The sequence below is a fragment of the Candidatus Tectomicrobia bacterium genome (genome assembly GCA_016192135.1).
Classification (GTDB): Bacteria; UBA8248; UBA8248; order UBA8248; family UBA8248; genus 2-12-FULL-69-37.
In genome coordinates, this window is record JACPUR010000017.1 from 53278 (window position 1) to 168620 (window position 115343).

At 68.9% G+C, this 115343-nt stretch carries 100 protein-coding genes, 1 tRNA gene, 1 pseudogene and 2 riboswitches (2 of these 104 only partly in view); of the genes and pseudogenes, 69 read left to right on the forward strand and 33 right to left on the reverse strand.

What is annotated here, in order from left to right; translation table 11 throughout:
• On the reverse strand, positions 1–2184 hold the 5' portion of the coding sequence (locus HYZ11_06730; GenBank protein ID MBI3127282.1) for a PBP1A family penicillin-binding protein. Its footprint begins 45 nt before the window's first position; the window shows 2184 of its 2229 coding nt (coding positions 1–2184); it begins with the start codon at positions 2182–2184; its stop codon lies beyond the left edge, outside the window.
• A gap of 183 nt (positions 2185–2367) precedes the next feature.
• Between HYZ11_06730 and HYZ11_06735 the strand changes: the two genes are divergently transcribed.
• The 20 genes and pseudogenes from HYZ11_06735 to lpxK all read left to right on the forward strand — a co-directional run bounded on the left by HYZ11_06735 (position 2368) and on the right by lpxK (position 27548).
• Positions 2368–2898 (forward strand): HNH endonuclease, encoded by a 531-nt coding sequence (locus HYZ11_06735; GenBank protein MBI3127283.1) that lies wholly within the window; start codon positions 2368–2370, stop codon positions 2896–2898.
• Positions 2899–3258: 360 nt separating this feature from the next.
• On the forward strand, positions 3259–5259 hold the full coding sequence (gene uvrB / locus HYZ11_06740; protein ID MBI3127284.1) for an excinuclease ABC subunit UvrB: 2001 nt from the start codon (positions 3259–3261) through the stop codon (positions 5257–5259).
• Between the two features lie 341 nt (positions 5260–5600).
• Complete coding sequence (gene uvrC, locus HYZ11_06745; protein ID MBI3127285.1) at positions 5601–7478, forward strand: excinuclease ABC subunit UvrC; 1878 nt, start codon at positions 5601–5603, stop codon at positions 7476–7478.
• Complete coding sequence (gene lnt / locus HYZ11_06750; protein MBI3127286.1) at positions 7475–9028, forward strand: apolipoprotein N-acyltransferase; 1554 nt, start codon at positions 7475–7477, stop codon at positions 9026–9028. The genes uvrC and lnt overlap by 4 nt, the downstream gene beginning before the upstream one ends.
• 42 nt (positions 9029–9070) lie before the next feature.
• Positions 9071–10219: pseudogene (gene prfB, locus HYZ11_06755) on the forward strand (peptide chain release factor 2).
• Positions 10220–10233: 14 nt separating this feature from the next.
• Positions 10234–11778 (forward strand): lysine--tRNA ligase, encoded by a 1545-nt coding sequence (gene lysS, locus HYZ11_06760; protein ID MBI3127287.1) that lies wholly within the window; start codon positions 10234–10236, stop codon positions 11776–11778.
• Between the two features lie 3 nt (positions 11779–11781).
• Positions 11782–13065, forward strand: a complete 1284-nt coding sequence (locus tag HYZ11_06765) for a lipoprotein-releasing ABC transporter permease subunit (protein MBI3127288.1) — start codon at positions 11782–11784, stop codon at positions 13063–13065.
• Entirely contained in the window at positions 13058–13774 is a 717-nt protein-coding gene (locus HYZ11_06770; protein MBI3127289.1) for an ABC transporter ATP-binding protein, read from the forward strand. Before HYZ11_06765 ends, HYZ11_06770 begins: the two co-directional genes overlap by 8 nt.
• 22 nt (positions 13775–13796) lie before the next feature.
• Entirely contained in the window at positions 13797–16244 is a 2448-nt protein-coding gene (locus HYZ11_06775) for an ATP-dependent Clp protease ATP-binding subunit (GenBank protein MBI3127290.1), read from the forward strand.
• A 49-nt stretch (positions 16245–16293) separates the two neighbouring features.
• On the forward strand, positions 16294–18609 hold the full coding sequence (gene bamA, locus HYZ11_06780; protein MBI3127291.1) for an outer membrane protein assembly factor BamA: 2316 nt from the start codon (positions 16294–16296) through the stop codon (positions 18607–18609).
• 36 nt (positions 18610–18645) lie between these two features.
• A complete protein-coding gene (locus HYZ11_06785) occupies positions 18646–19221 on the forward strand; it encodes an OmpH family outer membrane protein (GenBank protein ID MBI3127292.1) in 576 nt (191 codons plus the stop codon).
• A gap of 2 nt (positions 19222–19223) precedes the next feature.
• Positions 19224–20234: a UDP-3-O-(3-hydroxymyristoyl)glucosamine N-acyltransferase gene (gene lpxD / locus HYZ11_06790; GenBank protein MBI3127293.1), complete on the forward strand. Its 1011-nt coding sequence runs from the start codon at positions 19224–19226 to the stop codon at positions 20232–20234.
• The gene (gene fabZ, locus HYZ11_06795; GenBank protein MBI3127294.1) at positions 20231–20677 is read left to right on the forward strand and encodes a 3-hydroxyacyl-ACP dehydratase FabZ; all 447 of its coding nucleotides are present in this window, start codon (positions 20231–20233) and stop codon (positions 20675–20677) included. Before lpxD ends, fabZ begins: the two co-directional genes overlap by 4 nt.
• The gene (gene lpxA / locus HYZ11_06800) at positions 20674–21456 is read left to right on the forward strand and encodes an acyl-ACP--UDP-N-acetylglucosamine O-acyltransferase (protein ID MBI3127295.1); all 783 of its coding nucleotides are present in this window, start codon (positions 20674–20676) and stop codon (positions 21454–21456) included. The genes fabZ and lpxA overlap by 4 nt, the downstream gene beginning before the upstream one ends.
• Before the next feature lie 26 nt (positions 21457–21482).
• Positions 21483–22451 carry a Gfo/Idh/MocA family oxidoreductase gene (locus HYZ11_06805; protein ID MBI3127296.1) on the forward strand — a complete coding sequence of 323 codons (969 nt, stop codon included), beginning with the start codon at positions 21483–21485 and terminating at the stop codon, positions 22449–22451.
• 10 nt (positions 22452–22461) lie between these two features.
• Entirely contained in the window at positions 22462–23292 is an 831-nt protein-coding gene (lpxI, locus tag HYZ11_06810; protein MBI3127297.1) for a UDP-2,3-diacylglucosamine diphosphatase LpxI, read from the forward strand.
• Positions 23289–24449, forward strand: a complete 1161-nt coding sequence (lpxB, locus tag HYZ11_06815) for a lipid-A-disaccharide synthase (GenBank protein ID MBI3127298.1) — start codon at positions 23289–23291, stop codon at positions 24447–24449. Before lpxI ends, lpxB begins: the two co-directional genes overlap by 4 nt.
• Positions 24446–25183: a lysophospholipid acyltransferase family protein gene (locus HYZ11_06820; protein MBI3127299.1), complete on the forward strand. Its 738-nt coding sequence runs from the start codon at positions 24446–24448 to the stop codon at positions 25181–25183. Before lpxB ends, HYZ11_06820 begins: the two co-directional genes overlap by 4 nt.
• Positions 25180–26463, forward strand: coding sequence for a 3-deoxy-D-manno-octulosonic acid transferase (locus HYZ11_06825; protein ID MBI3127300.1), 1284 nt, complete (start codon positions 25180–25182; stop codon positions 26461–26463). The genes HYZ11_06820 and HYZ11_06825 overlap by 4 nt, the downstream gene beginning before the upstream one ends.
• Positions 26460–27548, forward strand: a complete 1089-nt coding sequence (lpxK, locus tag HYZ11_06830; protein MBI3127301.1) for a tetraacyldisaccharide 4'-kinase — start codon at positions 26460–26462, stop codon at positions 27546–27548. Before HYZ11_06825 ends, lpxK begins: the two co-directional genes overlap by 4 nt.
• Here lpxK and lptG read toward each other — a convergent pair.
• Positions 27538–28626: an LPS export ABC transporter permease LptG gene (gene lptG, locus HYZ11_06835; protein MBI3127302.1), complete on the reverse strand. Its 1089-nt coding sequence runs from the start codon at positions 28624–28626 to the stop codon at positions 27538–27540. The genes lpxK and lptG overlap by 11 nt on opposite strands.
• Positions 28623–29909 carry an LptF/LptG family permease gene (locus HYZ11_06840; protein ID MBI3127303.1) on the reverse strand — a complete coding sequence of 429 codons (1287 nt, stop codon included), beginning with the start codon at positions 29907–29909 and terminating at the stop codon, positions 28623–28625. The genes lptG and HYZ11_06840 overlap by 4 nt, the downstream gene beginning before the upstream one ends.
• A gap of 135 nt (positions 29910–30044) precedes the next feature.
• Between HYZ11_06840 and HYZ11_06845 the strand changes: the two genes are divergently transcribed.
• The 14 genes from HYZ11_06845 to HYZ11_06910 all read left to right on the forward strand — a co-directional run bounded on the left by HYZ11_06845 (position 30045) and on the right by HYZ11_06910 (position 46075).
• Positions 30045–31778 (forward strand): HAD family hydrolase, encoded by a 1734-nt coding sequence (locus HYZ11_06845; protein MBI3127304.1) that lies wholly within the window; start codon positions 30045–30047, stop codon positions 31776–31778.
• A complete protein-coding gene (locus tag HYZ11_06850; GenBank protein MBI3127305.1) occupies positions 31775–32764 on the forward strand; it encodes a bifunctional hydroxymethylpyrimidine kinase/phosphomethylpyrimidine kinase in 990 nt (329 codons plus the stop codon). The genes HYZ11_06845 and HYZ11_06850 overlap by 4 nt, the downstream gene beginning before the upstream one ends.
• Positions 32761–33264, forward strand: coding sequence for an adenylyltransferase/cytidyltransferase family protein (locus HYZ11_06855; GenBank protein ID MBI3127306.1), 504 nt, complete (start codon positions 32761–32763; stop codon positions 33262–33264). The genes HYZ11_06850 and HYZ11_06855 overlap by 4 nt, the downstream gene beginning before the upstream one ends.
• A complete protein-coding gene (locus HYZ11_06860) occupies positions 33261–34322 on the forward strand; it encodes a glycosyltransferase family 9 protein (GenBank protein ID MBI3127307.1) in 1062 nt (353 codons plus the stop codon). The genes HYZ11_06855 and HYZ11_06860 overlap by 4 nt, the downstream gene beginning before the upstream one ends.
• Positions 34323–34447: 125 nt before the next feature.
• Positions 34448–34645 carry a Trm112 family protein gene (locus tag HYZ11_06865; GenBank protein ID MBI3127308.1) on the forward strand — a complete coding sequence of 66 codons (198 nt, stop codon included), beginning with the start codon at positions 34448–34450 and terminating at the stop codon, positions 34643–34645.
• Positions 34645–35466 (forward strand): glycosyltransferase family 2 protein, encoded by an 822-nt coding sequence (locus HYZ11_06870; GenBank protein ID MBI3127309.1) that lies wholly within the window; start codon positions 34645–34647, stop codon positions 35464–35466. The genes HYZ11_06865 and HYZ11_06870 overlap by 1 nt, the downstream gene beginning before the upstream one ends.
• Positions 35459–36571, forward strand: a complete 1113-nt coding sequence (locus HYZ11_06875) for a glycosyltransferase (protein ID MBI3127310.1) — start codon at positions 35459–35461, stop codon at positions 36569–36571. Before HYZ11_06870 ends, HYZ11_06875 begins: the two co-directional genes overlap by 8 nt.
• A complete protein-coding gene (locus HYZ11_06880) occupies positions 36559–37722 on the forward strand; it encodes a glycosyltransferase family 4 protein (protein MBI3127311.1) in 1164 nt (387 codons plus the stop codon). The genes HYZ11_06875 and HYZ11_06880 overlap by 13 nt, the downstream gene beginning before the upstream one ends.
• A complete protein-coding gene (locus tag HYZ11_06885; GenBank protein ID MBI3127312.1) occupies positions 37719–39533 on the forward strand; it encodes an ATP-binding cassette domain-containing protein in 1815 nt (604 codons plus the stop codon). Before HYZ11_06880 ends, HYZ11_06885 begins: the two co-directional genes overlap by 4 nt.
• Positions 39530–40726 carry a glycosyltransferase family 4 protein gene (locus HYZ11_06890; protein MBI3127313.1) on the forward strand — a complete coding sequence of 399 codons (1197 nt, stop codon included), beginning with the start codon at positions 39530–39532 and terminating at the stop codon, positions 40724–40726. Before HYZ11_06885 ends, HYZ11_06890 begins: the two co-directional genes overlap by 4 nt.
• Positions 40723–42492, forward strand: coding sequence for a hypothetical protein (locus HYZ11_06895; protein MBI3127314.1), 1770 nt, complete (start codon positions 40723–40725; stop codon positions 42490–42492). The genes HYZ11_06890 and HYZ11_06895 overlap by 4 nt, the downstream gene beginning before the upstream one ends.
• 22 nt (positions 42493–42514) lie before the next feature.
• A complete protein-coding gene (locus tag HYZ11_06900) occupies positions 42515–43666 on the forward strand; it encodes a glycosyltransferase family 4 protein (protein ID MBI3127315.1) in 1152 nt (383 codons plus the stop codon).
• On the forward strand, positions 43663–44811 hold the full coding sequence (locus HYZ11_06905) for a glycosyltransferase family 4 protein (protein MBI3127316.1): 1149 nt from the start codon (positions 43663–43665) through the stop codon (positions 44809–44811). The genes HYZ11_06900 and HYZ11_06905 overlap by 4 nt, the downstream gene beginning before the upstream one ends.
• A 52-nt stretch (positions 44812–44863) precedes the next feature.
• Complete coding sequence (locus HYZ11_06910) at positions 44864–46075, forward strand: O-antigen ligase family protein (GenBank protein MBI3127317.1); 1212 nt, start codon at positions 44864–44866, stop codon at positions 46073–46075.
• Between the two features lie 147 nt (positions 46076–46222).
• Here HYZ11_06910 and HYZ11_06915 read toward each other — a convergent pair whose 3' ends face one another.
• Positions 46223–47269: a D-alanyl-D-alanine carboxypeptidase gene (locus tag HYZ11_06915; protein ID MBI3127318.1), complete on the reverse strand. Its 1047-nt coding sequence runs from the start codon at positions 47267–47269 to the stop codon at positions 46223–46225.
• 409 nt (positions 47270–47678) lie between these two features.
• Between HYZ11_06915 and HYZ11_06920 the strand changes: the two genes are divergently transcribed.
• From HYZ11_06920 to HYZ11_06940, 5 genes are all read left to right on the forward strand, one after another.
• The gene (locus HYZ11_06920; protein ID MBI3127319.1) at positions 47679–48572 is read left to right on the forward strand and encodes a 4-hydroxy-tetrahydrodipicolinate synthase; all 894 of its coding nucleotides are present in this window, start codon (positions 47679–47681) and stop codon (positions 48570–48572) included.
• Positions 48573–48882: 310 nt separating this feature from the next.
• On the forward strand, positions 48883–49899 hold the full coding sequence (locus HYZ11_06925; GenBank protein ID MBI3127320.1) for an extracellular solute-binding protein: 1017 nt from the start codon (positions 48883–48885) through the stop codon (positions 49897–49899).
• A 327-nt stretch (positions 49900–50226) separates the two neighbouring features.
• Complete coding sequence (locus tag HYZ11_06930) at positions 50227–51951, forward strand: iron ABC transporter permease (GenBank protein ID MBI3127321.1); 1725 nt, start codon at positions 50227–50229, stop codon at positions 51949–51951.
• A gap of 9 nt (positions 51952–51960) precedes the next feature.
• A complete protein-coding gene (locus HYZ11_06935; GenBank protein MBI3127322.1) occupies positions 51961–53037 on the forward strand; it encodes an ABC transporter ATP-binding protein in 1077 nt (358 codons plus the stop codon).
• Positions 53038–53044: 7 nt separating this feature from the next.
• Positions 53045–54007, forward strand: coding sequence for a D-2-hydroxyacid dehydrogenase family protein (locus tag HYZ11_06940; protein MBI3127323.1), 963 nt, complete (start codon positions 53045–53047; stop codon positions 54005–54007).
• 493 nt (positions 54008–54500) lie between these two features.
• Here the strand turns inward: HYZ11_06940 and HYZ11_06945 are convergent, their stop codons facing one another.
• From HYZ11_06945 to HYZ11_06965, 5 genes are all read right to left on the reverse strand, one after another.
• Complete coding sequence (locus HYZ11_06945) at positions 54501–55679, reverse strand: inositol-3-phosphate synthase (protein MBI3127324.1); 1179 nt, start codon at positions 55677–55679, stop codon at positions 54501–54503.
• 234 nt (positions 55680–55913) lie between these two features.
• Positions 55914–56975: an ACR3 family arsenite efflux transporter gene (arsB, locus tag HYZ11_06950; GenBank protein MBI3127325.1), complete on the reverse strand. Its 1062-nt coding sequence runs from the start codon at positions 56973–56975 to the stop codon at positions 55914–55916.
• Positions 56975–57397, reverse strand: coding sequence for a helix-turn-helix transcriptional regulator (locus HYZ11_06955; protein MBI3127326.1), 423 nt, complete (start codon positions 57395–57397; stop codon positions 56975–56977). The genes arsB and HYZ11_06955 overlap by 1 nt, the downstream gene beginning before the upstream one ends.
• Positions 57398–57553: 156 nt before the next feature.
• Positions 57554–58234, reverse strand: a complete 681-nt coding sequence (locus HYZ11_06960; GenBank protein ID MBI3127327.1) for an aquaporin — start codon at positions 58232–58234, stop codon at positions 57554–57556.
• A gap of 417 nt (positions 58235–58651) precedes the next feature.
• Complete coding sequence (locus tag HYZ11_06965) at positions 58652–59605, reverse strand: phosphoglycerate dehydrogenase (GenBank protein ID MBI3127328.1); 954 nt, start codon at positions 59603–59605, stop codon at positions 58652–58654.
• Positions 59606–59922: 317 nt separating this feature from the next.
• Here HYZ11_06965 and HYZ11_06970 point away from each other — a divergent pair, with 317 nt between their 5' ends.
• Genes HYZ11_06970 through HYZ11_06980 form a run of 3 tightly spaced genes read left to right on the forward strand, consistent with a single transcriptional unit; the run spans position 59923 to position 61210 of the window.
• Positions 59923–60177, forward strand: a complete 255-nt coding sequence (locus tag HYZ11_06970) for a hypothetical protein (GenBank protein MBI3127329.1) — start codon at positions 59923–59925, stop codon at positions 60175–60177.
• A gap of 39 nt (positions 60178–60216) precedes the next feature.
• A complete protein-coding gene (locus HYZ11_06975; protein MBI3127330.1) occupies positions 60217–60480 on the forward strand; it encodes an OsmC family protein in 264 nt (87 codons plus the stop codon).
• 22 nt (positions 60481–60502) lie between these two features.
• On the forward strand, positions 60503–61210 hold the full coding sequence (locus HYZ11_06980; protein ID MBI3127331.1) for a methyltransferase domain-containing protein: 708 nt from the start codon (positions 60503–60505) through the stop codon (positions 61208–61210).
• A 196-nt stretch (positions 61211–61406) separates the two neighbouring features.
• Here the strand turns inward: HYZ11_06980 and HYZ11_06985 are convergent, their stop codons facing one another.
• From HYZ11_06985 to HYZ11_06995, 3 genes are read right to left on the reverse strand one after another with little or no spacing between them, the layout of a single operon-like run.
• On the reverse strand, positions 61407–62384 hold the full coding sequence (locus HYZ11_06985) for a Gfo/Idh/MocA family oxidoreductase (GenBank protein MBI3127332.1): 978 nt from the start codon (positions 62382–62384) through the stop codon (positions 61407–61409).
• A gap of 4 nt (positions 62385–62388) precedes the next feature.
• On the reverse strand, positions 62389–63585 hold the full coding sequence (locus HYZ11_06990; GenBank protein MBI3127333.1) for a glycosyltransferase family 4 protein: 1197 nt from the start codon (positions 63583–63585) through the stop codon (positions 62389–62391).
• A gap of 2 nt (positions 63586–63587) precedes the next feature.
• The gene (locus tag HYZ11_06995) at positions 63588–64397 is read right to left on the reverse strand and encodes a class I SAM-dependent methyltransferase (GenBank protein ID MBI3127334.1); all 810 of its coding nucleotides are present in this window, start codon (positions 64395–64397) and stop codon (positions 63588–63590) included.
• A gap of 179 nt (positions 64398–64576) precedes the next feature.
• Between HYZ11_06995 and HYZ11_07000 the strand changes: the two genes are divergently transcribed.
• The gene (locus tag HYZ11_07000; protein MBI3127335.1) at positions 64577–65359 is read left to right on the forward strand and encodes a class I SAM-dependent methyltransferase; all 783 of its coding nucleotides are present in this window, start codon (positions 64577–64579) and stop codon (positions 65357–65359) included.
• 24 nt (positions 65360–65383) lie between these two features.
• On the opposite strand, the gene HYZ11_07005 is transcribed toward HYZ11_07000, so the two are convergent.
• Complete coding sequence (locus HYZ11_07005) at positions 65384–66865, reverse strand: flippase (protein ID MBI3127336.1); 1482 nt, start codon at positions 66863–66865, stop codon at positions 65384–65386.
• A gap of 163 nt (positions 66866–67028) precedes the next feature.
• The gene (locus HYZ11_07010) at positions 67029–68174 is read right to left on the reverse strand and encodes a glycosyltransferase family 9 protein (GenBank protein MBI3127337.1); all 1146 of its coding nucleotides are present in this window, start codon (positions 68172–68174) and stop codon (positions 67029–67031) included.
• A 140-nt stretch (positions 68175–68314) separates the two neighbouring features.
• Between HYZ11_07010 and HYZ11_07015 the strand changes: the two genes are divergently transcribed.
• The 3 genes from HYZ11_07015 to HYZ11_07025 all read left to right on the forward strand — a co-directional run bounded on the left by HYZ11_07015 (position 68315) and on the right by HYZ11_07025 (position 71227).
• Complete coding sequence (locus HYZ11_07015; GenBank protein MBI3127338.1) at positions 68315–69655, forward strand: (Fe-S)-binding protein; 1341 nt, start codon at positions 68315–68317, stop codon at positions 69653–69655.
• Positions 69656–69661: 6 nt separating this feature from the next.
• Entirely contained in the window at positions 69662–70810 is a 1149-nt protein-coding gene (locus HYZ11_07020) for a glycosyltransferase family 4 protein (GenBank protein MBI3127339.1), read from the forward strand.
• A gap of 156 nt (positions 70811–70966) precedes the next feature.
• Positions 70967–71227 (forward strand): hypothetical protein, encoded by a 261-nt coding sequence (locus tag HYZ11_07025; GenBank protein MBI3127340.1) that lies wholly within the window; start codon positions 70967–70969, stop codon positions 71225–71227.
• A 24-nt stretch (positions 71228–71251) separates the two neighbouring features.
• On the opposite strand, the gene HYZ11_07030 is transcribed toward HYZ11_07025, so the two are convergent.
• From HYZ11_07030 to HYZ11_07075, 10 genes are all read right to left on the reverse strand, one after another.
• Positions 71252–73015, reverse strand: a complete 1764-nt coding sequence (locus HYZ11_07030; GenBank protein ID MBI3127341.1) for a cation:proton antiporter — start codon at positions 73013–73015, stop codon at positions 71252–71254.
• Between the two features lie 127 nt (positions 73016–73142).
• A complete protein-coding gene (locus HYZ11_07035) occupies positions 73143–73724 on the reverse strand; it encodes a hypothetical protein (GenBank protein MBI3127342.1) in 582 nt (193 codons plus the stop codon).
• Between the two features lie 149 nt (positions 73725–73873).
• Positions 73874–74743: an energy transducer TonB gene (locus HYZ11_07040; protein ID MBI3127343.1), complete on the reverse strand. Its 870-nt coding sequence runs from the start codon at positions 74741–74743 to the stop codon at positions 73874–73876.
• A gap of 13 nt (positions 74744–74756) precedes the next feature.
• The gene (locus HYZ11_07045; GenBank protein MBI3127344.1) at positions 74757–76394 is read right to left on the reverse strand and encodes a PQQ-binding-like beta-propeller repeat protein; all 1638 of its coding nucleotides are present in this window, start codon (positions 76392–76394) and stop codon (positions 74757–74759) included.
• On the reverse strand, positions 76394–77257 hold the full coding sequence (locus HYZ11_07050; protein ID MBI3127345.1) for a hypothetical protein: 864 nt from the start codon (positions 77255–77257) through the stop codon (positions 76394–76396). The genes HYZ11_07045 and HYZ11_07050 overlap by 1 nt, the downstream gene beginning before the upstream one ends.
• A complete protein-coding gene (locus HYZ11_07055; GenBank protein ID MBI3127346.1) occupies positions 77254–78798 on the reverse strand; it encodes an ATP-binding cassette domain-containing protein in 1545 nt (514 codons plus the stop codon). Before HYZ11_07055 ends, HYZ11_07050 begins: the two co-directional genes overlap by 4 nt.
• On the reverse strand, positions 78795–80735 hold the full coding sequence (locus HYZ11_07060) for a hypothetical protein (protein ID MBI3127347.1): 1941 nt from the start codon (positions 80733–80735) through the stop codon (positions 78795–78797). Before HYZ11_07060 ends, HYZ11_07055 begins: the two co-directional genes overlap by 4 nt.
• The gene (locus tag HYZ11_07065) at positions 80720–81640 is read right to left on the reverse strand and encodes a cobalamin-binding protein (GenBank protein ID MBI3127348.1); all 921 of its coding nucleotides are present in this window, start codon (positions 81638–81640) and stop codon (positions 80720–80722) included. The genes HYZ11_07060 and HYZ11_07065 overlap by 16 nt, the downstream gene beginning before the upstream one ends.
• Positions 81641–81654: 14 nt before the next feature.
• The gene (locus tag HYZ11_07070) at positions 81655–83748 is read right to left on the reverse strand and encodes a TonB-dependent receptor (protein MBI3127349.1); all 2094 of its coding nucleotides are present in this window, start codon (positions 83746–83748) and stop codon (positions 81655–81657) included.
• A 62-nt stretch (positions 83749–83810) separates the two neighbouring features.
• Positions 83811–83979, reverse strand: a riboswitch (cobalamin riboswitch).
• A 161-nt stretch (positions 83980–84140) separates the two neighbouring features.
• Positions 84141–84330: riboswitch (cobalamin riboswitch) on the reverse strand.
• 31 nt (positions 84331–84361) lie between these two features.
• Complete coding sequence (locus HYZ11_07075) at positions 84362–84703, reverse strand: hypothetical protein (GenBank protein ID MBI3127350.1); 342 nt, start codon at positions 84701–84703, stop codon at positions 84362–84364.
• A gap of 149 nt (positions 84704–84852) precedes the next feature.
• On the opposite strand from HYZ11_07075, the gene HYZ11_07080 reads away from it, so the two are divergent.
• The 3 genes from HYZ11_07080 to HYZ11_07090 all read left to right on the forward strand — a co-directional run bounded on the left by HYZ11_07080 (position 84853) and on the right by HYZ11_07090 (position 86593).
• Entirely contained in the window at positions 84853–85974 is a 1122-nt protein-coding gene (locus tag HYZ11_07080; protein MBI3127351.1) for an aminopeptidase, read from the forward strand.
• A gap of 23 nt (positions 85975–85997) precedes the next feature.
• Positions 85998–86462, forward strand: coding sequence for a hypothetical protein (locus HYZ11_07085; protein ID MBI3127352.1), 465 nt, complete (start codon positions 85998–86000; stop codon positions 86460–86462).
• 55 nt (positions 86463–86517) lie between these two features.
• Positions 86518–86593: transfer RNA gene (locus tag HYZ11_07090), tRNA-Val, on the forward strand.
• 85 nt (positions 86594–86678) lie between these two features.
• On the opposite strand, the gene HYZ11_07095 is transcribed toward HYZ11_07090, so the two are convergent.
• Positions 86679–87071: a tyrosine-type recombinase/integrase gene (locus tag HYZ11_07095; protein MBI3127353.1), complete on the reverse strand. Its 393-nt coding sequence runs from the start codon at positions 87069–87071 to the stop codon at positions 86679–86681.
• A gap of 427 nt (positions 87072–87498) precedes the next feature.
• On the opposite strand from HYZ11_07095, the gene HYZ11_07100 reads away from it, so the two are divergent.
• The 9 genes from HYZ11_07100 (at position 87499) to HYZ11_07140 (ending at position 98574) form a co-directional block, all read left to right on the forward strand.
• The gene (locus tag HYZ11_07100) at positions 87499–87870 is read left to right on the forward strand and encodes a response regulator (protein MBI3127354.1); all 372 of its coding nucleotides are present in this window, start codon (positions 87499–87501) and stop codon (positions 87868–87870) included.
• A 282-nt stretch (positions 87871–88152) separates the two neighbouring features.
• On the forward strand, positions 88153–88602 hold the full coding sequence (locus tag HYZ11_07105; protein MBI3127355.1) for a response regulator: 450 nt from the start codon (positions 88153–88155) through the stop codon (positions 88600–88602).
• A gap of 114 nt (positions 88603–88716) precedes the next feature.
• Positions 88717–91563, forward strand: coding sequence for a hypothetical protein (locus HYZ11_07110; GenBank protein MBI3127356.1), 2847 nt, complete (start codon positions 88717–88719; stop codon positions 91561–91563).
• Positions 91538–93100, forward strand: coding sequence for a hypothetical protein (locus tag HYZ11_07115; protein MBI3127357.1), 1563 nt, complete (start codon positions 91538–91540; stop codon positions 93098–93100). Before HYZ11_07110 ends, HYZ11_07115 begins: the two co-directional genes overlap by 26 nt.
• A complete protein-coding gene (locus tag HYZ11_07120; GenBank protein MBI3127358.1) occupies positions 93097–96003 on the forward strand; it encodes a GAF domain-containing protein in 2907 nt (968 codons plus the stop codon). Before HYZ11_07115 ends, HYZ11_07120 begins: the two co-directional genes overlap by 4 nt.
• A complete protein-coding gene (locus HYZ11_07125; protein MBI3127359.1) occupies positions 96000–96869 on the forward strand; it encodes a DMT family transporter in 870 nt (289 codons plus the stop codon). Before HYZ11_07120 ends, HYZ11_07125 begins: the two co-directional genes overlap by 4 nt.
• Positions 96870–96902: 33 nt before the next feature.
• Positions 96903–97274 (forward strand): response regulator, encoded by a 372-nt coding sequence (locus HYZ11_07130; GenBank protein MBI3127360.1) that lies wholly within the window; start codon positions 96903–96905, stop codon positions 97272–97274.
• Between the two features lie 261 nt (positions 97275–97535).
• Complete coding sequence (locus HYZ11_07135) at positions 97536–97895, forward strand: response regulator (GenBank protein ID MBI3127361.1); 360 nt, start codon at positions 97536–97538, stop codon at positions 97893–97895.
• Between the two features lie 496 nt (positions 97896–98391).
• Positions 98392–98574 (forward strand): DUF1328 domain-containing protein, encoded by a 183-nt coding sequence (locus HYZ11_07140; GenBank protein MBI3127362.1) that lies wholly within the window; start codon positions 98392–98394, stop codon positions 98572–98574.
• Positions 98575–98641: 67 nt separating this feature from the next.
• On the opposite strand, the gene HYZ11_07145 is transcribed toward HYZ11_07140, so the two are convergent.
• Complete coding sequence (locus tag HYZ11_07145; GenBank protein MBI3127363.1) at positions 98642–99376, reverse strand: M48 family metalloprotease; 735 nt, start codon at positions 99374–99376, stop codon at positions 98642–98644.
• A 380-nt stretch (positions 99377–99756) separates the two neighbouring features.
• Between HYZ11_07145 and HYZ11_07150 the strand changes: the two genes are divergently transcribed.
• Both HYZ11_07150 and HYZ11_07155 read left to right on the forward strand, forming a co-directional pair.
• Complete coding sequence (locus tag HYZ11_07150; GenBank protein MBI3127364.1) at positions 99757–99987, forward strand: hypothetical protein; 231 nt, start codon at positions 99757–99759, stop codon at positions 99985–99987.
• 215 nt (positions 99988–100202) lie between these two features.
• Complete coding sequence (locus HYZ11_07155) at positions 100203–100988, forward strand: SDR family oxidoreductase (GenBank protein ID MBI3127365.1); 786 nt, start codon at positions 100203–100205, stop codon at positions 100986–100988.
• 325 nt (positions 100989–101313) lie between these two features.
• Here the strand turns inward: HYZ11_07155 and HYZ11_07160 are convergent, their stop codons facing one another.
• The 3 genes from HYZ11_07160 to HYZ11_07170 all read right to left on the reverse strand — a co-directional run bounded on the left by HYZ11_07160 (position 101314) and on the right by HYZ11_07170 (position 103894).
• Positions 101314–102180 (reverse strand): DMT family transporter, encoded by an 867-nt coding sequence (locus HYZ11_07160; protein MBI3127366.1) that lies wholly within the window; start codon positions 102178–102180, stop codon positions 101314–101316.
• Positions 102181–102405: 225 nt separating this feature from the next.
• The gene (locus HYZ11_07165) at positions 102406–102750 is read right to left on the reverse strand and encodes a PilZ domain-containing protein (protein MBI3127367.1); all 345 of its coding nucleotides are present in this window, start codon (positions 102748–102750) and stop codon (positions 102406–102408) included.
• Between the two features lie 91 nt (positions 102751–102841).
• Positions 102842–103894 carry a CapA family protein gene (locus HYZ11_07170; GenBank protein ID MBI3127368.1) on the reverse strand — a complete coding sequence of 351 codons (1053 nt, stop codon included), beginning with the start codon at positions 103892–103894 and terminating at the stop codon, positions 102842–102844.
• Between the two features lie 185 nt (positions 103895–104079).
• Here HYZ11_07170 and HYZ11_07175 point away from each other — a divergent pair, with 185 nt between their 5' ends.
• The 5 genes from HYZ11_07175 to HYZ11_07195 all read left to right on the forward strand — a co-directional run bounded on the left by HYZ11_07175 (position 104080) and on the right by HYZ11_07195 (position 108392).
• Entirely contained in the window at positions 104080–104520 is a 441-nt protein-coding gene (locus tag HYZ11_07175) for a TIGR03668 family PPOX class F420-dependent oxidoreductase (GenBank protein MBI3127369.1), read from the forward strand.
• Between the two features lie 21 nt (positions 104521–104541).
• Positions 104542–105591 (forward strand): hypothetical protein, encoded by a 1050-nt coding sequence (locus HYZ11_07180; protein MBI3127370.1) that lies wholly within the window; start codon positions 104542–104544, stop codon positions 105589–105591.
• Between the two features lie 211 nt (positions 105592–105802).
• On the forward strand, positions 105803–106228 hold the full coding sequence (locus tag HYZ11_07185) for an OsmC family protein (protein ID MBI3127371.1): 426 nt from the start codon (positions 105803–105805) through the stop codon (positions 106226–106228).
• Between the two features lie 80 nt (positions 106229–106308).
• Positions 106309–107400 carry an LLM class flavin-dependent oxidoreductase gene (locus HYZ11_07190; GenBank protein ID MBI3127372.1) on the forward strand — a complete coding sequence of 364 codons (1092 nt, stop codon included), beginning with the start codon at positions 106309–106311 and terminating at the stop codon, positions 107398–107400.
• 152 nt (positions 107401–107552) lie between these two features.
• Complete coding sequence (locus HYZ11_07195; protein MBI3127373.1) at positions 107553–108392, forward strand: sulfurtransferase; 840 nt, start codon at positions 107553–107555, stop codon at positions 108390–108392.
• 963 nt (positions 108393–109355) lie between these two features.
• On the opposite strand, the gene HYZ11_07200 is transcribed toward HYZ11_07195, so the two are convergent.
• Positions 109356–110327, reverse strand: a complete 972-nt coding sequence (locus HYZ11_07200) for a C-terminal binding protein (GenBank protein ID MBI3127374.1) — start codon at positions 110325–110327, stop codon at positions 109356–109358.
• A 158-nt stretch (positions 110328–110485) separates the two neighbouring features.
• A complete protein-coding gene (locus HYZ11_07205) occupies positions 110486–110797 on the reverse strand; it encodes a ferredoxin family protein (GenBank protein ID MBI3127375.1) in 312 nt (103 codons plus the stop codon).
• Positions 110798–111151: 354 nt separating this feature from the next.
• Here HYZ11_07205 and HYZ11_07210 point away from each other — a divergent pair, with 354 nt between their 5' ends.
• A complete protein-coding gene (locus HYZ11_07210; GenBank protein ID MBI3127376.1) occupies positions 111152–111484 on the forward strand; it encodes a hypothetical protein in 333 nt (110 codons plus the stop codon).
• 15 nt (positions 111485–111499) lie between these two features.
• On the opposite strand, the gene HYZ11_07215 is transcribed toward HYZ11_07210, so the two are convergent.
• Together HYZ11_07215 and HYZ11_07220 are read right to left on the reverse strand one after the other, a co-directional pair.
• Complete coding sequence (locus HYZ11_07215; protein MBI3127377.1) at positions 111500–112321, reverse strand: DUF429 domain-containing protein; 822 nt, start codon at positions 112319–112321, stop codon at positions 111500–111502.
• Between the two features lie 3 nt (positions 112322–112324).
• On the reverse strand, positions 112325–113230 hold the full coding sequence (locus HYZ11_07220) for a hypothetical protein (GenBank protein ID MBI3127378.1): 906 nt from the start codon (positions 113228–113230) through the stop codon (positions 112325–112327).
• Positions 113231–113470: 240 nt separating this feature from the next.
• Here HYZ11_07220 and HYZ11_07225 point away from each other — a divergent pair, with 240 nt between their 5' ends.
• The 3 genes from HYZ11_07225 to HYZ11_07235 all read left to right on the forward strand — a co-directional run.
• The gene (locus tag HYZ11_07225) at positions 113471–113836 is read left to right on the forward strand and encodes a sulfur reduction protein DsrE (GenBank protein ID MBI3127379.1); all 366 of its coding nucleotides are present in this window, start codon (positions 113471–113473) and stop codon (positions 113834–113836) included.
• A 280-nt stretch (positions 113837–114116) separates the two neighbouring features.
• Positions 114117–115247 (forward strand): DSD1 family PLP-dependent enzyme, encoded by a 1131-nt coding sequence (locus tag HYZ11_07230; protein MBI3127380.1) that lies wholly within the window; start codon positions 114117–114119, stop codon positions 115245–115247.
• 10 nt (positions 115248–115257) lie between these two features.
• Positions 115258–115343 carry the start of a hypothetical protein gene (locus HYZ11_07235; protein ID MBI3127381.1) on the forward strand. The gene runs 850 nt beyond the window's last position, so 86 of the gene's 936 nt are visible here — the first part of the coding sequence; its start codon is at positions 115258–115260; the stop codon falls past the right edge of the window.

Here is a 115343-nt window from a genome sequence, read left to right on the forward strand (position 1 = left end):
GGCCTCGGTGGGCTCGGTGCCCTGGACGAAGGCCTCGGGGCGGGCCTTCCCCGGGCACCAGCGGGAGGGGAGGAGGCCCGTGCCGGCGTTGATCCGGATGAAATTGATGCCCGGCGGGGGCGGGGGGAGGGACTTGTCCAGCTCCCGCCCCTGGAGCCAGCCCTTCATCACGTCGATCCAGACGGGCAGGGCGGCCGTGGCCCCCGAGGCGCGGAAGCCCATATCCTTGTTGTCGTCCCGGCCCACCCATACGCCGACCACGATGTCGTTGACGAACCCGACGAACCAGGCGTCGCGGAACTCGTTGGTCGTCCCGGTTTTCCCGGCGGCGAAGGCGGGCAGGCCCCGCGCGGCGCGGCCCGTCCCCTCCAGCACCACCCCGCGCAGGAGGAGCTTCATCTGGTAGGCCGTCTCGGGACTGATGGCCTGGTGGACGACGGGCACGTTCTCCTCCAGCACCCGGTTGCTGCCGTCGGTCACCCGCTCGAGGTCGTAGGGGCGGGCGTAGAGGCCGCGCCGGGCGAACGGCACGAAGGCCGCCGTGAACTCGATGGGGGTCACCTCGAAGGTGCCCAGCCCGAGGGAGAGAAAGGGGTCCATCGGGGAGCGGATGCCGAGCCGCCGGGCGTAGTCGATCACGCGCTGGGGGCCAATCTGGTCCACGAGCTTGATGGTGGCCAGGTTCAGGGACTGCTCCAGCGCCGTGCGCAGGGTGACGGGGCCGTAGAAGCGGTCGGTGTAGTTGCGGGGCTTCCAGTCCTTGGGGGTGCCCGGCATCCGGCGGACGAAGGGGGCGTCCACGAGGATGTGCGCCGGGGTGTAGCCGTTCGCGAGGGCGGCCGCCATGATGATGGGCTTGAAGGAGGAGCCCGGCTGGCGGTGGGCCTGGACCGCCCGGTTGAACGGGTGCCGGCGGAAATTGGTGCCCCCCACCATGGCGCGGATGGCGCCGGTGGCGGGGTCGAGGGCGACGACGGCGCCCTGGATGCTCTCCTGCCACTCCAGATGGACGCGCTTCTGCTCCGCCTCCACGTTCACCACCCGGCCCAGCACCAGGTCCCCCTCGCGCAGGAAGGCCGGGTCCACCTCCTTCGGCAGGGGCATCACCGCCTCGTAGCCCCCGATGACGCCCCGGACGGCGCGGTCCTTCACCTCGGCGACGCGGAACTGGAAGCCGCTCCCCAGGCGCGGGGGCTTCTCCAGGGGCTTCGGGGGAAGGGGCGCGAAGCCGCGCTGCGCGTTCATCCGCTCCACGCCCTTCAGGAGGCTCTCGTGGGCGATGCGCTGCAGCTTGAGGTCCAGCGTGGTGTGGACCTGCAGCCCGCTCCGGTAGAGGGCGGGGCCGAAGCGGCGGTCGAGCCGCTGGCGGATGTTCTCGACGAAATAGGCGGACTCGGGGTGGACGTTCGAGACGGGCGGGGCGAGCCGCAGGGGCTCCTCGGCCGCGCTCCTCTCCTGCTCCCCGGTGATGTGCCCGAGCTCCTGCATCCGCCGCAGCACCAGGCGGCGCCGCTGGAGGGCGTTCTCCGGGTTAAGGCGCGGATTGAACCGCGCGGGCGCCTTGGGGAGGCCGGCGAGGGTGGCCGCCTCGGCCAGCGACAGCTCGCCGGCCTGCTTCCCGAAGTAGATGTGGGAGGCCGCCTCCACCCCGAAGGCGCCGCTGCCGAGGTAGATCTGGTTCAGGTAGAACTCGAGGATCTCGTCCTTGGTGAAGCGCCGCTCGATCTCCAGGGCCAGGAGGGCCTCGCGGACCTTGCGCGAGAGGGTGCGGTCGGGGGTGAGGAAGAGCACCTTCGCGAGCTGCTGGGTGATGGTGCTGGCCCCCTGGACGTAGCGGCGCTCCATCGCGTTCCGGACGATGGCGCGGAGGATGTCGCGGTAGCTGACGCCGGGGTGCTCGTAGAAGCGGTTGTCCTCGATGTCCAGGAAGGCCTGGCGGACCACGGGCGGAATGCGGGAGAGGGGGGTGGGGATCCGCTTCTCCTGGTACAGCTCGGCGATGAGCTGCCGGTCGCGCCCGTACACCTGGGTGATGGTGCTCGGGCGGTAGTCCCGGAGGTAGTCCAGCTCCGGAAAATCATAGAGATAGGAGAAACCCGCGCCGAGCGCCAGGCCGCCGGCCGCTGCCATGATGATCAACAGGAAAAGGAACCGGTTCCGGGCGAAGCGGGCTCTCAGCGGCACGGGAGGACCTCGGCGGGCCGGGGGAGGCATCGGCGGCTCGGCCTCCCCCCACGGCGCCATTATAGGACCCCCCCCGGGGGGCCGCAATGGGGGTTTTCCGGGGGCGGGGCGTTGACAAAATCCCCGCCCTTTGGGCCAATAAGGGCCAACTGAGGCCGGAAGTCCGCCGCTTGGAGGCCGGGTGTGCTAGATGGCGCGCGGGTCCTTGTGCTGAATCAGACGTATGAACCCATCCACATCTGCAACGCGCGCCGGGCCATCCGCATGGTGCTCCTGGGCAAGGCCGTCAGCATCGAGGACGACGGCCTCCTCGTCCGCAGCGAGTCGTTCCAGTTCCGGCTCCCCGCCGTCATCCGCCTGCTGCGCTTCGTCCACATCCCCCGCACGGGCGATATCCCCTTCAGCAAGAAGAACATCTGGCGGCGGGACAACTACACCTGCCAGTACTGCGGCTCCATGGACGCGGTGCTCACCGTGGACCACGTCATCCCCCGCTCGCGCGGCGGGCTGAGCTCCTGGGAGAACGTCCTGTGCTGCTGCCGCGCCTGCAACGCGCGCAAGGGCGACCGGCTCCCCCACGAGGCCGGGATGACCCCCCTGCGGCCCCCGCGCAAGCCGCGCTTCTTCCATCCCGAGGCTATGGGCCCCCGGCTGAACGACGCCGTCCGGCAGCACTGGAGCAAGTACCTCCGGCCGTTCGAGCCCTCGCGGTAAATAAAAAAAAGAAGCCGGAATATCCCGGATACGCCAAAGCGGAAACGCCCCGTTTTGCCCCCGTAGGGGCGAACTTTGTGTTCGCCCATCCTTGTTCGAATGGGGCGAATACGAGATTCGCCCCTACAAAAATCAGGCACCTGCCCCGGGACGGGGCCGGGCCAGGCATCGACTTTGAGCCCCCGCGTGGCACGCCGCGCGGGGCGAGGGGGCCTTCTCCCACGGATGGATGGCAGGGGATGACGCCCTCTCTCCAACAATGCCTTTCGCCCTTTCTCCTCTCTCCCCGATCCGCTAAACTGTCCTGTTGCCGCCTCGGCCTCCGCGGGGAGGCCCTTGCCACCGCAGGGATAATTCCGCATGGGCGCCTTTCAACTCGTTTCCGAATACGCCCCCACGGGAGACCAGCCCCAGGCCATCGAGGCCCTGGTGCGGGGCTACCGGGAGGGCCAGCGCCAGCAGGTGCTGCTGGGCGTCACCGGCTCGGGCAAGACCTTCACCATGGCGAACCTGATCGCCCACCTGGAGAAGCCCACCCTCGTCCTGGCCCACAACAAGACCTTGGCCGCCCAGCTCTATAACGAGTTCAAGGGGTTTTTCCCCCACAACGCGGTCGAGTACTTCGTGAGCTACTACGATTACTACCAGCCGGAGGCCTACGTCCCCACGACGGACACCTACATCGAGAAGGACGCCTCCATCAACGAGGAGCTCGACCGCCTGCGCCACTCCGCCACCCGCTCGGCTCTCACCCGGCGGGACGTGGTGGTGGTGGCCAGCGTGAGCGCCATCTACGGCCTGGGCTCCCCCTCGGACTACTTCGACCTCCACATCCAGCTCGAGCGGGGCATGGAGATGAACCGGGAGGAGCTCCTCACCCAGCTCGTGCGCATCCAGTACCGGCGGAGCGACACGGAGCTCAGGCGGGCCTCCTTCCGCGCCCGGGGGGACGTGGTGGAGATCCTCCCCGCGCACGAGGATGAGCAGGCCCTGCGCGTCGAGTTCTTCGGGAACGAGATCGACGCCATCGCCGAGATCGACCCGGTGCGGGGCGCCGTGCTGCGCAAGCTCGACGTGGCGGACATCTACCCGAACAGCCACTACATCACCCCCGAGGAGCGCCTGGGCCGGGCGGCGCAAAGCATCGAGAAGGAACTGTGGGCGCGGACGGCCGAGCTCCTCGCCGAGGGGAAGGAGGCCGAGTCGCGGCGCCTCCAGCAGCGCACCCTCCAGGACATGGAGATGCTGCGCGAGGTGGGCTACTGCCACGGGGTCGAGAACTACAGCCGGCACCTGGACGGCCGCCTCCCCGGCGAGCCCCCGGCCACGCTCTTCGCCTACTTCCCGCAGGACCACCTGGTCATCGTGGACGAGAGCCACCAGAGCGTGCCCCAGCTCCGGGGCATGTACCGGGGGGACCGCTCCCGCAAGGAGACCTTGGTGAACTACGGCTTCCGGCTCCCCTCGGCCCTGGACAACCGGCCCCTCAAGTTCGAGGAGTTCGAGGGCCAGCTCCGCGACGTGCTCTACGTCTCGGCCACCCCGGGCCCCTACGAGCTGGAGAAGAGCGAGGGGGTGGTGGCCGAGCAGATCCTCCGGCCCACCGGGCTGGTGGACCCTCCGGTCGAGGTGCGGCCCGTGAGCGGCCAGGTGGACGATCTCCTGGGCGAGGTGCGCCTGTGCGCGGCCAAGGGGGAGCGGGTGCTGGTGACCACCCTCACCAAGCGCTTCTCGGAGGACCTGACCGAGTACTACGAGGACCTGGGGGTGCGGGTGCGCTACCTCCACAGCGACATCGACGCGCTGGAGCGGGTGCGCATCATCCGCGACCTGCGCTCGGGGGCCTTCGACGTCCTCATCGGCATCAACCTCCTCCGGGAGGGGCTCGATCTCCCCGAGGTGGCGCTCGTGGCCATCTTCGACGCGGACAAGGAGGGCTTCCTGCGGTCGGAGACCTCTCTCATCCAGACGGCGGGGCGGGCGGCCCGGCACGTGAACGGGCGGGTGATCATGTACGCGGACCACATGACCGAGAGCATGCGCCGGGCCATCGGGGAGATGGAGCGGCGCCGCTCCATCCAGCTCGCCTACAACGAGGCGAACGGCATCGTGCCGCGCTCCATCCAGCGCCGGATGGACGGCCTCCTCGAAACCGTCTGGCTGCCGGACTACGTGGAGACGGCTGCCGTGGCCGAGGAGGAGTCGCCCTACGGCGAGGTTTCGGCCGAGGACGCTCCGGCCCTCGGCGCGCTGCGCGCGCAGATGAAGGAGGCCGCCCAGCGCCTCGAGTTCGAGCGCGCGGCGGAACTTCGGGACCGCATCCTCGCCATCGAGCGCCGCCAGCTGGGATTGAAGGTGTAGGGCAAGCCCGACCGTCCCGCCCGCCGGGGCGAACCTTGTGTTCGCCCCGCGCGGGCTCCGCCACCGGCGCGGATTGCATGTGTAGTGGCGTATGGCGATACGCTCCTACGGCCTCGCCGCCGGGTTCCGTAGGGGCGGCCCCCCGTGGCCGCCCCTACATGGGGCAGGCACGGGGGCCTGCCCCTACAGGCCCTGCAAGGGCGCCGGGGCATGGCGGAACCCGGGCCATGTCCACAAATAGCATGGGCGGATTCTCCTTCCTTCGGGGCCGTAGCCCCCTTCGGAGGGCGAAGGAACAAGGAAGCCCGGTTGTGATTGGTCACTGAGGTTAGGAGCGGATTGTGCAGGACCAGGCCGAAACCGTCCGGGGGGATCTCCAGGAGGCCGTGCGGCGCCTCCCCGATGGCCCCGGCATCTACATCTTCAAGGGGGCGGGGGGGGAGTTCCTCTACGTCGGCAAGGCCACCCGGCTCAGGAGCCGGGTGCGGAGCTACTTCGCCCGGCGGCTGGACCGCAGCCCCTGGATCGCGCGGATGGTGGAGGACATCGCCTCCATCGAGCACGTCACCACCTCGAACGAGGTGGAGGCGCTCATCCTCGAGAGCAACTACATCAAGCGGCACCGCCCCAAGCACAACGTGCTGCTGCGCGACGACAAGCACTTCCCCTACCTCAAGATGAGCACCCAGGAGGACTACCCCAGGCTCAGCGTCGTCCGCCGCCCGGCCGGGGACGGAGCGGACTACCTCGGGCCCTTCCCCTCGCCGGGGAACCTGCGCCGGACCATCCGCTTCCTCCAGAAGTCCTTCCACATCCGGGCCTGCACCGGGGGGATCGAGGACAAGACCTCCAAGCGCTGCATCTATTTCCAGATGGGCCAGTGCCTGGGGCCCTGCGACGGCCTCCAGGGCCAGGAGGAGTACCGGGCCGGGGTGGAGGACGCCCTGGACTTCCTCCGGGGGCGGAGCACGGAGGTGGTCGCGCGCCTCCGGGCCGGGATGGAGCGGGAGGCCGAGGCGCTGCGCTTCGAGGCGGCGGCCAAGATCCGGGACCGCATCCGCGACATCGAGGAGCTGACGGCCCAGCAGCGCCAGCGGGTGGCCTCCGCGCGCGAGGCCGACCAGGACATCCTGGGCCTCCACCGGGAGGGCGGCCGGGCCGTCTTCCGGATGTTCTTCGTGCGCGGGGGGCGCCTCCTGGGGGACCAGGTGTTCTCCCTCGCTGCCCCGGCCGAGCTGCCCGGCGGGGAGGTGGTCTCGAGCTTCATGAAGCAGTACTACGCTTCCCAGTCCTTCCTCCCGGCGGAGGTGCTGCTCCCGGCCGCCCCGCCGGACGCGGAGGTCATCGCCCGCTGGCTCGCCGGGCGCAAGGATCGTAAGGTGGAGGTGCTCACGCCCCGGAGGGGGGACAAGCGCCGCCTCGTCGAGATGGCCTGCGAGAACGCGGCCCAGTCGGCCGAGGGCGAGGCGGCCGCCGTCCTCAAGGAGCAGGCCGCCCTCGGCGCCGTCCAAAGGGCGCTGGGGCTCGAGGGCCCGCCCGCCCTCATCGAGGCGTTCGACATCTCGAACCTGCGCGGGAGCCACATCGTCGGGGCGAGCGTGGCCTTCCGCGACGGCAAGCCCCTTAAGGACAGCTACCGGCGCTACCGGGTGCGCTCGGTGGCCGGGTCGGCGGACGACTTCGCCTCCATGCGGGAGATCGTGCTCCGCCGCGTGGAGCGCCTGGTGAACGAAGGAGGCGAGATGCCCGGCCTCATTCTCATCGACGGCGGGAAGGGCCAGCTCTCGGCCGCCGCCGCCGCCCTGGAGGAGGCGGGTGCCGCCGACGTGGGGCTGGCCGCGATCTCGAAGGGCCGCACGGCCGACAACCCGACGGATCAGGACGTGTTCTACCTCCCGGGCCGCTCCGAACCCGTGCGGATGGAGGAGGGGAGCCCGGGCAAGCTTCTGCTCCAGCGCATCCGGGACGAGGTGCACCGCTTCGTCCTCACCTACCACCGCGCCCGCCGCTCCAGCGGCGAGCTGCGCAGCGGCCTCGACGACGTGCCGGGCCTCGGGCCCAAGCGCCGCCGCAACCTGCTGCGCGCCTTCGGGAGCCTGCGCGGGGTGCTCGACGCCGGCGACGCCCAGCTCCTCGCCGTCCCGGGCATCACGCCCGCCGTGGTGGCGGCCCTCCGGGAGAAGCTGGGGGGGGGCCCGGCCGCTGAGGAGGCCCCGTGACGGCTCGCGACGTCGCCTCCGCGGTCCTCTCGGGTTTGATGCTGGCGTCGCTCTTCCCGCCCTTCCGCTTCGACGCCCTGGCCTGGGTGGCCCTCGTGCCCCTACTCTGGTCCCTCCACGGGAAGCGCCCCCACGAGGCGGTGGCGCTGGGCTTCCTGACGGGGCTGGTGGCCTACGGGATCATCGTCTGGTGGGTGAAGCTCACGATGGTCCGCTACGGGGGCCTCCACCCGGCCCTCGCCTGGCTCATCACCCTGCTGCTGGTCGTTTACCTGGCGGCCTACGCCGCCGTCTTCGCCGGCGTCCTGGTCCGCGTCTGCCCCGGGGGGGAGCTGGGCATGTTCCTCCTCGCGCCGCCGCTGTGGGTGGGGCTGGAGCTCGCGAGGGCCCATCTTTTCTCGGGCTTCCCCTGGGCGCTCCTGGGCTACAGCCAGTACCAGGTGCTGCCCGTCATCCAGATCGCCGACCTGGGCGGAGTGTACGCCGTCTCGTTCTTCATCGTGCTCATCAACGCCGCCGTCTGGCACTTCTTCCGCAACCCCCACCGCGTCCCCTTCGCGGTGATCGGAGGAGCCGTGCTGGCCACGGTGCTGGTGCTGGGCTACGGCTACCTGCGCCTCTACGAGGTGCCGCGGGACTCCGGCGCCCCCTCCAAGCCGGTCGGGATCGTCCAGGGCAACACCGACCAGGCCGTCAAATGGTCCCCCGCCTGGCAGGAGGCCATCATGGCGGAGCTCAACCAGCTCACCTCCGCCGTGGCGCGGGACCTCCGGGCCAAGCCCAAGGGGGAGGCGCCCCCCCTCATCGTCTGGCCCGAGGCGGCCGCCCCCTTCATCTACGCCGACCAGCCCCGCTGGCGGGAGCGGATTCGGCGGACGGCCCGGGAGGCGGGGGCTTACCTCCTCTTCGGCTCCCTGGCGGTGGACCGGAGCGGCGAGCGGCCCCGCCTCCTGAACTCGGCCTATCTCATCGCCCCCGACGGCCGGGAGCTGGGCCGCTACGACAAGATGCAGCTCGTCCCCTTCGGGGAGTACGTGCCCCTCGCGCGCCTCCTCTTCTTCGTGCAGAAGCTCGTGCCGGTCATCGGCACCTTCGCGGCGGGGGAGGAGCCGGTGATCTTCAAGGCCAATTCGCCGGGGGAGCGCTTCGGCGCCCTCATCTGCTTCGAGGTGATCTTCCCGCACGTGGCGCGCCGGCTGCGGGAGGCGGAGTACCTCGTCAACATCACGAACGACGCCTGGTTCGGCCGCTCGGCGGCCTCCGAGCAGCATCTGTCGATGGTGGCCCTGCGGGCGGTGGAGCTTCGCGTGCCCATCGTGCGCGCGGCCAACACCGGCGTCAGCGCCTTCATCGACGCGCGGGGGCACATCCGGGAGAGGAGCCCCCTGTTCGCCCCCTGGCGCAAGTCCAGCCTCATCGCGCCGCGCAAGGGGCCCCCGCCCCTCTACGCGCGGACGGGCGACGTCTTCGCCTTCGCCTGCGCAGCCGTGGCGCTCGCCGCCGTCCTGGCGGTCACGGCCCGCGGCCGGCGGCGGGTGTGGTATCATTGAGCGGGTCCGCCCCGCCGGCCCCCCGGCCCCCCGGCCTGGAAAAAGACCGGGAAAAAAGAGAGGAAGGAATGGAAGAACTCATCCGAAAGAGCCAGAAGCTGTGCGACCGCCTCCAGGCCCTCCGGGGGCGTCTTTGACCTCGACCGCCTCGAGGCCGAGCGCGCCAGACTGGACAATCTCGCCGGGTCGGCCGGCTTCTGGAACGACGCCGAGGCCGCCCAGAACGCCCTGAGGCGCCGCTCCTCCCTGACGCGCACCATCGACGCCTGGAACGCCCTCCACAAGAAGGCGAAGGATCAGGCCGAGCTCCTCCAGCTCCTCCAGATGGAGGAGCAGCCCGACGGCGGCCTCGAGGCCGAGGTCGCCAAGGCGCTCGACGAGGCGGCCGCGGAGACCGAACGGCTCGAGTTCCGCCTCGTGATGGACTCCGAGGAGGACGCCAAGAACGCCATCGTCTCGGTGAACGCCGGGGCGGGGGGCGTCGAGAGCCAGGACTGGGCGGAGATGCTCCAGCGCATGTACATGCGCTGGGCCGAGAAGCGGGAGTTCGGGGCGCGGCTCATCTCCATCCTGGCGGGGGAGGAGGCGGGCATCAAGAACGCCACCTTCATCGTCGAGGGCGAGTACGCCTACGGCTACCTCCGCGCGGAGGTGGGGGTGCACCGCCTGGTCCGCATCTCGCCCTTCGACGCGAGCGCCCGGCGGCACACCTCGTTCGCCTCGGTGGACGTCACCCCCGAGGTGGACGACGACGTGGAGATCGAGATCAACGAGAGCGATCTCAGGGTGGACGTCTACCGCAGCTCCGGCGCGGGCGGCCAGCACGTGAACACCACGGACTCCGCCGTGCGCATCACCCACCTGCCGACGAACATCGTGGTCACGTGCCAGAACGAGCGGAGCCAGCACAAGAACCGCGCCACCGCCATGAAGCTCCTCCGCGCCCAGCTCCACGAGGCGGAGCGGCGCAAGCGCGAGGAAGAGAAGGAGGCGCAGCACGCGCTCAAGAAGACCATCGCCTTCGGCAGCCAGATACGCTCCTACGTCCTCCACCCCTACCAGATGGTGAAGGACCACCGGACGGACGTGGAAACCTCCAACGTGACCGCCGTCCTGGACGGCGGGATCGATCCGTTCATCGACGCCTACCTGCTCTCCCTCCTCGAGGCCAGGGCCGAGGCGCGGAAATAGCCGGAAAGGAACCGATGGCAGGCCCCTCACCCGACCAGGAGCCCAAGGACTCCTCCGCGGACCCCGCCGAGGAGAACGCCCTCGTCGCCCAGCGCCGGCGCAAGCTGGAAGCCCTCCGGGCGGCGGGGGAGAACCCCTTCCCCAACCGCTTCCGCACCACCCACCGCATCGGGGACATCGTCGAGGCCTACGGCCCGCTCGGCGAAGCGGCGCTCGCCCCGGCGAAGGAGGGGCGCTTCGCCGTCGCGGGCCGCCTCATGGGCAAGCGCCTGCAGGGGAAGGTCGTCTTCATGGACCTGCGCGACGGTTCGGGCCGCATCCAGCTCTTCCTCCGCCAGAACGACCTGGGCGAGGAGTCCTTCGCCCGCGCCAAGGAGCTGGACGTGGGAGACATCGTGGGAGCCGAGGGAGGCGTTTTCCGCACCAAGACGGGGGAGCTCTCCATCTGGGTGCGCGCCTTCTCGCTCCTCACGAAGAGCCTCAGGCCCCTGCCCGAGAAGTGGCACGGCCTCCAGAACGTCGAGACGCGCTACCGCCAGCGCTATGTGGACCTGATCGCCAACCCCGAGGTGGCGGATATCTTCCGCGCCCGCACCCGGCTCGTGCAGCTCATCCGCCGCTTCCTGGACGAGCGGGGCTTCCTCGAGGTGGAGACCCCGATGATGCAGCCCCTGGCCGGGGGGGCGGCGGCCCGGCCCTTCGAGACCTACCACAACACCCTGGACATGCCGCTCTACCTGCGGGTGGCGCCCGAGCTCTACCTCAAGCGCCTGGTGGTGGGGGGGCTGGACCGGGTGTACGAGATCAACCGCAACTTCCGGAACGAGGGCATCTCCACCCAGCACAACCCCGAGTTCACCATGCTCGAGTTCTACATGGCCTACGCCGACTACAACGACCTGATGGACCTGACGGAGGAGATGTTCGGCTTCCTGGCGGGGGAGCTCCTCCAGGGCGCGGCGGCCCGGTGGGGGGAGGAGGAGATTCCCCTGGCCCCGCCCTGGCCCCGGCTCAAGTGGCGCGACGCCATCGTGGAGGTGGGCGGAGCGCCGCGCGAGGCGCTCGCCGGGCGGGAGGCGGCCCTCGCCTTCGCCAAGCGCGCGGCCGGGCCCGGCCAGGCCGTGGACGAGGGCCTGAGCCACGTCAAGCTGCTGGAGCTCCTCTTCGAGGAGACGGTGGAGCCCAAGCTCCGGCGGCCCACCTTCATCTACGACTTCCCGCGGGAGCTCTCGCCGCTCGCCAAGAGCCGGGAGGACGACCCGGAGACGGTGGAGCGCTTCGAGCTGATCATCGCGGGGCGCGAGATCGCCAACGCCTACACCGAGCTGAACGACCCGGACGACCAGCGCGAGCGCTTCGAGCGGCAGGCCGCGGCCAAGGCGGCCGGGGACCTCGAGGCCCACCTGGTGGATCACGACTACCTGCGGGCGCTCGAGTACGGGCTCCCGCCAGCGGCGGGCGAGGGGATCGGCATCGACCGGCTCGCCATGCTGTTCACGAACTCGGCCTCCATCCGCGACGTCATCCTCTTCCCGCTCCTCCGCCGCCTCCAGGAGTAGCGCATGCCGTTCCGCACCGAGCTCTACATCGGCCTGCGCCACCTGATGTCGCGCCGCAGGCGGGGCTTCGTCTCCCTGACCACCTGGATCTCCATCCTGGGGATCGCCCTGGGGGTCGCCACGCTCATCGTGGTGATCGGGGTGATGTCCGGCTTCGAGCGCGAGCTGCGGGACCGCATCCTGGGGACGCAGAGCCACATCGTGGTGGTGGAGCCGGGCGGGCAGTCGATGGAGGCCTGGCGCGCCGTGCTGACCCAGGTGCGGGAGGCGCCCGGCGTGGAGGCGGCCAGCCCCTTCGTGCTCGGGCAGGCGCTCCTCTCCTCGCACGGGCGGGTGGTGGGGAGCCTGGTGCGCGGCATCGACCCCGCGCGCGAGTTCGAGGTGACGGACATCCGCGGCTACGTGAAGCCCGAGGCCATGCAGAGGCTCGCCAAGGAGAGCGGGGCCGGGGCGGGGGGCCGCGCGGGGAGCCCTCCCCAGGTGCTGCTGGGGGCCGAGCTGGCCGCGAACCTCCAGGTGGCGGCGGGGGACGAGGTGACCCTCGTCTCTCCCACGGGGGTGGTGACGCCGATGGGGGTGCTGCCGCGCTCCCGCACCTTCCGGGTGGCCGGGGTCTTCCGCAGCGGCTTCTACCAGTTCGACGCGGGGCTGGCCTTCGTCTCCTTGCGCGAGGCCCAGAACTTCTTCAGCCAGGGCACGGGCGTGACGGGAATCCACGCCCGCGTGCGCGACATCTTCGCGGCCGAGCGCATCGCCCGGCAGCTCCAGTCGAAGCTGTCTCCCCGCTACTGGGTGCGCTCCTGGCAGCAGATGAACCGCAACCTCTTCTCCGCCCTCAAGACCGAGAAGACCACGATGACCATCCTGCTCCTCCTGGTGATCGTGGTGGCGGCCTTCAACATCGTGGGCTCGCTCGTGATGGTGGTGATGGAGAAGGGGAGGGAGATCGCCATCCTGAAGTCGATGGGGGCGACGCGCGGGGGCATCCTCCGCATTTTTTTCTTGCAGGGAGCCTTTATCGGCATCGGAGGCGCGGCCCTAGGGACATCCGGGGGATTGGTCCTCGGGTGGAACCTGCATTACGTGGAGGATTTTCTGGAAAAAATTTTCGGCCTGGACATCCTCCCCCCCAGCATTTACCATATCGACAAGCTGCCCATTCACATGACCGCCCAGGACGTTTCCCTGACCGCCATCGCCGCCGTGCTCATCTGCCTGGCGGCCACGCTCTACCCGGCGTGGCGGGCCTCGCGCGTCGATCCGGTGGAAGTGCTCCGGTATGGCTGAGCGGGCGGGGGGAGAGCGGCCCGGCGCGGGTGAGGTCCTGGTTTCGGCCCGCGGGCTGGAGAAAATCTACCGTCTGGGCGGCGGCGAGGTGCACGCCCTGCGCGGGGTGGATCTGGATATCCGGACCGGCGAGATGGTGGCCCTGATGGGAGCTTCCGGGGTGGGGAAGAGTACCCTCCTGCATGTGCTGGGGGCGTTGGACCGCCCCACCTCCGGGGATGTGTTTTTGAATGGGGAGCGGTTATTTCAGAGGTCCGACACCGAATTGGCCCGGTTCCGGAATCGCTTCCTGGGATTCGTGTTTCAGTTTCATCACCTTCTGCCCGAGTTTTCTGCCCTGGAAAATGTTATGATACCAGGGCTGCTGGGGGGAGAGCCCCGGCCGGTGGTGGAGGGCAGAGCCCGGAAGCTGATCGAGCAGGTGGGGCTGGGCAAGCGGTGGAAGCACCGCCCGGCCGAGCTCTCCGGGGGCGAGCAGCAGAGAGTGGCCCTGGCCCGGGCCTTGTTGAACCGGCCGGCGCTGGTCCTGGCGGACGAGCCGACCGGCAACTTGGACTCCTCGACGGCGGAAGCGGTTTTCGGGCTTCTCCGGGAGTTTAATCAGATGAGCCGGCAGACGTTCCTGGTAGCCACGCACAACAACTCCCTCGCGGAGCGAATGGACCGCGTTGTGATCATGGCGGATGGAAAGATCGCTGCCGTGCGGTAATTGCCGCGTAAGGAGGTTCTGAATGTTCAAGCGATTTACCGAGCGCGCGCGAAAGGTCATCATCCTGGCGAGGGAAGAAGCGGAGCATTACCGCCACGAGTACCTGGGGACGGAGCACATCCTCCTCGGCGTGCTGAAGGACGGCGGCGGCATTGCGATCGCGGTCCTGCAGAAGCTCGGGGTCGACCCGAAGCAGCTGCGCCTGGAGCTGGAGCGCAACCTTCCGAAGAGCCTGAGCGGGCCCGTCGAGGGGGACATCCCCTTCACGCCCAAGGCGAAGAAGGTGCTCGAGTACGCGGTCGAAGAGGCCCGCCTCATGGGCCACAACTATATCGGCACCGAGCACCTGCTGCTGGGCATCGTCCGCGAGAAGGACGGCCTGGCCGCGAAGATCCTCGCGAGCTTCGGCATCAAGCTGCAGCAGACGCGCGAGCAGACCATCAACCTGCTGCGCGAGCCCGTGGCCACCCGCGCGAGAGAGAAGAGCAAGACTCCCGCCCTCGACGAGTTCGGGCGCGACCTCACCGAGCTGGCCGAGGAGAGCAAGCTCGATCCCGTCATCGGGCGCGAGAAGGAGATCGAGCGGGTGGTGCAGATCCTCGCCCGGCGGACGAAGAACAACCCCGTCCTCATCGGGGAGCCCGGCGTGGGCAAGACGGCCATCGTCGAAGGCCTGGCCCAGATGATCATCTCCAAGGAGGTCCCGCAGATCCTCTACAACAAGCGGGTCGTCCAGCTCGACCTCGGCGCCCTCGTCGCGGGCACCAAGTACCGCGGCCAGTTCGAGGCGCGCCTCAAGGCCATCATGAAGGAGATCACCCAGAGCCAGGACGTGATCATCTTCATCGACGAGCTCCACACCCTGGTCGGCGCGGGCGCGGCGGAGGGCTCCATCGACGCCTCCAACATGCTCAAGCCGGCCCTCAGCCGGGGCGAGATCCAGTGCATCGGCGCCACCACCCTGGACGAGTACCGGCGATACATCGAGAAGAACGGCGCCCTCGAGCGCCGCTTCCAGACGGTGATGGTCGACCCGCCCTCGATCGACGACGCCATCAGCATCCTCAAGGGGCTCAAGGACAAGTACGAGCGCCACCACAGGGCCCGCATCGTGGACGAGGCCATCGTGGCCGCGGTGCGCCTGTCCACGCAGTACGTGTCCGACCGCTTCCTGCCCGACAAGGCCATCGACGTCATCGACGAGGCGTGCAGCAAGGTGCGGCTGGAGAAGGAAACTTTCCCGCGGAACATCCGGGACCTCCAGCGCCAGATCGAGGAAACCGTGCGCCTCAAGAAGGACATGATCGAGAAGCAGGACTTCGAGCGCGCGGTCGAACTGCGTGACCAGGAGGAGCAGGACCGCGGCAAGCTCGACGAGATGAAGGCCGAGTGGGAGGCCGGGCAGACCGACGACGAGCCGAACGTGACGGAAGATGACGTGGCCTACGTCGTCAGCCGCATGACGGGCATCCCCCTCCAGCGCATCGAGGAGATCGAGAACGCCCGGCTCCTGCGGATGGAGGAGGAGCTCAACGCCCGCGTCGTGGGGCAGGAGGAGGCCACGCGGCTCCTCACCAAGGCCGTCCGGCGCGCGCGGGCCGGCCTCAAGAGCCCCCGCCGGCCCATCGGCAGCTTCCTCTTCCTCGGCCCAACGGGCGTGGGCAAGACGGAGATGGCGCGGGTGCTCGCCGAGTTCATGTTCGGCGACTCGAGCTCCCTCATCCGGATCGACATGAGCGAATACATGGAGCGCTTCAACGTCTCGCGGCTCACCGGCGCCCCTCCGGGCTACGTGGGCTACGAGGAGGGCGGCCAGCTCACGGAGCGCGTGCGCCGGAAGCCCTACTCCGTCGTGCTCCTGGACGAGATCGAGAAGGCGCACCCGGACGTCTACCACATCCTGCTCCAGGTGATGGACGACGGCCTGCTGACCGACAGCTACGGGCGCCACGTGGACTTCAAGAACACCATCGTCATCATGACCTCGAACCTGGCCGCCCGCTCGATCGAGAAGGGCTCCCCGCTGGGCTTCCAGATGGCGGACGAGAGCGGCAAGTTCGAGACCAAGATGAAGGACAGCATTCGCGACGAGTTGAAGCGGACGTTCAACCCGGAGTTCCTCAACCGGATCGACGAGGTGGTGATTTTCCGTCCGCTGTCGAGCGAGGACATCCAGAAGATCGTGGACATCGAGATCGGCAAGCTCAACAAGACCCTCGCGCAGAAGGGCCTCACCCTCGAGCTCGCGCCCGAGGCGCGGATTTGGCTGGCGAAGCAGGGCTACGACCCCACCTACGGGGCGCGGCCGCTGCGGCGCACCATCCAGCGCCACATCGAGGATGTCCTGAGCGAGGAGGTCCTCCACGGCAAGTTCCACGATGGCGGAGTCATCATCGTCAAGCTGGCCGGTGACGAGCTGGTGTTCGAGGCGAAGGAAGATTCCCAGGTTCTCAGCGTCCAGGACGCCTGAGCCATAGCGGAATAGCTGACCGCTCGCAGTCCCTCAGGGGGAGTTTTTGATGCGCCGTGCGGCGAGGGTGGTGGCTTGCGCCGTCACCGCCTTGGCTTTCACCCTCATCGCATCCGCCGCCTTCGCCCAGGCGCCTCCCCCCGCCATCACGTTGAAGTCCATCGAGGTGCAGGGCAACCGCCGGGTGGACCGCTCGACGGTGCTCTTCTACCTCAAGCTCGCCGAGGGGAAGGCCTACACGAACGTCGAGCTCGTGGAGCGCATCCGCGAGGACGTGCGGACGGTCTACGGGCTCGGCTTCTTCCGCGACGTGCGGGTGGACGTCGAGTCCTTCGAGGGCGGCCTGCGGGTCGTCTTCCATGTGGTGGAGAAGCCCACCGTCTCATCCATCGAGATCCAGGGCAACTTCAACGTCGAGAGCGACAAAATCCGCGAGCGGATCACGGTCAAGCCGCAGACCATCGTCAACGAGGCGACGGTCAAGGAGTCGGTCCGCAACCTCCACAAGCTCTACCAGGAGCAGGGCTACTACTTCGCCCGGGTCGAGGCGGTCCTGAAGGAGACGCCGCAGAACGCCGTGGCCCTCACCTTCCTCATCGACGAAGGCGAGAGCGTCCGCATCGAGACCATCGGCTTCCGGGGCAACGAGAGCGTCTCCCGAAGGGATGTCCTCTCCGTCATCGAGACGAGCGAGTGGGGCATCTTCTCCTTCCTCACCGGCTCCGGCATCTTCAGGGAGGACGAGCTCCAGAAGGATCTGGTGCGCATACGGGTCCTCTACGAGAGCCGCGGGTTCCTGAACGTTCAGGTCGGCCAGCCGCTCATCCGCGAGGACCGCGAGCGCGGCTGGATCAACATCACCATCCCCATCAGCGAAGGCTTCATCTACCGGGTGGGGCAGATCGAGCTGAGGGGAGGGGAGGATGTCGTCCCCCCCGAGGACCTCCGCGGCAAGATGGCCCTCTTCCCGGGAGAGGTATTCAACCGGACGCTCCTCCAGCGCGACATCCAGCGCATCACCGCCACCTTCGCGGAGCGCGGCTACGCCTTCGCCGACGTTCGCCCGGCGACCAAGATCAACGAGGAGAAGAAGACCGCCGACGTGGTCCTGGACATCAGCAAGGGCCAGCGGGTCTTCATCGGCCGGATCGATCTCAAGGGGAACACCCGGACCCGGGAGAACGTCATTCGCCGGGAGGTCCGCATCACCGAGGGCTCGCTCTACGACGCCACCGGCCTCGCCAAGACCCGGACCCGCCTGCAGCGCACGGGATACTTCGAGGAGATCAAGATCCAGGAGAAGCGCCGGCCGGGCAGCGACGAGATCCTCGATATCGAGATCGAGGTCAAGGAGAAGCCCACCGGCGTCGTGGCCCTCGGCATGGGCTACAACAGCCAGGAGGCCGGCCTCCTGACCGCCCAGATCCGCGAGGACAACCTCTTCGGGAAGGGCTGGGTGGCGAGCCTCTCCGGCCGGCTCTCCTCCGTCCGGAGGGACGTGGTCGCATCGTTCGTGGAGCCGGACTTCCGGGACCTGGGCTTCTCCCTCGGCGGAGACCTTTTCCTCGGCACCGAGGAGTTCGACACCTTCGACAGCCGCCGGGAGGGCGGCCGGGTGCGGGTGGGCAAGGAGCTCCAGGACTTCCTGCGCGTCTTCTTGACCTACGAGCTGGCCTCGTCGCGCCTCTCCAACGTGTCGGAGACCACGTCGCTCTTCATCCGCGAGCAGGCGGACGACGACATCATCGAGAGCATCCTGACGCCCTCGGTGGTGTACGACAGCCGCAACCAGCGCTTCTTCCCCAGCGATGGCACCTTTTTCTCGTTCGGGCCGTCGCTGTTCGGCACCTTCCTGGGCGGGAACGTGGACATGTACTTCCTGGAGATGGACTTCCGCCAGTACCACAGCATCGGCGACCGCGTCCGCATCCGCCTGCTCAAGGACTTGATCGCTTCCTACCGGCTGAACCTGCGCTACGAGGACGCGCTCAGCGGCGACGAGGTCCCCGCTTTCCGCCGTCTCTTCGTGACCGGGTCCCACCAGCTGCGGGGTTTCCGGGCCAGGGACATCGGCCCCCGCGACGAAAACGGCGAGGTCATCGGAGGCCTGGCCGCCGGGCTGCTGTCGCTGGAGCTGGCGCACCCCTTCATCGGCCCCACCCAGCTCGCCGCTTTCATCGACGTCGGCAACGTCTGGGAGACCAGCGATGCCTTCGACCTGAGCGACCTTCGCTACGGCGCCGGGTTCGGCCTGCGTTTCATCACGCCTATCGGTCCCATCCGAATCGATGTCGGCTTCAAGCTGGACAAGAAGTCGGGCGAGCGGCCGAGAGAGCTGCATTTTGGCGTCGGAGCCGCATTCTAGGCTGCGGTCCGCCGCCCTCCCTTGGAGGATGTCGCTGTGCAACAGGTATGTGTGGCAATCGCCGGGTGGCTGGTCTTCGGGGCGCTCCTGCTGGCGGGCGGCGCCACGGAAGCGGCGGCCGCCCGCATTGGAGTCGTGAACGTCCAGGGCGTGCTGTCGGGTTCCGTCGCCGGCAAGGAGGCCACCCAGGCCCTGGAGAAGGAGAAGGCCCGCCTGCAGGACGTCATCCGTGCCAAGAAGAACGAAGTCGACAAGCTCGCCAAGGAGGCGCAGACCCTGCAGATCGAGATCGAGCAGAAGGGCGCCATCTGGCGCGAGGAGGAGCGCAACCGGAAGACGGCGGACCTCCGCCGCCAGCAGCGGGATATTCTCCGCGAGCAGGACGAGCTGAAGCGCCTGGTGGAGGACAGCCAGCGCGATCTGGCGGAGCGCCAGCGCCAAGCCATCACCGGCATCATCAAGGAGTTGCGCGACGTCGTCCATCAGATCGGCCGCGACGACAAGTACGACCTGATCCTGGACAGCACGGCGAGCGGCGTTCTCTTCGCCACCCCGCCGAGCAACATCACCGACAAGGTCATCCAGGTGTACGACAGCAAAAAGAAGAAGTAGCCATGCGGCTTTCGGAGATCGCGAGGGCCCTCGGGGGCGAGGTGGTGGGAGACGGCGCCTTCGAGGTGCGCGACGTGGCCGAATACGCCGCCGCCGGCCCCGGCTCCCTCAGTTGCGCCGACTCCCTCGACAGGCTCAAATCCCCTACCTCCGCGGGCGCCCTGATCGTCCCGCCGGGCGCCGACCCGGGCCGGCCCGGCATCCGCTGCGCCCATCCCCGGCTCGCCTTCGCGCGCGCGGTGGAGTTCTTGCGCCCGGCGCCGCCGCGGCTAGACGGGGTGCATCCGGCCGCCGTCGTGGACCCCGGGGCCCGCCTCGGGCGGGGCGTGGGCGTCGGGGCCCAGGCCTCCATCGCGGCGGGCGCCGCGATCGGGGACCGCTCCCAGGTGGGGGCGGGCGCCCGGATCGGGGAAGGGGTGACGCTCGGGGCCGACTGCGACGTGCAGCCGAACTGCGTCCTTTACCCGGGCGTGCGGGTGGGGGACCGCGTCGTCATCCAGGCGGGAGCCGTCATCGGTGCGGACGGCTTCGGCCACGTGCCCGACGAGGCCGGCCGCCTCCACAAGTTCCCCCAGCGGGGGACCGTCGTGATCGAGGACGACGTCGAGATCGGCGCCAACGCCACCATCGCCCGGGCCGCGCTCGGCGAGACCCGCATCGGGCGGGGGACGAAGATCGACAACCTCGTCCAGATCGGCCACAACAGCATCGTAGGCGCGGACTGCGCCCTAGCCGGCCAGGTGGGCATCTCCGGCAGCGTCCGGATTGGCAACAGGGTCTTGATGGGCGGGCAGGTCGGCGTCGCCGACCACGTCACCATCGGGGACGGCGCCCGCCTCGCCGCCCAGACGGGGGTGAACAAGAGCCTCGAGGGCGGGAAGACCTATCTCGACGCGCCGGCCGCCGAGGCCGGCGAGGCCCGCCGCCGGCTCGCGGCCTACCGGCGCCTGCCCGAACTGCTCCGGCGCGTCCATGAGCTGGAGGAGAAACTGCGGGAGACCGGGAAGCCATGATGGGGCCCGAGGACATCCAGCGCCTGATCCCCCACCGCTTCCCCATGCTCATGGTGGACCGCGTCCTGGAGCTGGACCGGGAAAACGTCGCCATCGTGACCCAGAAGAACGTGTCCCACAACGAACCATTCTTCAATGGGCACTTCCCCGGCCGGCCCATCATGCCCGGCGTCCTCATCATCGAGGCCATGGCCCAAACCGGCATCCTCTGCCTCTTCGCGCTGGAGAAGGTGAGGATAGGCTGCGACTTCTTCTTCGGCGGCATCGAGCGTGCCCGCTTCCGCCGCGCCGTGGTGCCGGGGGACGTCCTCCGCATCGAGGTCCAGCTGCTCCAGAGCCGCGGCAACTACTGGAAGATGGAGGGCACGGCGCTGGTCGAGGGCGAGACGGCCGCCGACGCCGTCCTGACCGCCGTCACCATGCCCCCCAAAGCCGAGCCGTGAGCCGAATCCATCCCTCCGCGCACGTCGATCCCGGAGCTATCCTCGCCCCTGGCGTCCGCATCGGCCCGGGCGCGGTCGTGGGCGCCGGCGTCCAGCTCGGCGAGGGCTGCGAGGTGGGCCCCCACGCCGTGCTGGAGGGCCCCGCCGTCATCGGGGCCGGGTGCCGCTTCTTCGCGGGCTCGGCGGTCGGCGCCGAAGGCCAGGTCGTGCATCTCGAGGGCAAGGGCGGGGGCGTCGAGATCGGCGCCGGCACCGTGCTCCGGGAGACGGTCACCATCCACCGCTCCATGCACGAGGGCAAGGCGACCCGGGTGGGCGAGGGGTGCTACCTCATGGTCGGGGCCCACGTAGCCCACGATTGCCGGGTGGGGGACCGCGTCATCTTCGCCAATGGTGTTGCCATCGGCGGCCACGTGAAGGTCGGTGACGACGGCGTCTTCTCGGGCTTGGTCGCTGTGCATCAGTTTGTGCAGATTGGGCCGGGGGTCATGATTGGAGGGCCCTGCGGCGTGCGGAAGGACGTGCCCCCTTACACCACGGTCGAGGGGGATCCCCCCCGGGTGCGCGGCCTCAACGTCGTGGGCCTGCGCCGGCGCGGCGTGCCGGCCGAGGTCCGCGCCCACCTGAAGCGGGCGTACCGCATCCTCTTCGAGGAGGCCACGACCGTGGCGGAGGCCGCCGATCGAATCGAGAGGGAGCTTCCCCCGGGACGGGAGATTCAAACCATGGTACAATTCATCCGCTCATCGGAGCGCGGGATTTATCGCGGGGCGGTCTAGGTTTTTTCGCCCGGAGAGGTTTTCGGATGGACGCATTGCGCGTAGGCATCATCGGGGCCGGACACATGGGGAGCTATCATGTGGCGGCCCTCGCGGAACTCATGGACGCCCGCCTCACTGCCGTGGCCGACCTCGATCGCCACCGCGCGGAGGAGGTGGCCGGGAGGTACGGCGCCGCCGCCTTCTCCGACGCCGCCCAGCTCGTGGGGCGGATCGACGCGGCCATCGTGGCTGTGCCCACGGTGCAGCATTACGCGGTTTCCCGCCTCCTCTTGCAGAACGGCGTTCACGTGCTGGTCGAGAAGCCCATCTGCCCCGGGCTGGAGGAGGCGCGCGATCTCTTCCGCCTCGCGACAAAGAACGGGCTCGTGCTCCACATCGGCCACGTCGAGCGGTTCAACGGCGCTGTCCAGGAGCTGAGCCAGATCGTCCGCTATCCGATCCTGATCGAATGCAGGCGCCTGGGACCCTTCTCCCACCGCGTGCGCGAGGACGGCGTCGTCCTCGACCTAATGATCCACGACCTGGACATCGCCATGCGCCTGGTGAATGAGGAGATCGCCGGCATCTCGGCGGCGGGCGCCTCCGTCTTGAGCGACCGGGACGACGTGGCGAACGTCCAGATCCACTTCACCGGCGGGTGCATCGCCAACCTCACCGCCAGCCGCGTCACGCAGAACAAGATCCGCACTCTCGCCATCACCCAGCCCGACGCCTATATCACCCTCGACTACGCCGACCAGGAACTCCGTATCCACCGCCAGGCGTCGAGCGAGCACTCCCTCTCCCGCGAGGAGCTCAAGTACCGCGAGCAGTCCCAGGTGGAGCGGCTTTTCGTCCACAAGGAAAATCCCCTGAAGATCGAGCTGCGGCACTTCCTCGCCGCGGTGCGGGCCGGCGCCGTGGTGGCCGACCCCGAGCGCGAGCTGATGTCGCTGGACGTGGCGCTGCGCATCGTCCGGATGCTGAATCTGCCCGCGCCCGCCCGTATCTGATCCCGCCAGAATGGCCGAGTCTCCGGAGCGGATCGGGCTGATCGCCGGCTCGGGAGCCCTGGCCGGGGAGTTCCTCTCCTCCGCCCGGGGGCGCGGCTGCGAGGTGGCCGTGGCGGCGCTCTCCGAGTCTGTGCGCCGGGAGCTCGAGCCGGGGGCGAGCGCCATCGCGCACCTTCCCCCCAGCCAGCCCAAGAAGATCATCCGCTTCTTCCACTCCGCGGGCGTCGAGCGCGTCGCCTTCGCCGGCAAGGTCGAGAAGCGCCTCCTCTTCCAGACCCTTCGCTTCGACCTCGACGCCCTGCGCTTCATCCAGCGCGCCCGGAACCTGGCCGACGTCACCATCATGGACGAGGTCGTCCGCTACGCCGAGGAGAACGGCCTGCGGGTGCTTCCCCAGACCGAGTACCTGGGCCACCTCCTCGCTCCCGAGGGCCCGATCGGGCGCCGCAGGCTGAAGGAGGCCCAGCGGAAGGACGCGGCTTACGCCATCCGCATGGCCCGCGAGATCGCCCGCCTCGACATCGGGCAGACGGTGGTGGTGCGCAAGGGGGCGGTGGTGGCGGTCGAGGCCGTCGAGGGGACGGATGAGGCCATCCGCCGGGGCTGCCGCCTCGCCGGGAAGGGCGCCCTGGTGTGCAAGGCGGCCCGCCCGAAGCAGGACCTCCGCTACGACATCCCCGTGGTGGGGCCGGGGACGCTTGACGCCGTCCGCGAGGGCGGGGCCTCCGCCCTCCTGGTGGAGGCGGGGCGCACCTTCCTGCTCGAGCGGGAGCGCCTCGCGCGGGAGGCCGACGCCGCGGGGGTGGCCCTCGCCGGCTGGTCCGGCGAAGGCGAGCCATGAGCGGCGGGGCCTCCCCGATCTGGCTCGTGGCGGGGGAGCCCTCGGGGGACGCGCATGCGGGCCGGCTCCTGGCCGCCATGAGGGCGAAGCGGCCGGATCTCCGCGCCGCCGGGGTGGGCGGGGACGCGATGCGGGGGGCCGGCTGCGAGATCCTCCACGGCATCGGCTCCCTCGCCGTCACGGGCTTCCTGGACGTCCCGCGCATCATCCCGAGGCTGCGGCGCCTGAAGCGGGACCTGATCGAGCGCGCCCGGAGCGAGCGCCCCCGGGCCGTCGTCCTCGTCGACTATCCTGGCTTCAACCTGAACCTCGCCAAGGCCCTGCGGAGGCTTCCCGGGCGGCCCCGCCTCGTCTACTTCATCCCGCCCCAGGTGTGGGCGTGGTGGGCCGGGCGCGCGGGCGTCATCGCCCGGACCTTCGACCTCATCCTGACCATCTACCCCTTCGAGCCCGCCTGCTTCCGCCGCGAGGGCGGGAGGGCGGAGTTCATCGGCAACCCGGTCGCGCACGCCCTGCGGGGGGCGCCCGATCGCGGGGCGGCGCGGCGGGCGCTCGAAATCCCGCCGGATGCCCGCGTGGCGGCCTTCCTGCCGGGCAGCCGGGGCAAGGAGGTGGACCGCCACCTCGCCCCCATGGCGGGGGCGGCGCGGCTCCTCCGGGAGAGATGGCCCGACGCCGTCTTCCTCGTCTCCGAGGCGGAGGCCCTCCGGCCGGGGGCGGTTTCGGAGCGGGTGCGGGACGAGGGAGTGTCGCTCCGGGTGGTCCGGGGGCGGATGGCCGAGGTGGTGCGGGCGGCGGACGCCGCCGTGGTGGCGAGCGGCACGGCCTCTCTCGAGACGGGGCTCCTCGGGACGCCCATGGCGGTGGTCTATGCGTCCGATCCCTTCACCTATCTCATGGGCAAGTATTTCCTGATCCGGGTGGACTACCTGAGCCTGGTGAACCTCCTCGCGGGACGGGAGATCGCGCCCGAGCTCTACCAGCGGGAGGTCCGCCCTGCGCCTATCGCGGAGGTTCTGGGCCGGCTGCTCGAGGACCCCGCGGCGCGGGAGCACCAGCGCGAGGCGCTGGCGGCCATCCGGCGCGCGCTGGAGGGGCCGGACCCCTACGAGCGGGCGGCGGGGCGCATCCTGGAGTTGCTGGAGGAGGCGCCGTGACCGCCGCGGGAAAGGCCGGGGACCCCCGGTTCGACGCGCGGGGCTGCAACCCGAACGCCCCTCTTCTCATTCGCCTGGCCGCCTCCTCCCTGGCGGGCTACCTCCGCTTCGTCTCCGCCACCGCGCGGGTGGAGATCCTCGAGCCCGGCTTCCACGCCGGGGTCCTGGCCTCTCCCGGGGGCGCCTACATCGGCGTCTTCTGGCACCGCAATCTCTCCCTGCCGTATATGTTCTATCGGGAGAGCGTGCCCCGCGCCTGCCTCGTGAGCCGGAGCCGGGACGGCGAGCTGCTGGCCCGCATCGTCGTCAGCCTGAACAGCCGCGCCGTCCGGGGTTCCTCCAGCGGCGCCGGCGGGCGGAGCAAGGGGGGCGCCGCGGCCCTTCTCGGGTTGAAGCGGGCCATCGAGGAGGGCTTTCACCTCGTCATCACTCCGGACGGCCCCAAGGGCCCTCCCGAGCGCCTGAAGCCGGGGGCAATCCTCCTCGCCGCCATGACGGGGCTCCCCGTCGTCCCCCTCGGCCTGGCGGCCTCCTGGTACTTCCGCCTCCCCACCTGGGACGGGACGATCGTCCCGCTGCCCTTCAGCCGCTTTGTGCTGAGCTACGGGGAGCCCCTCCGGGTCACGGACCATGGGGACGCGGCCATCGAGGCGGGCCGGGCCGAGCTCGAGCGCCGCCTTTGGGAGGCGGAGGCGCGCGCCTGGGCCCGCCTGAACCGGACGGGCCCCCGGTGAAGCCCGCCGCCCACGCCCTCTACACCGCCGCGCTCTATCTGTTCTCGCCGGCGCTGGCTGTCTACTACGCCTTCAAGGTGCGCAAGCGCCGCATGGGCTTCGCGGGAATGGCGGAGCGCTTCGGGGGTGCGCCCGCGCTGCCCCCGGCGGGCGGGGAAAGCCGTCTCTGGCTCCACGCCGTCTCGCTCGGGGAGATGGGCGTCGCGGCCATCCTCGTGCGGGCGCTGAAGGAGAAGCGCCCCGGCCTGCGGATCGTCCTCTCCACGGTGACGGAGACGGGGCGGGAGGCGGCCTTCCGCATCCCGGGCGTGGAGGCCGCCTTCTATCTCCCGTTCGACTTCCCCTTCGCCGTGCGGCGGGCGCTGGGGCGGGTCCGGCCCGATGGCCTCGCCCTCATCGAGACCGAGCTCTGGCCGAACCTCATCCGGCTGGCCGGGGAGGGGGGTATCCCCGTGGCGGTGGTGAACGGGCGGCTCTCGGAGCGGTCCTTCCGCGGGCACCGCCGCTTCGCCGCCCTCGCGGGCTCCCCCGCCGAGGAGTTGAGCGGGGTGGCGGCCCGGGAGGAGCGGGACGCCCGGCGCTTCGAGGCGCTGGGCGCGCGGCGGGTGCTCGTCACCGGGAACCTCAAGTACGACGCGCCTCTTCCGGCCGGGAGCGGGGCGGGCGCCCGCTCCCACGGCTTCGAGGCGGGGGACGCGGTCATCGTCGCGGGGAGCACCCACCCGGGCGAGGAGGCAGCCGTGGCCAAGGCGGTGCGCGTGCTCCGGAGCCGCCACCCGAGCCTGGGCCTGCTGCTCGCCCCGCGCCGCCTCCAGCGGGCGGACGAGGCCGAGGCCGCCCTGCGGGCCGAGGGGCTGACCCCCGTCCGCTGGAGCGCCTGGTCGAAGGAGGGGAGGCCCGCCCCGGACCGGGTGGTTCTGCTGGATGTGATGGGAAAGCTGGCCGGGGCCTACGAGGGCGCCGCGCTGGCCTTCATCGGAGGGAGCCTCATCCCGCACGGCGGGCAGAATCCCATCGAGGCGGCGCGGTGGGGGGTGCCGGCGGTCTTCGGTCCGCACATGCAGAACTTCGCCGAGGTGGCCGAGGCCCTGGTCCGGCAGGGCGGGGCAATCCAGGTGGAAGGCCCTTTCGCACTGGAGATGGCCTTCGAGACGTGGCTGTCGGACCCCGCAGCGCGCGCCCGGGCGGGCGGGGCCGCGCGGGACGTGGTGGAGGCGAACCAGGGGGCGGCGGCGCGGACGGCGGACTTCCTCCTCGGGTTGCTGGAGAAGCCCCGGTGACGCGCGATCCGCTGGTCATGGCCCTGGAAGGGGAGCCGGACGCCCCGGCCTGGGCCCGGGCCTTCGCCTGGTGGCTCGCGCCCGCGGGAATCCTCTACCGGGGCGGGATGGCCCTGCGCCGCCGCCTCTACGAGCGCGGCGCCCTGGCCTCGCGGAGCGTTCCCGCGCCCGTCCTCTCGGTCGGCAACCTCACCCTGGGGGGGACGGGGAAGACCCCCGCCGTGGCCTGGCTGATCGGCCGCCTCCTGGAGGCGGGCCTGCGGCCCGCCGTGATGAGCCGGGGATACCGGGGCGGCGCGGCGGAGGTGAAGGTCGTGGGGGACGGGAGGGGGAATTTCCTTCCTTCTCCTCCGGCCGGGGACGAGGCCGCCATGCTGGCGCGGCGCTTCCCCTCGGTCCCCGTCCTGACGGGGGCCGTCCGGGCCGACGCCGCGGAGCGAGCGGTGAGGGAGTTCGGGGCGGAGGCAATCGTCCTCGACGACGGTTTTCAGCACCTGGCGCTCCGGAGGGTGTGGGACCTCGTGCTGGTGAGGGGGGAGCGGCCCTGGGGGAACGGGCGGGTTTTTCCGGCCGGCGCCCTGCGCGAGCCGCGCTCGGCCCTGCGCCGGGCGGGGGCCGTCCTCGTCATGGGCCGGCAGGGCCCGGGAACGGGGGCGGAGATCGCCTCCCTCGCGCCGGGGGTGCCGGCCTTCACGGGGCGCCTGGCGCCCGAGGCGCTCCTCGACGGGGAGGGCCGGCCCGCGGAGGGGCTGGAGTCGCTTCGGGGCAGGCGAATCGTGGCGGTCAGCGGCATCGCCCGGTCGGAGGGATTCGCGGCGATGCTGGCGGGGCTAGGGGCCGAGATCACCGAGCACCACGCCTATCCCGACCATACCGCCTACGGTCCCCTCGACGCGGCGCGCCTGGAGGAGAGCCTCCGGCGGACGGGAGCGGACCTCCTCCTCACGACGGAGAAGGACGCCGTGAAGCTCGCCCCGCTCCTGGCGGGCGGGCCGCTGCGGGCGTTGCGAATCGGCCTGGAGGTGGAGGAGGGGGAAACCCTCGCGCGCCTCGCGCGGGAGGCGGCGGGGCGCCTCAGCTCCTGAGATTGCTCAGCAGGAAGGCGCCCCCGGCGAGGAAGAGGGCGTTCGGCCCCCAGGCGGCCGCCAGGGGCGGGAGCCGCCCGGCGTGGCCCAGCGAGATCCCGACGTAGAAGATCACCAGGTAGCCCGCCCCGATCAGCACCGCAATCGCCACCCCCAGCGCCAGCCCCGAGCTCCGGCTCGACCGCAGCGAGAAGGGGACCCCCACCAGCGCCAGCACGAAGCTCACGAAGGGCAGCGAGAGCTTCGCCCACATGTCCACGACGTAGCGGGTGACGTCCACGCCGCTCCGCTGGAGGGTGCGGATGTAGCGGCGGAGCTCGCGCCAGCTCATCTCGGACGGGTTCTTGCCGGTCTTCTTGAAGTCCTCGGGCCTGTCGTGGAGCGGGAAGTGGGCCACGGCGAAGCGCTCGTGGCCGATCTCGCCGTCGCCGCCGAAGCGGTACACCGCGCCGTTGCGGAACCGCCACCGGTTCTGCCCGGCGTCCCACTCGACCCGCTCGGCGTCCACCCGCTGGGTGACCCGGTCATCCGGGCCGAGGCGGAAGAGCGTCACCTTCGTCATGGCATCCTTGGCGGGGTCGAAATAGGCGATGTTCCAGAAGGTGTTGTCCCCGGAGCGGTACCAGAGCTTGTCCTTGTGGGTGAAGTTTTCCACCGGCTGCTTTTTGATGTGGACCCGCCAGATGTAATAGCCGTAGCGGTTGGCGGCGGGGACGACGCTCTCGTGGAGGAAGAACGCCAGGAGGCTGATCGCGAAGCTGGCGGCGAGGAGGGGGGCGGCCACCTGATAGATGCTGGCCCCGCAGGCGCGCATGGCCACCACCTCGTTCCCCCGGGTGAGGAGGATGAGGCTGAGAATGGAAGCGAGGAGCACAGTGACCGGGATGGAGAGGAACACCATCTGGGGGATCTTCAGGGCGAAGTAGAGGGCGCCGTCCGTGAGGGCGGCGTTCCGCTCGATGAGGTTGTCCACGTTCTCGATGAAGTCGGCGATGAGGAAGATGATGATAGCCCCCGCCTGGCAAAGCCCGGCCATCCGGAGGAACTGCAGCAGGACGTAGCGTCGGAGGATGTTCACGCCGCGGCCCCCGGCTGGAGCCAGCGGGGCAGGCGGATCCTCTCCAGGGCGCGGTCGGCGAGGCCGAAGAGGTCCATCGCCCCGCGCCGGACCACGCGACGGGCGGCCCAGAGCGCCAGGCCCGCCAGGATCGCGTTGGGGCCCCAGACCGCCACGGCGGGGGGCAGGACGCCGCTCTCGCCCATGCCGTCGGAGAACGTGGAGAGGAGGTAATACATCAGGAGCACGGCCAGGCTCAGGGCGAAACCGCCGTGGCGGCCGCTCCGCCGGTTCTGCACCCCCAGGGGCGCTCCCAGGAAGGCCAGGATGAGGCAGACGAGCGGGGTGGCGAACTTCTTGTGCAGCTCGACCAGCACGGCGTTGTGCTTGACCGAGCCCGGCTCCAGCTCGCCGAGCTGCCTCCGCAGCTCGGCGATCGGCTGGGCGCGCAGGCCGGTCCGGAAGGCGCGCGTCTCCTGGAGGGTCTGCGTCAGGTCCATGTTGATGTCGTAGGAGGAGAAACGGAGGATCTGATAGGGGTTGTCCAGGTCCGGGACGGCGGAGGCCTGGGCGGGCGGGGCGGGAGGCGCCTTCCGGGCCAGGGCCTGGGAGGCATTCCCTCCGGCCCCGGCATTTTTCTTGGCCGGGTCCGAATCGAATTTGTGGAGCGTCCCCTGGGTGAGGTGGAGGATGAGCCGCCGGCTCACGGAGTCGTTCACCAGGTAGCCTTCCTCCGCGAAGATGACTTGGGTGTTCTCGGGCTCGCGCGAATCCGAGATAAGGATGCCGCGCATCTTCCGGTCCCGGTCGATCCTGCGGACGTAGAGGACGATGCCGTCGAAGGCGTCGTTGAAGACCTGCTCGCGGATCTCGAGCGCGGCGGCCCGCGTCTGGAAGATCTCGGATGTAATGGTTTCGGTCGCCTGCTGGCTCCAGGGGAGGCCGAAGGTCATCAAGGCGGCGCTGGAAGCCGCGGCGATGAGGCCCAGGAGGCCCGCCGGGACGAGCTGGGAGTAGAGGCTCATCCCCGTCGCGGTCATGGCGATGGACTCGTTGTCGCTCGAAAGGCGGCTGAAGGCCAGGATGCAGGCGATGAGGGCCGCCGCCGGCAGGGCGGCCAGCAGAAGGACGGGCATCAGGGTGAGCAGGAGCCGTATGACCATGCCCAGGGGCACGCCCTTGCCCACCACGAGGTCCGTGAGCTGAAACATCCGGTTCAGGAGCAGAACGAAGGTAAGGAGAAACAGGCAGAGGAGAAAATAGGTGAGGATCTCGCCGAAGATGTAGCGGTGAAGTCTCTTCAAGCCATACCCCATTCTAATGGTCCGCGCCGCGCCGCCCCATACCCTATACGAGCCGCCGCTGGGATGCAAAACGAATCCCCGTAAGCCTCTGATTGACTGCGTCCCGGGCGGTTGATAGCGTGGCCCGTCCGCATGATGGGGGCGGCGCGGGTTTCTTTGTGGTTTTGTGCCGCTCCGCCAGGAGAAGCCGATGGCTCCCGCCGCGGGGGAGATGAAGGGCCGCCACGCCGTCTTGGCCCCCAGCTGGATTGGGGATACGGCCATGGCCGCCCCTTTCTTCGCCTCCCTGCGGGCGGCTTTTCCCGGCGCCCGGGTCGAGGCGGTGTGCAGCCCCTGGACGGCGGGCCTCCTCGAGGCCTTCCCCTGGGTGGACGGCGTCCACCGCCTGGGCGGCGCCCAGGGCCGCTGGGCGGGCGCCTGGGCCCTCCGGCGGCGCCTGGAGGGAGCTGGGGCGGTGTGGCTCCTCCCGAACAGCCTCCGCTCGGCCCTCCTGGCGCGCTGGATCGGCGGCGGGCGGCGGGTGGGCTACGCCACCGAGGGGCGCGGCTGGCTCCTGACCGATCCGCTGGCGCCCCCGCCCGAGTCCCCGCCCCCCCATCTGGTGGATTATTATCTGGGGATACTGGAGGGGGCGGGAATCCGCCCCTCGGTGCGCCAAGCCCGGCTCGGGGTGCGGGCCGAGGACGCGCGCGCGGCGGAGCGGCTCCTGGCCGAGGCGGGGGTGGGGGAAGCCCGGCCCCTGGTGGGGCTCCATCCCGGCGCCTTCTTCGGGGAGTCCAAGACCTGGCCCCCCGAGAATTTCGGCGCCCTGGCCCGGCGGCTGGCGAAGGAGGCGGGCGCGCGGGTGGTGGTCCTGGGGGGAGCGGGCGAGGCGGAGGCGGCCGCCAGGCTGTGCCGGGAGGCGGGAGACGCGGCCGTGAACCTCGCCGGGCGCGACCGCCTCAGAATCCTCCCCGCCCTGCTGGAGCGGCTCGACGCCTTCGTGTCGGGCGACACGGGGCCGCTGCACGTGGCGGCCCTCGTGGGGACGCCTTCGGCGGCGCTCTTCGGCCCGACCGATCCCCGGCGCACGGCCCCCCGCGGAGCGAACCATCGCGTGATCCGGCGGGAGATCGAGTGCAGCCCCTGCTTCGAGCGGACCTGCCCGCTGGGGCACCACCGCTGCATGCGGGAGATCGCGCCCGAGCGGGTGGCGGCGGAGGTCATGGCCCTGCTGGCGGCGGGGCGGGAGGCGGGGCTCCCGGCGCGGGGAGAGGAGAGCGGGTGAGCGGCCGGCCGGCGGTCTTCTTCGATCGGGACGGGACATTGAACGTCGACGTGGGCTACGTGACCCACCTCGACGACTTCAAGCTCCTGCCGCGCGCGGCGGCGGCGGTGCGCATGGTGAACGAGGCGGGGTGGCTGGCCATTCTCGCCACCAACCAGGCGGGCGCGGCCCGGAAGTATTTCCCCGAATGGATGATCGGGAAGGTGCATGAGAAGCTCGCGCGGGAGCTGGCCAGCCGCGGGGCGCGGCTGGACGCGCTCCACTACTGCCCGCACCTCCCGGACGCCGAGGAGGCCGCCTTCCGGGCCGAGTGCCGGATGCGGAAGCCCCTCCCGGGGATGCTGCTCAAGGCGGCCGAGGACCTGGACGTGGACCTGGCGCGATCGTTCATGCTGGGGGACAAGTACTCCGACCTCGAGGCGGGCTGGGCGGCCGGCTGCCGCTCCGTTCTGCTCCTGACGGGCTACGGCCGGGGGGAGCGCGAGCTCCGGGGGAAGAGCTGGCCCCGCCCGCCCGACCTCGTCGCCGAGGACGCCTACCACGCGGTGGAGATGATCCTGGAGAACGCCGGGTGCGGGAAGGCGGGGAAGGAGCGCGCATGAGCGGACGTCTGGCGGGCTACCTCAAGCGCTTTCCCTCGCTCCGGGTGGCGGTGGTGGGGGACTACATCGCGGACGAGTTCATCTACGGGAACACCTCCCGCATCAGCCGCGAGGCTCCGGTGCTCGTCCTGGACTTCCAGCGGCGCGAGATCATCCCCGGCGGGGGCGGGAACGCGGCCATGAACGCCGCCGCGCTCGGGGGCAAGGTGACGGCGGTCGGGGCCCTGGGGGACGGCGGCGCGGGCCGCGGCCTCTGCGAGGCGTTCAAGCGCCGCCGGATCGGGACCGATCTTCTCTTCGCCGATCCCCTGCGCGTGACGCCGACCAAAATGCGCATCCTGGCCGGGGGGCGCAACACCGCGCGCCAGCAGGTCATCCGCGTGGACCACGAGAAGCGCCTCCCGCTCGATCCCGGCACGGAGGCCAAGGTCGCCGCCGCCATCGCCAGGCTCGCGGAGGGCGGGGCGGACGCCATCATCGTCTCGGACTACGGCCTGGGGGTGGTGACCCCCGCCGTCCGGGAGGCGGCCCAGGAGGCGGCCCGGCGGATCGTCGTGACGGTGGACAGCCGCTACGCCGGGGACAGCTTCCGGGGGGTCACGGCGATCACCCCCAACGAGGAGGAGGTCGAAACCCTGCTGGGCTACTGGCCCGAGGGCGAGAAGCTGGACGCGGCGGGGGCGGCGCTGCTCGAGCGCACGGGGGCGCGCGGGGTGCTCATCACCCGGGGCTCCCAGGGCATGAGCCTCTTCGAGCGCGGGGCGCCCCGCCGGGACATCCCCATCTACGGGACGGACGAGGTGGCCGACGTGACCGGGGCGGGGGACACCGTCATCGCGGCCTTCACCCTTTCCCTCGCGGCGGGGGCCTCGATGGCGGAGGCGGCCGAGATCGCCAACCGCGCCGCCGGCCTGGTGGTGATGAAGATGGGGACGGCCGTGGTGGAGGCGGAGGAGCTGGCGGGGGCCCTGGAGGACGCGCCGTGAGGGGCGCCCAGGACTCCTGCGCGGGGAAGCTCCGGACGCTTGAGGCGCTCCGGGCGGAGACGGAGCGGCTGAAGGCGGAGGGCAAGCGGGTCGTCTTCGCGAACGGCTGCTTCGACATCCTCCACGTGGGGCACGTGCGCTACCTACGGGAGGCCCGGGCGCTCGGGGACGCGCTGGTGGTGGCCGTGAACAGCGACGCCTCGGCCCGCAGGCTCAAGGGGGAGGGCAGGCCCTTCACGCCGGAGGCCGATCGGCTGGAGCTGCTCGCCTGCCTGGAGCCGGTGGACTATCTCCTGCTCTTCGACGAGACGGACGTCTCGCGCCTCCTTCTCGCCCTCAAGCCCCACGTCCACGCCAAGGGAACCGACTACACCGCCGAGACCGTGCCCGAGCGGGAGACGGTGCGGAGCTACGGGGGGGAGGTGGCCATCTGCGGGGACCCCATGGACCGTTCCTCGACCGGCATCGCCGCGCGCCTGGGGGGACGCCCCCTCCGATGAGCCGCCGCGTCCTGATCATCCGGCTCGGGGCGGTGGGCGACGTGGTGCACGCCCTGCCCCTGGCCTCCGCCATCCGTGACGCCTGGCCGGACGCGCGCATCGCCTGGGCGGCCGAGCCCAGCCCGAGCCGCCTCCTCCAGGGCAACCCCGACCTGGACGAGGTGCTGACCGTGGACACCCGGGCCTGGCGGCGCAAGCTGCCGGCCGGGGGCTTCGCGGTCATGCGCCGGGATCTCGGGGCGATCCGGCGGCTTGAGGCCGACGTGGCCATCGACGCCCAAGGGCTGCTCAAGAGCGGCTTCCTGGCCTGGGCGTCGGGCGCGGGCACGCGGGTGGGCTTCGAGCACCGCGCCTGCCGCGAGGGAATGAACGTCCTCTTCACCAACCGCCAGGCGCTCCTTCCGACCCATCCCCATCACGTCGTGGAGAAGAACCTCCGCCTGCTCGAGCCGCTGGGCATCCCGATACCGCCGCCCGAGGCGCGCCGCTTCCCGCTTCACGAGCGGCCGGAGGAGAGGGAAACGGCCGAGGCCTTCCTGCGCCGGGAGGGGCTCCTCGGCCGGCGCCCTCTCCTCGTCATGCACCCGGGCGCCGGCTGGCCGACCAAGCGCTGGGCGCCGGAGCGCTTCGCCGCGCTGGGGGACGCCTGGCGGGAAGAAAGCGGCGGGGGCGTGCTCCTCACCTGGGGCCCCAGCGAGGAAGCGAGCGTGCGCGAGGTGGCCTCCGCCATGCGGACGGGGGCCGCCGTCGCGCCCGAAACCGGCATCCGCGAGATGACCGCCCTCATCCGGCGGGGGGACTGCTTCGCGGGGGGCGACACGGGCCCCACCCACCTGGCCGCCGCCCTGGGGCTTCCGTGCCTGGCCGTCATGGGGCCGACCGATCCGGTGCGCAACGGCCCCTGGGGGCCCGGCCACAAGGTCCTCCATCGCCGCCTGGCCTGCAGCGACTGCTACGGGCGCTCCTGCCCGGACATCGAGTGCCTGGACCGGATCGGGGCGGAGGAGGCCGCGCGGGGGCTTCTTGCGCTTTGGAAAACCCATGAAAAATACCGCTAAATGTGCCAGAATAAGGATGCGTGGCCGCATAAGTAGTTGAAAGATAAGATGTTGATTGGTTTCCCTTCCGGCCGGGACGCCGGGAGCCGCCATTTTGGACGCGAATATCCGAGGAGAGAGCAAAGATGGCGATCGACAAGGAGCTTTTGGAGATCCTCGCTTGCCCGGTGAGCAAGAAGCCGCTGGAGTTGAGCGCGGACGAGAACTTCCTGATCTGCCGGGAGTCGAAGCTCGTCTACCGGATCGAGGACGGCATTCCCGTCATGCTCGTGGACGAGGCCATTCCGCTCGACGAGTGGGAAAAGTCGCAGTCAAAGGGCTGATGGCCGTGTCCGGGGTGGCGGAGCGCCCCGTGGGCGCGGAGGCGGGCGCGGGGGCGGCTCCCGGCCGGGCGGCCCTGAGCGTGGCCATCGTCACGCGAGACGAGGCCGCCCGCGTCATTCCCTGCCTCGAGAGCGCCGCCTGGGCCGACGAGATCGTGGTGGTGGACAGCGGCAGCTCGGACGGCACCCAGGAGCTCTGCCGTGCGCGCGGCGCCGTGGTCCTCGAGCGCCCCTGGGGAGGCTACGCCGCCCAGAAGAACCTCGCCCTGGGAGAAGCGCGCCATCCCTGGGTTCTCAGCCTCGACGCTGACGAGCGGGTGACGGAGGAGCTCAAGGCGCAGATCCTCCAAGTCCTCGCCGCGGACGGCCCCTGCGACGGCTACCGCATGCCCCGTAAAAACATCTTCTTCGGCAAGTGGCTCCGCCGCGGCGACTTCTGGCCCGACCACCAGATCCGCCTCTTCCGGAAGGCCCGGGGCCGGTTCAGCGATAAGGCCGTCCATGAGTCGGTGGAGGTGGAGGGCCGGGTGGGGGAGCTGACCGCCCCCCTCGAGCACCGGAGCTACGAGCGGCTGGAGGAGTACTTCGCCCGCCAGGTCCGGTACGCGGCGCTGGCGGCGGAAGAACGGTCCGGGCAGGCCGGGGCCGTCCGCCTTCGCGACCTCCTCCTCCGCCCCGCGGGGCGGTTCGCGAAGGGCTATGTGCTAAAGGGCGGCTGGCGGGACGGGATCGAGGGTTTCATCGCCGCGGCCGGGGGGGCCTTCTATGTCTTCATGCGGACCGCCTTCCTGTGGGAGAGGCGCCGGGGGACGCGTGGCTAGGATGCTGCGGGTGATCCATACCGAGGCCTCCCCCGGCTGGGGCGGCCAGGAGAAGCGGATCCTGCTGGAGGCCGTCTCCCTCCGGGAGCGGGGCCACCGCGTCCTCCTGATCGGCCAGCCCGGGAGCCTTCTCCGGCGGGAGGCGGAGCGGGCCGGGGTGCCCTTCCGCCCCGTGCGGATGCGCTTCGTCTCCGACCCGGCCGCGCTCTGGGGCTTCCTGCGCGCCTTCCGCGAGGAGCGGCCCGACATCGTCCACACCCACAGCAGCAAGGACAGCTGGCTGGCGGGGCTGGCGGGAAGACTCCTGGGCCTCACCGTCGTCCGCACCCGCCACGTCTCCATCCCCGTGAGCGGGCACAGGCTCAACCTCGCCTACCGGCTCCCCCACCTCGTGATGACCACGGCGGAGCGCATCCGGGGGATGCTGGTGGAGGGGGGGTTCTGCGACGGGGCGCGCGTGAAGGTGCTGCCCACGGGCGTGGACCTCGCGCGCTTCCGCGAGGGCATCCCGCCCAAGCTCTTCCGGGAGGAGATGGGCCTGGCGGAGGGCGTCCCGGCCGTGGGCATCGTGGCCCAGCTCCGCAAGAGCAAGGGGCACGAGCACTTCCTCGAGGCGGCCCGCCTCCTGCGGCAGCAGGGCGCCGCCGCCCGCTTCTTCGTGGTGGGGGACGGCCACTGGCGCGACATCTTCTGCGAGGAGGCCCGCCGCCTCGGGGTGCTGGACGGGACGGTTTCTTTCCTCGGCTACCGGGAGGACATCCCCGAGGTGATGGCCGGGCTCGACCTGCTCGTCATCGCCTCGACGCGCACCGAGGGCATCCCCCAGGTGGCGCTCCAGGCCATGGCGATGGGGCTCCCCGTCGTGGGGACGGACGTCGGCGGGGTGCCCGAGGTGCTCCTGCCCTCGGGGGCGGGGGTGGTGGTGCCGGTGGGGAATCCCCCGGCCCTCGCCGCCGCCGTGCGGGAGTTGCTCGAAGATCCGGCGCGGCGCGCCCGGATGGGTGAAGCCGGCCGGGTCTTCGCGCGGGAGCGGCATTCCCTCGAGCGGATGCTGGAGGAGACGGTCCACGCCTACGAGGAGGTGCTCGCCGCGTGCGCCCGCTGAGCGTGGTCCATGTGATCAGCAGCCCCTGGTGGACGGGGGCGGCCGAGCCGGCCCTCTTCCTCGCGGCGGACCTCGCCGCCCGGGGCCACCGCGTGCGCTTCCTCTGCGGCCCGGGCGAGGCGCTGGAGGCCCGGGCGGAGCGCCTGGGGTTCCCCCAGGCGCCCGACCTCGATCCCACCCGGAGCCTGAACCCCTGGCGCGTCGGCCGGTTCGTCCGGCGGCTGGCGGGGATGCTGGAGGAGGCGGAGACCGACATCCTCCACGCCCATCTCTCCGCCGACCATTGGCTCTCGCTCCCGGCTCTCCGGCTGTGCCGGCGCCCGGTGCGCCTCGTCCGCACCGTCCATCATCCCCGGGCGGTGAAAGGCAATCCCTTCACCCGCTTTCTCCTGAATGGCGCCGCCGCGGTCATCGCCCCGAATAGCCACATCGCGCGCGTCCTGGCGGACCGCGCCGCCCTCCCGCCGGAGCGCCTCCACGTGGTCCCCGGGGCGGTGGACCTCGGCCGCTTCGCCCCGCCCCCGGCGGAGGCGCGGGAGAAGGGGCGGGCCATCCTGGGCCAGGCGCCGGGGACGCCCCTCGTCGGCATCGTGTCGCGTCTGGCCCCGGACCGGGGGCACTTCCTCCTCTTCGACGCCTTCCGGCAAGTGGCGCGCGAGGTCCCCGGCGCGCGCCTCGCGGTGGTGGGGAAGGGGGAGTTCCTGCCGCGCCTGAGGAGCCGGGTGCGGGACTTGGGGCTGGAGGACTGGGTCGATTTCCCCGGCTACCACGAGGAGGACCTCCCCGAGGTCCTCGCCGCGCTGGACCTCTTCGCCTTGATGGCGCCGGGCTCGGAGGGGAGCTGCCGGGCGGTGCTCGAGGCGATGGCGGTGGGCTTGCCCTGCGTGGTGACCGACCGGAACGGCCTGGCCGACACCGTGGAGGACGGCGTCACCGCCCGGGTGGTGCCGGACGGGGACGCCTCGCGGCTGGCGGCCGCCCTGCGGGAGCTGCTCGCGGACGAGGGGCTCCGGCGCGCCTACGGGCGAGCCGGGCGGCGGCGGGTGGAGGCGCACTTCACGCGCGAGCGCCGGGCCGAACGGGTGGAGGAGATATACCTGAAGCTCCTCGATCCCTCTCTCGCGATCTCTTACGCCGGAGAACGCTCGTGAGCGGGAGCCGGGTCCAGACCCAAGCCGAGACCTATCTCCGCCTCCTCGGCTACTTGCGGCCCTACTGGGGCCGGTTCGGGCTGGCCGTGCTCTGCACCTTCGTCGTGGGCAGCCTGGGGGCCGCCCCCGCCCTCCTGGTGAAGTACGCGGTGGACGACGTGCTCATCGCGCGCGACATGGGGATGGCCTTTCTCATCTCGGCCGCGGTGGTGGCCGTCTTCGGCATCCGCGCGGTGGTGGCCTATGGCCAGTCCTATTTCATGTACTGGGTGGGCCAGCGCGTGGTGATGGACCTGCGCAACGAGCTCCACCGGCATCTCGTCCGCCTGCCCATGCGCTTCTTCGAGGGGAAGACCACCGGCGAGCTGATGGCGAAGAGCCTCTACGACATCTCGCTGATGCAGAAGGCGGCCACGAGCTCCATCCGGGACCTGGGCCGGGACTTCTTCACCTTCATCGCCCTCTTGTGCGTGGCCGTCTACCAGAACCCCAAGATGACCCTTATTTTTCTCGCGGTGTTCCCGCCGGTGGGCTTCCTCATCGCGCGGATGGGTGAGAAGGTGCGCCGCATCACCCGCCGCTCCCAGGAGCGCATCGGCATCCTGAGCGCCCTCATGAAGGAAACCTACGCGGGGATCCGGGTGGTCAAGGCCTTCGGGGCGGAGGGCTACGAGGGAGAGCGCTTCGCCCGGGCCAACCTCTCCTTCTTCCGGCAGGTCATGGGAGCCATGCGCGTCCGGGCGCTGGCGCCCTCCCTCGTCGAGGGGATCGGGGGCGTCCTGGCGGGCGTCATCCTATGGCTCGGGGCGCTCATGGTGATGCGCGGGGAGGTCACCGCCGGCGAGCTGTCGAGCTTCCTCGTGGCCATCGGCATGGTGTACAGCCCGCTCAAGTCCCTCACCCGGGTCTACCACACCCTCATGGAGGGGCTGGCGGGGAGCCAGGCGGTCTTCGAGCTGATCGACGCCCAGGGGCCGGAGGAGACGAACCCGGACGGGCGCAAGATGGGCCGCCTCTCCCAGGGCATCCGCTTCGAAGGGGTGAGCTTCGCCTACGAGACGGCGCCCGTCCTGCGGGACATCCGCCTCGACATCCCGGCCGGGAAGGTCCTGGCCGTGGTGGGTCTGAGCGGGGCGGGCAAGACCACCCTGCTCGACCTCATCCCGCGCTTCTACGTCCCCGCGTCGGGACGGATCCTGTACGACGGCGCGGACGGAGCGGAGCTCGACCTCCAGAGCCTGCGCGCCCAGATCGCCGTGGTGGGCCAGCACGTCACCCTCTTCAACGACACGGTCTCGGCGAACATCGCCTATGCCGTCGAGGGACCGGTGGACCCGAAGGCCGTCGAGGCCGCGGCCCGCGCGGCCAACGCCCACGGGTTCATCTCCGCCCTGCCGCAGGGCTACGGCACCGTCCTGGGAGAGGAGGGAGTGCGCCTCTCGGGCGGGGAGCGCCAGCGCATCGCCATCGCCCGCGCCATCCTGCGCGACCCCTCCATCCTGCTGCTGGACGAGGCCACCAGCTCCCTCGACTCCGAGAGCGAGAAGATCATCCAGGAGGCCCTGGAGCGCCTGACGAGGGGACGCACCACCGTGGTCGTCGCCCACAGGCTCTCGACCGTCCGGGCGGCGGACGCCATCGCCGTCCTGGACGACGGCCAACTCGTGGATTTCGGCACGCACGAAATGCTCATGGCGCGGGGCGGGCTCTACCGGAAGCTCCATGAGATGCAGTTCGCCCCGGGCGCGCCGGAGGACCTCCGCCCCGAGGAGCCGCTCCCCCTGCTCCGCGGGCCGGGCGGAGCGGCATGAGGCAGGAGGCACTCCGGGACGCCCCGCCCGCGCGGGGGGACGAGGCCCGGCCCCTCTCCATCCTGCAGATCATGACCTGCCGGGGATGGAGCTCGGACGCCTGGGCAGCCACCTCGCTCACCATCGGCCTTCAGGAGATCGGCCACCGCGTCATGCTCCTCTGCCGCGGCGTGGAGCGCGGCCGGGCCCTGGCCGCGCGCGCCCGGGGAGAGGGGGTGCGGGAGGTGGGCTTCATCGAGGCGAGCAACAACTTCCGCCTGGACAGCTACCTGCGCGACCTGGCCCTGCTCAGGCGGCTGGCCCGCGAGCACGGGGTGGACGCGGTCCATGTCCACCGGGGGGTGGAGCACTGGCTGGCGGCGGCGGCCTGGCCGGGGCGGAGCGGGCCCGTCCTCGTCCGCAGCCGCCACATCATGCGGCCGGTGCGGGGGCATCTCTTCAACCGGTGGCTCTACGCGCGGGGAACGGACCGCGTGGTGGCCGTCTCGGAGCGCATCCGGCGGGGGTACGTGGACGGTGCGGGATTCTCTCCCGCGCGCTTCCGCACCGTGATGGGGGGCGGAGACGCCTCGGCCTTCGATCCGGAGGCCAGGGGGGAGCGCTTCCGGCAGGCGTGGGGCATTCCGCCTGGGGCCTGGGTGGTGGGCGCGGCGGGGAGCGTGCGGCTCTGGCTGAAGGGCCAGGATGTGCTCCTGCGTGCGGCGGCCCGCATGGACGGGGATGACCCCCCCTGGGTGGTGGTCGTGGGCCAGGGGGAGGACCTGGGGGCCCTCAAGGGGCTGGCGGAGGAGCTCGGCATCGCCGGGCGGACGGTCTTCCCCGGCTTCCTCGACTCGATGAGGGAGGCGTTCGCGGCCTGCGACGCGCTGGCCTTCCCGTCGCGCAGATCCGAGGGGACGAGCCGGGTGCTCTTCGATTATCTTTCCGCGGGGCGGCCGGTCGCGGCCAGCCGCGTGGGGTGCGTGGAGGAGATCGTGAGGGAAGGGAAGGAGGGCCTGCTCGTCCCCCCCGGGGACGAGGCGGCGCTGGCCGGGGCGCTCGATCGGCTCAGGCGCGACCCCGGGGCCGCGCGCGCGATGGGGGCCTCGGGGCGCCGGCGGGCCGAGGAGGAGTTCGACCGCCGGGTGGTGGCCCGCCGTATTGTGGATATCTACCGGGAGGCGCTGCGCGAGCGCCGGGGGGCGTCCGCGTGACGGACTTCATCCTCGGCATCAACGACTCCCACCTGGCCACGGCCTGCCTCCTCCGGGACGGCGAGGTGGCCGCCTGCATGAGCGAGGAGCGCTTCACCCGCCGGAAGAACGAGGGGGCGTATCCCCGCCGCGCCGTCGAGGGCGTCCTGGCCCAGGCCGGGCTGAGGGGGGAGGACCTCTCCGCCGTCGCCCTCGCCGGGCACGAGGCGATGGGTGCGGAATGGTTCGACCTCGTGACGCGCGACGACGGCTACATCGACGAGTACCTGGGCATCAAGAAGATGAGCGCCCTGCGCCGGAAGGTGCGGCGGGTGGGGAAGAAGCTCAACCTGGCCTCCGACTCCCCGGGGAAGACCCTCATCTCGAACAGCCAGCGCTTCCAGCAGATCGTGGACCACCTGGGCGTCTCGAAGTCCAAGATCCACATCGTCGAGCACCACATGGCCCACGCGGCGGCCGCCTTCTACGGCTCGCCCTTCGCCGGCGGGAGGCCCCGCCGGGCGGCGGTTCTCACCAACGACGCCTCGGGCGACGGGGTCTGCGCCACCTGGAACACCGCCGGGCCCGAGGGCATCCGGCGCCTCTCCGCCTCCCCCAGCTCGGCCGGATCGCTCGGGAGCTTCTACAGCCTGATCACGCTCTTCCTGGGGATGCGCCAGCTCGAGCACGAGTACAAGGTGATGGGGCTGGCGCCCTACGCCCCGGACTACGGCAAGAAGAAGTCCTACGAAGTGATGTCCAAGATGATCGAATTCGACCCCTCCGACCCGCCCCGCTTCCGCTGGAAGGTGCGGCGGGAGCGCTTCCGCTTCCTGATGGAGAACCTCGCCCGGCACCGCTTCGATTGGGTGGCGGCGGCGGGCCAGGACCTCCTGGAGGAGATGCTCGTCGAGTGGACGCGCGCGGGCGTCGCGGCGGCGGGGGAGGGCCGGGTGGCGCTGAGCGGCGGCGTCTTCATGAACGTGAAGGCCAACCAGCGCATCGCGGCGCTCGAGGAGATACGGGAGCTGTTCGTCCTGCCGAGCTGCGGGGACGAGTCGAACGCCATCGGCGCGGCCTATTGGCTCCACGCCCAGAACCCGAAGGCCTCCCGGCGCTGCCAGCCGCTGGGCCCGCTCTACCTGGGCCGGGATATCCTCGAGAACGAGGCATGCGAGGCCATCGAGAGCATCGGGGTGGCTAGGAGGCACGTGGTACGCCGCTTCGAGGACATCGAGGGCGAGGTGGCCCGGCTCCTCTCCAATGGGGAGGTGGTGGCCCGGGTGAAGGGGCGCGAGGAGTTCGGCGCGCGGGCGCTCGGCAACCGCTCCATCCTGGCCAACCCGAGCGACATCCGCGTGGTGGCCCGCATCAACAAGATGATCAAGAGCCGGGACTTCTGGATGCCCTTCGCGCCCACCATCCTGGCCGAGCGGGCGGGGGATTACATTGTCAACCCCAAGGGCCTGTGCTCGCCCTACATGATGCTGACCTTCGACAGCACCCCGCGCGGGCGGGAGGACCTCATGGCCGCCTGCCACGCCTACGACGGCACCCTGAGGCCCCAGATCCTGGAGGCCTCTTGCAACCCCGACTACCACCGCCTCATCTCCCAGTTCGAGCGGCTGACGGGGATTGGGGGCGTCCTCAATACCTCCTACAACCTCCACGGCGAGCCCATCGTATCGAGCCCGGAGGACGCCATCCGCACCTTCGAGACCTCGGGCCTCTCCCACCTCGCCCTCGGCCAGCACCTCATCTCCAAGCGGACGGCCGATCACTTCTAGCCGCCCGCCCGGAGGAGCCGCCGTGAAGATCGCCCTCGTCCGCTCCGCCGTCCACCGCCACGGCGGAGTGGAGCGCTACGTGTGGCTCCTCGCGCGGGAGCTGGCGGGGCGCGGCCACGAGGTGCACCTCATCGCGCGGCGGTGCCCCGAGCTGCCCCATCCCTCGGTGCGCTTTCACCCAGTCCAGGTCCGGGGAATCTTCTCGTTCCAGAAGGTGCTGAGCTTCGCCCGGGGCGCGCAGGCGGCCCTGGCGCGAGAGGCCTTCGACGTCGTCCACTCCTGCGACCGCATCTTCTCCTGCGACATCTACCGGGCGGGGGAGGGGGTCCACCGCGAGTGGCTGGAGGTCTCGGCCCGCCACCTGCCCCCCTGGAAGCGCCTGCCCAGGCGCCTCGACCCCCTGCACGCCGTCCTCTGCCGGATCGAGCGGCGCCTCATGGCGGAGGGCGGGGCCCGGCGCGTGACGGCCATCAGCAAGCGGGGGGCGGAAGAGATCCGGCGCCACTTCGGCCTGAAGGACGTGCCCGTCATCTACAACGGGGTGGATCCCGAAGAGTTCGCGCCGCCCCGCGCAGGGGAGCGCGAGGCCATCCGCCGCCGCATCGGGGTTCCCGGGGGCGCCTGGGCCGTGCTCTACGTGGGGAGCGGCTTCTTCCGCAAGGGGCTGCGCCATCTCATCGCCGGCTTCGCGCGCGTGGAGGAGAAGGACTCCCTCCTCCTCGTCTCCGGGCGCGGCACGATCGGCCCTTACCGCCGCCTGGCGGAGCGGCTCGGCGCGGCGGAGCGCGTGCGCTTCCTGGGGATGGAGGTGCCGGCGCCCCAGCTCTACCGGGCGGCGGACGCCTTCGTCTTTCCCACTCTCTACGAGCCCTTCGGGAACGTCTGCCTCGAGGCCCTGGCCTGCGGGCTTCCCTGCGTCCTCTCCTCGATGAGCGGGGGGGCCGAGATCGTGACGGACGGGGTGGACGGGCTGGCGCTGAGGGAGCCTACGGACCCGGAGGAGATCGCCCGCCTCATCCGCCGCACCCGCGAGCCCGGCTTGGCGGGGGCCATGGGCCGGGCGGCGCGCGCGCTGGCGCTGCGCTTCTCCGTCGGGGCGAACGCGGACGCGACCGAGGCGCTCTACCGGGAGGTCGCCGCCGGGAAGGCCGCCCCCCGCGCGGAGGCCCGGTGAGGCTCTTGGTCGGCGCTCCGGCCTATCCGCCCGGGGTGGGAGGGGTCCAGACGCTCTCGGCGCGGCTGGCGGGCGCCCTGGCCGGGAGGGGGCACGAGGTGAGCGTCCTCGCCCGGGGGAGAGAGCCCGATCCCCACATCGATGCCGAGACCGCCCCCGCCCGTGTCCGCCGCGTCGGCTGGAAGCCGCTGCTCTGGCCCGCCTTCGTGGGCCGGGCGCTGGCGGAGCGGCCCGACGCGATGCTCCTCACCCACCGGGCGGACTTCCTCCGGCCCGCCCTCCTGCTCCGCCGGCTGGCGGGCCTGCCCCTGGCCGTGGTGGTCCACGGCAACGAGGTGTACGGTTCCCCCCGCCGCGAAGCCCTCGTGGCCGCTCTCGGGGAGGCCGATGCGATCATCGCGGTGAGCCGCTACGCGCGTGAGCGGCTGGTCGCGATGGGCCTGCCCGAAGGGAAGACCCACGCCATCCCGAACGGGGTGCACGTGGAGGGCTTCGACCCGCCCGGGGCGGGGGAGACCGTCCGCGAGCGGCTGGGCCTGGAGGGGAGGCGGGTGATCCTCTCGGTGGGCCGTCTGGCGCGGGTCAAGGGCTTCGACGGCGTGATCCGGGCGCTCCCCCGGGTGGCGGATCGCTTTCCGGATGTCGTTTATCTCGTGGCGGGGAGGGGCCCGGAGGAGGGAGCCCTGCGCCGCCTGGCGCGGGATCTAGGCGTGGCGGAGCGGGTGAGGTTCCTGGGGGAGATCTCCTCCGGCGAGTTGGGGCGGGGAGAGCACGCTTACTATCAGGCCTGCGACCTCTTCGCGATGCCGGGGCGAGAGGACCGGGCGGAGGGCGCGGTCGAGGCGTTCGGAATCGCCTACCTCGAGGCCGGGGCTTGCGCGAAGCCCGTCATCGGGGGCCTGGCCGGTGGGGCGCGGGAGGCCGTGGCCGAGGGCGAATCGGGCCTCCTGGCCGACCCGGACCGGCCCGAGGCGGTGGCGGAGGCGGTCCTTCGCTTGCTGGCCTCGCCGGAGCTCGCGCGGCGTCTGGGGGAGAACGGCCGGCGGCGGGCCGAGGCGAGGACGTGGAGCCGGGTGGCCGGGGAGTACGAGGCTGTCCTGCAGGGGATCGCGCTCCGGCGGGAGCCTGTCGCCCGTCCGCGCTAGCTGGTATAAGGGCCGCGTGATGACACGGACCGCGCACGGGACTTCAGCTTTGATGGCTGGGCGGAGGTTTTGGGAGGAGCTGCGCGGGCGGCTGGAGGCGCGCACCCCCCTCTCCCGGGCGGCTTTCATCTGCATGATCGGCTTCGTCCTCTTCTCCCCCTTCTCCATCTCGGTGGCGCAGCTTTTCGGATACGCCGGCGCCGTTGCCTGGCTGGCCTCGGTCAACTTCGAGCCCAACATCTTCCGCAACCGGTTCCCCCTGTTCTGGCCGTGGCTGGTCTTCGCGTTCCTCACCCTGGCGAGCGCGGCCACGGCGGAAGGCCACTGGAAGAGCCTCTGGGACGCCCGCAAGCTGTTCCAGATCTTCCTCTTCTACTTCGCCGTCAACGTCGTGCGGGACGAGTGGGAGGCGGACCGCCTGGCGAGGGCGCTGTTCCTCTCGGCCGCCGCCGCCTCGGCCTGGACCCTCGCGGCTTCCCTGGCCGGGCCCCTGAGCCTCGCCCGCCGGATGTCGGGCTTCTTCAGCATCTACATGACGCTGGGAGGCTACCTGATGGTGGCCGGGACGGCGGCGCTGGCCTATCTCTTCGTGTTCGGCCGGGACCGGCGGGCGTGGTGGGTTTATCCGGCCGCCGCGCTCATGGGGGCGGCGCTGCTGGGCACCCTCAGCCGCAACGCGTGGATCGGGCTCGCTGTGGCGGTCGCGGCGCTCGCGCTGGCGGGCCGGAGCTGGAAGGTGCTCGCCGCCGCCGCCGCCGTCGCCGCCCTCGCCTGGGTCGTGGCCCCCGATTCGCTCCGGAGCCGCGTCCTCAGTCTCGCCGACGCCAAGGACCCCACCCGGGTGGAGCGGCTCCTGATGTGGGAGAGCGGCCTTCGCATCGCGCTGGACCATCCGCTGCTGGGAGCGGGGCCGGGCCGGATCAAGCGCGAATATCCCGCCTATGCGAACCCCAAGGCGCAGAAGCAGCGCACGGGGCATCTGCACAACAACCTGCTCCACCTGGCGGCGGAGAGGGGTTTCCCCGCCCTGGCGGCATGGCTGTGGGCTTTCGGGGGCTATTTCTGGCTGGTGGGGCGGTGCCTGCGGGGGCTGGAGGAGGCCCCGCCCGGGCGGCGCTTCCGTACGCTGGCGGGGCTCGCCGCCGCTGCCGGGTTCTTCGCGGCGGGGCTGTTCGAGTACAACTTCGGGGACTCCGAGGTCCTCATGATCGCCTTCTTCGCCATGGCCCTCCCCTTCATGGCGGAGGAGAAGAAGGGGGGCTAGGCGGGGGACCTCGCAACGTCGTTCCTTTGGGGGTCCGAAGGGGCGATGCTTGTCATCGCCCTTTCCGGGCTAAAATCCTGGGCGAACACAAGGTTCGCCCCTACGGGAGAGAGACAGAGAACCCGGGGAGCCCTTCCGGCGCCGCTCTTACCGCAGCTGCAGCACTCCCGTCTCCTTGGCCATGAAGGCCTCGGCGAACGGATCCATCCGGCCGTCCGCCCCCGCCTTCTTGGCGTCCCCTCCCTCGAACGTCAGCTGGAAGGCCTCCGGCGCGAGCTCGAGCGCGGCGCCCTCCAGGCCCGGCCTCAGGATGGTCCGGACGTTGTTCTTCGACGCGATGTGGGAGTAGTTCGAGAACCCCCAGGCGAGAATCCTCTTCGCGTCGTTGAAGCGGCTCTGGGACTGCGGGGAGCCGAACCCGACGCTGATGAGCCGCACCTTCCCCCGCTTGGCCGTGGCCACGAGGCTGAAGCCCGATTCCGGCGTGAAGCCCGTCTTCAGCCCGTCGAGGCCCTCGAACTGGCCCACCAGGCGGTTGGTGTTGCGGAGGTTGAACTTGCCTGGGCGGAAGGGCACCGTCCGGGTCGAGGTCCACTCGAGGACGAAGGGGTATTCCCGGATGAGGCGCCGGGCGAGGAGGGCGGCGTCGCGCGCGCTCATGAGGTTGGAGGGCCTGCCGTTCCGTTCGGGCAGGCCGTTGACGTTCACGAAGCGCGAGTCCGCCATGCCGAGCTGCCTGGCGCGCAGGTTCATCAGCCGGACGAAGGCCGGCTCGCTCGAGGCCACGTGCTCCGCCACCGCGAAGGCGGCGTCGTTCGCCGAGCTGATCATGACGGCCTTGAGCAGATCCCGGAAGGCAAACACCTCTCCCGGCCGCAGGTACACCTGATGGCCCCCCACGCGCGACGCCGCGCGCGAGATTTTCACCCGGTCGCTCATGGCTGCCTTCTTCGCCCGGATGTGCTCGAAGGCGATGTAGGCGGTCATCATCTTGACGATGGAGGCCGGGATGACGGGCAGCCGGGGATTATGGGAGGCGAGAATCTGGCCGGAGTCGGCCTCGATCAGGATGGCCGAGCGGTAGGTGGGCCTGGGCTCCCGCGCGGGCGCCTTGGAGCGGGATGACGCTCCTTCCGCCCGGGAAAGCGGGGTGAGAGGAAGGAGGAAGAGAACGCCGGCCAGCGCCAAGGCCATGGCGCCAGCCGGCCGCCGCCCCGGGCAGAAACTTCCCTTGCAAGACATGCAAGCCCCCTTGGCTCGTGCCCCGGGCGGAGGGCATGACTTGAAGCGGTTTCTTGGCCTGCTTATCCAACTATCTGATTTGCCTGAAGGATTATATGGCGGCCATTAAAATTGTCAAAGAAAATCCGCCCATTTCGCATAATTTTGCTCAGCCGGGCAGATGCAGGGGGCGTGCCGCCGGGATTGGTTGAGGGCCGGCCGGACGCCAAGGGGACCGGTTTCTTGCTCCCTGGGGCGCCCTTTGTTAGGATGGCTCAATCCCGGGAGGATGACGGCCCGCCGCCCTGCTGTGAAAGGGTGCCCGTCTGCGGGGGGGGCGTAACCCATGCCGCTCAGGAAATGGCGGAAAAAGGAGAAGGAAATGCGGTTCAGAGGCTCGTACGTGGCGATGGTCACCCCCTTTCGCAACGGACAGCTCGACGAGGCGGGCATCCGCTCCCTGGTGGACTTCCATCTGGAGAACGGCACCCACGGGATTGTCGCGTGCGGCACCACGGGCGAGTCGGCGACCCTGAGCCACGAGGAGCACGACCGGGTCATCGAGATCGTCATCGAGCAGGTGGCCGGGCGGATCCCGGTCATCGCGGGCTCGGGCTCCAACAGCACGGCCGAGGCCGTCCGCCGGACCCGGTTCGCCGAGAAGGCGGGCGCCGACGGCGCCCTGCTGGTCGCCCCCTACTACAACAAGCCGACCCAGGAAGGCCTCTACCAGCACTTCAAGGCCATCGCCGAGTCGGCCGACATCCCCATCGTCCTCTACAACGTGCCGGGGCGGACGGTGATCTCCATTCAGGCGGACACCATCGCCCGCCTCGCCGAAATCCCGAATATCGTCGGCGTCAAGGAGGCCACCGGAAACATCTCGAACACCTGCGAGATCATCTCCAAGGTCCCCAAGGACTTCATCGTGCTGTCGGGGGACGACTTCGTGACCCTCCCCATGATGGCGATGGGGGCGGTGGGCACCATCTCCGTCACGGCCAACGTGGCCCCCGCCGACGTGGCCGAGATGTGCCAGGCCCAGCTCGACGGCGACCGCGCGCGCGCGCTCAGGCTCCACTACAAGATGTGGGAGCTCAACCAAATGATGTTCGTGGAGACGAACCCCATCCCGGCCAAGGCCACGCTCGCCATGATGGGCAGGCTCAAGCTGGAGTACCGGCTGCCGCTCTGCCCGCCCTCGGCGGCCAACATGAAGAAGCTCGAGGCCTTCGCGAAGTCCTACGGGCTCATCCCGGAGACGGTGACGGTCTAGCTTTCCAGGCGCGCAACCGGAGGGGGCGGGGAGCATCCCCGCCCCCTTTTCCTTTGGCCGCGCGCCGCAGGCCATTCGGGGCGCAAAGCCCTTATCCCCTTCTTCCTCAATGGGATAGACGCCGGCCGCCCGGCTTTTCCCTTGACCCGCCGGATGGGTGCCAGTATAATTTCTTATCCTCATAAACCATCTACTTCGCTTTAAATCCGGGTGCGGCCGAAGCAACAGGCGTCATGGGGCCTTCTCTTTTCTTTCCGGCCGGCGGCTCCCGGGCCGCCACAGCGCATCTCTTTATGAGGAGAAGAAAAACATGACCAGATCGCGAATGCCCGGGCTCATTGCGGCGGCCGTCCTGCTTGCGGCCGGCCCCGCTCTCGCGGCGGAGGACGCCGTCCCGCGGGCCGCCAAGAAGGAGGGCAAGGTCACCTGGTACACCGCGGTCTCCCTGCCCGTGGCGCAGGAGGTCTGCCAGAAGTTCATGAAGAAGCACCCGGGCATCGAGTGCATCGTGCACCGCGACGGCTCGGGCAAGCTCTATCAGCGCTACCTCCAGGAGGCCAAGGGGAACATCTACGTGGCCGACGTGTACCACACCTCGAACTACGGCCACTTCCTCGCCATGAAGGACAAGCATTTCCTCGCCTACAAGCCCAAGGGAACGGAGAAGTTCAACCGCTCCTTCGTGATCGATCACGGTCAATGGACCATCCTCCGGGCGGCCGTGCTCGTGCCCTTCTACAACTCCGCCAAGGTCTCGGCGGCCGAGGCCCCCAAGAGCTGGAAGGATCTCACCGATCCCAAGTGGAAGAACCGGATGGTGCACTCCCATCCGGCCTACAGCGGGTTCGTGACCAACGGCATGCTCCTCAACATCAAGCACCACGGCGAGGACTACTACAAGAAGCTCGCCGCCAACAAGCCGAAGGTCGTCCAGTCGGCCCTCGCCTCCATCCCCCTGGTGGCCCGGGGCGAGGCGGACGTGGGGGCGGGCACGGTCTCCTACGGGCTCTTCGAGGCGATCAAGAAGGGCGAGCCGCTCAAGGTGGTGATCCCGGCGGAGGGTGTGCCCCTGGTCTCCTCGCCCAATTCCATCCTGAAGAAGGCGCCCCATCCTAATGCCTCCAAGGTATTCACCGACTACATGTTCAGCCTCGAGGGCCAGCAGATATTCGCCAACCGTTTCCTCTACGTCGGCCATCCGGGCGTGAAGTATCCGAAGGGGCTTCCGAGCCTCGACGAGTTGAAACTCGAGGTCATCTCTCCCGAGGTATTGAAGAAGGAGAACAAGAACATGCAGCAGCTGTTCCGCAAGCTGTTCGGGGTCTAGGCGCCGCGGAGTGAAGGATTGGGGGGCGGGGGGCATCCCCCGCCCCCTTTTTTTCGCCTCCCCGCACCTCCCGGCCGGATTTTCATCCAACGCATTGAAACCCTTCGCTGTAGGGGCTCCTTGACCGCCCCCCGCTAGGCCGCTAGAATTCGGGGCACCGTAAGGATGTTTCGGGGAATGGGACGGGAGGCGTGGAAGGCCGCTCCTTCCGTTCGGGGATTTTCCGGGCTCGCGGGCGCGGGCCCTCCCGACGCAAACTTTCTCTTGGCCTGCCTCTCTTGCCGCGGGAGAGGGACGCATCCCCAGCCCGGATGGATGAGGTTCAGGATGGCAACGGTTCTTTCGCCGGCGACGGTAGTGCAGAAGCCCTTCCGGCGCGGGTTCGATTACACCACGCTCTTCTGGATAGGCACGGCCGTCATCCTGGCCATCCTCATCCTCAATCCGATCTTCTACCTCTTCAAGGAGAGCTTCACGGCGAAGGGCGACGAGGGCGGCTGGACGCTGATGAACTACGTGGAGGCGTTCAGCAATCCCCTTTACTACAGCCCGATCGTGGCCACGCTCTGGATCTCCCTCTCCGTCGGCGTCCTCTCTCTCGTCATCGGCGCCTCCATCGCCTGGTGCGTGAGCCGCACCGACATTCCCATGGCCAACATGATCCGGAACCTCATCCTCGCCTCCTTCGTCACGCCTCCCTTCCTCGGGGCCATCGCGTGGATCTTCCTCGCCGGCCCGCGTGAGGGCTGGCTGAACGATATCTTCCGCGCGGTGACCTTCGCCGGGGACGATTCCTACCTGTTCAACATCTTCTCCCTGGGGGGCGTGATCTTCGCCATCACCCTCTATACCTTCCCGCTGGTCTTCATCGTGGTGATGGCCGCGCTCAACAACATCTCCTCCGACATCGAGGACGCCGCGAACATCGCCGGGGGCGGCACCTTCTCGACCATGGTGAACATCACGCTACCCCTGGTGCTCCCGGCCCTGTTCGCGGGCTTCATCATGGCGGTGCTCGAGGCCATGATCCTCTTCGGCACCCCGGCCATCCTGGCCATCCCGGCCCGGATGCACGTCATGACGACCCAGCTGCGGGCCTTCATGGCCTCCGAGGAGAACCTAGTGGGGCTGGCCGCGGCGTACTCCATGCCCATGCTGGTCGTCGCCGTGTGGCTGATATACTCGCGCGGCCGGATTCTCGGGAAGCGGGGCTTCGCCACCGTGGGGGGCAAGGGAGGCCAGCGGCGCCCCCAGAAGCTCGGGGCGTGGCGCTACCCCGTCCTCGCCCTGTGCCTCATCCCGCTGGCCTGCGCCGTCGTGCTGCCCTACGTCGCGCTGCTCCTCACCTCGTTCATGCGCACCCTGGGGGGCGGGCTGACCTGGGACAACATGACCTTCGCCAACTACGTCTTCATCTGGAACAACGACGCCGTGTGGGGCTCCATCGGGAACACCATCGGCCTGGCCGTCGCCGCGGCCACCGCGGCCGCCGGCCTGGCCGGCGTCATCGCCTACGTCTCCCAGCGCCGCATCGTCTGGGGCCACCAGTACATGAGCTTCCTCGCCACCCTGCCCATCGCCATTCCGGGCATCGTGCTGGCCGTGGGCCTCTTCGCCGCCTACACGAAGCAGCCCTTCGTCCTCTACGGCACGCTGTGGATCATGTTCTTCGCCTACCTGACCAAGTACCTCCCGTTGGCGTTCCAGACGAGCAACGCCGCGCTGATGAGCGTGCATCCCGAGCTCGAGGAGTGCAGCCGCATCCTGGGCGCGAACCGCATCCAGGTCTTCTGGGACGTGACCATCCCCCTGTTCAAGGTGGGCCTTGTCGCCTCCTGGATCCTGGTCTTCATGCCCTCGCTGCGGGAGCTCAGTGCCTCGGTGCTGCTCTGGACCACCAACACGAAGGTCATCTCGGTCGTCATCATCGACCTGTACGAGGAGAACCTCCTGGGCGCCATCTCGGCCCTGGGGGTGGTGCTCCTGCTCATCACGCTCGTCGCCGTCCTGGCCGGGTTCCGCCTGGCGGGCCGCGATTTCATGAAGGCATAGGGGACCCGCGTGGCGACGCTCTCTCTCGGGAAGCTCCTCAAGATCTTCGGCACCGGCGTCCGGGCCGTGGACGAGATCGACCTCCAGATCGAGCACGGCGAGATGGTCTCCCTCCTCGGCCCTTCGGGCTGCGGGAAGACTACCACCCTGCGCCTCGTCGCGGGCTTCCTCGATCCCGACGGAGGGGAGATCCGGGTGGACGGGAACGTCGTCTCCCGCACGGGCTGGGTGCTCCCGCCCGAGCGCCGCTCCATGAGCATGATTTTCCAGAGCTACGCCATCTGGCCCCACAAGACCGTCTTCCAGAACGTTGGCTACGGCCTCAAGTTCCGGAACGTCACGGCCCAGGAGGCGGAGAAGAAGGTGCGCTACATCCTCTCGGTGGTCCGGATGGAGCACCTGGCCGGGCGCTACCCGGCCGAGCTGTCAGGCGGCCAGCAGCAGCGGGTGGCCCTCGCGCGGGCCCTGGTGGTGGAACCCTCCATCCTCCTCCTGGACGAACCCCTCTCGAACCTCGACGCCGGCCTCCGCGAGGAGATGCGCTTCGAGATCCGCCGCCTCCACGACGAGTTCCACATCACGAGCATCTACGTCACCCACGACCAGTCCGAGGCAATGGTCACGAGTGACCGCATCTGCGTCATGAACCACGGCCGCATCGAGCAGGTGGGGGACGCCCAGGAGATCTACAATCACCCCCGCACCCGCTTCGTCGCCGAGTTCATCGGGGTGACGAACTGCGTCGAGGGCTCGGCCCAGGAGCCGGGCCTCTTCGTGGCGGGGGAGGGCCTGAAGCTCCGGACCAACGGCTCCGCGGTCACCGGCGGCCGGCAGGTCGCCTCCATCCGGCCCCACCGCATCCATATCGCCGAGCCCTCGGCCACGCCCACCGACGGCCTGAACGTGCTAGAGGGGGAGGTGACGCAGGAGTACTTCTTCGGGAACTCGGTGGACTACCGGGTGAGGGTGAAGGGGCTGCCCGACCTCCTCCGCGTGGAGAGCGACCCGGACCGCATCTTCGCCCCCGGCAGCCGGGTGCGTCTCCTCATCGAGCCCCGCGCCGTCATCCTCGTCCAAGACAACTAGCCTCCCCGTGCGCATCGTCATCCCGGACGACGGGGATCGCCTCTTCCCGGGCTCCGAGGCGCTGGAGCGGCTCCGGCGACTGGGCGCCGTCTCCTACCACGGCGACACGGCCCAAAGTCCCGAGGCCCTGCTGGACCGCCTCGGGGGCGCCGAGATCATCCTCACCACCCGCTACAAGACCGACTTCAAGAGCACGGACATCCTCGATCGCCTTCCGGCCCTGCGGATGATCTCGGTGATGGGCACCCGCCCCCGCATGATCGACATGGGGCGCGCCCGGGCCCGCGGGATCACCGTCACCGTCACCCCGGCCGCGAGCGCCCCCTCCGTGGCTGAGCATACGATCATGCTCCTCCTCGCCCTCGCCAAGCAGATGCCCTTCATGGTGCCCGCCATGAAGGAGGGCGGCTGGCCCCGGCGCCCGGGCGTCGAGGTGGAGGGGAAGACCATGGGCCTCCTGGGGTTCGGGAACATCGGCCGGCGGGTCTGCCGGATGGCGGCCGCCCTGGGGATGCGGGTGCTGGCCTGGTCGAAGAACATGACGCCCGCCCGCGCCGCCGCGGAGGGCGCCCGGGCGGCCTCCCTGGAGGAGTGCCTCGGGGCGGATTTCGTGGTGCTCCTCCTCCACGCCACTCCCGAGACGCGCGGGCTCCTCTCCCGGGAGCGCCTCGCGCGCATGAAGCCCGCCGCCTACCTCGTGAACACCGCCCGCGCCGCCCTGGTGGACATGGAGGCCCTCTGCGAGGCGCTGCGCCAGAAGAAGATCGCGGGGGCGGGCCTCGACGTCTTCGAGCCGGACGAGCCCCTGCCGGCCGGCTCCCCCCTCCGCGCGCTCGATAACGTCCTGCTCACCCCCCACTCCGCCTGGGACACCGAGGGCACCCAGGGCCGCTTCGTCTCCCTGACGGTGGACAACATCGAGGCTTGGCTCCAGGGCCGCCCCCGGAACGTCGTCACCGGGGACGCCTGAGGGGCCGGGGCCGCACTTCGGGAGCGGCGAAATTTTTTTTGCCTCGAAGAATATCGGGGAAAATCCCGAAATGACGGCCTCTTTCCCGCCGCGCGTCTTCATTTTCCTGGCGGGAATATCGTGGAATATCGTAGACACCCCCTTTCTCCCGCGCCTTTTTCCAGACAGAACCTCGAGCTTCCCCTCCGGCCCGCGCAGGGAGGGCGGGGGTGCCCCGGCGGGCGAGGCCCCCAGGGGAAGGTACGCCCCCGCCGCTCCGGGCCCGTTACCGCAATTTCGCGCAGGTTCATGGATCGGTAAAAAATCCTGCCGCGGCAGGTTTTTTTCGTAGGGGCGAGGCATGCCTCGCCCCCACCCGCGGCCCACAAAAAGGGGTGGCGGCGGCGTCCTTCTTCAGGCGGGAAGGGCATCGAAGGGACAACAAAAATCCCGCCCCTGGCCGGGGGCGGGATTTTGAAATTCGGAGCGGAGTGAGGGCCGGCCGGGCGCGGCGCTAGAGGGAGAGGGGCGGGTGGTTCTCCTCGGCCGCCGAGGGGTGGCCGTTGCCGTTCCCGTTGAGGGAGGCGCCCTCCAGCGGCTGGGAGGCCTGGATCTCGCCCGCGATGAACGCCTCGATCATCTGGCGGGCGCGCTCGTCCGCCATCTGGACCGGCGGGTGCTTCATCAGGTAGGCGCTCACCGGGTAGAGGGGCCCCGCCTCGCCGCGGTCCCGGGCGAGCTGGACGAGCCGGATGGCGTCGATCAGGACCCCGGCCGAGTTGGGCGAGTCCTCGACCGAGAGCCTCGCCTCGAGCTCCAGCGGCACCCCGCCGAAGCCCTCGCCCTCGATGCGGAGGAAGCAGATCTTGTTGTCCTTCTGCCAGGGCACGAAGTCGCTCGGGCCGATGTGGATGTTCTCGGCGGGCAGCGGCTCGGGGAGCTGGCTCTGGACGGAGGAGGTCTTGGAGATCTTCTTGGACTTCAGGCGGGAGCGCTCCAGCATGTTGAGGAAGTCGGTGTTCCCGCCGGTGTTGAGCTGGTAAGTGCGCTTCACCTTCACCCCCCGGTCGGAGAAGAGCTTGACCAGGGTGCGGTGGAGGATGGTGGCGCCGAGCTGGGCCTTGAGGTCGTCGCCCGCGACGGGGATGCCCGCCTTGGCGAAGCGGGCGGCGAAGGCGGGGTCCGAGACGATGAAGACCGGCATGCAGTTGATGAAGGAGATGCCCGCTCCGAGGGCGGCCTCGGCGTAGAAGCGGGCGGCCTCCTCGGAGCCCACCGGCATGTAGTTCAGCAGTACCTCGGCGCCGCTCTTGCGCAGGATGCCGGCCACGTCGGCCGGGTCCGCCTCGGCGGGGACGAAGGTCTGGTCGGGGTGGAACTCCGCCATGTGGGGGGCCACGCCGTCCAGGATGGGGCCCATCTCCACCCGCACCCCGTAGTCCGGCAGTTTCTTCCAGAAGATTTTCGTGCAGTTGGGGGGCGCGAAAATGGCCTCGTGGAGAGGCCGCCCCACCTTGCGCACGTCGATGTCGAAGGCCGCCACCGGGCGGATGTCCTCGGGGCCGTAGCCGCCCAGGTCCCGGTGCATGAGGCCCGTCCCGGCCTCCGGGTTGTGGCGGTAGAACTCCAGGCCCTGGAGGAGGGAGCTGGCGCAGTTTCCTACCCCTGCGATGGCGATGCGGATGGGTGGCATGGAAAGCGTTCCTCCGATCCAAACGGCTGCCGTATGCGAATGTTGGAAAGGGGTTGCGGAACGGCCCTTTTTCGAGAGCGGCCCGGTATCCCGACCGGAAAGCTCAACAAATATAGCCTTGGCCGCCCCAAAAGGCAAGCGCATCAAGGGATATCCGAAAGGATTCCGTTACCGGGGCGAAAGCTGACCGGCCAGGCACCGGCTTCCGGCGGCCGGAGCCGGCGGGAGAAAGGGCTAAGCGGGGGAGGCCGCTCCCCCGAAGTACCGCCGCTGGAAATACAGGGAGACGTTCACCAGCCCGATGAGGACAGGGACCTCGACCAGGGGACCGATCACGGCAGCGAACGCCGCGCCCGAGTTGATCCCGAAGACGGCCACGGCCACGGCGATGGCCAGCTCGAAGTTGTTGCTCGCGGCGGTGAAGGAGAGGGTGGCCGTCCGGGAGTAGTCCGCGCCGATCCGGCGCCCCATCCAGAAGCTGACCAGGAACATGACGACGAAGTAAACGAGGAGGGGAAGGGCGATCCGCGCCACGTCCAGAGGTATCCGCACGATCATCTCGCCCTTCAGGCTGAACATGACCAGGATCGTGAACAGGAGCGCGCCCAGGGTCAGGGGGCTGACGCGGGGGATGAACTCCCGCTCGTACCAGGTCCGGCCCTTCGCCTTGACGAGCGCGAGGCGCGTGAGCATTCCCGCCAGGAAGGGGATGCCGAGGTAGATGAAGACGCTCTCCGCGATCTGCCCCATACTCACGGCCACGGCGCTTCCCGAGAGCCCGAACCAGGGCGGCAGGACGGTGATGAAGACGTAGGCGTACACGCTGAAGAAGAGCACCTGGAACACGCTGTTGAAGGCCACGAGCCCCGCCGCGTACTCCGTGTCGCCCTTCGCCAGCTCGTTCCAGACGATCACCATGGCGATGCAGCGGGCGAGGCCGATCATGATCAGCCCCACCATGTACTCCGGATGGCCGGAGAGGAAGGTGATCGCCAGCAGGAACATGAGGATGGGCCCGACGATCCAGTTCTGGACGAGGGAGAGGGCCAGGACCTTCCAGTTGCGGAAGACTTGCCCCAGCTCCTCGTAGCGCACCTTCGCCAGGGGCGGGTACATCATCAGGATGAGCCCCGCGGCGATGGGGACGTTGGTCGTCCCCGCCTGGAAGCGGTTGATGAAGCCCTCCACCCCCGGCACCGCGTGTCCGAGCCAGATGCCGGCGGCCATGGCCAGGAAGATCCAGAGCGTCAGGTAGCGGTCCAGGAACGAGAGGCGCCGGGCGACGGCGGCTTCCATCATGGCAGGGCTCTCCGCGGGCCGGGCTCGGGAGCGGCGGCGGCGCGCCCCCGCTGGATGCTGCACAGAAGGGTGAGGTCGGCCCTTCGGATGCGCTTCAGGCGCTCGCGATCCCCGTCCGGCTCCGGGGCGCACTCCCGGAGCCAGCGCAGGGCCCCCCGTGCCTCCGGCGGGCTCTCCTCCTCATCGATCCGGTAGTGCACCCACCGGCCCTCCTTCCGGTGCCGCACCAGGCCGGCATCGGCCAGGATGGACATGTGCTTCGACACCGTGGAGGGGGAGAGGCCCAGCAGCTCGATGAGCTGGCAGACGCAGAGCTCGCCCCTGCGCAGGGCGAGCAGCGCCCGTAGGCGCTGGGGGTCGCTCAGGGCCTTGGCGATCTCGACGGCGGAATCCGTTGCATTGATTCGATAATTCGCCATATGACGAAATATATAAGGAAACTTCCCTGCTGTCAATGACCGTCAGGGGAAAAGGCGGCGGGGCGCCTGGGGCGCCCCGCCGATGATCTCGATGGACAGCCTTCCCGTGGGGGCGTATTGCAATACGCCCCCACGCCAGCGCGTTCCGCGCCCGCCTCAGTCCTTCTTGATGAACACCCCGTTGTAGAGCAAGGCCGCGAGGGCGCCCCCGGCCAGGGGGCCGATCCAGTAGACGAGGTGGTTCAGCCCGTCGAAGCCCCCGCCCGCCAGGGCGGGGCCGAAGGTCCGGGCCGGGTTCATGGAGGCGCCGGTCAGGGGGCCGCCCACCAGGATGTCGGCCGCGATGGTGAGGCCGATCCCGAAGCCCCCGATGGGGGGATGGCGGTCGTCCACCGCCGTCCCCCAGACCGCCGTCACCAGGAAGAAGGTCAGGATGAGTTCCAGCAGGACCGCCGCGCCGAAGCCCATCCCGCCCGCCACGGTGGGGGTGCCCAGGTTCACCTTTATCCAGGCCTCAGGCGAGAAGATGAGGCGCAGCAGCAGCCCCGCCACCGTGCCCCCCACGAGCTGGCTCAGGATGTAGGCGAGGCCCGTCCCGGTGTCCAGCTTGCCCGTCACCATGAAGCCGAAGGTCACGGCCGGGTTCACGTGCCCTCCCGAGACATGGCCGAAGCACGAAACCATGATCGAGAGGATGAGGCCGTGGGCCACGGCGATCCCGATCAGCCCGACGGCTCCGTTGGTGTGGGCGTTCAGGATGATGGATCCTGCGCCGATGAAGCACAGGCCGAAGGTGGCGACCGCTTCCGCGGCGCAGGCTCTTCCGGTTTGGCTCATCTTTGTGCTCCTCGGCGCCCTCCGGACGGAGAGGGAGCGCCGCGCGCATGGGGAACGGAGACTTCCGGGCGGGTGCCCGCGCGCCGCGGTCCGGCGCCGGGGATTTGGATGGGGAGATTATAGCAAATCCGCGCGGGTCCCAGCCGCAATTTCCGGCGCGGGAGACAAATCAAATCTTCCGTAGGGGCGAACCTCGTGTTCGCCCCAATTCACCGGAGGCAGGAGGGGCGAATACAAGATTCGCCCCTACGGACGAAACATGCTTGGTTAGGGCCTAGGTTTGTCATTCCGAGCGCAGCGAGGAATCTGTTTCTAAAAAGCAAAAGCAGATTCCTCGGTCACCCTCTTTTGGGTCCCCAGGCGGCAAGCCGCCTGGGCGGGCTCCCTCGGAATGACATCGTTGGCCGTTTTCCCCCCTCAATTCACCACGTTCCGAGGCCTTCCCGCGAAAAAGGCCGCCACGTTCTCGGCAGCGAGGAGGAGCCCCGCCTCGGCCGCCTCCGGCGTGATTCCCGCGTTGTGGGGAGAGAGCACCACCTGGGGGAACTCCGCGAGGGGATGGCCGGCGGGCAGGGGTTCCGCCTCGAACACGTCGAGCCCCGCCCCCGCGAGGCGTCCCGAGGCGAGGGCCGCGAGGAGCGCCTTCTCCTCCACCACGGGCCCCCGCGCCGTGTTCACCAGGATGGCGCCCGGCTTCATCCGCGCGAAGGCGGCCTCCCCGATCATCCCGCGCGTCTCGGGCGAGAGCCGCACATGGAGGGAGATGACGTCGGAGCGGGCGTAGAGCGCGTCCCGCTCCGCCCACTCGAGGCCCGCCTCCGCCGCGAAGGCGGGGTCCGGGTGGAAGGTCCAGGCGAGGAGCTTCATCCCTAGGCCCCGGGCGAGGCGCGCCGTCTCCCGGCCGATGGCCCCGAGGCCCACCAGGCCCAGGGTCTTCCCCCGGAGCTGGGTCATGCCCCCGCGCGGCCACTCCCCCCGGCGCACGGCGGCGTCGTGGAGGGGGATGCGCCGGGCCACGGCCAGCATGAGGGCGATGGCGTGCTCGGCCACCGAGGCGGCGGCCACGCCCGGGGTGTTCGTCACCGTCACCCCGGCCGCCCGGGCGGCGGCTAAATCCACGTTGTCGGTGCCCGTCCCCCAGATGGAGAGGTGGCGCAGGCCCCGGGCGCGGGAGAAGAAGCCCGCGTCGAAGCGGCTGAAGGCCCGGATGTTGACGACGGCCTCGGCGCCCCGGACCCGGCGGAGGAGCTCCCCGGGGCTTCCGGCCTTCGTGGTGAAAATCTCCACCTCGCCCAGCTCGCGCAGGCGGGCCTCGGCCCGGCTCCCGGCGAGGACGGAGGGGAAGTCGTCCGGCACGGCGATGCGCGGCATGGGGGTCTCCCGATGGAATGACGAAGCTTGATTTTGGGGCCAAATCACGGATGATGCCAACATGCGGATGCGCCCAGAAGTTGGCATGGAAATAGGGGTTCCAAGGAACGCCCAGGCTTATGCTTGTCATTCTGAGCGGAGGGCCGAAGGCCCGCAGCGAAGAATCTCGGTTTAAACCGATATCCTTCGCGGAGCCTGGCCTGAGCGAAGCGAAGGGCTCAGGATAACATCTTCGCAGAACCCGTTCTGATCGAGGCGGCGGGCTTCCCCGGAATGACGGCTCTTTCGCGTGGCTGACCTCCCTGGAGGAACGACGTATGCCCGGAAAGCCGCTGGACCACATGGCCGAAGCCACATCGCCGGGCCAACGGCCCATCGACAAGCCCGATCTCCCGAGCCAAGGCTACGTCCTCACCATCGCGGCCGACGCCGAGACCATCGAGGGCAAGCTCCACCTGCGCCGGGGCCGCTACGGGAAGTTCGAGGTGCTCTGCGACGAGCCCGAGATGATGGGAGGGGAGGATTCCCACCCGACTCCCCTCGGCTATATCTCGCTCGGGGTGGGGTTCTGACTCCTCACCCAGCTTGCGCGGTACGCGCGGATGAAGAAGGTGCCCTTCAAGCGGGCCTCCTGCCGGGTGGAGATGGATTACTTCCTGAGGGGTTCCTTCCTCCGGGGCACGGTCGAGTCGGGCTGCACCGAGGTCCGCACCCGCTTCGAGGTGGAGTCGAAGGCCCCGCCGGAGGCCATCCGGCACGTGATCCGCATGGCCAAGAAGGGCTGCTTCGCCGAGAATATGATCCAGGCGGCCGTGCCGCTCAAGAGCTCGATCCGGCTGAACGGGGAGCCCTTGGCGATCGAGGGAATCGGTTGAGGCGAGCGGGATGGAGGGCCGCATGAGCGGGCGGGCGTCGGTGCTGCGCTTCCTCCCGGCGCTGCGCCACGCCTTCCGCAACCCCATCTTCCTCCAGCACCTCCTCCGGCTGCTCTGGATCGCCCCGCTCGTCGAGGGCCTGGAGGGCCGGGTGCTCGACATCGGCAGCGGCCCCCGCACCTTCGCCAAGTTTTATTCGCGCGCCCGGCGGGTGGTGAACGCGGACTACCTCTCCACCTCGGAGGCCTTCAAGGGCGTCCCGCCCGACGTCTGGGCGGACGGCCGGGCGCTCCCCTTCCGGGACGGCGCCTTCGACCACGCCACCTGCTGGGAGGTGATCGAGCACCTGCCCGACCCGGCCCGGCTTTTCGGGGAGGCCGCGCGGGTGCTGCGCCCGGGCGGGCGCCTCGTCCTGAGCACGCCCATGGCCTGGGGGCTGCACGGCGAGCCTCACGACTACTACCGCTACACCCCGCACGGCCTCCGCCATCTGGCCGAGGAGGCGGGCTTCCGCGTCCGCGCCATTCACCCCACCTCGGGCACCCTGGGGCTCGTGGGGCAGAACCTGAGCGTCTTCATCGGGGAGGAGATCGCGCGGGGGAACCGGACGGCGCTCTTCCTCCTGCGGCCGGCGTTCGGACTGGTCCAGCTCTCCTTTCTTTTCCTCGATCTCCTGGCGGGCCGGCGCGGCCACAGCCTGCACCACGTGGCGGTGCTGGAGAAGGGATGAATGTGCCGGCCGGCAGAGCGGAAAGGTTGTCATCCTGAGGGAGCGTCAGCGACCGAAGGATATCGGGGTTGAATTTCCATTCGAACCGATATCCTTCGCTTCGCTCAGGATGACACCCTTAATCGGAACTGTCCCATCGCCCCCCCCCTTGTGACAGATTCGCCCTTTCCCGGCAGGGGCGTATGGCCATCCGCCCCTACGCCTCGCGAATCCTCCCCTCGGGCGGCAATTGCCGCTCGGCTTCGTTCAGCAGGCGCACGATCTCGACGCCGAGCTCCACCCCGAGGCCCTCCAGCGACTCCCCCCGGATGCCCCGGGCGAAGGCCTTGAGGGCGGCGGCCAGGGGAGGCTCGTAGTCGAAGGGCAGGGGCTCGCCCGGGCCCTCGAGGGCGGGGGGCTCGCCCTCCCAGCCTTGGGGCAGGGGATGGCGCACGAGGCGCTGCGGCGCGAGATCGTCGAAGACGAGGGCGCACCCGCCGAGCCAGGCGGCGAAGCGCCGGCGCTTCTCCGGGAATATCTTCCCCACCCGGATCCCGGCGCGGGCGCCTCCCGGGAAATCCAGCTCCAGCGCGAAGTTCTCTCCCCGGCCCTCCGGGGTCTCGCGCGTCTCCTCGAGCCGGGCGGCGAGGCGGCGGGGGGAGGCGCCCAAGAGGTCCAGGCACATGGCCAGGTCGTGGGGGCCGTAGTCCCAGAGCGAGGTGGTGTCCTCCCGGAAGGGCCCGAGGCTCCCGCCCTCCGCGCGGATGCGCCGCACGGGGCCCAGCCGCGCCGCCTCGCGCTTGAGCGCTTGGTAGGCCGGGTGGAAAAGGTGGATGTGATCCACCAGCACGGGGACGCCCGCGCGCTCCACCGTCTCCTGCAGCCGGAGCGCTTCTTCAAGATCCAGGGTGAGGGGCTTCTCGACCATCGCCGGGAGGCCCGCCCGCACCGCCGCCCCGGTCATCATGGCGTGGAGCGCGGGCGGGGTGCAGACGATGACGCCGTCCAGGTCCGAGGCCTCCGCCACCTCGCGCCAGTCGCGGGTGATTTGGCAGGATGAATCCACGAGCGCCCGGCTCTCGGGATTCGCGCTGCAGAGGCGGGCGAGGGCCAAATCGGGCAGGCTTTGGATGGTGCGGAGGTAGGCACGGCCCCAGCGCCCCGCGCCGATGAGTCCCAGCCGGAGGGGGGGCATGGCGCTAGGGGCGCGCGCGCGCGGCGGCCCCGGCGAGCACTTCTTCCAGGCGGCCCAGGTGACGCTCCGGCAGGAAGCGGCGGCGCACCTCCTCGCGCCCCGCCGCGCCGTGGCGCAGCGCCAGCTCCCCGTCCGAGAGGTAGGCGTCGAGCGCCCGCGCCAGGGCGGGCACGTCCTTGCGGGGGACGAGGGCCCCCGTCGCCCCGTCGCGCATCCACTCGGCCACCCCGCCCACCTCGAAGGCCGCGACGGGCAGCCCGTGGGCCATGGCCTCGATTCCGACCAGGCCGAAGGTTTCGGGCCAGGTGGAGGGGAAGGCCACGGTCCGCGCCCGGGCATAGACTTCGCTTAATTTCTCCCGCGCCACCCAGGGCGTGAAGATCACCCGGTGGCGCTCCGGGGCTTGGCGCGCCAGCCTCTCCAGCTCGCCCCGGAAGGGGCCTTCCCCCACGATCTCCAGGACCGCCGGCGCCTCGATGAGCGGGAGGGCCTCGATCAGATGCTGGAAGCCTTTCTCGGGCTCCAGGCGCCCCAGCGCCAGGACGCGCCGCTCCGGGGCGGGCCGGGCGCGCTCCGCCGCCGGAGGGATCTCGGTGTAGTAGGGGAGCACCTCCACGAGCTCCTGGGGAGTCCCCCCGCGCACGAGGAGATCCGCCACGTAGCGGCTCGGCGCCAGGACGCGCCGGGCGAGGCGGGCCGCCTTCACGTTGCGCCGCACGTCGGTCCATACCCTAAGCGCCGTGTCGGGCCGCCGGGGCATGCAGAGCTGGGTGTGGGCCTTCCACAGGCAGTGGGCATCGAAGGGCTTCTCGCAGATGCCCTCCCACGTCCTCGGGAGGCGCCGCCCGGTCGGGCAGGTGAGGCGCAGGCCGTGGACGTACTGCACGAAGGGGGCCGCCCCCGCGAGCGCCAGGTTCACGGCGGGGTTCATCGCCTGGTGGAGGTAGAGGACATCGGGGGCGAATTCTTCCACCGCCCGCCGGACGGTCTCTACGACCGGGGCGGAGCTGTCGTGGACGAAGCCCATCGAGCCGGGGACGCGGAAGGCGGGGCGCTTCTTCTCCACCTCCGGCGCGGCGGGGGCGTCGTGGAGGATCCCTACCTCGTGGCACCTGGCCTCGAGGCGCGCCATCACGTCGAGGAGATACACCTCGGCCCCGCCGGCCGGGGCGTACTGCTCGTTGCAGACGAGGATGCGCATCGTCAGCTCGGCTTCCGGAAGGGCACGATCACGTTCTTGCAGAAGCGGTGGCCGAGACGCGCCTCCAGCCCTTCCCACAGCCTGTCCCAGCCCCGGTCCAGGGCGGGGAAGGGGGCATTCTCCCGCCAGGGGTTGCGCCGGTGGAGCTTTCCCCAGAGGTCCCGCAGCACCCAGGCGGGTTCCCCCCAGGAGCGCCAGTAGCCCTCCCCGACGGCGGGGCCGGGGACGAGGCCCGATGCCCGCCCCAGGGCCTCCAGGGCGCCCGCGGTGTAGCTCCGCTCCCAGCCCCAGGGCCAGGCGCCCCGGGCGATCCGGATGCGCTTCATGAGGGTGTAGCCGGTGAAGGCCTGGGGGACGCTGACGACCGCCCAGCCGCCCGGGGCGAGGAGGCGCGCCTGCTCGCGCATCATGCCCTCCGGTTCCGGGAAGTGCTCGACGAGGCCCTGGTGGAAGACGAGGGAGAAGGCCCCGTCCCGGAAGGGGAGGCGAAAGACGTCGCCCCGCGCGAGATGCACGCGCTGGCCGGTCTGCCCGCAGGCCCGCCGCGCCAAAGCGAGGCTCCCCCGGGCGATGTCCACCCCGAAGAAGAGGAGCCCGGGATGGCGCCGGGCCAGGAGGCAGGAGTCGATGGCCGTCCCGCAGCCCAGCTCCAGGCAGCGCGCCCCCGGGGGCAGGGCGGCCAGGACGCCGTCCAGCAGGGCGTGGTAACGGACGCGCTCCTCGAGGTGCCGCCGGATGTGGGGACCCAGGTCGGTCCGCGCCTCCCATTCGCGGTAGATGGCCTCGTATTTTTCGACCGGAAGCGCCGCCATGTGTCCCCTTCCCCGAAAGGCCCGGGTCGTCGCCCACCGGCAGTATAATCCAGAGCGGGGCCGCCGCGGGCGGAGGTGCCGCCGCGGGCCTTTTTTGCTATTTTGCCCCCGATTCCACCCCATTTCGCGGTTTGGGCCGCCCCCCGGCGGCCGGAGGTCCCGGGAGGCCCGGCGCGCCCATGCGGAATCTGCTCAAGGCGGCGATCAAGCGGGCGGTCGGCGCCGCGGGCTTCGAGCTCGTCCGCCGCGGCTCGGTGCCGGACGACCTCCGGCGGCTGCGCAGCGACTTTTCGCCGGAGGACTTCCGCCTGATCGAGGAAGTGGCCCTCTACACCCAGACGGGCCCCGAGCGGATCGTGGCGCTCGCGCGCTCGGTCGAGTACGTGGTGGGGAACGGCATCCCCGGGGCCGTCGTCGAGTGCGGGGTGTGGAGGGGCGGGAGCATGATGGCCGCGGCCAAGACCCTCCTCCGCCTGGGGGTTCAGGATCGGGAGCTCTACCTCTTCGACACCTTCGAGGGCATGCCTCCGCCCATGGCGCGGGACGTCTCCCACTGGGGGGAGCCCGCCTCGGAGGCCTACGCCCGCTTCCGGGGCGGGGGCGCCGGCGGGATATTCGAGGCGAACGCCGTCCCCCTGGAGGAAGTCAAGGCGGCGGTGCTGGGGGTGGGATACGATCCGTCGCGCATCCATTTCATCCGTGGGAAAGTGGAAGACACCCTCCCCGCCGCCTCCCCCGGCCCCATCGCGCTGCTGCGGCTCGACACCGACTGGTACGAGTCCACCAAGCACGAGATGGAGCACCTTTTCCCCCTGCTCTCCCGCGGAGGGGTGCTGATACTGGACGATTACGGGGAATGGCAGGGGGCGCGGACGGCGGTGGACGAGTACATCGCGCGGAACGCGGTGAAGATTCTCCTGAACCGGATCGATCACACCGGCCGGATCGCGGTGAAGCTCTAAGCGCGGGGCGGGCGCTCCCGCCGCTCAGGGGATCGCGATGGGGGGCTCTCCGGCGGGGGAGAGGCTTTTCCCGCGGAGCTGCAGGAGGAGTTCCCCGATCTGGCGCCGGTGCGCGGCCAGGAAGGCCGCCAGCGCCGCCGCGAGGACGGCGCATCCCGCCAGCCGGGCCGGCCAGCTGGCCTCCACCCTCCCGCCGCCGGCCGCCAGGTACGCTTTCCAGGAGAGCCAGACGGCCGCCGCGCCGAATAGCGGCGTCCAGGGCCTCGGCCAGATGCCGGTCCTGCGGTGAACGAACGCGGGCGAGAGGAGGAGGACGCCGATCTCGCTCGCCACCGTGGCCCACGCCGCCCCGTAGGCCCCCCAGCGGGGAATCCACAACAGGTTGAGGGCCACGTTGAGGACGGTGCCCAGGACGCGCGTGGTCATGAACCCCGGCCCCTGGACCCCCACCATGACCATGGTGTGGCCGAACGCGTTGTTCATGAACAGCGTGATGAGGGCGAAGGAGAGGATTCGCAGGACCGAAATGGCATCGGTGAAAGAGGGGGCGTAGATGGTCCGGATGAGATCGGGGGCCAGCACCGCCATCGCCCCCGCCCCGAGCGCGCCGATCATGGCCATGTAGTCGATCGTCTCGCGGTAGATCCACCGGAAGCCGGCGGGGTTGGCGGGCCAGCGCTCCGCGAGGAGGGGGGCGAGGGACGCCATCACGAGCCCCGAGCCGAGCAAGCCCAGCTCGATGAACTTGTAGGCCGCGGCGTACTGGCCCACGGCTTCGGGCCCCTTCATCCATTCCAGCATCAGGGCGTCCACCCGGAAGTAGAACACCCAGATGAGGCCGGACAGGCCGATGACGGCGGACTCGCGCAGGACGAACCGCGCGTGGGCCGGGTCCCAGCGCCACCGCAGGGAGATCTCCCTCCGGAGTCGCAGGTAGACGAAGGCGGCGCGGGGGAGGCGGACGAAGACATAGGAGGCGATGAGCCACTCGAGCGGCCATCCCCGCGCTCTCCCCAAAAGAACGGCCCCGAGGAGGAGAAGCTGCGAGAGCACCGAGGCGGCGGCCACGTTCTGCGCCCGCAGGCGGGCCTTGAGCACGATCTCGTACGTGTCGAATGCGCCCACGAAGTGGGAGAGGAGGAGGAAGATCACGGCCACGGTGTAGGCCGGGGGGAAATCCCGCCCGGCGAGGTAGAGCGCCCCCGCCGCCACGGCGGGGACCGCGAAGGCGGACTTGAGGACGATGCCGGAGGAGACGATGGAATCCGTCCCCTCCTTGTCCCGCGCGGCCTCGCGGAGAAGGATGGAGTCGAAGCCGAAGTTGGCGATCACCGCCGTGAAGTTGAGGTAGACGAAGGCGAGGGCGTAGAGGCCGTAGTCGGCGACGCCGAGGTAGCGCGCCAGCGCGCGGGTGATGTAGAGGCCGATGAGGGCGTTGACGAGGGTCCCCGCGGCCAGCCAGGCCGTGTTCGAGAAGATGCGGGCCTTCGTCCGGTCGGCGGCCAAGGGGGAAGGTCCTCGGGGGGCGGGTCTAAGAGGCCCGGCAGAAAAGGATGTCATTCTGAACGGAGCGAAGCGGAGTGAAGAATCTTCGGGTGTGGCCTCTCACGAAGATTCCTCGCTGCGCTCGGAATGACATCAAATTCTCACAATATGATCTGCGCACCCATTATCGCCCGGCCGGCGCCCCGCCCGCACCCGGCGATTTTTCCCCCTCCCCGAACCGCGCCCGGCAGGCCCGCAGCACCTCCTCCGGATCGATCCCGAGCGCCGCGCCTTCCGGCCCGGTGAGGCAAGTGATGCGGTCCGTCGCGGGGCGGTAGCGCCCCAGGTTCTCCTCCCGGAAGAGGGCCACCGCGGGCGTCCCCGCCGCCCAGGCGAGGTGCAGGGCGGCGGTGTCGGTGGTGAGGAAGATGTCCATCCGCTTGAGCAGGGGATAGGTGCCGTGGAAGCTGACCTGGCCCACCGTGCTGAGGGCAGCCTCCCCGAGCGCCGCCGCCAGCCGAGCCGCGAGGGCGGCCTCGGCTGGCCCTCCGGTCAGGAGGAAGCGCGCCCCCCGCTCCCCCCGCAGCGCCTCCAGCACCCGCCGGAAGGATTCCTCCGGCCAGGCCTTCTCGGGGCGCTCGCTGCCCGGGTTCACCCCGACGATCGGGCCCTGGCCCTTCAGGCGGCGGACCATCTCCTCCGCGCGGCGCTCGTCCTCGAGGGAGGGCCAGGCCTCGAGGCGGCCGCCTTGGGGATCCTCCGCGCCCAGGAGGCGGGCGAGGGCCAGGTTCGCGTCGCGCTCGTTCTGGGGGGCCTCCAGGCTTTCTTCGAGCGCGAGGTGAAAGAAGGTCCCGGCGCCGAGGGTGTCCCGGCCCGCGAGGAGGGGGGCGCCCAGCGCGCGCAGCAGCAGGCCCATGCGCACCGCGCCCTGCGGCGAGTAGAGGCCGATCAGGTTGAGGGCGGCGCCGTAGCCCTCGCGGCGGAGGCGGCGGACGAGGGGGAGCGCCTCCCGCCACCGGAGCGGGCTGTGGTTCCCTTGGAAGCCCTTGGCCTCCAGGGTGTGGATCGAATCGAGGTAGGGGCAGCCCCGGGCGGCGCGGGCGGCCCGGGCGCTGGTCAGGAGGTCCACCCGGCACCCCGGGAAGGAGGCCTTGAGCGCCCGCAGGGCGGGCACGGCGAGGAGGAAATCCCCCATCCCCGCCACCTGGACGGCGAGGAGGCGCGCGCCCCTCAGATCGGGCGGCCGGGCGAGGCGCGGCGCCGCGAGGAGCCTGAGGAGCCCCCGCTGGAGCGGCGTCATGCCGGCCCGCGGATCGGGTGCGTATCTCACGGCAGGGGAGTATATCGCGCCCGCACCCCCCGCGGGACGGAAAAGGCCGGGGCGGGAAGGGGCGGGACCCGTCCGATTGACCCTCCCTTTCCCTGCCCCTAGACTGCCTCCGGACGATTTTCAGGGGAGAGGGAAACCGCGTGGCCGTGACCGAGCTGACCTTCGAGGAGCTGACCGGGGAGCGGATCGCCCGCATCACGGAGGCGTGCACCCTGTGCGGCAAGTGCTTCGAGGTCTGCCCGATGGCGCCCTACTCCTCCCTCAAGGGAGCCGAGCCCGAGAGGGTGGTGCGCTCGGTGATCGATCTCCTGAACGATCGGCCCCATGCGCCCGAGGGCGCGGTCTGGGCCGAGACCTGCCAGAAGAGCGGCGCCTGCATCGAGGCCTGCCCCGAGGACGTGAACCCGCGCGAGATGCTCTCCTACGCCAAGCTCAAGCTCCAGCGGGCGAGACAGGGCCCCGAGGAGCGGGCCGGGGCGAGCCGGGACTACTTCCAGCTCCTGGGCCGCACCATCCGGCTCATGTCGGCCATCCAGGTGGAGCCCGGCCTCTGGCGCCGCCTGACCGCCGTCCGGGGGGGCAAGAGGGATAAGGCGGAGGCCGTCTTCTACTTCGGGTGCAACATCCTCCAGACGCCCCACATCCTCCTCTCCTGCATGGACGTCTTCGACCGGATGGGGCTCGACTACGAAGTCGCCGGCGGGATGGCCCACTGCTGCGGGGTGAACCATATCCGCCGCGGCGACCTCGAGGCGGGGGCGCTCATGGGGGCGAAGTCGCTGGGCCACTTCCGGGCCTACGGCCCCCGCGAGGTCATCACCTTCTGCCCCACCTGCCAGATTCAATACACCGAGTACATGCCGCTCTACGCGAAGGCCGAGCTGCGCCTCGCGGGGGCCGCCTCCTCCAACGGCGCGGGAGAGGCCCTTCCCTTCGTCCACATCACGTCCTATCTCGCGGCCAACCTCGATCGGCTCAAAGCTCTCTTCGTGCGCCCGGTGAACAAGCGGGCGGCGGTGCACCTGCACGGGGGGGTCGAGGGGATCGAGAAGAACCTGATGACCGTCCTGCGCGCCGTGCCGGGCCTGGAGATCGCGGAGATCGACCAGCTCTCGGACCACGGCTACCAGTGCCCCACCCTGGCCCTGCCCGAGGCCAAGGCGGCCATGCGGGAGCGGCTCTTCGCCTCGGCCCGGGAGGCCAAGGTGGACTCCCTCCTCACCGTCTACCACAGCTGCCACCGCGAGCTCTGCGCCGAGGAGAAGGGCCAGCCCTTCCGGGTGGAGAACTTCATGTCCGTCCTGGGCGAGGCCATGGGCTTCGACTACCCCGACCGCACCAAGACCTTCAAGCTCTACGAGGACATGGACCGCGTCCTCGCCGAGGCGGGCGACTTCCTCCGGGCCCACGGGATCGACCCCGGCAAGGCCCGGGAGGAGCTCCAGGCCGCCCTCTACGGCCCCCCGCGCCCGCGCCCCTGAGGAGCGATGGCTCGCATCGGCATCGATGTGGCCCCCGTCTCCCAGCACCGGGGCAGGGGGGTGGGCGCCCTGGGGGGGCAGCTGCTGGCGGCGCTCCTCGCGGCGCGGGGCGGCCGCTCCTTCGTCCTCTTCGCCCCCGAGGGCAGTCCCGAGGCGGAGCTCGCGCGGCGGGAGGGCGCCGAGGCGCGCCTGCGGCCTCCGGTGCGGCCGGGTTTTTCCCCCCAATGGCTGGCGGACGCCCTGCGGCTGGACCGCCAGGTTCGGAGCGCGCGCCCCGCCGTCTTCCACGCCTTCTTCCAGTGGAACCTTCCCCTCCGGCGCCTCCCGGTCCCGGCCGTGGGCCACGTCTATGACCTGATGCCGCTCGCGGCGGAGGATGTCTACCTGCGGCGCTACAAGCTGCCGGTCGGCCGGAAGATGCGGCTCTACCGCGCCTACTTGCGCCACGCGCTGGGGCGGCTGGACCGCGTCATCACCATCTCGGAGCACACGAAGCGCGACCTCGCGCGGCTGATGGGATTCCCGGAGGAGCGGGTGCGGGCCGTCCTCCCCGCCCCCGCGCTGGGGATGAGGCCGCCGGGCGATCCGGCCCGCCCGGAGGCCCTCCGCGCGCGGCTGGGCCTGCCGGAGGGCTACCTGCTCTACACGGGCGGGTTCGACTACCGGAAGAACGTGGAGATCCTGCTGCACGCCCACGCGGGGGCGCGGCGGAAGGGGCTCGAGCTTCCGCTCGTCCTCGCCGGGGGAATGGGCGGCCCCTATGGCCGGCTGATCCAGGAACTGGCGGCGGGGGCTCCCGGGGTACTGCGGACGGGTTTCGTGCCGGACGAGGACCTCCCGGCGCTCTACGCCGGGGCCAAGCTCGTCCTCTATCCCTCGCTCTACGAGGGCTTCGGGCTTCCGGTGGTGGACGCGATGGCCTGCGGCGCCCCGGTGGCCTGCTCGGACCATCCCTCCCTCGACGAGGCCGCCGGAGAGGCCGCCCTGAGGCTGCCCGCCGGGGACGGGGGCGCGTGGGCGGAGGCCATGCTCCGGGCGGCGGAGGCGGGAGGCCTGGCCGGGGCCCGCGAGCGGGGGCTGCGCCACGCGGGGAAGTTTTCCTGGGCTCAGGCGGCCGAGGAAACCTTCCGCGTCTATCAGGATGCCCAGGGATGACCGGAAAAAGAGGTTATTCCATCGGCTAGTATGGGTGGGGTTGCATGAAATCTCATCTTGAGACATGCTATAATATACGGAGGGCGATTTTCAGGTTTCGCCCGATTGTAACTTGCGGTTGAGATGAGGCAACGTATCGATATGGACAGCATGCCGATGTCAGGCTTGGAATTCCTCCTCGTGCTCGCCCTCTTCGCGGTCGTCCTGTGGCCGTCCAAGAAGGGGAAGGGGGTCTTCTCGCGCGCGGGCGGATGGCTCGCCCGAAGGCGTACCCTCGCGACCCGGATCAAGGCCGCCGAGGCTTCCCGCGCGGCCGCGGCGGCACCGCCCCAGGAACCGGTGAAACCGGCCCCCGTCCCCGCCGTCCGCGTGGGCCGGGCGCGCCGGGCCTACGTGAGCACCGCCGGCCGGGCCTGATCGCTCTTCCCGCCGTCCCCTGGCTCAACCCTGCCAAGGCGCCTCCCGGGCCTTGCGGACCTCCTCGCGGATCCGCTCCTCGCTCGCGCCCACCTCTTCGAGCAGAAGCCGCGCCATGGCCGCCGCGACCTCGGCCTCCTCGCTGCAGACGGTGGTGGCGCCCACCCGCTCCAGCCATGCCCTCTCCTGAATGTAGTGGCTCCGCGCCAGTATCTTCAGGTCCGGGTTCAGATCGCGCGCCGTCATGATGATGGCGGCCCTCGATGAGCGGTCCGGCGTGGTCACGAGAAGGTATTTCGACTTCTCGGTCCCCGCCCGCCTCAGGATCTCCCGCTGCGTGGCGTCCCCGTACACGGCGGGCTTCCCCTCCGCCCCGAGGGCCCGGACGGTGTCCAGGTTCAGGTCCACGATGACGGGCTGGATGCCGAACTCCTCGAGGATGTGCGAGGCGGCCTGCCCCGTCGGGCCGTAGCCCACCACGATGGCGCGCGGCCGGGCCCCGTCGCCCGTGTCCAGATGGAGAAGGAGCTCCTTCATCTCGCGGTTCAGCGCCCGCCCCCGCGCCCGCGCCTTGCGGTTGAGCAGGCGCCACAGGCGCGGCCGCCGCTGGAGCCACCGCTCGACCGGGTCCACGGCGCGGAAGACGATGGGGTTGAGGGAGATGGAAACGAGGGCGCAGGCGACGAGGAGGCCCTGCCCCTCGGCGGGGAGAATCCGGAGGTCGCGGGCCAGGCCGGCCAGGATGAAGGAGAATTCCCCGATCTGGGCCAAGCCCAGCGCCACGACGAGCCCCGTCCGGACGGAGTAGCCCAGGGCCCAGACGATGATCAGGGCCGAGAGCGGCTTCACGATCAGGATGATGGCGAGAAGGCTGAACAGGTAGAGCGGCTGCTCCCACACCACCTTCGGGTCGAACAGCATCCCCACCGAGACGAAAAACAGCACGGCGAAGGCGTCCCGCATGGGGAGGGCGTCGGCCGCCGCCTGATGGCTCACCTCCGACTGGCCCGCCACCAGGCCCGCGATGAAGGCGCCCAGCGCCATGGACACCCCGAAGACGGCCGCCGAGCCCGTCGCGATGGCGATGGCGAGGGCCAGGACGGTCAGGGTGAAGAGCTCGCGGGAGCGCGCGTAGGCGACCTGCCTGAGGACCCACGGCACGACGCGCGCCCCCACCACGAGCACCAGGAGGCCCAGCGCCCCCACCTTCAGCGCCGTCAGGCCCAGCGAAGAGAACACGCTCTCGCCGCGCGCCGCCGCCCCGCCGAGGAAGCCCGCGGCGCTCGGAAGGATCACGAGTACCAGCACGGTGAAGATGTCCTCCACGATCAGCCAGCCCACGGCGATGTGGCCATGGCTCGTCTGGAGGAGGTTGTTGTCGGCGAGGACGCGGGTGAGCACGACCGTGCTGGCCACCGCGAGCGCGAGGCCCATCGTCAGGCCGAAGCCGAACCCGTGGCCGAACGCCGCCGACGCCGCGAGCCCGAAGGCGGTCGCGGCGGCGATCTGCGCGACGGCCCCCGGCAGGGCGATGTTCCGGACGGCCAGCAGCTCCCTCAGGTGGAAGTGGAGCCCCACCCCGAACATCAGCAGGATCACTCCGATCTCGGCGAACTGGGCCGACATCTTCGGATCGGCGACGAATCCCGGCGTCTGGGGGCCGAGGGCGATCCCGGCGAGAAGGTAGCCCGCGATGGGCGAGAGCCCCAGGCGCTGGGTCAGCAACCCGAGCGCGAGCGCGGCGACGAGGCTCACGGAAAGGTTGATCAGCAGGCTCAAGTCGTGCACGGGACGGAAAGCCCCCTTTCGGGCAGTTCCTGGCGATCGCGGGTGGCTTGGGATGCGCTCGCGGCGGCGGCCATCATAGAAGAAGCATGCGCGGGGGGCCACTTGCCCGGCGTGGCCGGTTGGGCCGCTATTTCCATCCCTCGAAGGGTCCCGGGTCCTCGTCGAGCCCCAGGTGATAGGCGCGGATGCGGTTCCACAGCCGGAGCTTGGACCAGTCCGGCGAGCGCGCGGGGCGGAGGTCGTCCGTGAGGCAGGGGTTGGGGAGGAAGAAGGTGATCATCTGCTCGCCCCGGCCGTTCCAGAGGCCGAGGCTGTAGCTCAGCGGGGCGTGCCCGGCGATGGGCGGATCGGAGAACGTTCGGACGAGGGCCGCCCGCCCGCAGCGCCGCCACGCGGCAAGCCCCGGCGGGCAGGGGCGCCGCCCGTCCCCCTTGTGCTCCCCGATGCAGAGGTGCAGGTGCCAGTCGCCGAAATCCACGGTGAGGTAGCCGTCCAGGTAGCCGACGCGCCTGGGCGGGTGGCCGGTGCGGCACTCGAAGACGGCGCCCTGGATGCAGGGGCCGAACACGATGTCCCGGTAGTGGTTCTCGAAGAGGTCGCGCAGGAGCGCCTCGAGCGGCTCCCGCTCCGGGGTGAACTCCCACACCGCGGCCAGCCCGCCGTCGGGCTGCCGCTCCTCGCGCCGGGTGACTGCGGGCGGGGCGGGCATCGGGGACTCCTTATGCGCGTTGCGGATGAGGGTTTCGTAGGGGCGAACCTTGTGTCCGCCCCATGTATCACCCGCGCGTAAGGGCGATGACAAGCATCGCCCTTACGGACTGCTGGAGACTTCTGTAGGGAAACTAGCCGGATCTGCAGCTACCGCTCGGCTTCCCGGAGAGTATACCGGACGGGGAGCACCAGCGCATGGCGGACGTGGGGGAGGGGCTGCGCCCGCCGGACGGCCTCGAGCGTCGCCTCGTCCAGCGCGGGGTGCCCCGAGGTCTCGCGGATGGCGAGGCCCTCCACCCGGCCGTCGGGCCGGATGCGGAAGGCCACGACCGCCGTGCCCTCGACCCCCATGAGCCGGGCGGCCTCGGGATAGCGCTTGGCCCTCTCGATGCGCGCCACGATCTGGGCGAGGCGCTCCCGCAGGAGCCGGGGCGAGAGCGTTTCCTCCCCGGGGAGGGGAGGAAGCGACGCCGTCCGGGAGCCTTCCGCCCGGGGCGCGGGGGCCGGGGATGCGGGCTTCGTTGCGGCCGGTGGGGGAGGGGATTCTTCTTTCGGTGGAGAGGTGGGCGCTTGGCCCGGACGGGCGAAGGGCTTCGCCTCCTGGGAAGGCGCCGGGGGGACTTGGCGCGGCGCGCGCCCGGCGGACGCGGCCTCGCGCGGCGGGATGACCTTCTTTTTCTCCGCTCGTGCACCCGGCGGCGGGACCGCGCGCTCCGGTGCCCGGGGTGCGGCGGTCCCCTGGGGCGCGGCCTGCCCGGGCGAAGAAGTTTGCCCGGGCGGTGGGAGAGGGGAGGGAGGCGTGCGGGGCTTGGGTTCGCGGATGGGCGCCGCCTCGGGGGCGGGCGCCTTCTCCTCCGGCGCGAGGCGCACCAGCCGGACGGGGTAGCCCGGCTCAGGCGCGCCCCCGGGGGGGAGGAGGGCCAGGCCCCCCAGCAGGCCCGCATGGACGGCGGCCGAGAGGAGCCAGTGGAGCTTCAGCCCCCCGCCCTTTCCCGCCGTCCGGTAGATGGTCCGCACCGTCTTGATCATGTCAGTAGAGGATGTGCAGGCGGCTCTTGCCCCGGGGAGGCCGCCCGTCCGGGATGGCCGCGGGGGACTCCACCACGGCGATGAGGGAGCCGTCCGGGCTGATCGCCGCCTGATCGTAGGGGATGGGGCCCTCGGTGTGGTATTCGCCCGCGTAGGGGTTCCCCTCCCGCCTCGTGTCGAAGAGGACGAGGGCGTTCACATCCTCGCGGCGGAAGGCCCGGCTCTGGCTCAAGGGTACCGCGAGCCAGCGGCCGTCCGCCGAGAGGGCGAGGCCGTTCGGGCGGTTGGGGGCGGCCCAGCGGTGGCGCAGCCGCCCGTCCCAGCCGAAGAAGAGGAGCGTGTTGCTGTTCGGGTGAGGCTGATTCGTCGAGGCCCCCGCCGGCGCGGCCTGGAGGGGGACATATCCCCCGCCCAGGGAGAAGATGGCCAGCTCCCGCGTGGCCCCCAGCAATCCCGTCTCGGCCACCACCGGGAAGCCCCCCGTCTGGACGGGCCCGCCCCGCGCCTCGGTCCAGCGCGCGCGGCCCCGCTCGATGATGTAGAGCCGGCCGTCCCCCGTCGAGGCGTTGACGGCGCCCCCGTCCGGGCGCACGGCCACGCTCCTCCAGGTGGTGACGCTCTTGAAGGGGGGGAGGGGCTCGAAGGGATGGCGCCAGCGCTCCTCCCCCGTCCCGAGGTCCACCGCGTAGAGCCCCGGCGGCATCGGGAGCCCCGGCTCCCAGTTCCGCGCCATGCCGAGCACGCCGACGGCCACGCGCGCCTTCTCATCGTGGCTGAACCACGTCAGCGAGAGGGGCGCGGGCTTCTCGCGCGGCCATTTCCAGCGCAGGGCGCCCGTCCTCCCGTCGAAGCGGTAGAGGTGGGAGAGCTGGCGGACGGGCGATCCGGGGTCGGGATACCAGTTGTGGAGACCCCCCACGAGGAGATCGCCCTCCGGCGTCACGGCCATCCGGTAGGGGCCGGGGAACTCCACCCAGGCGAGCTCGTTGCCCGGATCGCGGGGGCCGCCGCTCCCCAGGTCCTTCGAGAGGTCGTAGCGCCAGGCCTCCCGCCCGCCCGGAAGCTCCACCGCCCGGATGCTCCCCTCCCGCGTCTGCTCTCCGATGAAGAGAACGCGCTCGTCCGGGGAGAAGGCGGCCGCCTTCGCCAAGCCCTCGGCCACGCGGCGCTCGAAGACCGTCTTCCCGGTCTCCACTTCCATCACCCGCACCTGTCCCCGCTGGTTCCCCAGGGCGAGGAGCCTCCCCGAGGGGCTGAAGAGGACGAAGGTGGACTCGCCGCTTCCCGCGTGGCCCGGGCCCGCGAGCATGCCCTCCAGCTCCACGACCCGCACCGGGACGGGGTCGGCCAGGGCGGGCGCGACGGCCTCCATCCGCTGCTTCCCATTCTCACCCCAGCGGAGGGTGCACGCTTCGCGCGGCTCCCAGCGGAAGGCGAGGAGGAGCTTTTCGCCCATGACGCGCGGGGCCGCGGCCTGAGCGGCCCTGCCGCCGCAGGAGACGGCTACCTGCTTCGCCTCGCCCGGGGGCACCCCCTCGATCACCCCGCCCAGGCGGGCGAAGGTGAAGCGGGGCGCCGCGGGCTCCGCGCCGCAGCCCGGGAGCAGGAGCGCGAGGGCGAGGGCGAGCCGGGCGGTCATCAGATGGCCTCCCGCGTGAAGGTGTAAAGCGGCGCGAGGGCCGGGTGGTAGTAGAGGCCCGAGGCGTAGAGGAGGTAGAGCGCCTTGGCCGCCGCCACGGCGGCCGCTCCCAGCAGCGCCGCCGAGAGGATGGCCCGCTCCCAGGCCTTCATGCGGAGGGGATGGAGGCTCGTGCGCCGCCGGGAGGGGTCGTAGCCCCGGCTGGCGGCCGCGAGGGCGGCGGTCTCGGCCCGCCGGATGGAGGCCGCCAGCACGGGCCGGGCGATGGAGAGCAGCGCCCGGAAGGCGTTCGCGCCGAGGCCGCCCCCGAGCCTCAGGCCGCGCATCCGCTGGGCGCGCAGGGCGATCCGGGCCTCCTCCGCCGTCACGGGCAGGAAGCGGATGGCCGCCGTCGCGCAGAAGGCCAGGGCGTGGGGCAGGCGCAGCGAGGAGAAGCCGGCGAGGAGGCCGCTCGGCTCCATCGTCCAGGCCGCCGCCAGCCCCGCGCTCAGGGTGGCCGCCAGGCGCAGGGACTGGACCGCGCCGTGGACGATCCCTTCCCGGTAGATCGCGAGGCCGCCCGTGAGCGTCCCGATGAGGGGCGTATCGGGCGGCGCGAGGACGAAGAGGGCCGTGCGCGGGAGGTGGTTGTAGAAGATGGCCTGGGAGGCCATCAGGCTCCAGGCGGAGAGCCCCAGCGCGGCGGCCAGGAGGATGAGGGCCCGGAGGCCCGGGCAGGCGGCAAGGGCCCAGCCGAGACCGAGGGCGGCCAGCAGGGCGAGCGACGCGGCGTTGTCCAGCGCCACGGCCATTGTCCCGATGGCGAGGAGGCAGCCGGCCAGGAAGCGCGGGTCGCGGCCCGCGGCGCGCGCGGGGGAGATCATGGCGCCATCCTCGCGGGGGCGGGCTCGAGATCCTCGAGCGCGCCCTGCCCCGCCCCGGCCAGCACCCCGGCCGCCGGCCCCAGGGCGGCGGTCCTTCCCTCGCGCAGGACGAGCGCCCGGTCCGCGCACTGGAGGGCGGACCCGGTGTCGTGGGTGCAGAGGACGATCCCGCGCTCCTCCGGCGCCTCGTCCACCCATCGGCGGAGGTCCGCGAGCAGGCGCTGGCGGAGGCCCCGGTCCAGGCCCGCCGTGGGCTCGTCCAGCAGAAGGACCCGGGGGGCGCAGGCCAGCAGCGCCGCGAGCGCCACCCTAAGCCTCTCCCCCCGGCTCACCGAAAAGGGGTTGCGGCCCGCCAGCGGGGCGAGCCCCACCCCCTCCAGGGCGCGCGCCACGGCCTCCCGGGCCTCGGCGGGGGGACGGCGGAGGAGCCTGGGCCCGAGCGCGACTTCGTCCCGGATGGTGCCCGCGCTGAGCATGAGGTCCGGGTTCTGGAAGAGGAAGCCCACTTTTCCGGTGAGGGAGGAGAGGGAGAGCCGGGGGCGGACTTGGCCGAACCACTCGATTTGGCCTTCCTGGGGGCGCAGGAGGCCCGCGAGGAGCCCGAGGAGGGTGCTCTTGCCGGCGCCGTTGGGGCCCATCAGGGCGAGGATCTCCCCGGCCCGCAGTTCGGCGGTGACATCATCGAGGGCCGGGGGACTCTCTTTCGCGTAGCGGTGGCACAGGCCCCGGAAGCGGACGAGGGCGGGCTTCTCCGCGCGGATGGAGATAGGCGCCGCGTGAGGGGCGGGGAACTCGTCCCCCGGTGCCTCGAGGCCCAGCTCGCGGAGGAGGGGCATCGCCTCGCCGAAGCGCCCGCGCGGGAAGACGCCCCGGATGGTTCCTTCCTCCAGGACGACCAGCCGGTCCGCGAGCGGGAGAACGCGCCCGACGCGGTGCTCCGCGATGAGGAGGGTGAGGCCCTGTTCCCCGCGCATGGCGGCGAGGGCGCGGAGGATTTCCCGGCTCGCGCGCCCGTCGAGCTGGCTCGTGGGCTCGTCCAGGGCGAGGACGCGGGGGTGAAGGGCGAGGGCGCTGGCGAGAGCCACTCGCTGTTTCTCCCCGCCCGAAAGCTCGGCGCACGGCGAGTGGCGCTTTGCGGAGGCCGAAGCGCGCGCGAGCGCCTCCTCCACGCGCTGCGCGATCACCCCGGGCGGCTCGGCCAGGTTCTCGGGGCCGAAGGCCACCTCGTCCTCCACCCGGCCGCAGAGGAGCTGGTCCTCGGGGTTCTGGAAGAGGAAGCCCACCGCCGAGCGCAGGGCGGGGGAGGGGATCGAGGCGGCGTCCCGCCCGCCGATTTCGATTCGGCCCTCGAGGCGGCCCGCGCTCTCGCGGGGAATGAGGCCGTTCGCCGTCTTGAGCAGGGTGCTCTTCCCGCAGCCGGTGGGACCGGTCAGGAGGACGCACTCCCCCTCGCGCGCCGCGAGGTCGATCCCCCGCAGGGCCTCCCGGGCCGCCCCGGCGTAGCGGAAGCGCACGCCGCTCCAGGAGATGGCGGGGGTCATCCGGCCACCTCCCTGAGGGGCGCGCCCAGCCGCAGGCCCAGCGCGAAGCCGATGAGGGTGTAGAGCACGCTCCCGACCGCCAGGTAGAGCAGGATGTACCAGTCCGCCAGGATGAGCCGGTAGAAGAAGATGTGCAGGTGCATGCTCGCGCCCGCCAGCAGGAGGTCCGCCCCCACGAAGGCCAGCCCCGCGGCCAAGGCGGGGCGCCAGCGCTCCTGGGGCCAGCGGTCGAGGAGCCTCCGGCCGGGGGCCCCGCGCGTGATGCCCGCCAGCCAGGCGGCCCCCTCCAGGAAGACGATCTCGGCCGCGAGGAGGAGGACCGGGATGATCTGGAAGGACTCCAGGGTGAGGGCCAGGATGAGTCTCCGGATGGCGGCGAAGAGGGCGAGCGCGCCGGGCACGGGGTAGCGCATCAGGAAGGCCGCCGCGAGGGCGTAGAGCGGCACGTGGCTGAAGAGGCCCGTCACCAGGAAGGAGAAGGGACCGAGGAATAGCCGGGTGGTGCTCCCGACCAGGAACTCCGGCAGGCTCGCCAGGACGAAGGCCGCCGCCGCGAACATGGCCGCCCCGGTCATCACCCGCAGGGGCATGGCCCGCAGCACGCGCCCCCCGCGCCAGGCGAGGAGGGCGCTCCCTGCGATGGCGACGGCCAGGGTGGCCGCCGTCACGAGGAAAGCCCTGAGGCTCGGGCGCCTCAGTTCGAGCGGGAGATCGAGCGCGAGGAGATCCGTCTCGGTGCCCAGCAGGCGCACCTGGACCCGGCGCACGTAATGTCCCGGCGCCGCCTCGCGCGGGTCGAGGAAGATGGGAAGGACGACGGGCGCCGTCCCCCCCGCCGGCAGCGCCGCGAAGGCGATGCTCCGGCCCGAGCCCCCGCTGATGAGATCGGGCGCCCGGAAGAAGGCGGCCTCCCGATCCGTCCCCGCGACGAGGATGCGCGAGGCGACGGTCAGGGCCAGCGCGCCCTCCGAGGCGTTGCGCAGCCACAGCGTCTGGTGGCGGTAGGGGAAGAAGGGATTGACCGGGGGGCCGCCGCGCCCGGTCAGGGTCAAGAGGAAGTGCCCCGGCCCGCCCGGCAGCAGCATGGTGTCCGGGAGCTGGAAGGGGTCGGCGTTCCCCTCCTCGTCCGTGGGGAGGGCGGCCCGCTCCAGCCGCACCGCGCGCGCCAGCTCCCCGGCGGGCCGCAGGAGGACCTCGGTCCGCACCTGGAGCGGAGGGTGGCCGCCCCCGGGGCGAAGCGCCGCCTCGAAGGCGAGGGAGCCGGACGCGCGCTCCGGGAGGCGGAGCTTCACCTGGCGGAACCAGATGTCCCCCGCCGCGCCGAGGCTTCCAGAGGCGGAGAGGGCGAAGCCCCCGCCGCCGGTGGAATGGAGGAGCTCCCAGCCTTCCGGCAGCGATTCCACCTCGACGCCCGGCGGGAGCCGCAGGAGGGCCTCGAAGCCGCCCGCGCCCCCGTTCGGGGTGGCCTCCCCAAGGGAGGCCACCTTAAGCGTCGCGTGGAGAGCGGCCCCGGCGGGCAGGAAGGCGCGCGGGGAGGCGAGGCCGTGGGGGATTTCGAGGGTGAGGGCGAATGGCGCCGGGCGCGCGGCGGGGGCCGGCGCGGACGCCTCGATCCAGGCGCCTCCTCCGTCTCCCCCGGCGCCCTCCCGCATGCGGAGCCGCACGCGGTAGGTTTCCCCCGGCCGCCAGGGGAACTCGACCCGGAATTCGCGGCCGGACCGGCCCGCCAGCTCGCGGCGGAGGAGTACCCGCCCCTCCCCGGAGAGGACCTGGACCTCCTCGGCCGGAGCGGCGCGGGAGAGGTGCAGATGGATGCGATCCGGGCCGAAGGCGAAGCGGGAGAGCCGCACGGGCTCCCCGCCGCCCCCGCACCCCCCGAAGGCGAGGGGCGCGAGGAGCAGCAGGAGCCAGAGAAGCCGGCTCAGAAAGGCTCCCATCCCACGCCCCTGTGGCCGAAGTCGAAGCGGTGCGGGTGGAGGATCTCGGCCAGGATCTCCAGCGACTCGGCCACCCGCGGCCCCGGCCGGTTGAAGAACTGGTTCCCGTCCGTCAGGGCCACCCGGCCCTCGCGCACCGCCCGCAGGCGCGGCCAGCCGGGCCGGGCGGCGAGGGCGCGCATCTCCTTCCGTGTCTTATGGAGGCCATAACCGCACGGGAGGACCACGATGACCTCGGGGTCCCGCGCGGCGAGGTCGTCCCATTCCATCCAGGGAGAGTGGGCGCCGGCTTTTCCAAAGAGGTTCTCGCCGCCCGCCATCTCCACCAGCTCCGGCACCCAGTTCCCCCCCGCCATGAGCGGGTCGATCCATTCGATGCAGGCGACGGAGGGGCGGCGCAGGCCGCCCGCCTCCCGCGCCACGGCCGCCATCCGGCTCTTCATTTGAGCAATGAGGCTTTCCCCCCGCTCCGGCACCCCCAGGGCCTCCGCCACCTTGGCGATGTCCCGCCAGATGTCGGCGAGGGCGTTCGGCTCCAGGGAGACGATGCGCGTTTCGGCGCCCGCCCACTGGCTCACCGCGCGCTCCACGTCCTTGAGGCTCACCGCGCACACCTCGCACTGGGACTGGGTGACGATGACGTCCGGCGCGAGGGCGCGGAGCCTCGCCTCGTCCACCCGATAGACCGAGAGGGCGTCCCGCAGCGCCGCCTTCACCCGGGCGTCCACCTCGGCGCTCGTGCCGCGCGGGTCGAAGCGGGGCTCCGTGCAGACGGGGAGGTCCTCGACCCGGGGAGGGTAATCGCACTCGTGCGAGCGGCCCACGAGGCGGCCGCCGAAGCCCAGCGCGCAGACGATCTCGGTCGCGCTGGCGATGAGGGAGACGACGCGGAGCTCCTCTGGCATGGATTCTCCTTCGCTCAGAAGTGGAAGCGGATGCCCGCCAGCCAGTTGATGCCCGGCGCGTTGAAGCCGAACACGTCGTCGTAGTCCTCGTCGAGGAGATTGTTCACCTTGAGCTCCACCGTCAGGCGCCTCACCCCGGGCAGGGAGACGCCGCCGGGGACGGGCTTGCCGTCCCGGATGAGGTCGTAGGCCAGGGCCAGGTCGGTGCGGGCGTAGCCCGCGTTGTGGACCCTGGGGAAGGTGAAGCTCCCCTCGATCAGGGGCGTGAAGTCGCGGTCGGGCCGCTGGCCCACCTGCTGCAGGATCAAAGTGCCGCGGAAGCGCCCCGGGTGGTAGCTCACCGAGCCGGTCCACCACCAGTGCGGGCGGCGCAGCAGGCCCTGCCCCGCCATGAAGTCCTGGCCGCCCCGGCCCCCCCGGTCGTCCGCGACGACGGTGTCGAGGTAGTTCCAGTTCGCGCGCACGGTGAAGTCGCGGTAGTCCACGAGGGCGGCGGAGAGCTCCACCCCCTTGGTCTCCACCTTGGAGATGTTCTCGAAGTTGGTGCCGTTCGGGAAGCCGGCGAAGCTGAAGGAGATGAGGTCCTTGAGGGTGTTCTCGAAGTAGGTGGCGCTCAGGACGATCTGGCGGCCGAGGAGATACTGGTCCACCCCCGCCTCCCAGCTCTCCTGGCGCTCGCTCTTGAGGTTGGGGTTGCCGCGCAGGACGAGGAAGCCCTGGTCCGAGAAGAAGAAGAGATCGTTGAAGGAGGGCCGCTTGGCGCCGTTCCCCGCCGCCCCGCGGACGCGGGTGCCCGTCCGCTCGAAGAGGTAGGAGGCGGAGAGCTTGCCGGTCACGTCGTCCGCCCCCTTGTCGTAGTCGTCCACCCGGGCGCCGCCCGTCAGGGTGAGGCGGTCCCAGAAAGTGAGCTGTTCCTGGAAGTAGAGGGAGCGCGCCAGGCGCGTGTGGTTCTGGGTGGTGCTCTGCGTGCCGCGCACGGTCTGGAAGAAGCGCTCCTCCTCCCACTGGAATCCCAATGTCGTGACGGAGGAAGTGAGGGCGTCCCAGCGGAGGTCCTGCCCCGTGAAGCGCAGGTTCACCGGGTGATCCGTCAGGTAGCGGGTCTGGGTATTGTCGCTCTTGAATTCGGAGAAGAAGGGCCGGGTGACATCCAGGGCGTCGGCCGGGTCGTGGAAGGTGAAGTCGCGCTGGTAGAAGGAGGCGCGGGGGACGTACTCGAGCCACCGCGTGGGGCGCAGCTCGAGGCTCGCTCCCGCCATCTGATCCGCCGCGTCCTGGTAGGCGTTCAGCTCGCGGTCGGTGAGCCCCGCCGGGAGGCGGAACTCCGTGTTGGTCGCGCCGGCGTCCGAGGTCTGGTCGCGGCGGTTGCGGTTTCCCATGACGAGCAGGCGGAGCTTCGCGGCGGGGGAGGGGAAGTAGTCGAGTGCGCCCAGGGCGGCGGTGCGGTAGTAGCCGTCGTTCGTGTAGCGGCCCTCGCTGTCCACACGGCTGAGGGTGGCGAGGTAGCCCCCCTTCTCCCAGCCCCCCTTCGCCTTGAGCACTTCCTCGAAGGTGGAGTCGGAGCCGAAGCGGAAGGCGGTCTCGAGGGAGGGCCGCTCGCCCGGCCGGCCCAGGTCGAGCAGGAGGTTGATCACGCCCGCGGCGGCGTCCGAGCCGTAGAGGGAACTCTGGGGCCCGCGCAGCACCTCGGCCCCCCGGAGCCACTCGGCCGGGATGTGGGCGTAGTCGAAGACGTCGCCGTCGGGGGGGGTGAGCTTGAAGCCGTCGAGCAGCACGCTCGTGAAGTTGTTCTCGCTCCCCCGGATGCGGATGCTGGCGGTGGCCCCCCGGGCGCCGGTCTGGTCCATGTTGAGGCCGATGCCCTGGCGGAGGAGGTCGCCGAAGTCGGTGGGCAGAGTCAGTTCGATCCGGTCCTGGGCGAAGACCTCGACGGAGTCCCCCACGGTGCTGACGGGCCGGGGGGTGCGGGTGGCGGTGACGGTCAGGGGATCCAGCAGGAGCTCCCGCCCCTGCGGTGCCTGGGCGAGGGAGTCGCCGGCGGCGGCGAGCAGGAGCGCCAAGGCGGCGAAGAGCGGAATCGGGGATAGGAGAGATCGGCGGCGGGCCATGCGGTTCTCCTCGGCGTCCCAAGACGCCACAGGGGCCCCGGCGGGAGCGATCCCGCGCGGGGCGCGTGGAGAATCCGGCAGGCCGGTCTTCTGGCTCGCGCCGATGGCCGGCTCCCGCCCCTTCCCGGATGCGCGCATCCAGTGGGACTTGCGGGAGCCGCGTCGCTCACAGCTGCTGGGCAGCCCCGGTTTCGCACCGGGTTCCCGGGCACCTGCCGGATCGGCTCGGAGGCGGCGCGTCCGCCTCCGCTTAGAATGCTTCGGTACAGCGTCTGGGGGTGAGGAGGCTGCGAGGCCGGAGGGTTCCCGCCGGGAGGCCTTGAATGGCCATCCCCGCAGAAATGATGAATCCCTTTGGCTGAAGCCGCACTTCCCGATCCCCGAGGAGGCGACGTGGATGCAGCGGGCGAAACCGGTCTCCTGGCTCCCGGATCGTCCTACTCGCGGCGGCCTTCCCGGCGGCTGGGCGCCCGTGGCCTCTTGGACCGCTTTCGTCTCCGGTTACAGTGGCGGGTCCGCGCCGGATTCTCACCGGCTTCCCTGTCCTCCCCGCGGGAGGACGCCTCACCCGATGGGCGCAACCTACTCTTTTCCCGAGGGGCTTTCAAGCGGCTCAGCCGCCCGGGCCTCCGATCTCCTGATCCAGGAGCATCTGCGACTCGGCCATCTCGTGGATCATCTGGCAGGTGGAGCGGAAGTCCCTCTCCAGGCCGGCGAAAAGCTGCTGGATCTGCAAGGGGGTGAGGATCTGCGAGAGCTCCGAGAACACCACTTCCCAACTGTCCCGCTGCCGCTTGCCCCGCTCCAGGACCTTCCGCTCCTTCGTCATTTCGTCGTAGATCTCGTGCTCATGATCCAGAAGATCGCGGAGCACGGGCTCGTAGTTCGGATCGTGGGAGTGGATGTAGCGCATGAGATATGGCTTGAAGTTTCGTACTTTTTGGAGCCTTTCCATATCGAGGTTCCTCCAGCCACGGGGCCCGGCGAAGGAGGGAGGTGAGATGCGGCCAGCCAGCGGGCTAAGATGATGGATTTTATTATATCATTGCCGAAGGCCCGTCAGGCATTTTCTTGTCCTTGGGCCGCCGGAGGAGGGATTACGGCATGGAAGATGTCCGGGTAAGCCGGATGGCGGAGACGATTGTCCGCTATTCGGCCCGCGTCGGCAGGGGCGATTTGGTCTGCATCCGGGGCGGCGTCCAGTCCACTCCCTTGATCCGGGAGGTCTACCGCGAGTGCCTGAGAGGGGGCGCCTTCCCCTACGTCCAGGCCGGGCTTCCCGGGCTGGAGGAGATCTTCTACCGGCACGCTGGCCCCGAGCAGTTGAGCTTTCTGTCGCCGATCGCCCAGTTCGAGATCGAGCGGGTGGACGTCCTCATCAGCATCCTCTCCGAAACCAACACGCGGCGCCTCTCGGGCACCAACCCCAAGAAGCAGGCCGCCGCGTCCAAGGCGCGCCAGCCCATCATGCGAACCTTCATGAAGCGCGCCGCCGAGTACGACCGCACCCGCAGGAAGGGCCTCCGCTGGACCCTCACCCTCTTCCCCACCGAGGCCTACGCGCAGGACGCCGAGATGTCCCTCGCCGAGTACGAGGAGTTCGTCTTCGGCGCCTGCTTCGCCGACCGGGCGGGCGGGGTGGGCCGGTGGAAGGCGGTGGAGAAGCGCCAGCAGGAGATCATCCGCTACCTCAAGGGCCGCAAGACGGTGGAGCTCTCGGGCCCGGGCACCGAGCTGCGCGTCGGCATCCGGGGGCGCAAGTTCATCAACTGCAGCGGCCACCACAACTTCCCGGACGGCGAGGTCTTCACCGGCCCGGAGGAGACGCGGGTGGACGGCCGCATCCGCTACTCCTTCCCCGCCTGCCTCTCGGGCCGCGAGGTGGACGGCGTGGAGCTCACCTTCGAGCGCGGCAGGGTGGCGAAGGCCTCCGCGGGGAAGAACGAGGCCTTCCTGAAGAGCATGATCGGGATGGATCCGGGCGCCGCGCGGGTGGGCGAGTTCGCCTTCGGCCTGAACGGCGGCATCCAGCGCTTCACCAAGAACATCCTCTTCGACGAGAAGATAGGCGGAACCGTCCACCTGGCCTTGGGCAAGGGCTATCCCGAGAGCGGCTCACGGAACGACTCCGCCCTCCACTGGGACATGGTGTGCGACCTCCGGAAGAACGGCGAGGTCCGCGTGGACGGCCGCCCCTTCATGAAGAACGGACGAATCCTGGTCTAGCGGGGCGCCCAATGGGAGAGCGCATGGTCCGACACCGGCGCGAGATGATGGTGGGGGTGTGCTTCCTGGCGGTCTTCCTGGCCGTGCTGGGCCTGGAGGTCCGGCGGATCCAGTCGGAGGCGGACGCCATGGCCCGGCGCCTGTCCCTCGAGCTCGCCCGCTCCGGCGGCCGGCTGCCCAGAATCCTCCAGCCCTTCCTCCAGGAGGGGGAACTGGAGTCCATGAACCTCTTCGATCGCGAGGGCCGGCTGGTGCACGAGTCGATCAACCTCCTTCAGGAGGGGGAGCCCGGCCTGCGCCTCTCCGTCCGCTCCGCCGTGCGCGACCTGGGCACGGGCCGCGAAATCTTCCATCTGGTGGCGTACCGCGACATCCACGGTGGCGCGGTTCGGGCCGGCCTCGCCGGTCTTGCCGCGGCCCTCCTGGCGGGCCTCGCGCTCTGGCTCGCCGGCCGGCGCCGCGGGGCGGAACCCGCCGCTTCCGCCTGACATCATCCAGGTGTCCTTTCTCCGGCCTGGTGATATGCTTTCCCTGCCCCATCATGGGCGGGTAGCTCAGCTGGCAGAGCGGCGCCCTTACAAGGCGCATGTCGCAGGTTCGATCCCTGTCCCGCCCACCAGTAAAATTAATGGGTTTGAATAGGCTGAATGTGGGGTATAACCCAAGTTTGTCCGTGTTTTGTCCGTGTTCTGACTTGAAATTTTTTATCCTGCCGTTGTTCGAGCCTCCTCGATATTCACCACATTGGGCTCAGTCGGGAGGGAGAGGTAGGCGTCCCGCTTCTTCATGGCGTCCCGTAGGTCCTCAGCGTCCACGATGTCATAGCACCTGAACACGGCGGCGGTTTTGTGGCCGGAAATTTGCATTGCCACGTTCTGGGACACCCCTGCCCGCACCATGTCCCGGATGGCCGCGCGCCTGAGGTCGTACGGGATGAGCCCTTCGACGCCTGCCGCCTTGCAAGCGGCCTTCCAGGTCTTGCGGAAGGTACTGATGGGCTTCCCCTTCCCAGGGCTAGGCTTCCTGAGCGCGGCTTCCTCCTGGAATCGAAGATCCCGCCATCGAAATTCTCTTTCTCCCCAGGCACTTACGATCATCTCGCACTTCCCCTACAAGTGAAACGACGGCTGCGGCGAAAGGGCAGGTGATGGAGCTCCCCGTGTCTTCGCAGAGGGCGGAACAAGATAAAAGCTGGTGCTGCCTCCGCCGTGTCTACGTACCGGCTGTAGTTCATCTGTCTCGAGCGGACAAAAAACTCTTCGCTAGCCGGTGGTTTTCTCGCAATAGTTCCAACCGAAGATGCCGATGTGGAGGGCAGATCTTGCTGCTTGGCAAGCATCCACCCTAACAAAAAGGAATATCAAGCGGTAACACAGCCCATCTGAGAAGGTCGCCGTGGGCTGTGGTTGATTGCCCCGGGAGAAAATCCTCTGACCCTATCATGTAGACATGGGACCGCCGACTGCTATACTTAAATCATTTCAGTAGGCTTTGACTAATATCCAACTCGGTTGGGGGCCAACCATGGCCAGAATATTGGTGGTAGAGGACGATGCCGAGGTCCGCGAAATGATAAAGAGAGTTTTGTCGGACGCCGGCCATTCCGTCGTTGAGGCATGCAATGGGAATGAGGCACTGCGCTTCGTCTCGGAGCAGCGATTTGCAGTCGCCATCATTGATATTCTCATGCCCGAATGCGATGGGTTTGAAACTATTCAAGCCCTAAAGAAAACGCAGAGCCATCTCAAAATTCTCGCCATCTCCGGGGCCCCTTCTTTCAGATCCTACAGCCCTCTCGATGCCGCGGAAACCTTGGGGGCTCATATGTCCATAGCCAAACCCTTCGATGTGACCCTCCTCCTAAAATGCACTCACCAGCTTTTGCCTCAAGACTGATTTTTAAAGACTGAATTCCGGGGCGCTATACAGCCCGAGTTGCCCGTATCAAAATGATACGCACCTGCCATTATTTTAAATTTTGAATAACGAGAGAAGTTTTTAATGTTTTATGGGCACATTGATATAAAATATGAAACACATTAGACTTTGCCAGTTTCGGGGCACATTGGGCGGGATGTGAACCATCCCCGTAAGCGGCGGAGCATCTTGACGGTCGGCCGCTGTTTCTCTCAGCTCGCGAGCCAGGGGTGAATTTCCCCCGGTCATAAGGTCGGCCTCATGTGGCGGTTCATTAGGAACGAAATCGATTCTTGGATCACTCGAAGAATTCCCGCTCCTTCCCTGACCATCCTCGTTGTGGAGGATGAAAGGCCTCTCTGTGACCTGTTCGTAAAGGTGTTATCCCCCCTGGGTCATGTGGTTCATGCCGCCGTTCGGGGAGAAGAGGCAATCTCCCTCCTCCAGACGCAGACATTCGATCTCGTTTTCCTAGATCTCCTTCTCCCGGGCATCAGCGGCATTGAGGTCTATCGGGAAATCGATCGGCTGCCTCTCCCTCCCGAGGTCATCGTCATCACCTCATTCGCTTCCAGCAATCTACTTGTGCAAGCCCTCGATATCGGATTGCTGACCGTCATCCAGAAGCCATTCCAGATGGAGACGATCATCGAGGCGGTGGATCGAGCAGCCCTACGAAAGGCTGGTGCCCTCCGCTCAAGCCAGAAGTAAACCGCGGGCCTCCTCCGCCCGGTTGCGGAAAATCTCACGTTCAAGCGTTCCACGGGCTTCCAGGGGAAGCGCGTTGAGTGGGACGTAATCCGCGACACCCAAGGAGGAACCGGTATGGGAAAGCTAAAGATCGTTGTGACGGATCATCGCTTCGGGGAGATTCGGCATGAGGAAGAAGTCCTCCGCCCGCTGGGGGCGGAGGTCATTCTGTGCACCTGCAAGACCGAAGACGATGTGATTGAACAAGTTTGGGATGCGGACGGAGTCTTGAACTCAGCGGTTCCCATCGGGCGCAGGGTGATCGAGAAGATGCAGAAGTGCAAGGTAATCGCCTACTACGGCACGGGCGTGGACGCCATCGAAGTGGACGCGGCCACCGAAAGAGGAATATACGTCACGAATGTGCGGGACTACTGCTCCCAAGAAGTGGCCGAGCATGTGATGGCCTTCCTGCTTTCTCTCGCCCGGAAACTTCCCAACTTCGACTCGTCGGTCCGGGCTGGACGTTGGAAGGAAAGCCTCCCCCAGCCCATCCGTAGCCTGAAGGGCCTGAAGCTTGGCCTTTTCGGGTTTGGCAAGATCGCCCAGGCGGTTGCGGAAAAGGCCAAGGGCCTAGGCTTGGAGATCCTCGTGTGCTCCCGGCGGGAAATTGCGCCCTCCGCCCAATTGAGGGTGGTCGACTTTGAGACACTTCTCAGGGAATCTGACTTTCTCAGTCTTCACACGGCGCTCACCCATCAAACCCACGGCCGGTTCGGCGAGCGGGAATTCCGGATGATGAAGCCGTCCGCATACTTCATCAATGCGGCGCGGGGTGGACTCGTGGACGAAAACGCCTTGGCGCGCGCGCTGTCCGAGAAGTGGATCGCCGGCGCCGGCCTGGACGTGCTGAAGTCGGAACCGCCCCAGCCCGAAAACGATCTTCTCAAGCTGGATTCTGTAATCTTGAGTCCCCATGTCGGCTGGTTCTCGCACGATTCAAATCAGCGGCTTCGTGAATCCGCCGCGCGGGAGGTGCTCCGGGTGCTGAAGGGTGAACCTCCCTTATCCGCGGTGAATTTCGAGGAAGTCGCGAAGACCAAATCCGGGGGAAAGCCTCCGGTTGCCGCCCCGCCAGCCCAGGAGGCCGCTTGGAACGGGAACGAGTTGAAAGGGGCGAACGGCATAGGAAGCGGGAATGGTAACGGCAGCAAAAACGGGAACGGCTACCACAGGAAGACCATTCGAACGGCAGAATACATCATCCGGTATCTCGAGCGGATGGGCGTCCAGTACATCTTCGGTGTCTCGGGGGGGACCATCAGCCCCCTGTACAGGGCAATCGCCGACAGCGGGATCCGGGACGTCTTGACCAAGCACGAGGGCGGTGCCTCCTTCATGGCCGATGGGTATGCGAGGGTCTCGGGACGCCTAGGAGTGTGCATGGCCACCGCCGGACCCGGGGCGACCAATCTCATCACCGGAGTCACATCCGCGCATGCGGACTCCATCCCCATGCTCGTCCTGACGGGCCAGGTTTCGACCGATTACTTCGGCCGGGGGGCTTCCCAGGAGGGCTCCCCGGAGGCGGGGGATATCGTTCAGATGTTTAAGCACGTCACCCGGTACAGCGGCCTCGCGTTCAAGGCGGGCAAGGTACCTGAACTGCTCCGGAAGGCCTTGACCCACGCGCTCCATGGACGAAAAGGTCCCGTCCATTTGTCGCTGCCCTCGGATGTCCTCCGCGAGGAGATAGACGGCATCCCGGAGCTGGAGCGGCGGCTTCCTTCCGCGTCGGCTGGATTCGACCGGGAGGCCATCCGCAAGGCAGCGACCGCCATTCTGCGGGCCAAACACCCGGCCATGCTAATCGGTCACGGCTGCTTGCTCTCGGACGCATGCGAAGAGGCACGGCGGCTAGCGGAGATGTTCCGCATCCCTGTGGCCACCACGCCCAAGGCGAAGGGCGCCCTGCCGGAAGATCATGTGCTGTCCATGGGCTGCTTCGGTTTCTCGGGCACCCCGCTGGCGGACGAGTATCTCCTCTCTGGCAAGGTGGATGTGCTAATCGCGGTCGGGACGTCGTTCAACGAGTGGGCGACCCAAGGTTGGAAGAAAGAGCTCGCTCCTACCCAGGCGCTCCTGCAGATCGATATCGATCCGCGCGAAATAGGGAAGAATTATCCGGCCGCCGTCCCATTGGTGGGAGAGGCCAAGGTCATCCTGACCGAACTCCTGTATGAGATCCAGCGCCAGCGAAAATGGGTGGTATATGAAGGGAATGGACATTTTGAGGAGCTCACGGAACTCCGCTCCCGGGTCGGTCTAATGAAGCGCCCCGAGCGGATGAAATCGGACGAGCTCCCGCTGAAGCCTCAGCGCCTGATGGCCGATCTGCGGGCGAGCCTTCCGGCCGATGCGCTCGTGTTTGTGGATGGAGGGGCGAACCGATCCTGGGCCACACACTATTTCTCGGCCCTGGCACCCCATACGTTTTTCTCCGCGACGGGGATGGCCTCCATGGGATATGGCGTGGCAGCCGCGGTTGGCGCCAAGTTCGCGGCGCCTGACCGGATCGTTGCTTCCATCGTGGGTGATGGCGGGTTCTTGATGAACGGGATGGAGGTGGCCACGGCGGTGGCTTACAACAAACCGGTGATCTGGGTGGTCCTGAACGATGGGCGCTATGGGATGATCTATCACGGCCGGCAGATTCTGGGATATCCTACGGTGTCAAGCGAATATCCGATGTGCGATGTGGCCAAGGTGGCCGAGGGACTGGGCGCACGGGGCATCCAGATCCATGAGCCAGGCGAAATCTGCCCCTCTTTGATCCGGGAGATTGTCGAAAGCGGGACACCTACGGTCCTAGATGTTCGAATCGACCCGGAGGAAGTCCCGTTGATCGCCGAGCGGGTATCTTCTCTGAAGCGGGGGTTCGCCGAGCGGAAGGAACATGCGGCCGATCGTGTTCATGCCTAGATGCTGTTGCCTGTTTCTTGCCCTCTGCCTCCCCGGGTTGTTGCTCGGGGAGGCGGGGGCGTCTCCTTCGGGGGATGAGATCCGAATCGCCCACATGACGAGCCAGCCGGAGACGCTCGACCCGTTCAAGGTTTATGGAACCGAATCGCAGTCCTTCTACCGCCAGATCTACGACACGCTCATTTCTCGGGACGAAAAGGGACAGCTCACCCCCGCCTTGGCCCTCCGGTGGGAACACCGGCCCGGCAATGTGTGGCGCCTGCACCTGCGCCCGGATGCGGTTTTCCAGAACGGAAGAGCCGTATCCGCAAGGGACGTGAAGTTCTCTCTCGACCGACTGACCTCGTCGGCTTCCGTCCGCTCGCGCAGGCGGGATTTCGCATTCATGCGGCGAGTCGGCGTGGTGAATGAGAAAACCATCGATATTCACTCGAATGGACCAGCCCCGACTCTTCCGGCCCGCTTGGCACAGTTCAGCATGGTTCTTCCCGAGCGGGAGCTCCGGGAGAAGGGAGAGAAGGCCTTTTTTGAAGCACCCTTTGGGGCAGGTCCCTTCCGCCTGGTCCGGCTGGACCGTGAAGGCGCGGTTTTGGAGCGTCATGAATCCTATTACCTTGGAAAGCCCGCCGCCCGCCGGATCCGGTTTTTGTTCATCGAGGACACGCGGGAGCGTTTGAAGAAGCTTTTCGCGGGCGAACTTGATATTGTTCCCAATATCCAGCCCGCCTTCGCTCCCCAGATTGTGGCCCATCCGGCCGTTTCGGTGCTCAAAAAGCCCGCTCTTCAGTTCACCTACATCCTCTTCGACACCCTGACCCCTGGTCCCCTCTCGGACGTCCGTGTCCGGCGTGCTCTGGCACATTGGACGGATGTGGATGCCCTCATCCGCTACGTCGCGCATGGAAATGGACGCCGGATCGCCACGTTTGTCATGCCCGAGGAATTTGGATTCCATCCAGAGCTCCGGCCATATGCATTCCGGCCGGATCTCGCAAAGTGGCTGTTGACCGAGTCCGGGTATGGCGGCGGATTTGAGATTTCCGCGCTAGCTAGCGATGAAATGGAACGCCTCGCTAGGGCGGTCATCCAGCAGTGGGGGTACCTGGGGATCAAGGTCCGCCTAAAGGTCGCCGCCAGGTCGGAAGCCATTCGGCTGTGGACACGGAGCCGGGAGTACCAAGCCTATTTCTTCGCGCCGACGAACCTCCTCTTCGACGCAAGCTACCATCTCACCTCAAAGCTAGACCCTAGCCATCCAGTGAGCCGGTTTAGCCATCCCCAGGTAGGGAAGCTTATCCAGGATGTCGAACGAGAGACTGATTCGGACCGCCGCCGGGAGCTGCTTTACCGGATGCAGGAGATCGCGCTCCAAGAGCTACCCGCGCTCGCCCTCTATCAAGTGGTCAATATTTATGGAGTATCGGACCGCCTTAAGGGATTCCAGGGATATCCCGACACCATCTTGCGGCTGCAGCAAGTTGTGTCTCCAAGGCCTCCAGAGGCGCCAGCCGGCCTTGGGGGGCGGAGAATCCCATGAAGCCTCTTTTGCGCCGGCTGCTGCACCTTTCGCTTACGACAAAACTTTTCTTCCTCCTTTTGCCGCTCGCCTTCGTTCCCCTTCTCGCCGTGAGCATGCAGTGGCATTTCCTGGCCAAGAGACAAATCACGAGCGAGGTGAGGATGCGGCTCGAAACCCGCTGGTCCTTCGTGGAGCAGGGGGTGAAAGCGTTCGTCTCCAGGAAGGCCGATAGGATCCGCGAGGTGGCTGAAACCCCGCTCATGCAGGACCTGCAAGGCTATCTGGAATATGGCCTCATCGAAGAAACGGCCAGCGTCCAGGAGAGGATCCGAGAGTTCTTCACCCGCCTCATGCAGGACCCAAATGACACGGCAATCCACCGCATCTGCCTCGTGGCGCCCTCCAAGAACCTGGCGCTGAAAGTGACGCGCCATTCGACCACTCCCAAGGGCGAGAAAGGGGTGGATGGGTGCCCACGGCAGGGATTGATTCCCCCAGCGGAAATGACGTCGCAGGGACCTGACAAGGAGATTCAAGACCGGTTCTTGCGGCTATCCATTCCGGTTCTGGATCGGTGGCAGCGGATATGGGGGCAACTTACTTTCGACATGCCGTTCAAGGAACTCGCTGAAATGATGGCGCATTTGCCACTTCCGGAGGACGGCGCCGGTATCATCCTGGACGATGTCGGAAGAGTGGTGGCCTGCACAGATACCAATCGCCTGCCCTCGGAATCCGGCCTCTGCTCCAACATAGATATTTTATTCCGATTGATTGCCCGCATTATGGAAGATCATCGGCCCAATCCACATGGGGAGATAGCCGACGGGCATGTACTTTTCATTGGGGTTCTTCCGGTCCAGGAAGGGTGGAGGATTGCCCTGGCGGTACCACTTGAGCGATACGAGAGGACTGTTCGGCAGCTAGGATGGACGAGCGTTCTCGCCGGGTTCCTTTTTTTTGGGATCGCCATCGCCGTCCTCTTGCCCCTGACGCGCCGGGCGACAGCGCCGCTCCGGCGCCTGGAAGAGCACGCCCGGCAGATTTCGACGGGGGACTTTCATCAGAAGCTTTCCGATTCCGCATTCGGCCTCGATGAAATCGGAAAACTCGCCCGGGCCTTCAATATGATGGTGGATTCGCTCTCGATCCGCGACCTCCGTCTCCGTCAGCAGGCTGAGATTCTCACAGCCCGTAACGAAGAATTGGTCACGCTAAACCGCGTGGTCAAACGGGCGGCTTCGACCCTTCAACTGGGCGATCTCCTGCCCGCCTTGCTGGATGAGATCCTATCCGCAATGGGGCTCAAGATTGGGGTAATTCGTTTGCTCGATGAGACAAGGGGAAATCTCTATCTCGCGGCTTATCGGGGCCTTGACGAGGAATATGCGAAGAATGCCCCGTGCATTCCGCTCGGAGAGGAAATGACTGGAAAGGTGGCGCTGACCGGCGAACCGGTCTTCATGCCGGATGTCCAGAACGATCCAATGCACCACCACCTTCTTGCCCGGGTCCATTCGGACGAGCCGATGCGGGGATTCGCGGCGGTCCCCATAGTTGCACAGACCCAAATCATCGGTACGCTCGCCTTCGGGTCCACCGGATCGAGGACGTTCAACCAGACGGATCTCGCCAGCCTGATTTCAATTGGCGTCGGGATAGGCGCGTGCATCCGAAACGCCCACCTTCATCATGAATTGTCGGAGGCGTATGAACGGCTGCGGACGTTGCAGGACCATCTCATCCGGACTGAAAAGCTTTCGGCCATGGGGCAATTGATCGCCGGGGTGGCACACGAGATCAGCAATCCCCTCACGACCATCATGGGTTATGCGCAGCTTCTCCAAGGAGAACTGGACAACCCGGAGATCCGGGATCAAATCCGGACCATCATTGAACAGGCCAGAAGGTGCGCGCGCGTCATGGAAAAGCTCCTGGCTTTCGCGCGCGAGACGGAGAAGAAGGCGGAAGTTCTGGATCTCCATGAAGTCGTCGGGGAGGTCCTGGAACCGGCGAGGCTCAACCTGGTTCTGCAAGGGATAGAGATTGTCGATAGGAGGAAGATGGGCATTTGCTTCGTACTGGCCGACCGCTATCAATTGCAGCAAGTGTTTCTGAATCTGATCACAAATGCGCAGCAGGCGGTCGAGGAGAAGGAGTCGCCGAGGGTTCTCGAAATCGAGCTCGATGTCAGCGAATGCCGGTGCATCGCGACCTTCTCGGACAACGGCATTGGGATGCGCCCCGAGGTTCTAAGGCGGGTCTTCGATCCCTTCTTTACCACGAAGACGCATGGAAAGGGGACGGGGCTCGGATTGAGCGTCTCCTATGGAATCGTGAAGGACCACGGCGGCGAAATCTCCATTGAAAGCGAGCCGGGAAAGGGGACCCGCGTCAGGGTGCAGCTCCCCCGGGCCTCGAAGGACGCTGCGGCGGTGGCGAACAGCAACGAATCTGCGGGAGCGGCGGCGATCGCGTGGCCCGGCAGGAAGGTCCTCGTTATCGACGATGAGCCAAGCATCTGCCGCCTCATGGAAGATGCGCTCCATCAGATTCAGGTGGATGTGTTGACGGCGGGGTCGGTGGAAGAGGCGCGTAATATTCTTCGGTTGGCCGCGCCGGATCTGATTCTTTCCGACATCCGCCTCCCGGACGGGGATGGGTTTGACATCTTGGATAGCCTAGCCCTCGAGCCGGGTTCGCCATGGTTCGCCTTCATGAGCGGTGACGTTGTCAGCGAAGAAACCCGGGAGCGCCTGAGGCAGAGCGGCTCCGAATGCCTCCAGAAACCGTTCGAGGTCAAAGACATCCACAAATTTGTTTCCGCATGCCTCCAGCGGATCGAGAAACGGACAGTTCCGGCATCTCAATCCGTTCGGGGGCAAGCCGGCCTTCAACAGACGAGAAAAGAGAGGCCATGACCATCGAGACGCCCGTCGCCTTGGCGCTCGCCAGCGCCGCCGTTTATGGGGCTTCCAACGTCTTCGCCAAGCTCAGCCTGGGACATCTTCATCCCATGGCGGTCGCGGCCCTTTTCACCCTGACGAATTTAATAGTCGCCGCGCCAATCGGGTTTTCCACGGTTCCGCTCGAAGCCTACCGCTGGGAAGGGGTACTGAGCTTTGCGTTGATGGGTCTCATCGGATATGCGGGGTTGAGGCTCGTCTTCGCGCTGGGTATCCAGCTCCTGGGGGTGAACCGGCACGCCCCCATCGCCGGAATCTATCCGCTGTTCACCATCTTTGGAGCCGTTCTTTGGCTGGGGGAGACGCCCGGTCCCTGGATATGGTCGGGGACCGCGGTGATCGTCATGGGGATTTTGACCTTGGGCATCGGGGAAAGCGATGGTACCTGGAGTCGAAAGCACTTAGCCTTGCCCGCGGTGCAGGCCATTCTCCGGGCCCTCGGTGCACTTCTGCGGAAATTCGGCCTTCTGTACATGAACACGCCGATGCTTGCGATTGCCATCGGAGGGGTTTCAGGCCTCGCCTGCCTGCTCGGGTATCTGTGGATTTACAGGAAGGACGAAACGATTTGGAAATTCAGCGTAAGAGGCATCTGGCTTGGCCTCATGCTCGGGCTCACCAATACGCTAGCCCAATATTTGTATACAATCGCCTTGGCGAAGAGCACGGTGTCTATTATTGTCCCCGCTGTCAGCACGGCGCCCGTTTTCGCGGTAATTTTCACTTGGTTTTTTTCGCGTGAGGCGGAAAGCTTCGGATTGCGGACCCTGCTCGGAGGTTTTGGGGTGGTGGGCGGAACCGTGCTCATCACCTTGCGGTAATAGGGACTTGGCCCAGTGAGGAAGGGAATTGCCTTGAAGAAAATCCTGATTGTAGAGGACGATGAACCTGTGAGAAAGATGCTGGCGAGGCTTCTCCGGGGGAAGGAGCGCGACCTATGCATGGCAGGAACAGGCCAGGAAGCTCTCGACGCCATCCGCGTTCAGCGACCGGATCTGATCCTTCTGGATTTTTTCCTTCCAGATATGGTCGCCGTGACTTTCATGTCCCAGATCAAAAACATGTATCCTGCGATTCCCATCATCATCGTATCGAACTTCTGGAATATGGAGTACGCTAAACTCGCAGCGCAGCAAGGTGCGGTGGACTTCATCCCCAAGCCGATTGACCCGCAGCAGCTTGTTGAGATAGTCAACATTCGTCTCAGTGAGGGAACGGCTGCTTAATGGCTTGGGTAACTCATTTTGCCTGAAGTGGCTGGCAAAGCCTAAGCCTTCCGATGACGACTCGGTCTAAAGTCAGCCTTGGGCCCAGATCGACATAAACAAATGCGCCAGTTGGATTGTCCTCAGGGAGCCATAGGCGAGAACCGCCTTTGAATTCTCAATTCGAGACTTGCGCAGATTTTGCTTCTCCCTTTTGCGTTCGAAATATTATAATAACCTATCATGTATGTACGGCGGCTATCATGGAATCTGGAGGGGAATATGGAGCGGGTTTTGGTAGCGGATGACGAAAAGGGTATCGTTCAGTTTGTTGGCGAGGCTTTGCGGAGAAAAGGGTACTCCGTTCATGTCGCGTCGAATGGAGCGGAAGCATTCGAAATGGCAAAGCTTCATCGCCCGCATCTAGTGCTGCTGGATATCCGTATGCCTGGAATGGATGGTCTGGAAGCGTTGCGCCGGATAAAGTCCGTGGACCCAATCATTAGAGTAATCGTGATTACCGCCGTCCACGATCGTGAGATTATTGACGCAGCATACAGCATGGGTGCAAGTAGATATATGACCAAGCCTTTTGAACTGGATTCCTTAGCGGAGGCTATGGAAGAAGCACTCAAGCAGTAACAGTCTCTGAGTTGGACGAGGTAGCGATCGAGATTCTTGAGCGCTTGCCTTCCCGCTTCGAAGCTCGGCGGGAAGAGGTCAGTAGCGCATGTCGCAGGTTCGATCCCTGTCCCGCCCACCGCTGAATCAACTCCAGGGGCGGTTTCTGCCCCCAATCCCTCGATGCCTGAATAGTGTGCCTACCGGGCCTCGCTCGCGGCCTCCCCGGAGGCCTTTCTTCGGGGCCTGGCCGGCGCGCCTTCTCCGCTTCGCGAAAGCGATCCGGCGCGAGATGCCGATGCCTTCGATTGTTTTACTCTTTTGCGAGGTCTTATTCGGAGAGATCGGGGAAAATCCCCGGTGATTTTTCAACTGCCTTGGGCCTAGGTTTTTCGGTGTGGCCCGCCGCTTGGGCTCCATGCCAAGCGGGGGCAAGATTCGAAAGAGCGAAAAAGAGCGAAAAAGTCACCGAATTCCAATTCGGGGATTTGCTCTTTGAGAATAAGGAGATTTGGGCATGCTGTCGTGGGCCTTAACCTTTTTCGTGGTTGCAATCATCGCCGCGCTTCTCGGCTTTGGCGGGATCGCGGCGGGGGCGGCGGAAATCGCGAAGCTGTTGTTCGTTTTATTCTTGGCCCTCTTTGCGATCACGCTGATAGTGGGCCTCGTGCAGGGACGTTCTCCGCGTCCTCCGGTATAGATAAGCTGGCTTCTACCTTTGAGTGGCTGTTTGCCGGAGCCGCGGCGGATGCTCTTAGGGGGGCGGTTCATTCCTGCTGCGCCGCGGCCTCTTGCCCGGCCGGCAGGATGTCGGCCCGCGAATAGGGCGGGATGGCCGCCCCCTTCCGGACGCCGCGGATGATCTGGTCGATCCGCGCCTGGCGCTCCTCCGGGAGCGGGTGGGTGTCGAAGAGGCCGCCGTCCCCTTCCTGGCCCCTGGCCTTCAATTCCGCCGCGTGTCGCCGCAGGAAGACGTTGATGTATCTCGTCCGCGCGGAGTTCCCGTGCCGCTTCTCCATGAGCGCGGCCGCGATGGCGTCGGCCTCGAATTCTTGCTCGCGGCTGTAGGCCCGGTGGACGAGCGGCTGGGCGATGAGGCCTAGCGTGGCTCCCGGCACGAGCGCCCCCAGGGCCACGAAGACCCCCGTCACGGCCACCGACGCCATCTGGAGCTTGGCGTTGTGTCCGGCGATCTCGTGGGCCACCTCGTGGGCGGCCAGCGCGTCCAGCTCCTCGTCCGGGATCCGGGTGAGCGCGCCCTCCGTCACATAGAAGTTCCCGCCCCCGGTGCTGTACGCGTTGACGGCGCCGCTCCGGACGATCCCGATCTTCCAATCGTTGGGCTTGCAGTCCGGGCAGGCGATCTTCTGGTATTCGATGAGGATTCCGGCGAAGCGGCGGAACTGCGGGTGGGCGCCCGGGTTGGGCATCGTGTTTCTCGATACGGCCCCGCAGCCGGATAGGATCAGGGCGAGCAATAAGGCGGCGATCTTGCCGTGCATTGGTTCCCTTCCGCGCGTTCTGGGCATTCACTGACCCGGATCGAAGCACGCGGAGCGTATAATAGGTTCGGTTTTTCTTTCAATGAAAATATGGGGGTTGGTCCGGAAAACCGGCCGCGCGCGGTTCTCGTGCTTGCGGTTCTTTCACCTCTTTCGCTATCGGCGGTAAGGCGCCCGTTGCGCAGGTGTGAAGAGCGCATGTCCGGTGCAGTCCGCCCACTCGCCGCACAAGAACGCGCGAGCCCTACCCTGAACCGTTTCTTAACGTTCGCTTCACGCGCGGGAGACGCGGTTTTGGGGCCGATCCATCTCTGCTAGAATCCTGGCGCCCGCTTCTGTGCCCATCGCTCGAAATGACGAGGAAAGGAAAGGGAAAGATCATGGCGGAAAACATCTTCCGGGGGGTTCCCAAGAAGGACGGCGGCGATCATCCCGAGTGCGCCCCGGACGAGATCTTCATCGGCAACCACCACCAGGCGGGCTTCCGGGAGCTGCCCTGGAAGACGAAACGCGCCGGGAACGTGGCGTATGACGACCGGGGCAACCCGGTGGACGACGCGCAGTTCTTCCCCGTCTTCGTGAAGCGGGCCGAGTACCAGCAAAAATCCTGACAATTCAGCCGGATTTCCGCAGGGGCGGGCTTCAAACACGCCCCTGCCGGCTCCGTCATGGCGGTGGATATCCCCGCCTGATCAGAGCGCGCCCGGCCCGGATTCTCTCTCCGCCCCGGATGCCCTATACTCCCGGCCTCCGAACCCAATCCCGGCCCAGGCGGCGCTTCGGGCGCGCCAGGGTTTGGTTTTGTCTTCCCTCACGGAGGTCCCGCATGCAGATTCGGATGGAAGGACGCTCGGCCCTCATCACCGGCGGCAGCCGGGGCCTGGGCCGGGCGATGGCGCTCAAGTTCGCCCAGGCGGGCGCGAAGGTGGCCATCCTGGCCCGGCGGCCCGGCGTGCTGGACGAGACGAAGAGGGAGATCGAGGCCGCGGCCCCCGGGGCCAAGATCAAGGCCTGCCCCTGCGACGTGAGCGACCCCGGGCAGATCCGGGACGCCTTTCAGGCCGTGGTCCGGGACTTCGGCCAGGTGGACATCCTCGTCAACAACGCCGGCACGTCGGTGCGGGGCAAGTTCGAGGAGCTGACGGACGAGGTCTGGATGGAGGACTTCAACCTCAAGCTCTTCGCCGCGGTACGCCTCTGCCGGCTGGCGCTGCCGGGGATGAAGGAGCGCCGCTGGGGCCGGATCATCAACGTGCTGAACACGGCCGCCAAGGCGCCCGCCGGGGAAGGCGCGCCGACGGCGGTCACCCGAGCCGCCGGCATGGCCATGACCAAGGTGCTCTCGAAGGAGGCCGCCCCCTACAACGTGCTGGTCAACGCGCTGTGCGTGGGGCGCTTCGTCACGGACCAATGGCTGGGCCATCACAAGAAGCAGGCGCCGGAGAAGACCTTCGAGCAGTACATGACGGACATGGGGAAGACCATCCCGCTGGGCCGGGTGGGGGACGCCGGGGAGTTCGCCAGCGTCGCGTGCTTCCTGGCCTCGGACGCGGGCTCCTACGTCTCCGGCGTGGCCATCAACGTGGACGGGGGCGCCTCGCCGGTGGTGTAGGGTGCGCGCAACCAGGTGTGAAATTCCCCCGGATGATTTGCCCCCTCCCCCTCCGGGGGAGGGTTGGGGTGGGGGAGATTCGCGCGGGCTTTTCCCTCCCCCTGCCCCTTCCCGCCTGCGCGGACCGAAGCCCTTCCGCCTAGGCGAAATTCGCTTCGGCGGGCGAAGGCCCGGAGGGAGGGGGAAAGGCGGCCGTCTCATCCCGAGGGAGAGGAGATGAGAGCATAAAGGCGACCCTTGTGGTCGCCCGTTTTTATTCGGCGAGGGCGGGCGCAAGGCCCGCCCCTACAAGTTCACCGTGCGGGGCTGACAAAGTTGCCTTCTCCTATTTCAAGTTCACCAGAACCGCCCCCGCCACGGTGACAGCCGCCCCGGCCGGGACGCGCCAGGTGATGTATTCCACCTGCCGGAGGAGGGCCAGGGCGAAGAGCACGGTGAGGAGGGGGGAGGTCTGGATGAGGGCGGTCATCCGGTACACCTCGCCCCGCTGAAGCGCCCCCGCGAAGAAGTAGGCCCCCATGGACGCGGCCAGGCCCATGATCAGCAGGGGCCTCCACGCCTTCCGCATGTCCTTCAGAATTGCCCCCCGCATGAAGAGAAAGGTGTAGCCTCCCACCAGCAGGAAGGAGGCCACCATCCCGAGGAGGGCCCCCACCGAGGCGTCCGGGAATTTGGAGAGTCCCGTCCGCCAGAAGATGGCGCCGAGGCCCGAGACGGCCGCCGCGGCAATGGGCCACAGAGCGTCGATGCGCCGCCAGCGGCCCTGCGTCTTTCCCGAGGAGAGGAGCACGATCCCCGCCACGACCAGCAGCACCCCCGCCAGCCCGTACCACCGGGGCTCCTCGCCCAGGAACAGGATGGCCAGCAGCGACGCGAAGACGGGGGAGCTCCCCTTGATGGGGGCGGCGCGCGAGACGCCGATCTTGGAGATCCCGAACATGAAGAGAAGGGTGAAGAGGCCGGGGGTGCAGATGCCTCCTGCCACCACCCACAGGTAGTGCCACCCCAGAGGCGGGACCGCCGCCCCCGAGGCCAGGGCGATCGCTCCGAGCACCACCAGCGAGACGGCCCGTGAGAACGTGACCGCGATGAAGGGGCTCGTGTGCTGGACGCTGTAGCGCGCCCCCATGTCGGCGACGGCATAGGAGAGGGCGGCGCCAAGCGCGAAGAGCAGGGCGGCGTCGAAGATCAAAAATGAGGCCTCCGCAAAAGAGAGGGGTTTATCCCATTTCGGCGGGGATTTGTAAATCCGGAGCGCGGTGTATTTGTTTCGACCGCAGCCAGCAGGTTCCTCGGCCGCTTCATCTCCCGGAATGAATGGGGAGGCTGGCGGAACGTGGAGGGAAACGCCCGCTCCCCCCCGGGATGCGGAGATCCCCGCGGGGGCGGAAGTGAGCCCTTTCGGGATGGCCCGGGGCTAGTTTCCGTCGCCCAGGATCTTCCGCAGATGGCTCTCGAAGCTCCGCCGGGCGTCCTCGGGAAGCACGAACTCGAAGCCCACGATCCAGGTGGAGGGATTCAACTCGTTCTCGTCCACCCATACCGGCTTGGCCCGTATCCCCTTCATTTCGTGCTCGTAGACGAAGACGGAGCAGTCGATCTCCATCTCGAGGGAGGGCTTGCTCAGAACCACCACCTGAAAGCCGCTCGCGCTCAGGTCCTCGGGGATGAGCCGCAGGTCCGAGAGCATGGGGGCCTTGACCATGACGGGGACGGGGATGTGGTAGCGGATGTACCGGCGCTTGTCGCCCGGGGAAGACATTGCCCGAATCTCCTCGATGCGGGTTCTCCGGCGGGGCGGCGCGCCGCCCCGAAAACGTAATGGCTATTTTACCCCGCAACCCGCCCCAGTTCTACGCTGGGGGCAGGATCGCCACCCGGCCCCCCTTCCGCTCCAGCTTTACCCCGTAGGGCGCGGATAAGTCGTTGAGCTGCCGCACGATTTCCGCCTCCGGGGCCTCCCCGGGGGAGAGGACCTGGCAGGGCTCCCCGACGCCGCACTTGCAGGGGACGATGTAGGGGTCCTTCAGCCCTTCCTTCGTGAGGGTGGCCCCGAAGAGGAAGGTCTTGAGGGTCTCCCCCGTGAAGAAGGGCTCGAACTTGTCGAAGATCAGGTTCCCGGTGCAGTGGAGGATGGGCTTGCCCTTGTGGTACTCGATGGCCGAGAGCACGTGCTGGTGGCCGCCGAAGACGGCGTCCGCCCCGGCCTCGATGGCGGCGTGGCCTATCTCCCGCTGGAAGTCGTTCACCCGGGGCGTCATGCTGGTGCCCCAGTGCTGGCTCACGAGCACGATGTCCACCTTGCGCTTGAGGGCCCAGATGTCGTCCCGCATGCGCTCGAGATCCTCGGGCACCGCCCAGGTGACGATCTCGGGAGCGACGCCGGGGTAATCGTTCGCGTCCCGCCCGGGCGCGGAGCGGTAGGCCGTGACGGCCCGGAGCGGGTTCACGCCGGCCGCCTCCTCCCCCGCGGGGAAGCCCATGGGGAGAGTGGAGGAGTAGGCGAGCACCCCGACCTTGAGGCCCTTGCGCTCCAGCACCACCGGCGCCGCCGCCTCCTCCAGGTTCCGGCCCGCCCCGGTGAAGGGGAGGTTGTGCTTTTTCAGCACCTGCATGGTTTCGAACAGGGACTCCTCCCCCCAGTCCAGCATGTGGTTGTTCGCGATGGTCAGGACGTCGAAGCCCGCCTCCACCAGGCCCGCCACGAGCTCGGGATGGCCCCGGTGGAAGAAGGGCTTCCCCTTCATGAGCTTGCCGCTGCGGGCGAGGGCGTGCTCCAGGTTGGCGGTAGCCACGTCCGCCGCCTTGAACAGGGGAGCGGCCGCCCCCATGAGGCTTTTTCCGGACTCGCGCATCGGGGCGATGTCCCCGCCGATCAGCAGGCTGCAGGATGGCTCGTTGGGCATGTTCCACTCCGCGGGATGGCGCCGGCGCGGCCCGCGCCGGGTATGGGAACGGATAAAAGCTTGACGAGGGACACTCTTTCGCAAATTGCCCTCCCCGGCAAGCGCCGGAGCCCCTTTCGCGGCCCCCGAAGCGTTGGTCGGCGCGCCGGGCCGTTCTATACTGATGCCTCGCGCGGGAGGCGGCGTTGCTGAGCGAGCGGGAGATCCGGTTCCTGGCCGGGGCCCGGGTGGGCCGGCTGGCCACCGCGGACGCGGCGGGGCGTCCCCACGCGGTCCCGGTGGTGTTCGTCTGGAGCCGGGGGCGCCTCTATCTTCCCATCGACGCCAAGCCCAAGGGCGACCCCCGGAGGCTGCGGCGGGTGCGGAACATCCGGGAGAACCCGCGGGTGGCGCTCCTCGTCGACCACTACGAGGAGGACTGGGGCCGCCTGGGCTTCCTCCTGGTGCGGGGGCGGGCCGCCCTCCTGGAGGGGGGAGGTCCGGAGCAGGAGGAGGCGGAGCGGCTCCTGCGCGAGAAGTACCCGCAATACCGCGCGCTCCCCGTCTCGGCCGAGCCGGGGCTCATGATCCGCATCGATCTGGAGAGCCGGGCCGCCTGGGGCCGGCTCGGAGAAGAGGCCGGGTAGCCCGGCCGGGAGAGGAGAACGATGGATCGGCCCATCCGCGTCGTCGCCAGCTACATGCCGTGCCTCCTGGCCCTCCGGGGCCGTCCCTATGCCCCCGCCATCCAGAAGCGCATCGACGCCGCCCTGGACCCGGCGCGGGTGGAGTTCATCCTGGAGCCCGATCCGGCGGCCCGCCTCAAAGCCCTGGAGGAGGCGGTGGTCTACATCCACCGCAACGAGACGCTGCCGCCGGAGCTCTTCGAGCGGGCGAAGAAGCTGAAGCTCGTTCAGGCGGGGACGCCCTGGGGCGAGCGCATCAATATGGAGGAGGCCGCCCGGCGCGGGGTGGCGGTGGCCCTCATGCGCCGGCCCATCAGCGAGACGGTGGCGGACCTCGCCGTGGCCCTCATGCTCTATCTCGTCCGCAACATGCGCGAGAGCGACCGGCGCATCCGCGGGGGCTGGGACGGCCCCCTCTCCCCCACCCGGCCGGACGGGAGCGCCTACAACTGGACCCAGCTCCCGGACTCGCGGGGGCTGCGCAAGATGCGGCTCGGCATCCTGGGCATGGGGGAGATCGCCCGCTTCTTCTCCGAGCGCGCCAAGGGCTTCGGGATGGACATCCGCTACTGGAACCGGACGCCGCTGCCCCGGCCCATCGAGCGCAAGCTGGGCGCCAGGTACCTCGAGAAGGACAAGCTCCTCAAGACCTCCGAGGTGCTCTACGTGGGGGTGGGGATGCGGCCCGACACTCGCCATTTCGTGGGCGAGAAGGAGCTGGCCGCGATGCGGAAGGGGGCCGTCCTCCTCAACCTGGGCCGGGGGCCCCTGGTGGACCAGGAGGCCCTCCTGGCGGCCCTCCAGAGCGGCCGCCTGGGCGGGGCGGGGCTGGACGTCTTCTACCCCGAGCCCTTGCCGGCGGACCATCCGCTCCTCCAGCACCCGCGGGTCGTGGCCACCCCCCACGTCGGAGGGGGGGACGACGGGATGATCGTGAGCGAGCTCGAGGCCTTCATGAAAAATGCCCACCGCATCGTGGACGGCAAGCGCCCCGTCGGCATCGCGAACGGGGTGAAGTGGGGGGAGGGCTAGTTCACCCGCTATTTTCGCAGGATGGGTTCGGTTCTGCTCCCTCTCCCTCCGGGAGAGGGTTGGGGTGAGGGAGGGTTTCAGGAGCCGTCATTCCCTCACCCCCGTCCCTTCTCCCAATGGGAGAGGGGGGAATACCTCTTCGATTGGTGGGCTGGGACGAGCCGGAGAAGCAATCAAACCTGAAGTTCCGCTGGCCCTGCCGGAGGACACCATGAGTGACAATACCCTGAAGGTCCAGGTGGAGTGGCGGGGGGGCAAGCGCATCCACGTCGAGGCCCGGGGCAACCGGCTCGTGGTGGACGAGGCGAAGGAGGGGGGCGACGGCTTCCGGCCCACCGAGCTCCTCCTGGGGGCGCTCGGCGCCTGCACCATGGGCACCCTCCTCAACTTCTGCAAGAACATGGACATCCCCGTCGAGAGCTTCACTATCGATCTGGAGGGGAAGCGCGAGACGGCCCCCGAACGGGTGGGGGAGATCCGCCTCTCGCTCGTCCTCGCGGGCCAGGTGCCCGAGGACCGCCTCGAGACGCTCCGGCGGGTGGCCAAGGGCTGCCGGGTGCACTACACCATGACCCACCCGCCCCGGATCGAGCTGGAGCTGCGGGCGGCCGAGGGGAAGGTACAAGAGAGGGTGTAGGGGTAGTCCTTGCGGCTGCCCGCAACAGGGCGGGCACGAGGCCTGCCCCTACAGAGGCCTGGGGTTTGCCTGGAGATCCGATGCCTATCGAACTTGCCTGGTACATGTCCTGCGACGGGGATAGCAGCCACATCGGCCAGAAGTTCGCGGATCACTCGCCCAGCTACGAAACCTTCACCCGCATCGCCCGCAACGCCGAGCGCGCGGGCTTCACTACCCTCCTCGTCCCCACCAGCCAGATGAGCGGCCACTACAGCCAGCAGGCGCCCGCCTGGGACAGCATCGTGAACGCCGCCGTCGTCGCCCCCGCGACGAAGACGATCAAGCTCCTGCTGGCCGTCCGGATGGGCATCATGGATCCGGCCATCTGCGCCCGGATGCTCGCCTCCCTGGACGAGCTGAGCGGAGGGCGCATCCTCCTGAACGTGGTGACGGGGGGCGCCCCGCTCGCGAGCTACGGCGAGGAGATGGACCACGACACCCGCTACGAGCGCACGGAGGAATACCTCCAGGTGCTCGATGGCCTCTGGACGCGGGAGAAGTTCACCTTCGAGGGTAAGTACTACCGGCTCAAGGACGCCTCCGTCTTCCCGCACCCGGTCCAGAAACCGCGCATCCCCTTCTTCATGGCGGGGGCCTCGGACGTCGCCCGGGCCATCGCGGCGCGGCGGGCGGAGTATTCGGTCTTCTGGGGCGAGACGCCCGAGCAGGTGGCGGGGGAGGTGCGGAAGATCGAGGACATGCTCCAGGGCACGGGCAAGAAGCTCAGGTACGTCACCCGCTTCCAGATCATCGCCCGCGAGACCGAGCGCGAGGCCTGGGAGGCAGCGGAGGAGGTCCTGAGCCGAATCGACCCCGAGGTCCTCGCCCATCACCGCGGCGTCATTTCGAAGTTCGAGAGCCGGGGGACCCAGAACCAGCAGAAGCGGACCGCGGAGGAGATGGTGGGCCCCAACCTCTGGGCGGGGATGGGCCGCATCCGCTCGGGCTCGGCCGTGGCCATCGTGGGCGACTACGCGCAGTGCGCGGAGAAGATCGTCGAGCTGGAGCGGGCGGGGGTGGACTTGCTCATCCTCTCGGGGTTTCCCCTGCACTCGGAGTGCGAGCGCGTGGGCCGGCACGTCATCCCCCTGGTTCGGGAGATGGAGCGGGCGCTCCCCGCGCGGGGGTAGAAGGCATCCAGGTCCAGGGTTTCCCGAATCTGTAGGGGCGATGCTTGTCATCGCCCCAAGGGGGGCGAACACGAGGTTCGCCCCTACAGAAAGAACGGATACGGCAATCGTAGCGTCGTTGGCTTTTTCCCAATTCCTGAAAGGGCAGTCCCGTGACCCAAGACCCACCCCTCGTTTCCACCCAGTGGCTGGCCGATCGCCTGAACGATCCCAATGTCCGGGTCATCGAGGTCTCCTCCTCGGCCGAGGACAAGCGCTACCGCGAGGGGCACATCCCCGGCGCGGCCTGGTTCTTCTGGAAGGACCTGTGCTGGGACGACACCGACCGCGAGTTCCTCACTCCCCAGCAGATGTCCGCGCGCCTGGGCAGGATCGGCATCACGCACGACGCCACCCTCGTCATCTACGGCGACCCGGTCCAGTTCGGCACCTACCCCTTCTGGGCGCTCACCATGGCGGGGCACCCCAGGCTCAGGCTCCTCGACGGGGCCAAGACGCGCTGGAAGGCGGAGGGGCGGCCCATGACGCAGGAAATCCCCTCGTTCAAGCCCGCGGACTACAAGCCGCCCAAGGGCGGGGACAGCTCCATGCGGGTGGGGCGGGACGAGGTGCGGGCCAACCTCAAGAAACCGGGCCGGCTTCTTCTCGACGTGCGCTCCCCCGAGGAGTACAGCGGGGAGCGGGTGATGGCCCACGGCTCCTTCGACCATGGGGCGGAGCGGAAGGGACGCATCCCGGGCGCCGTCCATCTCTTCTACAAGGAGCTCTACAACGCGGACGAGACCTTCAAGCGGCCCGAGGAGCTGCGCGCCGCCCTGGAGCGCGCCGGGGCCACCCCGGACCGGGAGGTCGTGGTCTACTGCCGCCTCAGCCACCGGGCCACGCTCGCCTGGTTCGCCATGAGGCACCTGCTCGGCTACCCGGACGTGAAGATCTACGACGGCTCCTGGACCGAGTGGGGGAGCATCGTGGGCTTCCCGGTGGAGAAGTAGGGGGGCCGCCGAGATGGGATCAGGTGGAATTTTTGAGTTAAAAAACCGCTTGATTGGCTTTTTTGATATTCTTGGGTTTTCAAGCCTTCTCGAATCCCAAGACTTAAAAAGTATCTATAAAATCTATTCAGAATTGATAGATGAAGCGAACATGAGAGTTTTTCAGAGTCCACCTTTGCCTGGTAGTCCTCCACCACCCCCAACCAAATTTGAATTTGCCCGGTTCCTTTTCGATTCGATCATTTTAGTTTCTCATCCGGTTGACCAATTGATAGGCGTAAATGATTTCATCGAAGGTTGTATTCAGATCATGGAGAATTCCTTTAAGCGAAAATTGCCTCTGAGGGGATGCGTCAGTATTGGAGATTTTCTTGAGGATCGAGACCGGGGAATTTTTCTCTCTAAGGTTTTCTCGCGGCTTGTTCGTGCGGAGAAAAATCAAGAGTGGTCCGGCTGTTACATATTGCCGGATGCCGAAGATCTGGTTGTTCAAAGTGTGCTCGATGAAAAAGGGGTTTCTCGTGATTTGGTCGGCTTTTATTGTGGTTGTCCGTTAATACCCTTTCAGATTCCTACCAAAGATAAAAAGGTAACACTGAAATGTTGGTGCCTCAACTGGGTGTATATGCTGGATGCATCGGTACTTATCTCAACTTTTGACCATTTGGTCGAACCGAAGAGGAGTGAGACTAAAAAATTTGTTGACTATGTCTATTCTCTTGTAGACGATTCTGTCAAACTTAAGCAGGATTATCTTCCTGCGGCGAAGCTACAAATGATGCGCTTTCGGACGAAGCTTCGTACTCGCATAATTGATGCCGGTGGTGACGCGGTGGAGCCGCGAAGAAAGAAACCTACGGCCGCCGAGTATATGAAGATGCTGAATGATCACAAAGAGATCATTCAATCATTGGGTAAAAGGGGCGAATTTCGACTCGAAATTAAAAGCAAGTTTACCTGTGCTCAGCCCACCCGGTACTTGAGGGGCTTGCCCTTCAGGCAGCGCACGACCTCGAGCGCCGCCTTGCGGCGCAGGTCGTCCTGGGCGGCGGTGCTGTACCAGGCGCTGTGCGGGGTGACGTGGCAGTTCGGGAGCGCCACGAGCGGGTGCCCCGCGCGCGGGGGCTCCTCGGAGAGGACGTCCAGGCCCGCCGCCCGGATGCGCTTCTCGCGCAGCGCCCCGGCCAGGGCCCCCTCGTCCACCAGCTCCCCGCGGGCCACGTTCACGAGCACCGCGTCCGGCTTCATCCGGGCGAGGGCCTCCCGGCCGATGATCCCCCGCGTCCCGGGGGTCAGGGGAGCGTGGAGGGAGATGTAGTCCGAGCGCCGGTAGAGGTCGTCCAGCTCCACCTTCTCCGCCCGCAGCTTCTTGAAGACGGCCTCTGGGGCGTAGGGATCGCAGGCGAGGAGCTTCATGCCGAAGGCCCGCGCCTTACGGCCCAGCGCCGCCCCGATGCGCCCGATGCCCAGGATGCCCAGGACCGCGCCCTTCAGCGGCGCGATGGGCCGGATGGGCGCCACCCCCCAGCCCCCCCGCCGCACCTCGGCCACCCCCGCATCGAGCTTCCGCGCGAAGAACAGGATGAAGGCCATGGCGTGGTCGGAGACCTCGTCGATGCAGTAGTCCGGCACGTTGGTGACGGCGATGCCTCGCCGCTTGGCGGCCTCCACGTCGATGTTGTCCACCCCGATGCCGCCGCGCGCGATGATGCGGCACCTCTCGAAGGCGTTGATGGCCGTCCCGGTGAAGCGGGGGATGGAGCCCGAGATGACGGCGTCGGCCTCCCGGCAGAGCTCGATGAGGGAGGAGTCGTCCGCGCCCGGGCCCTCGACGACGCGGCACTTGAGGGGGGCGAGAACCTCCCGCTCCAGGTCGAGGGGGCCGAAGCGGGTGCCGGCGACGGCGACGGTGAGGGGTTGCTTGGCGGCATTCATGCGGGCTCCTGAGCGTTCGGGACGGCTGCGGATGACGCGCCCGGCGCCCTCTGCCGGGGCGCGGGCGAGTATAGAGGGGCCGGGGCCGGGGCGGCAATCGCAGAAGCAAAAAGCCGCGGCCCCCGGAGGGGCCGCGGCCGGATGGGGGGCTTCTCAGCCTAGCGGAGCTTGTTCTCGGGGCGGCGCGGAGGATCGTTCGCGGGCCGGGGATCGACGGGTTCATTGTTCTTGAAGCTGGGCGCCAGCTCGGCGTTGATCTTCGCCCACTCGGGATTCTCGTCCTCGCTCTCCAGGATGGCGTCGATCGGGCACTCGGGCTGGCAGACGCCGCAGTCGATGCACTCCTCGGGATCGATGATCAGGAAGGGCTGCCCCTTGTACTCGCCTGGATGCATACAATCGACCGGGCATACGCTCACACACGTCGCGTAGCGCTCACCGAGGCACTTCTCCGAGATCACAAAAGTCATTGAACCGAACCTCCTCCGAAGAAACTCTGGCAACGGGAGCGCCGGGACGGTCGAAGCGGGCCGCCTTGCGCCTGCGCAAGCGTTCTCCACCCTGCACCGGCCTAGCTTGCCGGACGCCCCATGATGCTAGCAGAGGCCCTCGGGGCGAGGCAAGCGGCCTGGGGCCTGGAAGGAGAGCCGCGTCTTCGCGCCCGTCCCGGCCGCCCGGCGCCGCGGGAGAGCCGGATCCGGGGCCTGTTTCCCCGGTTTTCCGCCGGGCGGGAAATTTTTTCCCCCTTCCGTTGTTCTATTCGAAGAACAGGACATTCCAGGCATGCCGCGGCCTGCCCCCCAGCGGGCCGGAAGGAGCGAGCCATGGACCGCCCGGAAAAACGCCGGCACGCCCGCACCCGGGGCTCCGTTTGGATTGAGTGCCCCCTTCTCTCGGGGGCGTCCTTCCAGGCGCGGGACATTTCGGCGGGGGGATTCCGGGCGATGCTGGCGCACAAGCCGCTCGAGCGCCATCCCTATCATGTGACCCTGCGGGTGGGCGAGGCGGCTTTCGGACCCTGGCCCGCTTTCCTGGCCTGGCGGCAGGAACATGCGCAGCGGCCGGGCATGTGGTCGTTCGGGATGCTGGTCATGATGCAGGACGAGCAGCGGGAGCATCTGGCCGCTCTGCTGGACGGCGTGACCGAGGCAGCCTGATCGCCGGCGGGCGCCTCAGCCCGCGCCGCCGGGCGCGGGTATCGCGAAGGCCTCCGCGCGGGGGAGGAGGATGGCGCCCTCGGCGGCGCTCCCCGCCACCTCCCACTTCTCGGCCCCCCATCTCCAGAAGTGGAACACCGTGATGGCGCACACCAGGGCGTCCACTAGGTCGCCCTGGCGCTCGAAGTCCGCCCCGCGCAGCAGGGCCGGGTTGCGTCGCAGCCGGCCCGCCAGCTCCCCCCCCAGCTCGACCGGCGGGTCGAGCCTCCCCAGCCGCTCGTAGAGCCGGGCCTGGAAGGCCGCGAGCCCCTCCTGGTGCTGGGAGGTGGCGCTGCGCTTGTACTTGAAGATTCTCTCCAACCCCAGGAGCGCCACCGAGGAGGGGTGCGGGTAGACCTCCATCGCCGCCCGGGCGGGGACGCCGGCCTCGATGTCGTAGCGGTGCGGGAAGGCGGCCCCGGCCAGCCAGGCGAGGAGCCTCCCGCCCCGGGGCGGATCCCCGCAGAGCTTCTTGTTGGCCGGGAGGGCCCCCGCGTCGTAGGCGTGCCACTTGGCGGTGCACTCGAGGTCGCAGGGGCGGGCGCCGCTGCCGTTCGGCACGACGAGCGGCGCGTCGATGCCGACGATGCCCCCGCCCGGCGTGTGGCTGACGATGAAGTCCCCCATCTCCTCGACGTGCTCCAGCCCGCTCGAGAAGGCGATGGGCCGGGCCGGGCCTTCGCCCCCGCCCTCGAGGACCACGATGGCGCTCGGCTTGCGATCCGCCCACGCCAGATCCACCCCGACGAAGCGCATCGGGGGCGGCTGGGGCAGGTTTCCGCCGGGTCGCCGTGGCACGGGTCAGCCCTCCAGGTTGGCCAGGCGGGCCGGGTTGCGCTGCACCATCCACCGGACGTCGTCCGGAGAGAGGCCCAGGAGCAGCATCGAGGCGATGAACATGCGGAGCATCTCGGGGGGCGTGGGGTTCACGTCCCCCTGCGCGTCGGTGGTCATGATGCAGCGCTCGGGCCCGAGCATCTTCGCCGCGGCCGCGATCTTCTTCGGGTCGAGCCCCTGCCACATGGGGAAGGCCGAGATCCAGGTGAACTCGACGATGTAGCCCATGTCCGCCACCTCGCGCATCTGGGCGTCCGAGGCGTGGACGATGTGGATGATGGGGTGGGTGTAGACGAACTTCTTGAGGCCCACCTCCTTGGCGCACCGGGCCAGGGCCAGGCCCTCCTCCGCCGAGAGATGGCCGGTGGCCACCACGATGTCCGCGTCGCGGGCGATCTCCAGGATGGCCACCGCCTCGGGGAGCACTTTCCCGTCCCTCCCGAGCACCGTCAGGCCTCCCTCCGCGGGGGGATGGGGGGGCCTGTTCTTGTAGGTCGCCGCCACCCGGCGGCTGAAGGCGTTCACCTTGATGTCGTTCGCGCTCGTGTAGGTGGGCATCCAAATGACCTTGGCCCCGAGGCGTGCCGCGCTCTCGGCCGCGAAGGGGGAGAGCCCGCCCACGTTCGTGTTGAGGACGATGCTCCCCATGGCCGTCACGCCCGGGTAGACCTCGCTCAGCACCCGGGCCTGGGCCACGGTGGGCCAGAGGTGGCTCTTCATCACGAAGCCGCGCATCCCGTGCTGCCGGGCCACCTCCGCCCATTCGTGGTCCAGGACGCGCCCGGACTCCTCCAGGGTGAGCTGGGGATAGATGTGGGCGTGGAAGTCGATGGCGCCCTCGAGGAGCTCGTCGGCTTGGGTCTTGGGCATGGAATGAAGCCTCCGGTCCATCTGCCAGGAATACGGGAAATCGGCCTTTCGGGTCCGCTATGATGCGCGATGGCCCGCCCCGGGGCAAGCGCTGCGCCGGCTTGCGCTCCCCCCGCCCCGGGGCTATCCCTTGGGCCGCGGGAGGCATCCGGCCGGCCGGGCCCCTCGGAGGGCGCCCGCCCTCCCCCGCGCCGTTCATTCTTTCCCGCGCCGCATTTTAAGCTGACGAAGGAGGCTCCCATGAAGGTCGCCTACGTGTTCGCCACGTCCGGGCACACCGCCAGCTACAAGCTCGGCAAGATGATCCTCCCCCAGCTCGAGGAGAAGCGCCACGGCGCGGAGGTCGTCGGGATGATGTTCTTCGACGACAACAACTACGTCCTCCGAAAGGGCGACCCCATCGGGGAGCGCCTCGCCAAGGTGGCCCGGGAGCGGAACATCCTCCTCATGATGTGCGACCAGTGCGCCCTGGAGCGCGGCCTGGCGGTGGGCGAGGCCTGCGGCGCCACCCCCTCCGGCACGGTGGACGGGGTGAGGGTGGGCTGCTTCCCGGACCTCTACGCCGCCCTGGCCGCGAATCCGCCCGACCAGGTCATCAGCCTGTAGGGGGGATCCCCAGAGTTTGTCAGGAGGTTGTGAAAAGCTGTCATTCCGAGCGCCAGCGAGGAATCTGCTTCTTGAAATAAGCAGATTCCTCAGTCGCCCTCTTTCCGGGTTCCCAGGCGGCGAGCCACCTGGGCGGGCTCCCTCGGAATGACAGATGGCGCCATACTCGTTGATTTCCCGGATTCAATCATCCCTCCCGCCGGTTCCCGCCCGGGAGAGGGGGTGGTATCCTCCCGTTCTCTCGTTGTCCTATCGTCCAGCGCATGCGGAGGAAGCCCCCATGCCCGAGACTCCGGCCCCCGGCGCCCCCGTGCGGGAACTCGAAACCCCGGCCCTGCTGGTGGACCTCGACGCCATGGAGCGCAACCTCCAGCGCATGGCGGACAACTTGAAGGGCACGGGCCTGCACCTCCGGGCCCACGCCAAGACCCACAAGAGCCCCCTCCTCGCCCGCAAGCAGATGGACCTGGGCGCGGTGGGGGTGTGCTGCCAGAAGGTGGGCGAGGCCGAGGTGATGGTGGAAGGGGGGATCGGGGACATCCTCGTGAGCAGCGAGGTGGCCTCCCCCTCCAAGCTCCGCCGGCTGGCCGCCCTGGCCCGCCACGCCCAAATCATGGTGGTGGTGGACCACCCCCAGGGCGCCCAGATGCTCTCGGAGGCCGTGACGGCCGCCAGGGTGGAAGTGGGCGTCCTCGTGGACGTGGACGTGGGCCACGGCCGCTGCGGGATCGCCCCCGGGGAGCCCGCCGCCGAGCTCGCCCGCCGGGTGGACCGCCTGCCCGGCCTCGTCCTCCGCGGCTTCCAGGCCTACGAGGGGAAGGTGCAGCACTGCGAGGGCTTCGAGGCCCGCCGCGCGGCCTACGGCCTGGCCGTGGACCGCATGAAGGAGACGTTGAAAGCCTTCGCCCGGGCGGGGCTCTGCACGGATGTCCGCAGCGGGGGCGGCACCGGCTCCTGGCGCTGGGACGCCGAGACCGGCGTCCTGAACGAGCTCCAGTCCGGGAGCTACCTCTTCATGGACGCCCACTACCGCCGCATCGGGGGGCCCTCCGGCCCCGTGAACGACGACTTCGAGCCCAGCCTCTTCGTCCTGACCTCCGTCGTGAGCACCCCGGCCAATGACCGCATCGTGGTGGACGGGGGCCACAAGGCCCTCTCCTCGGACAGCGGCTGGCCCGTCTGCCTGGAATTGGAGGGCGCCTCCTACCGCGCCGGGGGGGACGAGCACGGCATCCTCGACCTCGCCCCCGGCGCCCGCCGGCCCGAACTGGGCGAGACGCTGCTCTTCCAGCCCAGCCACTGCGACACCACCATCAACCTCTACGACACCTACCACGCCATCCGGGGCGGGATGGAAAATGGCGTCCTCGAGGCCGTCTGGCCCGTCGCCGCGCGGGGGAGGGTGTGGTGAGGGGGAACAAATGGACGTGAATGAATGGCAATCGAGATTGGAAAACACCTTCCCAATCAGACCTAGCCCTCGACTGGAAGCAATAATCCGTCGAGA

Bases quoted from the DNA above. Each gene is read 5' to 3' on its own strand.
- uvrB (MBI3127284.1), top strand. From the start codon at position 3,259: ATGGGCGCCTTTCAACTCGTTTCCGAATACGCCCCCACGGGAGACCAG.
- lysS (MBI3127287.1), top strand. From the start codon at position 10,234: ATGGCAGGCCCCTCACCCGACCAGGAGCCCAAGGACTCCTCCGCGGAC.
- HYZ11_06765 (MBI3127288.1), top strand. From the start codon at position 11,782: ATGCCGTTCCGCACCGAGCTCTACATCGGCCTGCGCCACCTGATGTCG.
- HYZ11_06770 (MBI3127289.1), top strand. From the start codon at position 13,058: ATGGCTGAGCGGGCGGGGGGAGAGCGGCCCGGCGCGGGTGAGGTCCTG.
- HYZ11_06775 (MBI3127290.1), top strand. From the start codon at position 13,797: ATGTTCAAGCGATTTACCGAGCGCGCGCGAAAGGTCATCATCCTGGCG.
- bamA (MBI3127291.1), top strand. From the start codon at position 16,294: ATGCGCCGTGCGGCGAGGGTGGTGGCTTGCGCCGTCACCGCCTTGGCT.
- lpxD (MBI3127293.1), top strand. From the start codon at position 19,224: ATGCGGCTTTCGGAGATCGCGAGGGCCCTCGGGGGCGAGGTGGTGGGA.
- fabZ (MBI3127294.1), top strand. From the start codon at position 20,231: ATGATGGGGCCCGAGGACATCCAGCGCCTGATCCCCCACCGCTTCCCC.
- HYZ11_06805 (MBI3127296.1), top strand. From the start codon at position 21,483: ATGGACGCATTGCGCGTAGGCATCATCGGGGCCGGACACATGGGGAGC.
- lpxI (MBI3127297.1), top strand. From the start codon at position 22,462: ATGGCCGAGTCTCCGGAGCGGATCGGGCTGATCGCCGGCTCGGGAGCC.
- lpxB (MBI3127298.1), top strand. From the start codon at position 23,289: ATGAGCGGCGGGGCCTCCCCGATCTGGCTCGTGGCGGGGGAGCCCTCG.
- HYZ11_06845 (MBI3127304.1), top strand. From the start codon at position 30,045: ATGGGGGCGGCGCGGGTTTCTTTGTGGTTTTGTGCCGCTCCGCCAGGA.
- HYZ11_06850 (MBI3127305.1), top strand. From the start codon at position 31,775: ATGAGCGGACGTCTGGCGGGCTACCTCAAGCGCTTTCCCTCGCTCCGG.
- HYZ11_06860 (MBI3127307.1), top strand. From the start codon at position 33,261: ATGAGCCGCCGCGTCCTGATCATCCGGCTCGGGGCGGTGGGCGACGTG.
- HYZ11_06865 (MBI3127308.1), top strand. From the start codon at position 34,448: ATGGCGATCGACAAGGAGCTTTTGGAGATCCTCGCTTGCCCGGTGAGC.
- HYZ11_06870 (MBI3127309.1), top strand. From the start codon at position 34,645: ATGGCCGTGTCCGGGGTGGCGGAGCGCCCCGTGGGCGCGGAGGCGGGC.
- HYZ11_06890 (MBI3127313.1), top strand. From the start codon at position 39,530: ATGAGGCAGGAGGCACTCCGGGACGCCCCGCCCGCGCGGGGGGACGAG.
- HYZ11_06910 (MBI3127317.1), top strand. From the start codon at position 44,864: ATGGCTGGGCGGAGGTTTTGGGAGGAGCTGCGCGGGCGGCTGGAGGCG.
- HYZ11_06915 (MBI3127318.1), bottom strand. From the start codon at position 47,269: ATGGCCTTGGCGCTGGCCGGCGTTCTCTTCCTCCTTCCTCTCACCCCG.
- HYZ11_06920 (MBI3127319.1), top strand. From the start codon at position 47,679: ATGCGGTTCAGAGGCTCGTACGTGGCGATGGTCACCCCCTTTCGCAAC.
- HYZ11_06925 (MBI3127320.1), top strand. From the start codon at position 48,883: ATGACCAGATCGCGAATGCCCGGGCTCATTGCGGCGGCCGTCCTGCTT.
- HYZ11_06930 (MBI3127321.1), top strand. From the start codon at position 50,227: ATGGCAACGGTTCTTTCGCCGGCGACGGTAGTGCAGAAGCCCTTCCGG.
- HYZ11_06945 (MBI3127324.1), bottom strand. From the start codon at position 55,679: ATGCCACCCATCCGCATCGCCATCGCAGGGGTAGGAAACTGCGCCAGC.
- arsB (MBI3127325.1), bottom strand. From the start codon at position 56,975: ATGGAAGCCGCCGTCGCCCGGCGCCTCTCGTTCCTGGACCGCTACCTG.
- HYZ11_06955 (MBI3127326.1), bottom strand. From the start codon at position 57,397: ATGGCGAATTATCGAATCAATGCAACGGATTCCGCCGTCGAGATCGCC.
- HYZ11_06960 (MBI3127327.1), bottom strand. From the start codon at position 58,234: ATGAGCCAAACCGGAAGAGCCTGCGCCGCGGAAGCGGTCGCCACCTTC.
- HYZ11_06965 (MBI3127328.1), bottom strand. From the start codon at position 59,605: ATGCCGCGCATCGCCGTGCCGGACGACTTCCCCTCCGTCCTCGCCGGG.
- HYZ11_06970 (MBI3127329.1), top strand. From the start codon at position 59,923: ATGCCCGGAAAGCCGCTGGACCACATGGCCGAAGCCACATCGCCGGGC.
- HYZ11_06980 (MBI3127331.1), top strand. From the start codon at position 60,503: ATGAGCGGGCGGGCGTCGGTGCTGCGCTTCCTCCCGGCGCTGCGCCAC.
- HYZ11_06985 (MBI3127332.1), bottom strand. From the start codon at position 62,384: ATGCCCCCCCTCCGGCTGGGACTCATCGGCGCGGGGCGCTGGGGCCGT.
- HYZ11_06990 (MBI3127333.1), bottom strand. From the start codon at position 63,585: ATGCGCATCCTCGTCTGCAACGAGCAGTACGCCCCGGCCGGCGGGGCC.
- HYZ11_06995 (MBI3127334.1), bottom strand. From the start codon at position 64,397: ATGGCGGCGCTTCCGGTCGAAAAATACGAGGCCATCTACCGCGAATGG.
- HYZ11_07000 (MBI3127335.1), top strand. From the start codon at position 64,577: ATGCGGAATCTGCTCAAGGCGGCGATCAAGCGGGCGGTCGGCGCCGCG.
- HYZ11_07020 (MBI3127339.1), top strand. From the start codon at position 69,662: ATGGCTCGCATCGGCATCGATGTGGCCCCCGTCTCCCAGCACCGGGGC.
- HYZ11_07025 (MBI3127340.1), top strand. From the start codon at position 70,967: ATGTCAGGCTTGGAATTCCTCCTCGTGCTCGCCCTCTTCGCGGTCGTC.
- HYZ11_07035 (MBI3127342.1), bottom strand. From the start codon at position 73,724: ATGCCCGCCCCGCCCGCAGTCACCCGGCGCGAGGAGCGGCAGCCCGAC.
- HYZ11_07045 (MBI3127344.1), bottom strand. From the start codon at position 76,394: ATGACCGCCCGGCTCGCCCTCGCCCTCGCGCTCCTGCTCCCGGGCTGC.
- HYZ11_07050 (MBI3127345.1), bottom strand. From the start codon at position 77,257: ATGATCTCCCCCGCGCGCGCCGCGGGCCGCGACCCGCGCTTCCTGGCC.
- HYZ11_07055 (MBI3127346.1), bottom strand. From the start codon at position 78,798: ATGACCCCCGCCATCTCCTGGAGCGGCGTGCGCTTCCGCTACGCCGGG.
- HYZ11_07060 (MBI3127347.1), bottom strand. From the start codon at position 80,735: ATGGGAGCCTTTCTGAGCCGGCTTCTCTGGCTCCTGCTGCTCCTCGCG.
- HYZ11_07065 (MBI3127348.1), bottom strand. From the start codon at position 81,640: ATGCCAGAGGAGCTCCGCGTCGTCTCCCTCATCGCCAGCGCGACCGAG.
- HYZ11_07070 (MBI3127349.1), bottom strand. From the start codon at position 83,748: ATGGCCCGCCGCCGATCTCTCCTATCCCCGATTCCGCTCTTCGCCGCC.
- HYZ11_07075 (MBI3127350.1), bottom strand. From the start codon at position 84,703: ATGGAAAGGCTCCAAAAAGTACGAAACTTCAAGCCATATCTCATGCGC.
- HYZ11_07080 (MBI3127351.1), top strand. From the start codon at position 84,853: ATGGAAGATGTCCGGGTAAGCCGGATGGCGGAGACGATTGTCCGCTAT.
- HYZ11_07085 (MBI3127352.1), top strand. From the start codon at position 85,998: ATGGTCCGACACCGGCGCGAGATGATGGTGGGGGTGTGCTTCCTGGCG.
- HYZ11_07095 (MBI3127353.1), bottom strand. From the start codon at position 87,071: ATGATCGTAAGTGCCTGGGGAGAAAGAGAATTTCGATGGCGGGATCTT.
- HYZ11_07100 (MBI3127354.1), top strand. From the start codon at position 87,499: ATGGCCAGAATATTGGTGGTAGAGGACGATGCCGAGGTCCGCGAAATG.
- HYZ11_07105 (MBI3127355.1), top strand. From the start codon at position 88,153: ATGTGGCGGTTCATTAGGAACGAAATCGATTCTTGGATCACTCGAAGA.
- HYZ11_07110 (MBI3127356.1), top strand. From the start codon at position 88,717: ATGGGAAAGCTAAAGATCGTTGTGACGGATCATCGCTTCGGGGAGATT.
- HYZ11_07115 (MBI3127357.1), top strand. From the start codon at position 91,538: ATGCGGCCGATCGTGTTCATGCCTAGATGCTGTTGCCTGTTTCTTGCC.
- HYZ11_07120 (MBI3127358.1), top strand. From the start codon at position 93,097: ATGAAGCCTCTTTTGCGCCGGCTGCTGCACCTTTCGCTTACGACAAAA.
- HYZ11_07125 (MBI3127359.1), top strand. From the start codon at position 96,000: ATGACCATCGAGACGCCCGTCGCCTTGGCGCTCGCCAGCGCCGCCGTT.
- HYZ11_07135 (MBI3127361.1), top strand. From the start codon at position 97,536: ATGGAGCGGGTTTTGGTAGCGGATGACGAAAAGGGTATCGTTCAGTTT.
- HYZ11_07140 (MBI3127362.1), top strand. From the start codon at position 98,392: ATGCTGTCGTGGGCCTTAACCTTTTTCGTGGTTGCAATCATCGCCGCG.
- HYZ11_07145 (MBI3127363.1), bottom strand. From the start codon at position 99,376: ATGCACGGCAAGATCGCCGCCTTATTGCTCGCCCTGATCCTATCCGGC.
- HYZ11_07150 (MBI3127364.1), top strand. From the start codon at position 99,757: ATGGCGGAAAACATCTTCCGGGGGGTTCCCAAGAAGGACGGCGGCGAT.
- HYZ11_07155 (MBI3127365.1), top strand. From the start codon at position 100,203: ATGCAGATTCGGATGGAAGGACGCTCGGCCCTCATCACCGGCGGCAGC.
- HYZ11_07165 (MBI3127367.1), bottom strand. From the start codon at position 102,750: ATGTCTTCCCCGGGCGACAAGCGCCGGTACATCCGCTACCACATCCCC.
- HYZ11_07170 (MBI3127368.1), bottom strand. From the start codon at position 103,894: ATGCCCAACGAGCCATCCTGCAGCCTGCTGATCGGCGGGGACATCGCC.
- HYZ11_07180 (MBI3127370.1), top strand. From the start codon at position 104,542: ATGGATCGGCCCATCCGCGTCGTCGCCAGCTACATGCCGTGCCTCCTG.
- HYZ11_07185 (MBI3127371.1), top strand. From the start codon at position 105,803: ATGAGTGACAATACCCTGAAGGTCCAGGTGGAGTGGCGGGGGGGCAAG.
- HYZ11_07190 (MBI3127372.1), top strand. From the start codon at position 106,309: ATGCCTATCGAACTTGCCTGGTACATGTCCTGCGACGGGGATAGCAGC.
- HYZ11_07200 (MBI3127374.1), bottom strand. From the start codon at position 110,327: ATGAATGCCGCCAAGCAACCCCTCACCGTCGCCGTCGCCGGCACCCGC.
- HYZ11_07205 (MBI3127375.1), bottom strand. From the start codon at position 110,797: ATGACTTTTGTGATCTCGGAGAAGTGCCTCGGTGAGCGCTACGCGACG.
- HYZ11_07210 (MBI3127376.1), top strand. From the start codon at position 111,152: ATGGACCGCCCGGAAAAACGCCGGCACGCCCGCACCCGGGGCTCCGTT.
- HYZ11_07220 (MBI3127378.1), bottom strand. From the start codon at position 113,230: ATGCCCAAGACCCAAGCCGACGAGCTCCTCGAGGGCGCCATCGACTTC.
- HYZ11_07225 (MBI3127379.1), top strand. From the start codon at position 113,471: ATGAAGGTCGCCTACGTGTTCGCCACGTCCGGGCACACCGCCAGCTAC.
- HYZ11_07230 (MBI3127380.1), top strand. From the start codon at position 114,117: ATGCCCGAGACTCCGGCCCCCGGCGCCCCCGTGCGGGAACTCGAAACC.